Annotated in this window: 88 protein-coding genes, 2 pseudogenes and 1 riboswitch (2 of these 91 only partly in view); of the genes and pseudogenes, 42 read left to right on the top strand and 48 right to left on the bottom strand. The window is 74.9% G+C overall.

The window, feature by feature from the left end; genetic code table 11:
* Nucleotides 1–685 carry the beginning of an amino acid adenylation domain-containing protein gene (locus ACFQZ6_RS28890; RefSeq protein ID WP_381614697.1) on the bottom strand. Its footprint begins 800 nt before the window's first position, so the window shows 685 of its 1,485 coding nt (coding positions 1–685); the start codon lies at nt 683–685; its stop codon lies off the left edge, out of view.
* Nucleotides 685–3,012: a lantibiotic dehydratase gene (locus ACFQZ6_RS28885; RefSeq protein WP_381614695.1), complete on the bottom strand. Its 2,328-nt coding sequence runs from the start codon at nt 3,010–3,012 to the stop codon at nt 685–687. The genes ACFQZ6_RS28890 and ACFQZ6_RS28885 overlap by 1 nt, the downstream gene beginning before the upstream one ends.
* Before the next feature lie 277 nt (nt 3,013–3,289).
* Between ACFQZ6_RS28885 and ACFQZ6_RS28880 the strand changes: the two genes are divergently transcribed.
* Both ACFQZ6_RS28880 and ACFQZ6_RS28875 read left to right on the top strand, forming a co-directional pair.
* Nucleotides 3,290–3,526, top strand: a complete 237-nt coding sequence (locus ACFQZ6_RS28880; protein ID WP_381618718.1) for an MbtH family protein — start codon at nt 3,290–3,292, stop codon at nt 3,524–3,526.
* A complete protein-coding gene (locus ACFQZ6_RS28875; protein ID WP_381614692.1) occupies nt 3,519–4,334 on the top strand; it encodes a 4'-phosphopantetheinyl transferase family protein in 816 nt (271 codons plus the stop codon). Before ACFQZ6_RS28880 ends, ACFQZ6_RS28875 begins: the two co-directional genes overlap by 8 nt.
* Nucleotides 4,335–4,453: 119 nt before the next feature.
* Here ACFQZ6_RS28875 and ACFQZ6_RS28870 read toward each other — a convergent pair whose 3' ends face one another.
* Together ACFQZ6_RS28870 and ACFQZ6_RS28865 are read right to left on the bottom strand one after the other, a co-directional pair.
* Complete coding sequence (locus tag ACFQZ6_RS28870) at nt 4,454–5,185, bottom strand: helix-turn-helix transcriptional regulator (protein WP_381614689.1); 732 nt, start codon at nt 5,183–5,185, stop codon at nt 4,454–4,456.
* Entirely contained in the window at nt 5,182–5,793 is a 612-nt protein-coding gene (locus tag ACFQZ6_RS28865; RefSeq protein ID WP_381614687.1) for a LuxR C-terminal-related transcriptional regulator, read from the bottom strand. The genes ACFQZ6_RS28870 and ACFQZ6_RS28865 overlap by 4 nt, the downstream gene beginning before the upstream one ends.
* 418 nt (nt 5,794–6,211) lie before the next feature.
* Between ACFQZ6_RS28865 and ACFQZ6_RS28860 the strand changes: the two genes are divergently transcribed.
* From ACFQZ6_RS28860 to ACFQZ6_RS28845, 4 genes are all read left to right on the top strand, one after another.
* Nucleotides 6,212–9,334: a type 2 lanthipeptide synthetase LanM family protein gene (locus ACFQZ6_RS28860; RefSeq protein WP_381614685.1), complete on the top strand. Its 3,123-nt coding sequence runs from the start codon at nt 6,212–6,214 to the stop codon at nt 9,332–9,334.
* 158 nt (nt 9,335–9,492) lie between these two features.
* Entirely contained in the window at nt 9,493–9,693 is a 201-nt protein-coding gene (locus tag ACFQZ6_RS28855) for a hypothetical protein (RefSeq protein ID WP_381614683.1), read from the top strand.
* A gap of 132 nt (nt 9,694–9,825) precedes the next feature.
* Nucleotides 9,826–12,567: an ATP-binding protein gene (locus tag ACFQZ6_RS28850; RefSeq protein ID WP_381614680.1), complete on the top strand. Its 2,742-nt coding sequence runs from the start codon at nt 9,826–9,828 to the stop codon at nt 12,565–12,567.
* Nucleotides 12,507–12,749 (top strand): response regulator transcription factor, encoded by a 243-nt coding sequence (locus ACFQZ6_RS28845; RefSeq protein WP_381614677.1) that lies wholly within the window; start codon nt 12,507–12,509, stop codon nt 12,747–12,749. The genes ACFQZ6_RS28850 and ACFQZ6_RS28845 overlap by 61 nt, the downstream gene beginning before the upstream one ends.
* A 19-nt stretch (nt 12,750–12,768) precedes the next feature.
* On the opposite strand, the gene ACFQZ6_RS28840 is transcribed toward ACFQZ6_RS28845, so the two are convergent.
* The 5 genes from ACFQZ6_RS28840 to ACFQZ6_RS28820 all read right to left on the bottom strand — a co-directional run bounded on the left by ACFQZ6_RS28840 (nt 12,769) and on the right by ACFQZ6_RS28820 (nt 29,611).
* On the bottom strand, nt 12,769–14,031 hold the full coding sequence (locus ACFQZ6_RS28840; RefSeq protein WP_381614674.1) for an MFS transporter: 1,263 nt from the start codon (nt 14,029–14,031) through the stop codon (nt 12,769–12,771).
* 50 nt (nt 14,032–14,081) lie between these two features.
* Nucleotides 14,082–15,311, bottom strand: a complete 1,230-nt coding sequence (locus ACFQZ6_RS28835; protein WP_381614671.1) for a cytochrome P450 — start codon at nt 15,309–15,311, stop codon at nt 14,082–14,084.
* A complete protein-coding gene (locus ACFQZ6_RS28830; protein WP_381614668.1) occupies nt 15,308–22,570 on the bottom strand; it encodes an amino acid adenylation domain-containing protein in 7,263 nt (2,420 codons plus the stop codon). The genes ACFQZ6_RS28835 and ACFQZ6_RS28830 overlap by 4 nt, the downstream gene beginning before the upstream one ends.
* Before the next feature lie 182 nt (nt 22,571–22,752).
* Nucleotides 22,753–29,067: an amino acid adenylation domain-containing protein gene (locus ACFQZ6_RS28825; RefSeq protein ID WP_381614665.1), complete on the bottom strand. Its 6,315-nt coding sequence runs from the start codon at nt 29,065–29,067 to the stop codon at nt 22,753–22,755.
* A gap of 199 nt (nt 29,068–29,266) precedes the next feature.
* Complete coding sequence (locus tag ACFQZ6_RS28820) at nt 29,267–29,611, bottom strand: trypco2 family protein (RefSeq protein ID WP_381614662.1); 345 nt, start codon at nt 29,609–29,611, stop codon at nt 29,267–29,269.
* Between the two features lie 42 nt (nt 29,612–29,653).
* Between ACFQZ6_RS28820 and ACFQZ6_RS28815 the strand changes: the two genes are divergently transcribed.
* The 5 genes from ACFQZ6_RS28815 to ACFQZ6_RS28795 are packed head-to-tail and all read left to right on the top strand — an operon-like array spanning nt 29,654 to nt 37,017.
* The gene (locus ACFQZ6_RS28815; protein ID WP_381614659.1) at nt 29,654–30,985 is read left to right on the top strand and encodes a S1 family peptidase; all 1,332 of its coding nucleotides are present in this window, start codon (nt 29,654–29,656) and stop codon (nt 30,983–30,985) included.
* Between the two features lie 28 nt (nt 30,986–31,013).
* The gene (locus tag ACFQZ6_RS28810) at nt 31,014–33,332 is read left to right on the top strand and encodes a tetratricopeptide repeat protein (RefSeq protein WP_381614656.1); all 2,319 of its coding nucleotides are present in this window, start codon (nt 31,014–31,016) and stop codon (nt 33,330–33,332) included.
* A 54-nt stretch (nt 33,333–33,386) separates the two neighbouring features.
* The gene (locus ACFQZ6_RS28805; protein ID WP_381614653.1) at nt 33,387–34,778 is read left to right on the top strand and encodes a hypothetical protein; all 1,392 of its coding nucleotides are present in this window, start codon (nt 33,387–33,389) and stop codon (nt 34,776–34,778) included.
* Nucleotides 34,775–35,779 (top strand): hypothetical protein, encoded by a 1,005-nt coding sequence (locus ACFQZ6_RS28800; RefSeq protein WP_381614650.1) that lies wholly within the window; start codon nt 34,775–34,777, stop codon nt 35,777–35,779. Before ACFQZ6_RS28805 ends, ACFQZ6_RS28800 begins: the two co-directional genes overlap by 4 nt.
* Nucleotides 35,776–37,017: an extracellular solute-binding protein gene (locus tag ACFQZ6_RS28795; RefSeq protein WP_381614647.1), complete on the top strand. Its 1,242-nt coding sequence runs from the start codon at nt 35,776–35,778 to the stop codon at nt 37,015–37,017. The genes ACFQZ6_RS28800 and ACFQZ6_RS28795 overlap by 4 nt, the downstream gene beginning before the upstream one ends.
* Nucleotides 37,018–37,027: 10 nt before the next feature.
* On the opposite strand, the gene ACFQZ6_RS28790 is transcribed toward ACFQZ6_RS28795, so the two are convergent.
* Entirely contained in the window at nt 37,028–38,563 is a 1,536-nt protein-coding gene (locus tag ACFQZ6_RS28790; RefSeq protein WP_381614644.1) for an IucA/IucC family protein, read from the bottom strand.
* 102 nt (nt 38,564–38,665) lie between these two features.
* Between ACFQZ6_RS28790 and ACFQZ6_RS28785 the strand changes: the two genes are divergently transcribed.
* From ACFQZ6_RS28785 to ACFQZ6_RS28775, 3 genes are read left to right on the top strand one after another with little or no spacing between them, the layout of a single operon-like run.
* The gene (locus ACFQZ6_RS28785; RefSeq protein WP_381614641.1) at nt 38,666–40,174 is read left to right on the top strand and encodes an IucA/IucC family protein; all 1,509 of its coding nucleotides are present in this window, start codon (nt 38,666–38,668) and stop codon (nt 40,172–40,174) included.
* Between the two features lie 50 nt (nt 40,175–40,224).
* Nucleotides 40,225–41,493, top strand: coding sequence for a VWA domain-containing protein (locus ACFQZ6_RS28780; RefSeq protein ID WP_381614638.1), 1,269 nt, complete (start codon nt 40,225–40,227; stop codon nt 41,491–41,493).
* The gene (locus ACFQZ6_RS28775) at nt 41,493–42,290 is read left to right on the top strand and encodes a hypothetical protein (RefSeq protein WP_381614635.1); all 798 of its coding nucleotides are present in this window, start codon (nt 41,493–41,495) and stop codon (nt 42,288–42,290) included. The genes ACFQZ6_RS28780 and ACFQZ6_RS28775 overlap by 1 nt, the downstream gene beginning before the upstream one ends.
* 46 nt (nt 42,291–42,336) lie before the next feature.
* On the opposite strand, the gene ACFQZ6_RS28770 is transcribed toward ACFQZ6_RS28775, so the two are convergent.
* Nucleotides 42,337–42,978 (bottom strand): winged helix-turn-helix transcriptional regulator, encoded by a 642-nt coding sequence (locus ACFQZ6_RS28770; RefSeq protein ID WP_381614632.1) that lies wholly within the window; start codon nt 42,976–42,978, stop codon nt 42,337–42,339.
* 87 nt (nt 42,979–43,065) lie between these two features.
* Between ACFQZ6_RS28770 and ACFQZ6_RS28765 the strand changes: the two genes are divergently transcribed.
* The 4 genes from ACFQZ6_RS28765 to ACFQZ6_RS28750 are packed head-to-tail and all read left to right on the top strand — an operon-like array spanning nt 43,066 to nt 46,078.
* The gene (locus ACFQZ6_RS28765) at nt 43,066–44,274 is read left to right on the top strand and encodes a pyridoxal phosphate-dependent aminotransferase (RefSeq protein ID WP_381614629.1); all 1,209 of its coding nucleotides are present in this window, start codon (nt 43,066–43,068) and stop codon (nt 44,272–44,274) included.
* Nucleotides 44,275–44,312: 38 nt separating this feature from the next.
* Nucleotides 44,313–44,912 (top strand): histidine phosphatase family protein, encoded by a 600-nt coding sequence (locus ACFQZ6_RS28760; RefSeq protein ID WP_381614626.1) that lies wholly within the window; start codon nt 44,313–44,315, stop codon nt 44,910–44,912.
* A 45-nt stretch (nt 44,913–44,957) separates the two neighbouring features.
* Nucleotides 44,958–45,596, top strand: a complete 639-nt coding sequence (locus ACFQZ6_RS28755) for a hypothetical protein (RefSeq protein ID WP_381614623.1) — start codon at nt 44,958–44,960, stop codon at nt 45,594–45,596.
* A 59-nt stretch (nt 45,597–45,655) separates the two neighbouring features.
* The gene (locus tag ACFQZ6_RS28750; RefSeq protein WP_381614620.1) at nt 45,656–46,078 is read left to right on the top strand and encodes an acyl-CoA thioesterase; all 423 of its coding nucleotides are present in this window, start codon (nt 45,656–45,658) and stop codon (nt 46,076–46,078) included.
* On the opposite strand, the gene ACFQZ6_RS28745 is transcribed toward ACFQZ6_RS28750, so the two are convergent.
* Nucleotides 46,038–47,372 carry a sensor histidine kinase gene (locus ACFQZ6_RS28745; protein WP_381614617.1) on the bottom strand — a complete coding sequence of 445 codons (1,335 nt, stop codon included), beginning with the start codon at nt 47,370–47,372 and terminating at the stop codon, nt 46,038–46,040. The genes ACFQZ6_RS28750 and ACFQZ6_RS28745 overlap by 41 nt on opposite strands.
* Nucleotides 47,369–48,025, bottom strand: coding sequence for a response regulator transcription factor (locus ACFQZ6_RS28740; RefSeq protein WP_381614614.1), 657 nt, complete (start codon nt 48,023–48,025; stop codon nt 47,369–47,371). The genes ACFQZ6_RS28745 and ACFQZ6_RS28740 overlap by 4 nt, the downstream gene beginning before the upstream one ends.
* Nucleotides 48,026–48,223: 198 nt before the next feature.
* Between ACFQZ6_RS28740 and ACFQZ6_RS28735 the strand changes: the two genes are divergently transcribed.
* From ACFQZ6_RS28735 to ACFQZ6_RS28720, 4 genes are read left to right on the top strand one after another with little or no spacing between them, the layout of a single operon-like run.
* Nucleotides 48,224–48,730: a hypothetical protein gene (locus ACFQZ6_RS28735; protein ID WP_381614611.1), complete on the top strand. Its 507-nt coding sequence runs from the start codon at nt 48,224–48,226 to the stop codon at nt 48,728–48,730.
* Nucleotides 48,723–49,928 carry an efflux RND transporter periplasmic adaptor subunit gene (locus ACFQZ6_RS28730; RefSeq protein ID WP_381614609.1) on the top strand — a complete coding sequence of 402 codons (1,206 nt, stop codon included), beginning with the start codon at nt 48,723–48,725 and terminating at the stop codon, nt 49,926–49,928. The genes ACFQZ6_RS28735 and ACFQZ6_RS28730 overlap by 8 nt, the downstream gene beginning before the upstream one ends.
* Nucleotides 49,925–50,638, top strand: a complete 714-nt coding sequence (locus ACFQZ6_RS28725; protein WP_381614606.1) for an ABC transporter ATP-binding protein — start codon at nt 49,925–49,927, stop codon at nt 50,636–50,638. The genes ACFQZ6_RS28730 and ACFQZ6_RS28725 overlap by 4 nt, the downstream gene beginning before the upstream one ends.
* Nucleotides 50,635–51,864: an ABC transporter permease gene (locus tag ACFQZ6_RS28720; RefSeq protein WP_381614603.1), complete on the top strand. Its 1,230-nt coding sequence runs from the start codon at nt 50,635–50,637 to the stop codon at nt 51,862–51,864. The genes ACFQZ6_RS28725 and ACFQZ6_RS28720 overlap by 4 nt, the downstream gene beginning before the upstream one ends.
* A 51-nt stretch (nt 51,865–51,915) precedes the next feature.
* Here ACFQZ6_RS28720 and ACFQZ6_RS28715 read toward each other — a convergent pair whose 3' ends face one another.
* The 7 genes from ACFQZ6_RS28715 to ACFQZ6_RS28685 all read right to left on the bottom strand — a co-directional run bounded on the left by ACFQZ6_RS28715 (nt 51,916) and on the right by ACFQZ6_RS28685 (nt 57,496).
* Nucleotides 51,916–53,286, bottom strand: a complete 1,371-nt coding sequence (locus ACFQZ6_RS28715) for a nucleobase:cation symporter-2 family protein (protein WP_381614600.1) — start codon at nt 53,284–53,286, stop codon at nt 51,916–51,918.
* 226 nt (nt 53,287–53,512) lie between these two features.
* On the bottom strand, nt 53,513–54,892 hold the full coding sequence (locus ACFQZ6_RS28710; protein ID WP_381614597.1) for an 8-oxoguanine deaminase: 1,380 nt from the start codon (nt 54,890–54,892) through the stop codon (nt 53,513–53,515).
* Between the two features lie 23 nt (nt 54,893–54,915).
* The gene (gene pucL / locus ACFQZ6_RS28705; protein WP_381614595.1) at nt 54,916–55,815 is read right to left on the bottom strand and encodes a factor-independent urate hydroxylase; all 900 of its coding nucleotides are present in this window, start codon (nt 55,813–55,815) and stop codon (nt 54,916–54,918) included.
* 4 nt (nt 55,816–55,819) lie between these two features.
* Entirely contained in the window at nt 55,820–56,242 is a 423-nt protein-coding gene (gene uraH / locus ACFQZ6_RS28700; RefSeq protein WP_381614592.1) for a hydroxyisourate hydrolase, read from the bottom strand.
* Between the two features lie 5 nt (nt 56,243–56,247).
* Complete coding sequence (uraD, locus tag ACFQZ6_RS28695) at nt 56,248–56,766, bottom strand: 2-oxo-4-hydroxy-4-carboxy-5-ureidoimidazoline decarboxylase (RefSeq protein WP_381614590.1); 519 nt, start codon at nt 56,764–56,766, stop codon at nt 56,248–56,250.
* A 116-nt stretch (nt 56,767–56,882) separates the two neighbouring features.
* On the bottom strand, nt 56,883–57,197 hold the full coding sequence (locus ACFQZ6_RS28690; protein WP_381618715.1) for a helix-turn-helix domain-containing protein: 315 nt from the start codon (nt 57,195–57,197) through the stop codon (nt 56,883–56,885).
* A 47-nt stretch (nt 57,198–57,244) separates the two neighbouring features.
* Nucleotides 57,245–57,496, bottom strand: a complete 252-nt coding sequence (locus tag ACFQZ6_RS28685) for a hypothetical protein (protein ID WP_381614587.1) — start codon at nt 57,494–57,496, stop codon at nt 57,245–57,247.
* Between the two features lie 258 nt (nt 57,497–57,754).
* Here ACFQZ6_RS28685 and ACFQZ6_RS28680 point away from each other — a divergent pair, with 258 nt between their 5' ends.
* The 5 genes and pseudogenes from ACFQZ6_RS28680 (at nt 57,755) to ACFQZ6_RS28660 (ending at nt 61,814) form a co-directional block, all read left to right on the top strand.
* Nucleotides 57,755–58,405, top strand: a complete 651-nt coding sequence (locus ACFQZ6_RS28680; protein ID WP_381614584.1) for a hypothetical protein — start codon at nt 57,755–57,757, stop codon at nt 58,403–58,405.
* 281 nt (nt 58,406–58,686) lie between these two features.
* Nucleotides 58,687–59,507 (top strand): annotated as a pseudogene (locus tag ACFQZ6_RS28675) (TIM barrel protein).
* Nucleotides 59,508–59,571: 64 nt separating this feature from the next.
* On the top strand, nt 59,572–60,462 hold the full coding sequence (locus tag ACFQZ6_RS28670) for a 2-hydroxy-3-oxopropionate reductase (RefSeq protein ID WP_381614581.1): 891 nt from the start codon (nt 59,572–59,574) through the stop codon (nt 60,460–60,462).
* Nucleotides 60,463–60,823: 361 nt separating this feature from the next.
* A complete protein-coding gene (locus ACFQZ6_RS28665) occupies nt 60,824–61,060 on the top strand; it encodes a hypothetical protein (RefSeq protein WP_381614578.1) in 237 nt (78 codons plus the stop codon).
* A 166-nt stretch (nt 61,061–61,226) separates the two neighbouring features.
* Nucleotides 61,227–61,814 carry a TIGR04222 domain-containing membrane protein gene (locus ACFQZ6_RS28660; RefSeq protein ID WP_381614575.1) on the top strand — a complete coding sequence of 196 codons (588 nt, stop codon included), beginning with the start codon at nt 61,227–61,229 and terminating at the stop codon, nt 61,812–61,814.
* 61 nt (nt 61,815–61,875) lie between these two features.
* Here the strand turns inward: ACFQZ6_RS28660 and gcl are convergent, their stop codons facing one another.
* The gene (gene gcl / locus ACFQZ6_RS28655) at nt 61,876–63,660 is read right to left on the bottom strand and encodes a glyoxylate carboligase (protein WP_381614572.1); all 1,785 of its coding nucleotides are present in this window, start codon (nt 63,658–63,660) and stop codon (nt 61,876–61,878) included.
* A gap of 164 nt (nt 63,661–63,824) precedes the next feature.
* On the opposite strand from gcl, the gene ACFQZ6_RS28650 reads away from it, so the two are divergent.
* Nucleotides 63,825–64,442, top strand: a complete 618-nt coding sequence (locus ACFQZ6_RS28650; protein WP_381614569.1) for a hypothetical protein — start codon at nt 63,825–63,827, stop codon at nt 64,440–64,442.
* A gap of 54 nt (nt 64,443–64,496) precedes the next feature.
* Here ACFQZ6_RS28650 and ACFQZ6_RS28645 read toward each other — a convergent pair whose 3' ends face one another.
* The 8 genes from ACFQZ6_RS28645 to ACFQZ6_RS28610 form a co-directional block, all read right to left on the bottom strand.
* Complete coding sequence (locus tag ACFQZ6_RS28645) at nt 64,497–65,582, bottom strand: lytic polysaccharide monooxygenase (protein WP_381614567.1); 1,086 nt, start codon at nt 65,580–65,582, stop codon at nt 64,497–64,499.
* A gap of 121 nt (nt 65,583–65,703) precedes the next feature.
* Nucleotides 65,704–67,920 (bottom strand): glycoside hydrolase family 6 protein, encoded by a 2,217-nt coding sequence (locus tag ACFQZ6_RS28640; RefSeq protein WP_381614564.1) that lies wholly within the window; start codon nt 67,918–67,920, stop codon nt 65,704–65,706.
* A 151-nt stretch (nt 67,921–68,071) separates the two neighbouring features.
* A complete protein-coding gene (locus ACFQZ6_RS28635; RefSeq protein ID WP_381614561.1) occupies nt 68,072–70,282 on the bottom strand; it encodes a glycoside hydrolase family 3 N-terminal domain-containing protein in 2,211 nt (736 codons plus the stop codon).
* A 138-nt stretch (nt 70,283–70,420) separates the two neighbouring features.
* Complete coding sequence (locus tag ACFQZ6_RS28630; RefSeq protein ID WP_381614558.1) at nt 70,421–71,545, bottom strand: GH12 family glycosyl hydrolase domain-containing protein; 1,125 nt, start codon at nt 71,543–71,545, stop codon at nt 70,421–70,423.
* 308 nt (nt 71,546–71,853) lie between these two features.
* Entirely contained in the window at nt 71,854–72,879 is a 1,026-nt protein-coding gene (locus ACFQZ6_RS28625) for a LacI family DNA-binding transcriptional regulator (RefSeq protein ID WP_381614555.1), read from the bottom strand.
* A 110-nt stretch (nt 72,880–72,989) separates the two neighbouring features.
* On the bottom strand, nt 72,990–74,267 hold the full coding sequence (locus tag ACFQZ6_RS28620) for a cytochrome P450 family protein (RefSeq protein WP_381614552.1): 1,278 nt from the start codon (nt 74,265–74,267) through the stop codon (nt 72,990–72,992).
* Between the two features lie 81 nt (nt 74,268–74,348).
* Nucleotides 74,349–74,519 carry a hypothetical protein gene (locus tag ACFQZ6_RS28615; protein WP_381614549.1) on the bottom strand — a complete coding sequence of 57 codons (171 nt, stop codon included), beginning with the start codon at nt 74,517–74,519 and terminating at the stop codon, nt 74,349–74,351.
* On the bottom strand, nt 74,476–76,530 hold the full coding sequence (locus tag ACFQZ6_RS28610; RefSeq protein ID WP_381614546.1) for a prolyl oligopeptidase family serine peptidase: 2,055 nt from the start codon (nt 76,528–76,530) through the stop codon (nt 74,476–74,478). Before ACFQZ6_RS28610 ends, ACFQZ6_RS28615 begins: the two co-directional genes overlap by 44 nt.
* 231 nt (nt 76,531–76,761) lie before the next feature.
* Between ACFQZ6_RS28610 and ACFQZ6_RS28605 the strand changes: the two genes are divergently transcribed.
* Complete coding sequence (locus tag ACFQZ6_RS28605; protein ID WP_381614543.1) at nt 76,762–78,039, top strand: MFS transporter; 1,278 nt, start codon at nt 76,762–76,764, stop codon at nt 78,037–78,039.
* Nucleotides 78,040–78,089: 50 nt separating this feature from the next.
* Here the strand turns inward: ACFQZ6_RS28605 and ACFQZ6_RS28600 are convergent, their stop codons facing one another.
* On the bottom strand, nt 78,090–79,760 hold the full coding sequence (locus ACFQZ6_RS28600; protein ID WP_381614540.1) for an AMP-binding protein: 1,671 nt from the start codon (nt 79,758–79,760) through the stop codon (nt 78,090–78,092).
* A gap of 161 nt (nt 79,761–79,921) precedes the next feature.
* Here ACFQZ6_RS28600 and ACFQZ6_RS28595 point away from each other — a divergent pair, with 161 nt between their 5' ends.
* The 3 genes from ACFQZ6_RS28595 (at nt 79,922) to ACFQZ6_RS28585 (ending at nt 85,136) form a co-directional block, all read left to right on the top strand.
* Nucleotides 79,922–81,130 (top strand): RNA-guided endonuclease InsQ/TnpB family protein, encoded by a 1,209-nt coding sequence (locus ACFQZ6_RS28595; RefSeq protein ID WP_381614537.1) that lies wholly within the window; start codon nt 79,922–79,924, stop codon nt 81,128–81,130.
* A gap of 237 nt (nt 81,131–81,367) precedes the next feature.
* Complete coding sequence (locus ACFQZ6_RS28590) at nt 81,368–82,165, top strand: helix-turn-helix transcriptional regulator (protein ID WP_381618712.1); 798 nt, start codon at nt 81,368–81,370, stop codon at nt 82,163–82,165.
* 148 nt (nt 82,166–82,313) lie between these two features.
* Nucleotides 82,314–85,136 carry an ATP-binding protein gene (locus tag ACFQZ6_RS28585; protein ID WP_381614534.1) on the top strand — a complete coding sequence of 941 codons (2,823 nt, stop codon included), beginning with the start codon at nt 82,314–82,316 and terminating at the stop codon, nt 85,134–85,136.
* A gap of 464 nt (nt 85,137–85,600) precedes the next feature.
* Here the strand turns inward: ACFQZ6_RS28585 and ACFQZ6_RS28580 are convergent, their stop codons facing one another.
* Nucleotides 85,601–86,707, bottom strand: coding sequence for a winged helix DNA-binding domain-containing protein (locus ACFQZ6_RS28580; RefSeq protein WP_381614531.1), 1,107 nt, complete (start codon nt 86,705–86,707; stop codon nt 85,601–85,603).
* A 151-nt stretch (nt 86,708–86,858) separates the two neighbouring features.
* On the opposite strand from ACFQZ6_RS28580, the gene ACFQZ6_RS28575 reads away from it, so the two are divergent.
* The 5 genes from ACFQZ6_RS28575 to ACFQZ6_RS28555 all read left to right on the top strand — a co-directional run bounded on the left by ACFQZ6_RS28575 (nt 86,859) and on the right by ACFQZ6_RS28555 (nt 91,057).
* The gene (locus ACFQZ6_RS28575; protein ID WP_381614528.1) at nt 86,859–88,019 is read left to right on the top strand and encodes a magnesium and cobalt transport protein CorA; all 1,161 of its coding nucleotides are present in this window, start codon (nt 86,859–86,861) and stop codon (nt 88,017–88,019) included.
* 143 nt (nt 88,020–88,162) lie between these two features.
* Nucleotides 88,163–88,347: riboswitch (cobalamin riboswitch) on the top strand.
* A gap of 30 nt (nt 88,348–88,377) precedes the next feature.
* The gene (locus ACFQZ6_RS28570; protein ID WP_381614525.1) at nt 88,378–89,088 is read left to right on the top strand and encodes an energy-coupling factor ABC transporter permease; all 711 of its coding nucleotides are present in this window, start codon (nt 88,378–88,380) and stop codon (nt 89,086–89,088) included.
* The gene (locus ACFQZ6_RS28565) at nt 89,085–89,453 is read left to right on the top strand and encodes an energy-coupling factor ABC transporter substrate-binding protein (protein ID WP_381614522.1); all 369 of its coding nucleotides are present in this window, start codon (nt 89,085–89,087) and stop codon (nt 89,451–89,453) included. The genes ACFQZ6_RS28570 and ACFQZ6_RS28565 overlap by 4 nt, the downstream gene beginning before the upstream one ends.
* Before the next feature lie 6 nt (nt 89,454–89,459).
* The gene (gene cbiQ / locus ACFQZ6_RS28560) at nt 89,460–90,209 is read left to right on the top strand and encodes a cobalt ECF transporter T component CbiQ (RefSeq protein WP_381614519.1); all 750 of its coding nucleotides are present in this window, start codon (nt 89,460–89,462) and stop codon (nt 90,207–90,209) included.
* Complete coding sequence (locus ACFQZ6_RS28555; protein WP_381614516.1) at nt 90,206–91,057, top strand: energy-coupling factor ABC transporter ATP-binding protein; 852 nt, start codon at nt 90,206–90,208, stop codon at nt 91,055–91,057. The genes cbiQ and ACFQZ6_RS28555 overlap by 4 nt, the downstream gene beginning before the upstream one ends.
* A gap of 50 nt (nt 91,058–91,107) precedes the next feature.
* Here the strand turns inward: ACFQZ6_RS28555 and ACFQZ6_RS28550 are convergent, their stop codons facing one another.
* Nucleotides 91,108–91,959 (bottom strand): RICIN domain-containing protein, encoded by an 852-nt coding sequence (locus tag ACFQZ6_RS28550; protein ID WP_381614513.1) that lies wholly within the window; start codon nt 91,957–91,959, stop codon nt 91,108–91,110.
* Nucleotides 91,960–92,223: 264 nt separating this feature from the next.
* Here ACFQZ6_RS28550 and ACFQZ6_RS28545 point away from each other — a divergent pair, with 264 nt between their 5' ends.
* Nucleotides 92,224–92,787, top strand: coding sequence for a hypothetical protein (locus tag ACFQZ6_RS28545; protein WP_381614510.1), 564 nt, complete (start codon nt 92,224–92,226; stop codon nt 92,785–92,787).
* A 17-nt stretch (nt 92,788–92,804) separates the two neighbouring features.
* Here ACFQZ6_RS28545 and ACFQZ6_RS28540 read toward each other — a convergent pair whose 3' ends face one another.
* On the bottom strand, nt 92,805–95,237 hold the full coding sequence (locus ACFQZ6_RS28540; protein ID WP_381614507.1) for a SpoIIE family protein phosphatase: 2,433 nt from the start codon (nt 95,235–95,237) through the stop codon (nt 92,805–92,807).
* A gap of 191 nt (nt 95,238–95,428) precedes the next feature.
* Here ACFQZ6_RS28540 and ACFQZ6_RS28535 point away from each other — a divergent pair, with 191 nt between their 5' ends.
* Entirely contained in the window at nt 95,429–97,513 is a 2,085-nt protein-coding gene (locus tag ACFQZ6_RS28535; protein WP_381614504.1) for a SpoIIE family protein phosphatase, read from the top strand.
* A gap of 2 nt (nt 97,514–97,515) precedes the next feature.
* On the opposite strand, the gene ACFQZ6_RS28530 is transcribed toward ACFQZ6_RS28535, so the two are convergent.
* A complete protein-coding gene (locus tag ACFQZ6_RS28530) occupies nt 97,516–98,382 on the bottom strand; it encodes an SDR family oxidoreductase (RefSeq protein ID WP_381618709.1) in 867 nt (288 codons plus the stop codon).
* 121 nt (nt 98,383–98,503) lie between these two features.
* Nucleotides 98,504–98,937, bottom strand: a pseudogene (locus ACFQZ6_RS28525) (PaaI family thioesterase).
* A gap of 118 nt (nt 98,938–99,055) precedes the next feature.
* Here ACFQZ6_RS28525 and ACFQZ6_RS28520 point away from each other — a divergent pair.
* Together ACFQZ6_RS28520 and ACFQZ6_RS28515 are read left to right on the top strand one after the other, a co-directional pair.
* Nucleotides 99,056–99,478, top strand: coding sequence for a MarR family winged helix-turn-helix transcriptional regulator (locus tag ACFQZ6_RS28520; RefSeq protein ID WP_381614501.1), 423 nt, complete (start codon nt 99,056–99,058; stop codon nt 99,476–99,478).
* 42 nt (nt 99,479–99,520) lie between these two features.
* Nucleotides 99,521–100,450, top strand: coding sequence for a polysaccharide pyruvyl transferase family protein (locus ACFQZ6_RS28515; protein WP_381614498.1), 930 nt, complete (start codon nt 99,521–99,523; stop codon nt 100,448–100,450).
* A gap of 68 nt (nt 100,451–100,518) precedes the next feature.
* Here ACFQZ6_RS28515 and ACFQZ6_RS28510 read toward each other — a convergent pair whose 3' ends face one another.
* From ACFQZ6_RS28510 to ACFQZ6_RS28455, 12 genes are all read right to left on the bottom strand, one after another.
* Nucleotides 100,519–101,415 carry a glycosyltransferase family 2 protein gene (locus tag ACFQZ6_RS28510; RefSeq protein ID WP_381614495.1) on the bottom strand — a complete coding sequence of 299 codons (897 nt, stop codon included), beginning with the start codon at nt 101,413–101,415 and terminating at the stop codon, nt 100,519–100,521.
* A gap of 22 nt (nt 101,416–101,437) precedes the next feature.
* The gene (locus ACFQZ6_RS28505; RefSeq protein ID WP_381614492.1) at nt 101,438–102,304 is read right to left on the bottom strand and encodes a glycosyltransferase family 2 protein; all 867 of its coding nucleotides are present in this window, start codon (nt 102,302–102,304) and stop codon (nt 101,438–101,440) included.
* A gap of 89 nt (nt 102,305–102,393) precedes the next feature.
* Nucleotides 102,394–103,389 carry a glycosyltransferase family 9 protein gene (locus tag ACFQZ6_RS28500; RefSeq protein ID WP_381614490.1) on the bottom strand — a complete coding sequence of 332 codons (996 nt, stop codon included), beginning with the start codon at nt 103,387–103,389 and terminating at the stop codon, nt 102,394–102,396.
* Entirely contained in the window at nt 103,386–104,744 is a 1,359-nt protein-coding gene (rfaE2, locus tag ACFQZ6_RS28495) for a D-glycero-beta-D-manno-heptose 1-phosphate adenylyltransferase (protein ID WP_381614487.1), read from the bottom strand. Before rfaE2 ends, ACFQZ6_RS28500 begins: the two co-directional genes overlap by 4 nt.
* Nucleotides 104,737–105,333: a D-sedoheptulose-7-phosphate isomerase gene (locus ACFQZ6_RS28490; RefSeq protein ID WP_381614485.1), complete on the bottom strand. Its 597-nt coding sequence runs from the start codon at nt 105,331–105,333 to the stop codon at nt 104,737–104,739. The genes rfaE2 and ACFQZ6_RS28490 overlap by 8 nt, the downstream gene beginning before the upstream one ends.
* On the bottom strand, nt 105,333–106,553 hold the full coding sequence (locus tag ACFQZ6_RS28485; protein ID WP_381614482.1) for a glycosyltransferase: 1,221 nt from the start codon (nt 106,551–106,553) through the stop codon (nt 105,333–105,335). The genes ACFQZ6_RS28490 and ACFQZ6_RS28485 overlap by 1 nt, the downstream gene beginning before the upstream one ends.
* Nucleotides 106,550–107,488 (bottom strand): glycosyltransferase, encoded by a 939-nt coding sequence (locus ACFQZ6_RS28480; RefSeq protein ID WP_381614479.1) that lies wholly within the window; start codon nt 107,486–107,488, stop codon nt 106,550–106,552. Before ACFQZ6_RS28480 ends, ACFQZ6_RS28485 begins: the two co-directional genes overlap by 4 nt.
* A complete protein-coding gene (locus ACFQZ6_RS28475) occupies nt 107,485–108,471 on the bottom strand; it encodes a glycosyltransferase family 9 protein (protein WP_381614476.1) in 987 nt (328 codons plus the stop codon). Before ACFQZ6_RS28475 ends, ACFQZ6_RS28480 begins: the two co-directional genes overlap by 4 nt.
* Nucleotides 108,468–109,004 (bottom strand): D-glycero-alpha-D-manno-heptose-1,7-bisphosphate 7-phosphatase, encoded by a 537-nt coding sequence (locus ACFQZ6_RS28470; RefSeq protein ID WP_381614473.1) that lies wholly within the window; start codon nt 109,002–109,004, stop codon nt 108,468–108,470. The genes ACFQZ6_RS28475 and ACFQZ6_RS28470 overlap by 4 nt, the downstream gene beginning before the upstream one ends.
* A complete protein-coding gene (locus tag ACFQZ6_RS28465; RefSeq protein WP_381614470.1) occupies nt 109,001–110,002 on the bottom strand; it encodes a glycosyltransferase family 2 protein in 1,002 nt (333 codons plus the stop codon). Before ACFQZ6_RS28465 ends, ACFQZ6_RS28470 begins: the two co-directional genes overlap by 4 nt.
* The gene (locus ACFQZ6_RS28460; RefSeq protein ID WP_381614467.1) at nt 109,999–111,639 is read right to left on the bottom strand and encodes a carbamoyltransferase family protein; all 1,641 of its coding nucleotides are present in this window, start codon (nt 111,637–111,639) and stop codon (nt 109,999–110,001) included. The genes ACFQZ6_RS28465 and ACFQZ6_RS28460 overlap by 4 nt, the downstream gene beginning before the upstream one ends.
* Before the next feature lie 165 nt (nt 111,640–111,804).
* Nucleotides 111,805–112,779 (bottom strand): UDP-glucuronic acid decarboxylase family protein, encoded by a 975-nt coding sequence (locus tag ACFQZ6_RS28455; RefSeq protein ID WP_381618706.1) that lies wholly within the window; start codon nt 112,777–112,779, stop codon nt 111,805–111,807.
* A 167-nt stretch (nt 112,780–112,946) separates the two neighbouring features.
* On the opposite strand from ACFQZ6_RS28455, the gene ACFQZ6_RS28450 reads away from it, so the two are divergent.
* Nucleotides 112,947–113,390, top strand: a complete 444-nt coding sequence (locus tag ACFQZ6_RS28450) for an SRPBCC family protein (RefSeq protein ID WP_381614464.1) — start codon at nt 112,947–112,949, stop codon at nt 113,388–113,390.
* Between the two features lie 7 nt (nt 113,391–113,397).
* Here ACFQZ6_RS28450 and ACFQZ6_RS28445 read toward each other — a convergent pair whose 3' ends face one another.
* Nucleotides 113,398–113,573: the final stretch of a hypothetical protein gene (locus ACFQZ6_RS28445; protein ID WP_381614461.1), read on the bottom strand. It continues 1,342 nt past the right edge of the window; 176 of the gene's 1,518 nt are visible here — the last part of the coding sequence; its start codon lies beyond the right edge, outside the window; the stop codon is at nt 113,398–113,400.

Genomic DNA, 113,573 nt, shown 5'->3' with positions numbered 1-113,573 from the left:
GCTCGCGCACGGTGCGGACGAACTCGGCGGGGCGCAGCAGCCGGGCGCGCTCGACGAGGACGAGGCGGGCCCCGGCCAGCAGGGGCGCGAAGGTGTCCCGGATGGAGGCGTCGTAGCCGAGCGGCGCCGTCTGGAGGGCGACGGTGTGCGGGCCGAGGCCCAGGGCGCGGGCCGTGTCGCGCAGGTAGCCGTCGAGGGCGTGGTGCTCGACGAGGACGGGGCTCGGCTCGCCGGTGCTGCCGGAGGTGTGGCTCACGTAGGCGAGCGCCCGGGGTTCGGCGGACCGCAGCGGCGGGTCCTCGGCGGGGGCCGGGCGGTCCAGGGGGAGGACGGGGACGTCCAGGTCGAGGGCGCGGGCGTGCTCGGGCGTGGTCAGCAGGAGGCGGGCGCCCGCGGTGCGGACGAAGGACGCCAGCCGGGCGCGGGGCTGGCCCACGTCCAGGGTGAGGAAGGCGGCGCCCAGGCGCAGTACGGCGGCGATGGCGGCGATCGCGTCGCGGCCGTGCTCGACGGCGACGGCGCACACGGTCTCCGGGCGGACGCCGTGGGCGTGCAGCAGGCGGGTCAGTTCGGCGGTGCGGTGGTGGAGTTGACCGTAGGTCACCGTGCCGTCCGGGGTGTCCAGGGCGATCCGCTCCGGGTGTTGGGCGGCGTGGTCGGCGAGGTCGTCGGCGAGGGTGCGCATCAGCGGTCCTCCCCGGAGACGACCGTCTGGTCGACGGCGACGAAGCGGAGTTCGGAGGTGTAGCGGTGCCCCTCGGCGTCGGTGAGCCACGCCTGTTCGGGGGTGGGCAGCATCTCGCTGACCTTCAGCCGGGCCTCGGGGTCCTTGCGGGCGAGGCGGCGGGCGGCCTTGGCGAGGATGGTGGTGTAGACGGGGCTGTCGAAGTCGACGTAGAACGGGCGGGGTTCGGTCGGGGAGACGACGAACACGAAGCGCGGCAGGTCGTGGCGGCGCTGCCAGTGCCGGGCCCGGACGAAGCGCGCGGCCTCCGACTTCTCGTCGGCGAAGTCGGCCCCGCTGACCGGGAGGTGCCAGGTCTCGCGGGCGAGGGTCATGCGGTCGACGGTGACGCGCGGGGTGTGCTCGCCCTCAGGGCGCAGCGTGAAGCGGTCCATCACGCGCTGGGTGAGGGTGTTGGCGTAGGCGTCGAGGACGTCGTAGCGGGTGCCGTCGGGCAGGACGGCGGTCAGCCTGCCGTCGCTGTCGACCACCTGGACGTCGGCGCCCAGCACGGTGCGCGGGCGGTGCGGGTCCCCGGTCTGGTCGACGAGGGCCACGTAGTGGTCCTGGTCGCGGTCGAGTGCGGGGCGGCTGCGGGTGGACCACTTCTGCGGCAGTTCCTTGGGGAGCATCGGCAGCAGGCGGGGGCCGGGGAAGTCGCGGGTGGTCTCGGCGAGCAGCTCGGCGCGGTCGGGGTGCTGGTGGACGAAGAGGGAGGCGCCCATGGTGTTCAGGGCGCAGTGCATCTCGCCGAGGACGAGCTGGACGTCGCCGCGGGCCAGGGCCGCCGCGTCGTCCGCGACGACCAGCACGTCGGGGCTGATGTAGCGGGCCAGCGACCAGCCGTCGCCGGGTTCCTCGAACTCCGCGCGGACCCGGGGCGCGAGGTCGGCGGTGGTGAGCCGGACGCTGCGCGCGCCGGGCGGGATGTCGAGCAGGCGGGTCCACTTGGCGCGCAGTTCGGCCTGTACGGCGTCGATGAGGTCGCCCGCCTCGGGGTGCGGGGAGGGCAGGGTGTGCAGCCACAGGGTGGCGAGGTCCACGGGGGCGCCGTCCGCGGCGAGCCGGTCGTACACGGTGCGCAGCCGGGCGCGGATGCCGTCGGCGAAGCGGTTGGTCATCCAGCGGGCGGCGGTCAGGCAGAGCTGGAGGGGTTCCAGGTGGGCGAGCAGCCCCGGCCCGGCCGTGGCGGTGGCGGCGCGGCGGGTGTCGGAGTAGACGAGGCCCCGGCAGGGCGCGGTCCTGGCGCCCTTGGCGCGCTGCGCCTCGGCGTCGGTGAGGGCGGCGAAGTCGGCCTCCAGGGCACCGATCGCCGCGGTCAGCGCGTCGGCGTCGTCGCCCGCGGCGCGCACGGCGTCGCGGCGGTCCTCCAGGACGGCGAGCTTGGCCAGCGCGCGGTCGCGGACCGCCGCGTCGGGGACGCGTTCCAGGATGGCGCGCAGGGCGCGGTCGGGGTGGGTGGCCGCGGGCACCTCCAGGCGCCACTGCGCCCAGCGGCGCCGTACCAGCTCCCGCACGCAGGCGGTGACCTCGTCGACCGGCAGGTCCAGGGCCGCGGCGATCGCGGCCACCGGCCGGGTCCCGTCGCACAGTCCGAGGACCGCCGCCTCGCGCTGGCCGACCGGCTGCGCGGGACGTCCTGGCACCCGTACGGTGCCGTCGGCGGCGCGGACGATGGAGACGCGGCGCGGGGGAATCCAGCGCATCAGCTCGGCGTCCTCGGCCAGCACCTTGGCCAGGGCGTCGATCGCCCAGCCGGAGAAGTAGACCTCCCCGGCAGCCAGGAAGCCGCCGTCCCCGGCGTCGGTGGCGACGGCGTCCGGCGCGGCCAGGTCCCAGTTCCCCCAGCCGACCGGGCCGAAGAAGCCGATGGTGTCGTTCTTCACGCAGAACCGCTGCCAGTAGTGCGCGACGAGTTCCTCCCGCTGCCGGGGCATACTGCTGCGCGCGTCGACACCCGGCGTCCAGCGCAGGAACGGGGCGATGCCGGTGCGCAGGACGGCCGGGTTCTGCCAGGCGAGGGCCGCCTGGAAGCGGGGGCGGGCGGCGACCTGTTGGAGGTGGCGGGCGGTGTGCACCGCCGCCGTGGACAGTTCGTCGGTGAACGCGTCCCACTCGGGGCCGGTCAGCGCGGTGCCGGGGCCGAACTTGTCGGCGGCCTCGGCCAGTCCGGGCGGGGCCAGGCGCAGCACGCCGTCGGCGGGGAAGCCCGGCCCGCGCAGCGCGAACTGGTGCCACAGGCGCCAGCCTCCGCCCGGCAGCAGGACAGGTGCGTGCTCGTCCGACATCGCGTGCTCCTTCCGAAAGACGTGGGGTGCGGGGAGTCCGACCGGCCCCGGGACGGGCGGTGGCCCGTCCCGGGTGCGCCGGGTTCTCCGGCCGGACAGCACCGTCCCGCGCGACGGGGGCGTGCCGACAGAGAAGATCCGGCAGCAACGCGCGCCGCGGGTTCGGCGCGTTCGTCCCTGACCTCGGCCTTGGGCGTACGGGCACGCTGTCGGCGTCGGTCGCGACCTGCGGCCGGTCGCACTCACCCGCGGGAGGTTCACCGTGACGCAACCCGACATCGCGAACGGCGCGGACGCCGAGGAGGTCCGCACGGGCACCGACGAGGAGTACCTCGTGGTGCGCAACGACGAGGAGCAGTACTCGATCTGGCGGGCGGACCGCGAACTCCCCGCGGGCTGGCACCCGGAGGGGACGCGCGGCGGCAGGCAGGCGTGCCTGGACCACATCGACGTGGTCTGGACGGACATGCGTCCGCTCAGCCTGCGGCGGCGGCTGGCCGGGGCAGATGCCTGAGGGACGCCCGGGGCTGCTGCCGGGGCCGTCGGCCCACGACCCGCCCGGCCCGCCCGCCGCCCCGGCGCCGTCCCTGACCCTGCCGGAACGGCTGTGTCCGGCCGTCCTCGACCTGTCCGGGCTCGACCTGTCCGCGCTGCGGGCGCGGGCGCCCGTACCGCGGGCGCTGCGCGGCCCGCTGGAGCTGTACCTGGCCCGGGTCGGTGACCAGGACGGGGCGGCGCTGCGGCAGGCCGGGACCGTCCTGGACGCCGAGGAGCGGGCCCGCGCCCGCGCCTTCCGGCACGACCGCGACCGTGACGCCTACGTGGTCGCCCACGCGGCGCTGCGGGGTGTGCTGAGCGTCGTGCTCGGGATGCGTGCCGAGGCGCTGCCGCTGGCGCGGGAACCGTGCGCGGGCTGCGGCGGGCCGCACGGGCGTCCGGTGCTGCGGACGCCCGGGGTGCACTTCTCTCTGTCGCACAGCGGCGGTCTGGTGCTGGTGGCGCTCGCCCCGGCGCCGGTGGGTGTGGACGTGGAGGAGCTGGCCACCGCGCAGGCGGTGCTCAGCGCGCAGTCCGCGCTGCACCCGGCGGAGGCGGACGAGCTGGCGCGGCTGCCCGGCTACGGGCGTCCGGCCGCGTTCACCCGGGCCTGGGTGCGCAAGGAGGCGTACCTCAAGGCGCTGGGGACGGGACTGGTGCGTGATCCGGCGCTGGACTACCTGGGCACCGGCCCGACGCCGACCGACCCCGCGCCGGGGTGGGCGGTCCGGGACGTCGTGGTCCCGGCGGGCTACGCGGCGGCGGTGGCCCGACGCGTGCCCTGAGCCGCCGGGAACACGAACGGCACGAACGGCACGTACCCGAACAGCACGGACGCGACAGCGCGGCGGGGACCGGTGGAGGACCGGTCCCCGCCGCGCTGTGCGTCGCGCGTGGGCACGGCTCAGACCAGGCCGTGGCGTACGGCGTGGGCGACCGCGTGGGCGCGGTTGCGGGCCTGGAGGCGCGCCATGATCTCGTAGATGGCGTTCTTGACGGTGTGTTCGGAGCAGTGCAGCAGCAGGGCGATGTCCGCGTTGCCGTGCCCCTCGGCCATCAGGCGCAGGACCGAGGTCTGCCGGGCGGTCAGCGGCGACAGGCCCGGGGCGGGCCCCGGCCCCGGTGGCGGGGGGCCGGTGGTCAGCAGGCGGGACAACTCCGGGTAGGGGATGCAGTGCTGGGGCAGGGCGGCCCGGTGGACGGCCCTGGTCAGGCTGTCCACGGTGAGGTCGGCGCTGCCGAGCACCGCCGCTCCGGCGCGCAGCGCCCGCAGTCGGCCGCCACGGCCCACGGAGTCGCAGACCAGCAGCAGCGGCCCGGGGGGACGCGTGCCGCACAGGGCCTGTTCGGGGGTGGCGGCGACGATGACGGTGACGGTGACGGTCCTGGGGGACGCGTACCCGTCCGCGCCGGGCAGGAGCCCGGCCCGCTCGGCGACCGCCCGGACCCGCTCCGCCCCCGGGGCGGACACCACCCGCACGGCGACGGCGGGAGCACGGGTGGCGGGCGGCTCGGCGCGGGTAACGGGCGGCTCGGTGAGGGGCGCGGGCGATCCGCCACGCCTGGCGGGTGATCCGGGGCGCGTGACCGGTGATCCGGGGCGGGTGACCGGTGGTTCGGTCAGGGTGGTGGTCACAGGAGGCCCGCCCGGAGGGCGTAGGCGACCGCGTGGGCGCGGTTGCGGAGCCGGAAGCGCTGGGTGATGTCGTGCACGACGGTGGTCACGGTGCGGGGCGAGTAGGCGAGCCGCTGGGCGATCTCGGCCGTCTCGTGCCCCTCGGCCACCAGCCGCAGCACCGAGCGCTCCCGTTCGGAGAGCATCCCGTCGGTCCAGCCGCCGGAGCCACGGGCGTCCGCCTCCGGCCGGTCCAGGAGCTGTTCGAGCAGGCCCGGCGGCAGCGTGCAGTCGTCCCGCGCGGCGGCCAGCACCGCGTGGGCGAGGCGGGACACGTCGGTCTCGCGGCGCAGCAACAGGCCCCGGGCACCGGCGGCGAGGGCGTGCAGGACGTCCCCGGGGGCGAGGGCGCTCGCCACCAGGACGACGGCGGGACGGTGGGTCTGGGTGCGGGTGGCGCGCACCATGTCGAGTTCGGCCGGTCCCAGCCGGTCCACGGCCAGGACGGCGACCCGCGCGTCGGCGGGCTCGCAGACGGTCAGTTCGGGGTGGACGAGCAGGGTCGTACGGGTGCCTGCTTCCAGCACCGGGTCGAGGGCGACCACACTGACGGCTACGGGTGCTCCCATCTGCTGCTCCTTGACAAGATCGGCCGCCCGGCCGGAACCGGTGGGGGGCGGTGGGGCATGGGGACTGGGTAACACCGTGCCGCCCGGGCCGGGGGGACGGCATCGGTAGACGGACCCCACCTTTCTGTCCGCTACCCGGTCCCCACGCCGTCGCGGCCGGGTAGGGGCCAGGCCCCCCGTACGGGGCGGTCCATGGGGGACGTACGCCCTCCCGCCCCCGGAAAACGCCCCGCTGACGGGTGGGCCCGCGCGGTCCACGCACCGCGCCCGCGGGGCATGGGTACGTACGCCACCTGCGGTTACGCCGGTCGCGGGGCCCACCGTGGGGGGTCCTCCCCAGGGGTGGGGAGGGGCCGCGGAGAATATGGGGGACGGTTACCCATGTGGGGGTCGTAGGGAGTCTGCGACCTTCTTTCTCGTGACCGACACCACCAGCCTCCCGACTCCCCGGACCGCCGGACTCCCCGCCACGTGGTGGGCCCCGGCGCTGACCCTCTCGGAGCGCCTCGCCGCCCCCGGGACCCCCGAGGCGTCCACCGGAACCGACGTCCCCGGGCCGATGCCCTGGGCGGCCGGGGACGCGGAGGGCTTCGGCCTGCGGCTGGACCGGCTGGGCGTGACCGGGAACATGGCCGCCGCCCTGGCGGCCGAGCCCGCCGAACGGCTGGCCGCGCGGGCCGCGAAGCCGGACTGGGCCGCGTACGCGGAGACGGTCCTCGCGGCGGCGCCCGAGACGCTCCCGCAGGCCGAGGACGAGGTCAAGGCCGAGGTCGAGGCGGCGGGCGAGGGCCCGGACGCGTTCGCCCCGGCGCTGCGGCCGGTGGTGACCGCGACCGCCGCACACCTGAACGACCTGGTCGTCGACGACGCGGGCCTCACGGACGCCGAACGCGCCGTCTGGACCGCCGCGTTCACCGAGACGCTGACCCACCAGTTGGTCCGGCAGGCCGCCCGCACGCTGGCCCACGAACTGCACGCGGCGCGCCGCTCCGGGCGGCTGACGGGGGCCGGTCCGCGTGAGCGGTTCGCCTCCTTCGTCTCGGCCACCGGCACCCGGCGCGGGCTGACGAACCTGTTCGCCGCCTACCCGGTGCTGGCCAGGATGCTCGCCCGGACCGCCCTGGACGCCACGGTGGCCGTCGCCGAGCTGATCGGCCGCTTCCAGGCCGACCGGGCCGCGCTGACCGACACGCTGCTGGACGGCCGGACGCCGGGCGCGCTCGTCCGGGTCGACCTGGGCCGGGGCGACGCCCACCAGGGCAACCGGTCGGTGGCGGTGCTGCGGTTCGCGGACGGCACCCGGATCGTCCACAAGCCCCGGCCGCTCGACCAGCACGCCCTCCTCGACACCCTGGTCGACTGGCTCAACGCCAAGATGCCCGGTCTGGGCCTGCGCACCGCCCGCACCGTGCGCCACGACACGTACGGCTGGCTGGAGTTCATCGAGCACCGCTGGTGCGCGTCGGTCACCGAGGCCGACACCTTCTACCGGCGCCAGGGCGCCCTGCTGGCCCTGCTGTACGCGGTGGACGGCGCCGACATGCACTACGAGAACGTGATCGCCCACGGCGACCAGCCGGTCCTGGTGGACGCGGAGACGCTGCTGCACACCGGCCTCGGGCAGGCCCTGACGGCGGGCCCCGACCCGGCCGCGGACGCCCTGGCCGCCTCCGTGCACCGCACCTGCCTGCTGCCGCACCTGCTCATCGGGGAGCACGGCGCCCTGGACATCTCCGCGCTCGGCCGGGACACCGACGGCACCTCCCCCAGCGAGGGCCTGCGCTGGGAGGACAGCGGACGGGACACCATGCGCGCGGTGCGCGGCCCGCTGCCCAGCCCGGCGGCGCGGAACCACCCGCTGCCCGCGGGCACGTCCCTCGCCGGTGCCGACCACACGGCGGCGCTGCTGGAGGGGTTCCGCGGCGCCTACGCGGCGATCACCGCGCACCGCGGTGAACTGCTCGGCCCCGACGGGCTGTTGGAGCGGTGGGCGGATCGCCCGGCCCGGCTGATCGCCCGCGCCACCCGGCTGTACGCGACGCTGCTGGAGGAGTCCGCCCACCCGGCCCTACTGGGTGACGCGCTCGCCCGGGAAGGGGTGTTCGCGGTGCTGTGGACGGAGTCCGAGCACGACCCGGCCCGGGAGCGGCTGGCCGAGCACGAGACCACCGCCCTGTGGCGCGGGGACATCCCCCTCTTCACCCACCGGCCCTCCGGCACCGCGGTCCGCGCCGACGACGGCACCACGCTGCCCGGCGTGCTCCCGGTGGCCGCGATGGCCGCGGTGCGGCGGAAGGTCGCCCGGATGGACGAGGTCGACTGCCACGACCAGGAGTGGATCATCGCGGCCACCCTCGCGGTACGCGGCGCGGGCTCGGCCGCCGACCGCCCGCGCTCCGAACTCGCGGCGGCGCAGGTGCCGCCCGTGGCGCCGGAGCCGTCCCGGCTGCTGGCCGCCGCGTGCGGGATCGCGGACGTGCTCACCGCCCGCGCGGTCCGGGACGGCTCGCGCACCAACTGGATCGGCCTGGAACGGGTCTCGGGTCCGCACTGGGCGGTGCTGCCGATGGGCGCGGGACTCGCCCAGGGGTACTGCGGGGTGGCGCTGTTCCTCGCCCACACCGACGCCCTCGCCGGAGCGGGACGGTACGCCGCGGCGGCCCGGGACGCCGTACGCCCGCTGCCCGCGCTCCTCAAGGCGCTCGCCGAGAACCCCGAGCTGTGCGAGGCCGCGGGGCCCGGCGCCTACGACGGCCTCGGCGGGATCGTGTACGCCGTGGTCCGGCTGGCGGCGCTCCTCGACGACGGGCTCGGGGCGTGTCTGCCGGACGCGCTGGCCGCGCTCGGCCACGCCGCCGTGGCCTGCCCCGACCCGGGGCTCGCCCAGGGCCGGGCCGGTGCGCTGGCCGCCGCCGTCGCCGCGTACGAGGCCACCGGGGACCCGGCGGCGCTGCGGCTGGCGGACGGTGTGGCGGAACTGCTGCTGGCGACGCCGGTGGACGTGGCCGAGGCGGGGTTCGCCGACGGCACGGCCGGGATCGCGTGGGCACTGCTGCGCTACGCCGCCCAGCGGCCCGAACTCGCCCGTCGCCCCACGGAGGTGGCCCGCGCCCTGCTCGACCGCGCCCCGCGGGCCGACGCCGACCCGGACCTGTCCTGGTCGGCGGGGCTGGCCGGGAGGACGGCCGCCGGGCTACTGAGCCCGCGGGACGCGACCGCCGACCTGCTGGAGGCCAGCGAGCGGCTCGCCGCCGCGCCGACCGGCCCGGACCTCAGCCTCGGGCAGGGCGCCCTCGGCAGGCTGGAGGCGCTGGCCGCGCTGGCCGCCGACGGTGACCCGATGGCCGGGGCGGCCCTGCACCGGCACAGCGGTCACGTGCTCGCCCTCGTCGAGGCGCAGGGCCACCGGTGCGCCACCCCCGACCACGTTCCCTCCCCGGGGCTGCTGACCGGGCTGTCCGGCATCGGCTACGGGCTGCTCCGCCTGGCCCGCCCGGAGGCCGTCCCCTCGGCCCTGCTCCTGCACCACCCCACCGACTGACCGACCCGCACCCCGCACCGCCGTACCTTCCGCACTCCCTCGAACCAGTACCTCCGCACCTCCGCACCTCCGCACCTCCGCACCACCGCTCGTCTGCACCACGGCACCCCCACCTCCACCCGTACCCCCTCACACGGGACACAGAAGGGACCACCGTCATGGACCAGCACTTCACCGCCGCCGCCGACACCACCGCCGCCGAGACCGCCGCCACCGAGCTGGACGCGGCGGGCGGTATCACCCTCTCTGGCCGCAACCGCGCCTGCGCCCGCGCCCGGGTGCTGGCCGGGATGGTCCTGACGAGCGGCATCGTCATCACGCTGAGCACCCTGGACACCTCGGTCTCCGGCCCGAGCTGACGGTCCGGCAGCAGTCGCCCCGCGTGCTGGCGCGGGCCCGCCCGGCGGGCCCGCGCCGCCGCGTTCCCGGTACCGCTCGGCCCTCTGACGCGATCTGCCCTTGCGCCGATCCGCCGATTATCATCTCGGTCCATGCGTTCCCACACGCCTTCCCTGGTCGGCCGGGACACCGAACTCACCCACCTCGAACGCGCCATGGCCGAGGCGAGGCAAGGCCGCGGCGGCGTCGTCTTCCTGGTCGGCGAGGCGGGGGTCGGCAAGTCGCGGCTCGCGGCGGAGGCCGTGGGCGGGGCGCTCGACGCCGGGATGCGGGTGCTGCGCGGCCGGAGCAGCACCACGGGCCCCGCCGTGCCGTTCCGGCCGCTCACCGAGGCGCTGATGTCGCTGTTCCGCGGCGGCGAGCCCATGGACGACCTCGCGCTCGGCCCCTACCGCCCGGTCCTGGGCCGACTGATCCCCGACTGGGACACCGGGGAGCGCGACACCAGCTCCATGGTCATCCTGGGCGAGGCGGTGCTGCGCCTCTTCATCGCCGCCGGGCGCGGCCGGGGCCACCTGCTCCTCCTCGAGGACCTGCACGACGCCGACCCCGAGACGCTCGGCGTGCTGGAGTACCTGGTGGACAACCTGGAGCACACGCCGGTCCTGCTGGTGGCGACCGTGCGCACCGACATCAGCGACGCGCTGGACCTCGCGCAGTCCGCCCGCCGCCGCGGCGCCGCCGCCCTGATCGAGCTGGCGCCGCTGTCCCGGCCGCAGGTGCACGAGGTGATCGCCGCCCAACTCGGCGTGGACGGCCCCGACGAGGTGCCCGCCGAGGTACTGGAGCGGCTGTGGGAGGACAGCGCGGGCAGCCCGTACCTGGTCGAGGAACTCCTCCAGTCGATGATCGGCTCCGGCACCCTGGTGCAGGGCCCGGACGGCTGGCGTGCCGTCGGTGACCTGCGCCGTGACGTTTCCTCGACGCTGGCCCGCGGCATCGTGCGCCGGGTGGACCGGCTGGGCGCCCAGGGCCTGAGCCTGCTGTCGGCGGCGGCCGTCCTGGGCCGCCGGTTCCCGCTCTCGGTGCTCCAGCGGATGACCGGCGTCGACGACCGCACGCTCCTCGGGCACCTGCACGCGGGCGTCGCCGCCCGGCTGGTCGTACCGGACGAACCGGCGCCCGACTGGTACTCCTTCCGCCACTCCCCCACCGTGGAGGCCCTGTTCACGCAGATGACGCCGGGCCAGCGGGCCGAGCTGGCGCGGCGGGCCGCCCAGGCGGTCGAGGAGCTGCACCCGGGCCTTGACGGCGACTGGTGCGCGCTGGCGGCGGGGTTGCGGTGCGCGGCGGGCGACCGGGTCGAGGCCGGGCGGCTCTACGCCGACGCGGGCGGCCGGGCCCTGGCGGCGGGCGCCCTGAACTCCGCGGTGACGCTGCTCGGCCGCGCCGAGGAGCTGCTCGCGGACGCGGACGACCCGCAGGCGCGGGCGGCGGTGCTGGAGAACCTGCTGCCCGCGCTCGCCGAGGCGGGCGACTTCGCCAGCGCCTTCGACCTGGTGGACGACCTGCACGCGCTCGGCGGCGCCGGACTGAGCGAGGTCCGCCTGGCCACGCTGCACGCGCGGCTGGCCAAGGTGGCGCACACCGCCGGGCGGTGGAGCGACGGCAACCGGCAGATCGCGCGGGCCCGCGAGGTGCTGCGGTCCGCGCCCGACGAGGCCGCCGCCCCGGCCGTGGCGGCCATCGACGTCACGGCGGCCTACCTCGCCCTGGACACCCCCGGCCCGGACCGCACCCAGCACGCCGAGAAGCTGGCCCGCGCCGCCGCCGACACCGCCGAGCGCCACGGACTGCCCGTCGTCGCCTGCCAGGCGTGGGAACTGCTCGCCACGGTGGCCAGGGAACGGGACCCGGAGGAGTCCTCGGCCATGCTCCAGCAGGCGCTGTCCACCGCCGAACGCCACCGGCTGCCGTTGCAGCGGATGTACGCGGCGACCCGGATGGGCGGCAACGCCTGGCTCGCCGAGGGCGACACCTCCGGGCTGCTGGCGGCCCGCGCGGAGGCGCTGCGCCTGGGCTCGGTGAACATCGTGCACACCGTCGACGGCATCCTCGTCCTCGACTCGGTGCTGCGCGGCGAGGAAGAGTCCGCGCGCTCCGCCGCCGACGCGTGCCTGGCCGTGGTCCGGCGGCTGCGCCTGGCGCCCGCCGTGCGGTACGTCCTGATGGCGCGGGCCACGCTGGAGGCGCACCGCGGGGACCGTCCCGCGATGGAGGCGGCGCTGGCGGCGTTCACCGAGTGGGACGGCGCCGGTTCCCAGGAGGAGCCGCTCAGCCTGGGGCTGGCGCGGGCGTTCTGCTCGCTGCTTGAGGAGAACCGGGAGCAGGCCCGCGCGGAACTGGCGGCGGTGCTCGGCCTTGAGGCGGACAACCCGTCGACGTACCACCTCAGCGGCACCCACGGTCTGGTGCTGCTGCTGGACGCGCTGGCCGGGGACGCCGACCGGGCACGGCACGCGGAGATCACGGCGACCGCGATGGCCCGGATGCGCTGGAACCGGCAGTTCGTGCGGCTCGCCGACGCGGTGCTGCTGGGCCGGGAGGGCGCCGGGGAGCGGGCGGCGGAAGCGGTGGAGTCGGCGCTCGCGGTGGCGCGGCCGTACCCGCTGGCCCAGCACCTGGGGCTGCGGCTGGTCGCGGACGCCGCGCACCAGGACGGCTGGGGCGATCCGGTGGGCTGGCTGCGGCGGGCCGAGCACTACTTCCACGAGCGGGACATCGCCGCCGTCACCGGGGCCTGCCGGGCGGCCTGCGCCGCCTGGGCGCGCCGGTGCACCAGCACCGCAGCGGGACCAGCGGCATCCCCGAGGAGCTGCGCACGCAGGGGGTGACGGTCCGGGAGTTCGACGTGTTCCGGCTGCTCGCGGAGCGGCTGAGCAACAAGGACATAGCCGAGCGGCTGTTCATCTCGCCGCGGACCGCGGAGAAGCACATCGCGAGCCTGGTCACCAAGACGGGAGCGGCCAACCGCGCGGACCTGTGCGCGCGGTCGGCCGCTCTGCGGGACGGCTGACGAACCCCCTTCCGTACGGCTACCGCATCTCGCGCACCGCGCGGGAGCCGAGCACCGCGAGGCCGGTGGCGGCGAGGACCGCGGCGACCACGCCGAACAGGGCGAGGTGGCCGGTGCGGGCCAAGGCGCCGCAGAGGATCAGGGACAGCGGGGCGGCGGCGTAGCCGAGCACCATGTCGACGGAGACGACGCGGGTGAGGACGTCCTGCGGGATGTTCCGCTGGATCCAGCTCAGCCCGAACACGCCCTGGTAGCCGATGGCGAAGCCCATGGCGAGGACGGTCGCCACCACGACGGGGGTGCTCTGCGCCAGCCCGAGGACGGCCATCCCGGCGCCCAGCCACCCGGCGAGGGCGGCCACCAGCAGGCCGACCCGGGGCCGTCCGCCGACGGCGCCGCCGACGAGGGTGCCGAGGACGGCGCCCCCGGCCAGCGCCCCGTTGAGGACGCCGAGGGTGGCCGAGCCGCCGCGCAGCACCTGGTCGGCGAGGGTGGCGAAGCCGACGGTGAAGGGGCCCGCGTAACAGAAGTTGACGGCGGTGTCGAGGGCGACGATGGTGCGCAGGCGCGGGTCGCGCAGGGTGTAGGTGACGCCCTCGCGGATGCGGGCGCCCAGCGACGGCCCGGCCTTCGCCGGTGCGGCCTCCTCGGGCCCGGACGGAGCCTTGTCCGGCTTGGGACGCGTGCGGATGCGGGACACGCACAGGCCGCACAGGGCGAAGCAGGCCGCGTCGACGAGGAAGGCGACCGGTGCCTGGGTGAGGGCGATGACCACGCCGCCGACGGCGGGGCCGAGGACGGCGGCGGTCCGGGCCCCGGCGCCGAGCAGGGCGTTGGCCGGGGCCAGCAGGTCCTCCTCGACCACCGAGGGCAGGATGGAGACGCGGGCGGGCTGGAAGAAGGCGTCGACCGCGCCGAACCCGGCCGCCGCCGCGCACAGCATCCACACGGTGAGGTCGCCGGTGAGCCCGGTGATCCCGACGGCGGCCATCAGCGCCGCGCGGATCCAACTGGAGACGACCATCAGGGTGCGGGTGGACCAGGTGTCGCCGAGGGTGCCGCCGACGAGGGTGAGCAGGGCGCGGGGTACGGCCTGGAAGGCCAGGACGTAGCCGAGGGTGAGGGTGGAGCCGGTCAGGCTGAGGGTGATCCAGGAGAACGCGACGACGCTGAAGCCGTCACCGAGCAGGGAGAGCGCCTGCCCCGTCCACAGGAGGCGGAAGGAGCGGTGCCGGGCGGGCGCCCACAGCCGCGGCCGGTCCGCGGCGAGGGTGGTGGCCATGAGGTGCCTCTCTTCGAACGGACGCGTGTGGTCCGGTCCGTGACGGTCGGTCAGTAGCGGACGGGCAGGGCGGTCAGGCTGCGGTTGAGCAGGGACGGCTGCCAGGTGAGCCGCTCCGGGTCGGTGAGGGTGAGTTCCGGCCGCTCGCGGACGAGGGTGCGCACGGCGCTGACGGCCACCAGCCGGGCGAGGGCCGCGCCGATGCAGAAGTGGGCGCCGAAGCCGAAGCCGAGGTGGGTGGCGCCGGTGCGGGTCACGTCGAAGCGGCGGGGGTCGGGGAAGCGGGCGGGGTCGCGGTTGGCGGCGGCGGTGACGAGGAAGATCCGGTCCCCGGCGCGCAGGGTGTGGCCGTCCAGTTCGAGGTCCCGGGCGGCGGTGCGGATCGACATCTTGGACGGCCCGTCCAGGCGCAGCGTCTCCTCCACCGCGCCCTGCGCCAGCTCCGGTTCGGCGCGTACGGCGGCCAGTTGGCCGGGGCGGGTGTGCAGCGCCAGGACGGTGTTGGCGATGAGGTTGCTGGTGGTCTCGCCGCCCGCGAACGCCATCTGGGTGAGCAGGCCGACGAACTCCTCCTCGGTGACGGAGTCCCCGACCCGGCCCTCCTTCAGGACCTGGCTGATCAGGTCGTCGCCGGGCTCGGTGCGCCGCCGGGCGACGAGGTTACCGAGGTACTCCTCCAGGCTGACCAGGGCCTGGAGGGAGGCGCGGTACTCGCTCTCCTCCTGGGCGGTGCCGAGCACGAGGTCGGCGACGCGGGTGTTCCAGTACCAGAAGGAGGGGCCGTCGGTGGGCGGGATGCCGAGCCAGCGGGCGAACACCAGGGCGGGCAGCGGTTTGGCGACGTCGGCCATGAGGTCCCCGGTGCGGCCGGGGACGGCCTTGCGGGCGAGGACGGCGCGGGTGGCCTTCTCGGTGAAGGCGCTGTAGCGGGCGACGGCGCGGGCGGCGAACGCCTCCTGGAAGACCTGCCGCAGCCGCCGGTGCTCGGGCGGGTCGTTGAAGACCATCCAGCGCGACAGGATGCCGAAGGCGCGCTCGGCGTCCGCGCGGGCGCCCTGCGGTACGGCGTCCATCAGCGGCCTGACCCGGTCGGCGGAGACGGCCCGGTCGCGCAGGCAGCGCATGACCTGGTCGTAGCCGGTGACGAGCCAGGCGTGGTGCAGCGGGCTCCACCGCACCGGGGCGTCCTCGCGCAGGGCGTCGAGGTGGTCGTAGGGGTCCGCGACCATGTCGGGGGCGAGCAGGTAGCGCTCGGTGAGGGCGGGGGCGTGGGTGGTCATCGGGTCTCCCCCGTCTCCAGGGCGGTGAGCAGGTCGGCGATGCCGGTGACGCGGGGCTCGGCCATCATCGACATGTGGTCGCCGTCGCTGATGTGCAGGGTGAGTCCGCCGCGGGCGGTCTCCCGCCAGCGGGCGACGTAGGTCTCGTAGTCGACGTCGAGTCCGGGCATCGTGCGGCCCCGGGGCAGGCTGGCGGCCTCGCTGCCGACGACGAGGTGGATGTGGCCGGGGTAGGGGCGGACCTCGTAGGCGGCCAGGGCGGCGAGCAGGGAGTGCCAGACCTCGATGGGCGCGTTCTCGACGAGGGCGGCCTCGGCCGGGCTCATCCCGGCGCCGAGGAGGGTGGCGGTGAGTTCCGCGGTCACCTGGTCGCGGCGGGCGGAGTGGGGCAGTTCACGCAGCCGGTCGCGCAGCCGCAGGGCCTCGCGCAGGTCGCGGGTGACGCCGTCGAGGCGGGCGCGGGCGGCGGCGTTGGGCAGGTAGGGCTCGATCAGGACGAGCGGGGCGACGGGGTGACCGGCCCGGTGCAACTGGGTGGCCATCTCCAGGGCGATGTTGGCGCCCATGGACCAGCCGAGCAGGGCGTGCGGGCCGGGTGCGCCGCGGTCGGTGATCTCGGCGGCGTAGTTGGCGGCGATGCCGGTGACGGTGCTGGGGTCGACGCCGCCCAGCAGGCCGCGGGCCTGGAAGGCGTGCACGGGACGGCCGGGCGGCAGGGCGCGGGCCAGCGGCACGAACCAGGCGGCGCTGCCGCCGGTGGGGTGCACGCACCACAGGGGTTCCCCGGTGCCCTCGCGCAGCCGCACCTCGGAGGTGACGGCGGCGGGCAGGGCCTGGCCGACCTTGCGGGTGGCGTGGGCGGCGAGCCGGGCCAGGGTGGGGTGTTCGATGAGGTCGCCGACCGTGACGGGCAGGCCGCGTCCGGCGGACATCAGGGAGACGCGGACGGTGGACAGGGAGCTGCCGCCGATGCGGAAGAAGTCGTCGTGGACGCCGATGCGGGACAGTCCGAGGACCTCGCGCCAGATCTCGGCGAGGATGCGTTCGGCCGGGGTGGCGGGGGCGACGTACTCGGCCTCCCGCTGGTCGAGTTCGGCGGGCGGCAGCGGCAGCGCCCGCTTGTCGGTCTTGCCGCTGCGGTTGACGGGCATCTCGTCCAGGACGACGAACCGGGACGGCACCATGTACCCGGGGAGGGTGGTGCGCAGGGCGCCGCGCAGGGTCTCCGGGGCGGCCTGGCCGGGGTCGTCGGTGACGAGGTAGGCGACCAGGGCGGGTTCGCCGCCGGGCAGGTCGGTGCGGTGCAGGACGACGGCCTGGCGGATGCCGGGCAGTCGCCGTAGCGCGTGCTCGATCTCGCCCAGTTCGATGCGGAAGCCGCGGAGCTTGACCTGGGCGTCGCGGCGGCCCAGCCACTCCACCGTGCCGTCGGGCCGGTAGGCGCCGATGTCGCCGGTGCGGCACAGCCGTTCGCCGGGCGCGCCGTAGGGGTCGGGGACGTAGGTTGCGGCGGTGAGCGCGGGCCGCCCCAGGTAGCCGCGGCCGACGGCCTGGCCGCCGAGGTGGATCTCGCCGGGGACGCCGACCGGCACCGGCTGGAGGTCGTCGTCGAGGACGTGGACGCGGGTGTTGCGGATGGGGGTGCCGACGGGCGGGCGGCCCTGGCCGGGGGCGAGGTCGGCGGAGACGGACCAGACGGTGGTCTCGGTGAGGCCGTAGACGTTCTGGAAGCGCCGTCCGCGCGACCAGCGGTCCGCCAGCTCGGTGGGGCACGCCTCGCCCGCGACCTGGAGGACGCGCAGCTCGGGGAAGGTGTCCTCGCCGAGGACGGCGAGCGCGCTGGGCGGCAACATGCCGCCGGTGATGCGGGCCTCGCGCAGGGTGCGGGCCAGGTCGGGCCCGGGCCGCAGGTCCTCCTTGGGGGCGGTGACGAGGCGTCCGCCGTTGGCGAGGGCCCAGGTCAGCTCCAGGATGGAGGCGTCGAAGCCGAAGGAGGCGAACTGCAGGACCCGGTCGGCCGGGCTGGGCTCGACCACGTCGCGCTGGCCTTCGAGCATGTTGGACAGGCCGCGGTGCGCGATGGCGACGCCCTTGGGGCGGCCGGTGGAGCCGGAGGTGTAGATGAGGTAGGCGAGGGTGTCGGCGTCGGCGTCCCGGCCCGGCACCGGTCCGACCGGCTCGGCGGGCTCGTCCAGGCAGATCGCCGGGCCGTCGAAGGGCACGGCGCCGACCAGGGCGCGCTGGGTGAGCAGGACCCTCATGCCGCTGTCCGCGGCCATGAACGCGAGCCGCTCGGTGGGGTGCTGCGGGTCCAGCGGGACGAACGCGCCACCGGAGCGCAGCACGCCGAGGGCGCCGCGCACCCAGTCGGGGCCCCGGTCGACGCAGATGCCGACGACGGTCTCGGGGCCGACGCCGAGCAGCCGCAGCCGCCGCGCCACCTGCTCGGCCTGCTCGTGCAGTTCGGCGTACGTCAGCGGCTGGCCGCGGTGTTCGACGGCGACGGCGTGCGGGGTGCGGGCGGCCTGCCGCTCGACGTGCTCGTGGAAGAGCAGCGGGGAGGACGGCAGGTCGGGGCCGCTCGCCCAGTCCAGGACGGTGGCGCGGGCGGCGCCGGTGGCCGTGGGTCGCCGCACCGGGGCGTGCGGGTCGGCGGTCATGGCCTCCAACTGGGCCACGAACACGTCGGCGACCTGCTCGGCGGTGACGGGGGCGACGTAGGCCGGGTCCACGTCCAGGGTGAAGGCGTTGACGCTGGCGTTCACCAGCAGCGGGAACATGGTGCGGGCGATCTCCAGGGAGTCGTCCCAGGAGTCGTGCGCCAGCCGGTGGAAGTTGACGTAGTTGAAGACGGTGTCGGTCAGGTTCGGCTCGGTGGGCCTCAGTTGGGCGATGCGGACCAGCGGCACCCTGCGGTGCGGCAGCATCTCCTGCTCGGCGCGGAAGACGTCCCGCAGGTGGGTGAGCCAGTCGCCGCGCGGCCGGTCGACGCCGAACGGCACGGTGTTGAGGAACAGCCCGCGCATCCGGTCGGCGCCGGGCACCTCCGGGCGGCCGTTGGTGACCAGGCCGACGCTGTGGCCGCGGACGCTGTCGTCGCGGTCCGCGAACAGGCTCATGGTGTGGTGGAAGGCGGTGAGCAGGACGGTACGGCGGGGCACGCCCGCCTGTTTGGCGAGGCGGCCGATGCGTTCGGTGAGGTGGGCGTAGGAGCGCCGCACCTCGTGCACCGGCGGCCCGTCCGCCCCCGCCCCGTCGGTGCGGCGGCGCAGGGTGACCGGGCGCAGCGCGGCGAGGCGGTCCCGCCAATAGGCGAGGGACTCGGCGCTGTCCAGCGCGGCCCGCTCCAGGGCGACGTACTCGGCGAAGGCGGGCACGCTCGGCGGGCGCGGCGCGGTCCGCTGGGTGACGGCCTCCCGGTGCAGGGCGAGCAGGTCCGCGACGAGGGAGGTCAGGCTCCAGCCGTCGAGGACGACGTGGCAGTCGGTGAGGACCAGGCGCAGCTCGTGGTCGGTGACGTGGTGCAGGTGGATGCGGACCAGGGGCGCGGCGGCGAGGTCGAAGCGGCGGTCGAACTCCTCGTCGACGAAGCGGCGCAGCCGGTCCCGCTGCTCCTCGCGGGGCAGTCCGCGCAGGTCGGTGTAGCCGACGGGCAGGTGGGCGGCGCGGTGCACGAGTTGCAGGGGCTCGCGGTAGCTGACGAGGTCGACGGAGGTCCGCAGGATCGGGTGGGCGGCGACGAGCGCGTCCACGGCGGCCTGGAAGGCGGCGTGGTCGAAGCCCTCGGGGACGCTGATCTTCAGGTCGGTGACGTTGTGGTAGGCGCCGCGCCGGGGGTCGGCGAGCATCTCGTGCAGCATCCCCGCCTGGAGCATGGTGAGCGGGTAGGCGTCGGCGAGGCCGTCGGGCAGCCGGTCCGCGTCGGCGCGGTCGAGCTGGGAGAACGGGGCGACCGGCGCGGGCGCGTCGACGGCCTCGGTGGCCACGGCGGCGAGGTCGGCGAGGGTGCGGGCGCGGAACACGTCGGCCACGGTGAACGCGAGACCGGCGAGCCGGGCGGTGCCGACCAGGCGCAGGGCGAGGATGGAGTCGCCGCCGAGGTCGAAGAAGTTGTCGGTGCGGCTGACGTGCTCGACGCCGAGGACCTGGCCGAACACCGCGGCCAGGGCCGTCTCGGTCGGTCCCTCGGGCGCGGTGTGCGCGGCCGGTCCGGTGGTGGTGGGGCGGACGGCGGTGAGCGCGGCGCGGTCCACCTTGCCGTTTGCGGTCAGGGGCAGCCGCTCGTGGCGGACGAAGAGGGCGGGGACCATGTACTCGGGCAGGGTCAGCCGCAGCCCGTCCCGCAGCGCGGGCGGGTCCAGGGGGCGGCCCTCGGGGGTGACGACGTGGGCGACGAGGCGGGCGGTGCCGCCGTCGTGGCGGGCGACGACGGCGGTGTCGGTGACGCCGGGCAGGGCGCGCAGGGCGGTCTCGATCTCGCCGGGTTCGATGCGGTAGCCGCGGATCTTGACCTGGTGGTCGGCGCGACCGACGTAGGCGAGCTGCCCGTCGGGCAGCACCCGCACGAGGTCGCCGGTGCGGTACATGCGGGCGCCGGGCGCGGCGGCGAAGGGGTCCTCCAGGAAGCGTTCGGCGGTCAGCTCGGGCCGGTTGCGGTAGCCGCGGGCGACGCCGCCGCCTGAGACGTGGAGTTCACCGACGCCGCCGTGCGGGACGAGGCGGCCCCAGGCGTCCAGGACGTAGCCGTGGGCGGCGCTGAGGGGGCGGCCGATCGGGGAGCGGACGGTGCCGTGGACGTCGTCCTCGGTGATGGTGCGGATCGTGACGTGGACGGTGGTCTCGGTGATGCCGTACATGTTCACCAGCGCCGGGCGGGGGCCCGGCGTGGTGAACCAGTCGCGGTAGTCGCGGACGTCGAAGGCGTCGCCGCCGAAGACGACGGTGCGCAGGGCGAGGTCGCAGAAGTCGGCGCCGGTGTCGCGCAGGTGGGCGCGCAGGCCCTTGAAGGCGGCGGGCGTCTGGTTGAGGACGGTGACGCGCTCCTCGCGCAGCGTCCGGTGCACGGCGGCCGGGTCGCGGACCTCGTCTCCGGTGAGGACGACGACGCGCCCGCCGGTGGCCAGGGGGGCCCACAGCTCCCAGACGGAGAAGTCGAAGGCGGGCGAGTGCAGGAGCGTCCACACGTCGTCGGGGCCGAAGTCGAAGTGCCGGTCGGCGGCGCCGAGCAGCCAGGCCAGGTTGCCGTGGGTGATCTCGACGCCCTTGGGGCGGCCGGTGGAGCCCGAGGTGTAGATGACGTAGGCGAGGTCGTCGTGGCCGGGAACGGCGTCCTCGGCGTGCGGGGCGTCCCCGGCGTGCTCGGTGGGGTCCGGGGTGTCCAGCTCCAGGAGGCGGGCGGGGAGGCCCTCGACGGCGGGGCGGGTGGCGGTGTCCGTGACGATCAGTTCGATGCCGGAGTCGGTGACGGTGAACTCACGGCGTGCCTTCGGGTGGGTCGGGTCGAGCGGCAGGTAGGCGGCTTTGGCCCGCCAGACGGCGAGGAGGGCGACGGCCAGGTCGGGGGTGCGGTCGAGGCAGACGCCGACGAGCGCGCCGTCGGTGACGCCCGCGGCGCGCAGCCGCCGGGCCAGCGCGGTGGCGCGGGCGTCGAGCTGGGCGTAGGTGAGGTGGCGTCCCGAGCCGGTGACGGCGACCGCGTGCGGGGTGCGGGCGATGTGGTCGGTGAGGCGGTCGGCCGCGGTGCGCGGCGCCGGTACGGGGGCGTCGAGGGCGTGGGCGGGGCCGTCCGGTCCGAGCAGGTGGGCGCGTTCGGCGGCGGTGAGCGGGTCGACGGTGCTCAGGGGGGCGTCGGGGGTGGTGTGGAACGCCTCCAGGAAGCGCACCGTGTGGCGGGCGAGCGCGGCGACGGACTCCTCGGTGAAGAGGTCCGGCCGGTAGACGAAGGCGAGTTCGGTCCGGCCGTCGCCGTCGCGCAGGTCGAGGGTGAGGTCGAACTTGGCGGTGGTGAGCCCGATCCGGTGCGGGGTGCCGGTCGCCGCGCCGAGCGCGAGGGTGCCGGAGCCGGTCTCGGTGTGCGTGTACAGGACCTGCACCAACGGGTTGCGGACCAGGTCACGCTCGGGGCTGAGCGCCTCGACGACCTTCTCGAACGGCAGCGACTGGTGGGAGAACGCCTCCAGGACCCGTTCCCGGGTGCGGGCGAGCAGGGCGGCCGGGGTCGGGTCGTCGGAGAGGTCGCCGCGCAGCACGAGGGTGTTGACGAAGAAGCCGACGACGTTCTCGGTCTCGACGCGTTCGCGGTTGGCGACGACCGTGCCGACGGCGATGTCGTGCTGCCCGCTGTGGAAGGCGAGCGCGGCCTGGAACGCGGCCAGCACCGTCATGTACGTCGTCGTGCCCGCGCGTCGGCCCAGGGCGGCGAGGGCGTCGGTCAGGGCCGGGGGCAGCGGCACGGCGTGCACGGCGCCGTGGCTGGCGGGCAGGTCGGGGCGGGGGTGGTCGGTGGGCAGCTCCAGCGGGGTGAGCCCGGCCAGCCGGGACGTCCAGTGGTCGAGGGCGGCGGACTGGTCGTCGGCGCGCTGCCAGATCGCGTAGTCGGCGTAGTCCAGCGGCAGTTCGGGCAGGTCGGGGCCGCGTCCCTCGCTCCTGGCCCGGTACAGCTCGGTCAGGTCGCGCACGAGGAGGTCGAGCGACCAGCCGTCGGAGATGATGTGGTGCATCCCGAGGACCAGGACGTGGTCGTCGTCGGCCGCGCGGACGAGGGTGGCGCGGAACGCCGGTTCCCGGGCGAGGTCGAAGGGGCGCAGCGCGGCGGCGTGGACGGCGCCGTCCAGGTGCCGGTCGCGGTCCTCGCCCGGTGGGGCGCTCACGTCGACGACGTCGAGTACGGCGTCGGGCACGGGCAGGACCCGCTGGTGGGGCACGCCCTCGTGCTCGGGGAAGACGACGCGCAGTTGCTCGTGGCGGGCGACGAGGTCGGTGACGGCGGCGCGCAGCGCGGGCACGTCCAGGGGGCCGGTGAGGCGCCAGGCCGCCGGGAGCAGGTAGGTGGGGGCGCCGGGGTCGAGCCGGTCCAGGAAGTACAGGCGCTGCTGGCTGGCGGAGAGCGGGGGCCGCTCCGGGCGGGGCCGGACCCGGACGGGGCCGTCGGCGGGGGCGGCCGACCGGCCCCGCAGCCGCTGTTCGAGCAGGCGCCGGGCGGCCGGGGACAGGCCGCCGCCGGTGGTGAGGGGTCCGGGACGCACGTCGGGCGTGGTCATGGGGCACTCCGTTTCTCAGGTCGGTGAGGGGCGGTGCGGCGGCGGGCACGGGCACGGGCCGCCGGGAGGAACCGCGGACGGGGCGTGGGCCGCCGCGCGGGTCCGCGGGCGGGGCGGGGACGGCGGGGCGGGGACGCCGGGGCGCGGGCCGCCGGAGGGGGTCGCGGAGGCGACCGTGGCCGTCAGAGGTCGGCGGTCAGGGACAGGTCGATCTCGTCGTCGCTCATCTGGGAGATCAGCTCCAGCAGACGGCGCTCCACCTCGGCGGCGAGCCGCTCCACGGTGGGGTGTTCGAACAGGTCGCGGACCTGGAGGGGGCAGTCGAAGGCGGTCCGCAGCCGGGAGGCGACGGAGACCGCGCGCAGGGAGTGGCCGCCCAGGGCGAAGAAGTCGTCGTGGACGCCGACCCGGGGCAGGTCGAGGACCTCGCACCAGATCTGCGCGATGACCGTCTCCGCCGGGGTGCGCGGCGGCACCAGGGTGTGCGGGTCGCGGGCCGCGGGCTCGGGCAGCGCGGCGGTGTCCAGCTTGCCCTGCACGGTCAGCGGCAGCGCGTCGAGCAGGACGAACGCCGAGGGCACCAGGTAGTGCGGCAGATGGGCCCGGCAGTGGTCGGCGAGGGACTCCTCGGACACGCCGCGCCCGGCGACGTAGCCGACCAGGGCGGGTTCGCCGTGCAGGGTGCGGACGAGGACGGCGGCGCCGTGCACGCCGGGGCAGGCGCGCAGGACGGCCTCGCTCTCGCCGGGTTCGACGCGGAAGCCGCGGATCTTGACCTGGTCGTCGTTGCGGCCGAGGAACTCCAGCGCGCCGGACGGCAGTCGGCGCACGATGTCGCCGGTGCGGTAGAGGCGCCCGCCGGGGCCGCCGTACGGGTCGGGCACGAACCGCTCGGCGGTCAGGGCGGGCCGCCCGAGGTAGCCGCGGGCCAGTTCCGGGCCGCCGATGAGGAGTTCGCCGGGGACGCCGTGCGGGGTCAGCTCGCCGCGCGGGCCGACGACGTAGGTACGGCGGCTGCCCAGGGCGCGGCCGATGGGCACCCGGCCCTCGGGGCGGGCGTGGACCGTCTGCGCGGTGGCGGAGATGACGGTCTCGGTGGGGCCGTAGGTGTTCACCACGGGCACGCCCGGCAGGTACGTGAACCAGCGGTCCAGCGGGTCGGCGGGCAGCGCCTCTCCCCCGGTGACCAGCAGCCGCAGCGTGCCGAGGCGGGGGGCCAGCGCGTCCAGGCGCGCCACGAGTTCGACCCAGTAGGACGGGGTCAGTTCCATGACGGTGATCCCGGTCGCGGCGACGCGGTCGGCGAGTTCCTCCGGCGCCCAGATCGTGTCGGGCCGTACGACGACGCTGGCGCCGACGCTGAGCGCGGGCAGCATCTGTTCCAGGGAGGCGTCGAAGGAGGTGGAGGCGAAGGTGAGGACCCGGTCCCGGTGGGTGAGCGCGAACGTGTCGCGGGCGGCGGCGACATGGGCGTCCAGGGCGTGGTGCTCGACGCCGACGGCCTTCGGCAGTCCGGTGGAGCCGGAGGTGAAGATGACGTAGGCGAGGTCGTCGGGGCCGGGGGTGTGGCGGGGACCGTCGGGCAGCGGCGGGACCTCGTCCGCGCGCACGGCGCGCAGGCCGAGGGCGGCGACGGCGTCGGAGGTGCCCGCGTCGCACACCACCTGCCGTACGCCCGCCTCCTCGGTCATGTGGCGCAGGCGGCGGGTCGGGAGCCGCGGGTCGAGGGGGACGTACACGCCGCCCGCCCGCCACACGGCGAGCATCGCGGCGACGGCTCCGGCGCCGCGGCCCGTGCACACCCCGACCGGGTCGCCGGGGCGGGTGCCCGCGGCGGTGAGCGCGGCGGCGATGCCGCCGCCGTGGGCGTCGAGGTCGGCGTAGCTGAGGGCGGTGTCCTCGCAGACGACGGCGGTCGCGTCGGGCCGCCCCGCGACGGTGAGGCGCGGCGCCGGGGGGACGGCGCGTCCGGCGTGGGCGAGCAGGTCGGCGCGGTCGGCCGCGGAGAGCAGGGGCGCCTCGTCGTAGCGGACGTCGGGGGTGTCCAGGAGGGTGCGCAGCAGGCGGCCGGTGTGGTCGGCGAAGCGGGTGGCGGTGGCCGGGTCGAACAGGTCGGCGGCGTACTCGACGTTGAGGGCGAAGCCGCCGTCCCGGATGACGAAGGTGGCCGTCAGGTCGAACTTGGCCGAACCCCACGGCAGGGTGAGGTCGGTGGCGTCGAGGCCGGGCAGCGGACCGCGTCCGCCGGTGCCGTCCTGGACGTCGACCATGACCTGGAAGAGCGGGTTGCGGGACAGGTCGCGTTCGGGGCGCAGCCGTTCCACGACCTTCTCGAAGGGGACGTCCTGGTGGTCGAAGGCGCCCAGGACGACGTCGCGGACCCGGTCCACGAGGGTGCCGAGGCAGGGCCGCCCGCTGAGGTCGGTGCGCAGGACGACCGTGTTGACGAAGAAGCCGACCAGGGGCTCCAGTTCGAGCCGCCCGCGCCCGGCGACGGGGGTGCCGACGCAGATGTCGTGCTGTCCGGTCCAGCGGGCCAGGACCGCCTGCGCGGCGGCGAGCAGCACCATGAAGCGGGTGGCGCCGTGCTCGCGGGCGACGGCGTCGACGCGGTCGACGAGGTCGTGGGGCAGCTCGACCTCGACGGCGCCGCCACGGCCGGTGAACGCGGCGGGCCGGGGCCGGTCCGTGGGCAGCTCAAGGGCCGGGGCGCCCGCCAGCGTGCGCTCCCAGTAGGCGAGTTGGGGTTCCAGGGCGCCGCTGTCGACGCGGTCGCGCTGCCAGACCGCGTAGTCGGCGTACTGCACGGGCAGCGGCGGCAGGGCGGCGGGGCGGCCCTGGGCGCGGGCGTGGTAGTGCTGGGCGAGTTCGTCCAGCAGGACGTGCTTGGACCAGCCGTCGGTGACGGCGTGGTGCAGGGCGATCAGCACGACGTGGTCGTCGTCGGCCAGCTCCCACACGCCCGAGCGGAGCAGGGGCGGCCGGGCGAGGTCGAAGCGGCGGGTGGCGTAGGCCGCGGCACGGGGGCGCAGCGCGTCGACGCGGCGCTGTCCGTCGGGGTCCGCTGTGTCCTCGGCGTCCTCGGGGAGGCGCTCCCAGTGCAGCGGGACGCCGACCGGGTCGCACACCTCCTGCACGGGGCGTCCGTCGGACTCGGTGAGGGCGGTGCGCAGCACCTCGTGGCGGGCGACCAGGTCATCGAGGGCCCGCTGCCAGGCGGTGCGGTCCAGGCCGCCGCGCACCCGCCAGCAGTACCACAGCAGGTAGGAGTCGCCCCGGTCGGAGGTGCGGTCCAGGAACCACAGGCGTTCCTGGGCGAACGACAGCGGCAGCGGCCCGTCGCGGTCGACGGGCACCACGTCGGTGGCGCCACTGGCGCGGGCGGCGGCGACGCGGGGCGCGAAGCCGCGCACGGTGGGGTGCTCGAACACGGTGCGCAGTTCGATCTCGCGGCCCAGGCGCTGGGCGATCCGGGAGACGGCCATGGTGGCGAGCAGGGAGTGGCCGCCGAGGTCGAAGAAGCTGTCGTCGAGGCCGACCCGCTCCAGGCCGAGGACGTCGGCCCACACCTCGGCGACGATCCGCTCGGTCTCGTCGCGCGGCGCCGCGTAGGCGGGCCCGGCGGCGGCCCGCTGGGGCGCGGGGTCGGGCAGCGCGGACCGGTCGAGCTTGCCGGAGACGCCGACCGGCAGGGCGTCCAGGACGACGAAGTCGGAGGGGACGGCGTACTGCGGCAGGTGCTCGGCGCACCAGGCGCGCAGCGCGGCCCGGTCGGGGACGGCCGGGGCGTCGGGGGCGGGGACGACGTAGCCGGTGAGGGCGCGGCCGGTGGCGCGGTCGGGGCGGGCGGCGGCCTGCGCGACGAGCGGGCAGGCCCGCAGGACGGTCTCCACCTCGCCGAGTTCGATGCGGAAGCCGCGGATCTTCACCTGGTCGTCGCGGCGGCCGAGGAACTCCAGGTCCCCGTCGGGGGTCCAGCGCACGAGGTCGCCGGTGCGGTAGAGGCGGGCGCCGGGCGGGCCGTAGGGGTCGGGCACGAAGCGGTCGGCGGTGAGGGCGGGCCGGTTGAGGTAGCCGCGGGCCACCTCGGTACCGCCGATGAGGAGTTCACCGCCGACGCCGACCGGGACGGGTGCGCCGTCGGCGTCGACGACGTACACGCGCCGGTCGCCCAGGGGGCGGCCGATGGGCACGGTGTGGGCGGGCGGGTCGTCGGCGTCGTAGGTGGTGGCGGTGACGGTGGTCTCGGTGGGCCCGTAGGCGTTGCAGACGCGGACGTGCGGGACGGCGGCGCGCCAGGCGGCGAGCGTGTCGGGCGGCACGGCCTCACCGCCGAGGACGAGGAGTCGCAGGGTGGAGAGGGAGGCGGCGAGGCGGCGGTCGAGGCAGTGCGTGAGTTCGGCCCAGTAGGTGGGCGGCACGTTGACGACGGTCAGGGCGTGCCGCCGCACGATCTCGGGGACCTGGGTGGGCAGCCAGGGCTCGTCGGGGCGGATGACGACGGTGGCGCCCGCGGTGAGGGCGGGCAGGAGCTGGTCGAGGGAGGCGTCGAAGGAGAACGACGCGAAGGCGAGGACGCGGTCGGCGGCGGTGATGCCGAAGCGGGCGCGGGCGGCGGCGACGTGCGAGGCGAGTGCGGCGTGTTCGACGCCGACGGCCTTGGGGCGCCCGGTGGAGCCGGAGGTGAAGATGACGTGGGCGAGTTCGCGCGGGTGCGGCCGGTGCCGGGGGCCGTCGGCGGCCGGGGCGACGGTGGTGACGTCGATGAGGACGGGGGCGAGGTCGGTGGCGTCGGGCGCGGTCGCCGGGTCGGTGACGACGCAGCCGAGGTCGGCCTCCCGGGCCATGAACCGCAGCCGCTCGGCGGGGAGTTCGGGGTCGAGGGGCACATAGGCGCCGCCCGCCCGCCAGATGCCCTCGATCGCCGCGGCCGACCACAGGCCGCGGCGCACCAGCACGCCCACCGTGTCGCCCGGTCCGACGCCCGCGGCGCGCAGCCGGGCGGCCAGGCCGCCGGTCATGGCGTCGAGTTCGGCGTAGGTGACGCTGGCGTCGCCGCACCGCAGGGCGACGGCGGCGGGGCTGCCGGAGAACGCCGGGTACGGGGCGGGGGTGGCCGGGCGGTCGCTGGCGCGGTGCCAGTCGGGGTGGGGCCGGGCGAGCGTGCCGGGCCGCGCGGGCAGGTCGCGGGCCAGCTCCCGTACCGGGGTGCCGGGTGCGGCGAGGACGGCCCGGACGAGGGCGACGTACGCCTCGGCGAAGGCGCGCATGGTGGCGGCGTCGAACAGGGCGGTGGCGTACTGCAGGAGGGCGGCGATGCTGCCGTCGGCGCGCAGGGTCAGGTCGAGGAAGACGTCCAGCGGGGTCTCGGTGAGCGGCGGTTCGACGAGGGTGACGTCGAGGCCGGGCATCCGGACCGGCTGGATGGGCGCGTTGAGGAGGGTGAACGACGCCTGCGCGAGGGGGTGCCGGGACAGGTCGCGGGAGCCGCCGCCGAGGGCGCCGACGACCAGGTCGAAGGGGGCCTGGGCGTGCGCGAGGTCCACCGGGACGCGGGCGCGCACCCGGTCCAGGAGGGTGGTGAAGTCGGGGGCGCCGCCGAGGTCGGTGCGCAGCACGACGGTGTTGACGAGCGGGCCGATGACGGTGTCGGCGCCGGGCCGGGCGCGGTCGGCGAGGGTGCTGCACACGGCGATGTCGTCGTGGCCCGCCCACTGCCCGAGCAGGGCCTGGTAGGCGGTGAGCAGGACCATGTAGCGGGTGGCGCGGCGGGCGCGGGCGAAGGTGTCGACGGCGGCGACGAGTTCGCGGGGCAGGTCGAAGCGGACGACGTCCCCGGAGCCGTCCCAGGTGCGCGGGCGGGGCCGGTCGGTGGGCAGGTCGAGGGGGGAGAGCCCGGACAGGCGCTCGCGCCAGTGGGTGAGCAGCCGCTCCAGGCGGGGGCCGCGCAGGCGTTCGCGTTCGGCGCGGGCGAGGTCGCCGTAGGCGACGGCGGGCGGGGCGACGGGGTCGCCGCGGTACCCGGCGGCGAGTTCCTCCAGCAGGAGGCCCCATGACCAGCCGTCCACGGCGATGTGGTGCACCTCGACCAGCAGCAGGTGCTCCTCGGGGGAGACGCGGGCGAGGACGGCGCGGATCGGGTGCCGCTCGGCGAGGTCGACGCGCCGCCCGAGGCAGCGGGCGTAGAGGTCCTCGGGTCCGGTCACCTCGACGCGTTCCAGGGCGATGCCGTCGGGGGCGTCGACGACCGGGACGGGTTCGCCGTCCACGGCGGTGAACCGGGTGCGCAGCACCTCGTGCCGGTCCACGACCGCGGACAGCGCGCGGTGCAGCCGGTCCGGGTTCAGGGGGCCGCACAGGCGCAGGACCAGCGGGAGCATGGAGCCGCTGGCGGAACCGGCGAGCTGGTCCATGAACCACAGTCGGCGCTGCGCGAAGGATGCGGTGCGGGTGTCGACGCCGTCCAAGGCCCTCTCGGGGGCCGGTCCTGATGTCACTGTGAGCCTCCAAGCCGTGTTTCGCAGCAGACTGCCGCCGACGGCCACGGGGCCCATAGGGAAGAAGACGCAGCACCGCGCGCAGAGCGGGTTGCCTGGCGGGGCCAGCCGCGGTCGGGGCACGGGACCGGACCACGCCCGCCGCACGGCTCCTACCTCGGGGCTCCCGCCTCAGGGCTCGCGGCTCACCGCGCCCGGCTCAGGGCTCGCGGCTCACCTGGTGCTCGCGCCCGTCCGCGCGCGGCAGCGGCTTCAGGTCGACCTGGATGCGGTGCGTGGCGTCGTGGCTCACCGAGCCGCCGAGGCGGGCCTCGACGACGCCCAGGCGCAGGCCCGCGCCGCCCTCGCCCGCGCGGTGGAACTGGACGGAGAACTCCAGGCTGACCTGCTCCACGCTGAACCGCCAGTCGCTCGCGGCGCCCTCGGCCTGGGCGCGCGCCAGCTCCGCGCGGACCGTGCCGATGGCCTCGGCGAGGCCGACGGGTTCCGGGTCGTCCACGGGCAGCTCCTCGTCGTAGGCGGTTGTCGGGGCCAGGCTCGTCATGAGTCTAGGGAGCGCGGTGCCACGCGCGTAGGGTGATGCCGTATGGGGGAGCTGCGCGCTGACTGGAGGCTGAGGTTACGGCGGGGCGACGCGAACGGCCCGCTCTGCGGCGCCGGGGTGCTGGTCGACCAGGACACGGTGTTGACGTGTGCGCACGTCGTCCGCCGCCCGGACGCCGTGATGTGGGTGGAGTTCGCGGAGAACCGCGCCCTGGAGCCGGTGGCCGCGCGGGTCGCGCCCGGGGGCTGGCTGCCGGAGGGCGCGGGTGGTGAGGACGTCGCCGTGCTGCGGCTGGACAGTCCGCGCCCGCGGGCCCGGCCCGCGCCGCTGGAGCCCCGGCTGCTGAGCGGCATGGAGGTGTTCGCCACCGGGTACGCCGAGGGCTTCGACGACGGCATGACCCTGTGGGGGCGGATCAGCGGGGCCAGCGGGGAGCGGGTGCAGCTCGACGCCGCCACCAAGGCGGAGGTGGTGCGGGCGGGGTTCAGCGGGGCCGCCGTGTGCACCCGGCCCTTCGAGGGGCGTCCCGCGCGGGTCGTCGGGCTCGTCGTGAGCTGGCGCGGCGACATGGGCGAACTGCTCCCGGAGACCAACCGGCTGGCCTTCTCGTACCTCATCCCCGTGGACCGGATCGCCGAGCTGTCGCCCACCGTCAAGGAGTTGAGCAGCCCTTACGCCTGGGACCACCGGTTCGAGGCGCGGCTCAACCGGTGGTTCGACGAGCCCGCCGACGACGACCCGGTGAAGATCACCGTCGTGCCGCCCGGCAGCGGCAAGGAGCGCTCGCTGCGCCATCTGCTGCACCGCGCCGACGAGGTGTACCACGGGGGCCGTTCCAGCAGGCCCGACCTCGCCGACCACGCGCTGGAGCACATCGACTTCCCGCCCGGCCAGTACCTGACGTACTGGGACTGGCTGCTCGGTGCCCGGCGGCGGCCTGTGCGGGTGCCCGTCGTGGCGCCGGGGCGGCGTCCCGCCACCGTCGTCGTCGACGGCTTCGACGACGAGCCGGAGCCCGGTCCGCTGGTCGACCTGCTGGCGCGACTGCGGGAGTGCGGGGTACGGCTGCTGCTCGTCTTCCGGCACGAGGGCGGCACCGGCTGGACCGCCGCCCGTGACGCGCTGCTGCGGCCCGCCCTGCTCGGTCACGCGGACGCGCTGCTCGCCCGGCTGGAGCGCGCCGAGTTCAGCCGCGCCGTCCGGCTCGGCGTCGTCGGCAGCGGCTCCCTGGACACCGTGACCGAGTCGGCCGACCGCTACCGCGCCGAGCGCCGCGCCCTCGACACGCTCACCGACCCGGGGCGGCAACTGACCCGGCTGCGGGAGCTGATCACCGCCCTGCGGGCCGAGCTACGGCCGCACGACCGGACCTGACCACCGCCTGAGGAGGCCGCTGCCACCCATGACCACCTGCCCGCACCGGCGCTTCAGCGGAGCCCCCTGCGGCGGGCCCGTGCTGCCCACCGGACACTGTGCCGAGTGTGGCCGCCACGAGAAGGACCCCGGGCTGCCCGGCCTGCCCACCGCCCCCCGCGACCTCGGCCCGCGGGAGCTGCTGACGCTGCCCGGCCGTGAACCGCGGCCCCCGCGGGCGCGGCTGATCAGGCCGGGGGCGCCGCTGCGCATCCGCATGGGCTGCTCGTCGCCGGAGTGCGGGATCACCTTCGCGCCGCCGTACACCGCGGGGCCGGTGCCGGTCCAGGGGTACTGCCCGGCGTGCGGGGAGCCGTACTCGTACCGGCCAGACCTCGCGGCGGGCGACGTGCTCGGCGACCAGTACCGGATCATGGGGCCGATCGCGCACGGCGGGCAGGGCTGGGTGTACCTCGCGGAGGACACCCACCTCGGGGACGTCGTCGCCGTGAAGGGGCTGCTCAACCGGTACGAGCGGGACGGCGCCCGGCTCGCCGACGTCGAGCGGCGCAACCTCGTCGCCATCCGGCACCCGCGGATCGTGCAGATCCGCGACTTCGTCGCCAGGCGCGGGGAGGACGGGCAGGTCACCGGCGGCTACCTCGTCATGGACGACGTGGGCGACGGCACGCTGGAGAAGGTCGTCGAGGAGGTCAGGCGCGGCGAGTCCGTCCTCGACATCGAGCACGTCGCGGCGTACGGCTGCCAGATCCTGGAGGCGCTCGGACATCTGCACGCGGGCGGCGAACGGGTCTTCCTGTACGGCGACATGAAGCCGTCGAACGTCGTGCACCACCGCGACGGCGTCAAGGTCATCGACCTCGGCGGGATGCGCGAGGAGGGGCAGAGCGAGCCGCCCGCCCATGTGACGCCGCCGTACATGGCGCCGGAGACGGAGACCGCCGGGCTGCCGACCGTCGCGCACGACCTGCACACCGTCGGGGTGACCCTGCGCGAGCTGGCCGTCTGGGCGGTCGACGAGGTACCCGGACTCGGCGCCGCGTCGTTCTGGTGGGTCGTGGAACGCGCCACCCGCGCCGACCCCGACCTGCGGTTCGCCAACGCCCGCGACATGGCGGGGCAGTTGCGGGGCGCCCTGCGGGAGATCCGCGCCCTGCGCGGCAAGAGCGACCCGCCCGAGCCGTCGCACTACTTCCGGCCGTCGCCGCGGCTGCTCGGCGCCCGCCTGGGCACCGTACCGGGCATCGCGCACTGGCTCGACCGTCCGCTGCGGCACCGCTACGACCCGCCCGAGGCGCCGCCGCTCGACCTGGGCGCGCCCACCCCGACGGAGATCGCCCGCTGTCTGCCGGTGCCCAGGCGCTACCCGGACGACCCGCAGACCGCCCGGTTCGAGGTGAGCGGCGGCTACGACCCCGACCGGTTGCTCGCGCAGGACGGGGAGCGGCCGACGTCGGTGGAGATCTGCCTGCACAACGTGCGCGTCCTGCTGGGCCGGGACCGGCGGGAGGACCTGGAGCGCGCCCAGGAGGAGCTGGACACCGCCGACTCCATCCCGGGCCCGCGGGCGGTGCGGCAGTGGCGGCTGCAGTGGCACCGCGCCCTGGTCGCGCTGCGCCGCGCCGACCTCGACGGCGACCCGCGCCAGATCGCCGCCGCCAAGGCGCACTTCACCCGCGTCCGGCTCGACCTGCCCGGCGAGTACGCGCCCAAGCTGGCGCTCGCCTACTGCGGGGAACTGCTCGGCGACGACGCCGCCGCGCCCACCGCGAAGGAGCTGTACGAGGCCGTGTCCGCCCGCAACCCCGCACACGGCGGCGCCGCCCTGGGCCTGGCCCGGCTGGCGCTGCGCGACGGTGACCGGGCCGCCGCCCTCGACGTGCTCGGCCGGATCCGACCGGGCTCCCTGGACCACGCCGTCGCCCGGATCGCCGCCCTGCGCATCCGCGCCGCCCGGCTGTCCGGCGTCCGCGACCCGCTGCCCGCGCCCGCCGAGGCCGACGCGGCGCTGGCGGAGCTGCACCGGCTCAAGGGCCGCGACCCGGGCGTCGGGGAGCTGAGCCTGTCCGCGGACGAGGCGCTGCGGCTGAGCATCGAACTGCACGAGTGGAAGCTGGACGCCCTGCACCACCGCGCCGACCGCCCCGGCCCGCCCGGCCCGCCCGGCAGGGGCGCCGCCCGGTTCGGTGCCCGGCGGCTGCGGCGGCTCAGCCCGCGGGAGCACGAGGTGCGCGCGCAGATGGAGCAGCAGTACCTGCTGCTCGCCGCCCACCACAAGGAGTCGGCCGCCGCGCACGAGCACCTGGTGGACCTCTCCCACGCGGTACGGCCGCAGACGGCGTTCTGAGCGCCCCGCGACGACGACACAGACGCACGGCAGAAGGAGTGGTGACGTACCGACATGAACAGCCCCGTCCGGCAGCCGCACCTCGGCATCCAGTTGCACGTGGACCTCGACCGGGACCTGGCCCCGCGCCGCAACGCCACCATCGAGGCGCACCTGCGCGTCGAGGTGACCGCGACCGGGGCCGCCGCCGAACTCCCGGCCGTGGAACTCGCCGTGGTCATCGCGGTGGACGTCGCCGAGCCGCGCCGGGAGGCCGTGCGGCACGCGCTGCCCGCCGCGCTGCGCGCCCTGCCCGACGACATCTCCTTCACCGTGCTCGGCGGCGGCCCGGAACCGGAGCGCTGCTACCCGCTCGGGGACCGGGAGTGGGCGGTGGCCGACGCCCGCGAGCGGCGCCGGGCCGCGTTCGCCGCGGGCGCCGTACCGCTGCACCGGGACGGGCCGCGGCCCGCCGGGTACGCCGTGTGGGCGGCCCGCGCCCGCGCCCTGCTCGCCGCCCGCCCGCTGTCCGTACGGCACCTGGTGCTGATCACCGACGGCAGCAGCGCGGCGGACGGGTCCGGTCTCGCGGCGGAACTGGACGTGTGCGCCGGGCAGTTCACCTGCGACGTGTTCGCCGTGGGCAGCGACTTCGCGCCCGATCCGCTGCTGGCCCTCGCCGAACGGCTGCACGGCACCGCCGAGTCCGTGGAGAGCGGCCTCGCCTCGGCGATCACGGGTGCCGTGGCGCGGCTGCGCCGGGTGCACACGCCGCGGCTGCCCGTGGAGGTGACCGCGCGGCCCGCCGTCCGCCAGGTCTCCCTGGCGGAGAAGGCGCCCCGGCCGCACCGGCTCGGCGGGCTGCCGCAGCCCGGTCGGCCGCACCGCTGGCACTTCCCCGCCTACCAGTGGGAGCCCGGCGGCTACGACTACCTGCTCACCCTCGTCGCGGACGCGGACGGCGACCCCCTCGACACCGACCTGCTGTTCGCCATGGTCTCCGTCGGGGAGGCGCACGCCCCCGTCACCGCGCGCTGGCACCGGCGCGCGGAGCCGCCGCCGCCCGGGCTGGCGGGCGGCTCCAGTGTGCGTTCCATGAACGCCACCACCGCGATGCGGGCCGCGCTGCGCAAGGGCCTGCACGCCCTGCGGGAGCAGCGCAAGGACCAGGCGGAGGAGCTGCTGGGGCAGGCGGCCCGGCTGGCGACGCGGTACGGCGCCGCGTGGGTGCTGCGCGAGATCGGCACCGTGGCCGACGTCGAGGACGCGGCGTCGGGGCGGGTGCGGGTGCGGTCCACCGTCGACGCGCACACCCTCGGGGGGATGATCCTGCGCGCCGGGTCCCGTCCCGGCGGGCCCCTCACCGACCTCGCCGACCGTCCGCCCGGCCCGCGCTGCCGCCACTGCGGCACCCTGGCCGGGAGCGAGGCCCGGTACTGCGTCGCCTGTGGGGAGGAGCTGCTGTGACCCGCCCGTCCTCCCCCGCCGCCTTCTGGCGCGCCCGCCTCGGCCGGTTCCGTACCCGGCGGCTCCTTGAGGCGCACCTGCTGGTGCTCGTGGTGTGCGCAGCCGTCGCGGTGAGCGCGCTGCTGCTGTCCTACCGCCAGACCCAGCAGTCCGCGCGGACCCTCGCCACCCGGGAGGCGCCCGCCGTGCAGGGACTCGCGGCGACCCGGCTGGCGGTGCTGCGCGCCGAGTGGGAGGTGACGGACCTGATCGACCGGCGGCTGGTGAAGGTGGCGGGGTCGGGGGAGACCTACCGCGTCCAGCTCTCCGCCGCCGACCAGGTGCTGTCCGGGATCGGTGACAGCACCGACCAGGACCTCGGCACCGTCAACGGTCTGCTGGACTCCTACGGCACCTCACTGGCCAGCGCGATGACGGTCTACCAGGACCAGGAGTACATGCGGGAGCAGAAGCTGGCGGAGGCGCGCTCCCTGCTGAACCGCCCGCACGTGGGACTCGTGCCCCGGCTCGACCAGTTGCAGCGGGAGCAGACGGCCCGCGCCTCGGCCACCGCGACCATGGGCTGGGTGCAGCGCGGCGGCTGGTGGCTCACCGAGGCCGCCCTCGCGGTGCTGGCGCTCACCCTGCTGTCGGCGCTGTTCGTGCTGCGCGACCGCTGCGGCCGGGACTGGGACCCGTCGCTGCTGGCCGCCCTCGCGCTGACGGTGCTGTGCGCGGTGGTGCCGCCGCTGGCGGCGTCCTCGGCGCAGGACGACCTGGACGCCGTACGCGCCGACCTGGGGCGGATCACCGCGCACTCCCGGCAGTCGGCGGGTGGCAAGGCGCTGGCCGAGCGCCAGGAGGACGTCACCGAGCTGTCCGAGCGGGTGCGGCGGGAGCTGGCGGGCGACGCCTGGACCGAGCGGGTGTACCAGGGTTCCCTGGTCGGCGGCCTGCTGGTGGTGTTCCTGCCCGTGGTGGGGATCGGTCTGCGACTCGACGTCTACTGGAGGCGGCGGTGACCCGGAGGTTCAGACTGCTGGTGCTGCTCGTCGTGCTGGTGGTGACCGGCAGCGTGGTCACGCTGTGGGCGCAGCGGGACGAGCCGGAGCCGGTGACCATCCTCGGCCCCTGGACGGACACCCAGGAGCGGCAGTTCGAGGAGGTGCTGCGCGGGCTCGGCGTCCCCTTCGACTACCAGGGCACCGCCGCCCAGCGGGAGGTGCTGCTCTCCCAGGTGCAGTCGGGCGACCCGCCGGACATCGCGATCATGCCGGGCGTCGGCGAACTCGCCGAGTACGCCGACCAGGACCGGCTGAGGCCGCTCAACGGCCTCTACGACGCGTCCGAGTACGGCGCCCCGTGGAGCTCCGCGGGCCACGCCTCCGGGGCCGTGTACTGGGTGCCGGTGAAGGCCGACCTGAAGAGCATCGTCTGGTACCGGCACGGCAACGAGCCGACCCCCGCGCCCGCCCCGATGGAGAGCTGGTGCATGGGCATGGGCGACGACGGCGCCTCCGGCTGGCCCGGCAGCGACTGGATCGAGGACCTGGTGCTGCAACGGGAGGGCCCGGACACCTACGGCGACTGGGCGCTGGGCCGCGAGCGGTGGACCGCCAAGCCGGTGCGCACCGCCTGGGAGGCGTGGGGCCGCCTGCTCCAGCGGAACCCGACGACGGCCGGGGAGGCGCTGCTGGCCGACCACCGCGGCAACCCGGACCGCAACGGCCTGCTCTTCGCGAACGACCGCGGCTGCACCCTGGAGCACCAGGGCTCCTTCGCCCGCGCCTTCTACGGGGACCGGCACGCGGGCCTCGTCGACTCCGCGAAGCTGCTGCCCGGCGGCCCCTACCCGCAGCGCGCCCACGAGGTCACCGGCGACTTCGCGGCCCTGTTCAGCGACCGTCCGCAGGCGAAGGAGCTGATCGGGAAGCTGGCCTCCCGGGAGGGCCAGCGCGCGTGGGCGACGTTCCCCAACGTGTTCTCGGCCAACCGCGGGGTGCCGCGGAAGGCCAAAGACACCGGCAAGCAGATCAGCGAGGGGCTCACCGGGCCAGGCGTCCGCTGCCTCGACGCCTCCGACGTCATGGCGCCCGCCCTGCGGGACGCGTTCTACGAGGCGACGCTGCTGACGATGGCGCGGGCCGCGGCGGGCACGGACCTCGGCATCCGGAGCCTGCTGAGGGACCTCCAGCGGGTGCAGGACGCCCAGCCGCCGACGCGGGCGGGGCTGGAACGGGTGTGCAGCGGGCCGCCGTGACCTCGCGCGGTCACCGCCCGGCCCCGGCCAGCGGGTTGGGCAGCGGCAGGTAGCGGGCGGCGGCGCCGTCCGCGCCGGTCCAGCGCAGCAGCAGGTTGGTCTTGGCGGGCAGGGTCGGCGCGGTGAGCAGGGCGGTGGCCTCGGGGACGCCGTGCCGGGCCAGTTCGCGGCGCGCGGCGGGCCAGGGGTCGAAGGCGGGGTGCCGTTCGGTGAGGGCTCCGGCGACCTCCATGAGGTGGTTGACGACCAGGCAGTACACCAGCCGCTCCCACCCGGCGGCCCGGCCCGTCTCGGGGAGGAGCTTCACGCCCTCGGCGTCCCGGTACAGGGCCCGTACCGGGGTGCCGGTGGCGTCGACGGCGACCAGCGTGTTCTGCAGGTGCGCCTCCAGTACGACGCCGTGGTCGGCGAAGGCCCGCAGCGCGGGCGGCACGACCTGCGCGAGGTACGCCGCCCACCAGGGCGCCGGGTCCCCGAGGCCGTCCAGCGGGCTGCCCGCGAAGCCCTCCACGAGCCCGGCGGCCAGCAGCGGCGTCGCGCCGGGCGGAACGTGGCCGCGCACCCCGTCGCGGACGAGGACGGCGAGTTCCTCGAACGCGAAGCGCGCGGTGCGGTAGCCGCGGTCGGCCAGCCAGGCCGCCGGGCCCGCCGCGAGCGCCGCCACCGCCGCCGCGTCCGTGCGGCGCAGCCTCTCCAGGTCGTGCCGCCACAGCCGCCGTACGTCGTTGGTGATGCGCACGTCCAGGCTGAACTTCAGGAACAGGTCGGCCGGGGGCGCGTACACCGTGCGGACCGCGGCCGTCGGCCAGGTGTCGAAGCCGGTGCCGCCGAGCCGGATCAGACGTCCGTCGGCGAAGGCGGGCGCGAGGGTGGGCGCGGTGAGGGCGAGCTGCCAGGGGTGGGCGGGCAGCAGCCGGTAGCCGGGCGGGGCGGGCGCGAGGGCGTCCAGGGCGGAGGTGTCGCCCTCCTCCACGACCGTGTCGGCGCGCAACCCCAGCAGCACGAGCGGGAAACGGGCGTGCGCCTCGGGCGCGTACGGCAGCCACGCCCCGGACGGGCCGCCGCCGCGCGCCTTGGGGGCGGGGTGGTGCGGGTGCCCGGTGAGCAGCGCCTGCTCGGAGCGCAGGTACGGGTCCTCGGGCGCCGTCGCCCGGCGCCGGGCGGCGAGCAGCGCGGCGACGGCGTCCCGGCTGTCCAGCATCTCGGCGGGCAGTTCCGGGTTGGACAGGCCGGTGCGCAGGGCGAGTTCCTCCGCGACGAGCGTGACCAGCTCGTGGTGTCCGAGGCGGTGCCAGCGCCCCTCCGCGTGCACCTCGGGCGCGCTGGGCCGCCGGGTGCCGCGCACCCGCAGCAGCCGTCCGCCGGGCAGCCGGTACACGGGGCGCGCCCCGTACCCCGGGAGCGGCTGGGCCACCTCGCGCAGCAGGCAGTTCAGCAGGGGGGCGGCGGCGTAGGCGTCGGCGAGGTCCGCACCGTGAGCCACGGCATCATCGTGTGGCACGGCGTCGTCGGCGGCGGTCGGGGGCATGAGGTCCACGCGTTCCACTCGTTCCCTGCGGTCCGTATCGGCGGGAGAGGATCAGTATCACTGCCGTCGTCCGCCGCCGTGACCACCGTGTTCGTGCCACCGCCAGCCGAGGAGCCCGCCGTGCACCGTCCCCCCACCGCCGCCGAGGCCGAGGTGGCCGAGGAGCTGGCCGTCGTGCGGCCCGCCCTCGTGGCGCGCTTCACGGCCGAGCTGCCCGGCGCCCGCGCCGCCGTCCTGACCCGGCTGTGGCGGGCGCTGACGCACGAGCCGCTGCCCTGGGTGGCGCGGCGGGACGGGGGCCTGCTGCGGCTCGCGGACGGGCGTCGGCTGCGCGGACCGGTGCCCGACCCGTACGCGACCGGCGCGTACGTCACCGCCGTCGACCTGGACGGCGTACCCCAGGACGACCCGGAGCGGCTGATGGCCGCGCTGGGGGTGCCGCACGGGGCGGCGTTCGCGCGGGAACTAGGACACAGTGCCGCTTCGTTGGCCCTGTCGAGGGCCAACCAGGAGCCGCCCGGCGAGCGGTGGCCGGACAGCGTCTGGGAGTGGGAGCGGCGGGTCGTCGACGGGCACCCGTTCCACCCGGGCTGCCGGGCTCGCCCGGACTTCTCGGTGGCCGAGCAGCTCGCGTACGCGCCGGAGCACGGGCCGCTGGTGGAGCTGGGGCTGCTGCCGGTGCGGCCGGAGGCGTGCCTGCTGGCGGGCGACTGGCCCGAGGAACTGCGGGACGGCGGGCGGGTGCTGGTCCCGGTCCACCCCTGGCAGGCGGCGCACGTGCTCAAGCCGTCCGGCGACGGGGCGCTGGCGGGCGTGCTGCCCGCGCGTCCGCTGATGTCCCTGCGCACCCTCGCCCCGTGCGGGGGCGACGGCGGCGGCCCGCACGTGAAGACCGCGCTGAGCGCCCGCCTGACGTCGTCGGTGCGGGACATCTCGGTGCCGTCGGTCACCGGCGCCGTCGCCCTGTCGGAGTTCGGGCAGCGGGTCGCGGAGCGCGCCGACGGCCTGCTGCACGTCACCCGCACCCTGGGCGCGGCCACGGACGGCACCCGGGACCTGGCCGCCGTCCTGCGGGAGTCGCCGCGGGCGTACGCGCGTCCCGGTGAGCACGTCGTCCCGGTGGCCGCCCTGCCGACCACCGGACTGCCGGACTCCCCCGGCTGGCTGGCGGAGTTCGCGCGGCTCGCCCTCACGGCCGGGCTGCGGCTGCTGGAGCTGGGGGTGGCACTGGAGGCGCACGGGCAGAACCTGCTGGTCGTCCTCGGCCCGTCCGGCGCGCCGCTGCGGCTGGTCTACCGCGACCTCGCCGACATCCGCGTCAGCCCCGCCCGGCTGGCCCGGCACGGACTCGACGCCGACGGCCTCCCCGCCCGCGTCCGCACCGACGACGTCACCGCGCTGCGCCGCAAGCTGTTCGGCTCGCTGGTCGCGGGCGCCCTGGCCGGTACGGCGGGCAGCGGTACGGCGCTGCGCACCGCCCTGGAGAGCGCCGTACCGGACCTGCCGCCGGGCCCTGACCTGGCCGCGCTGCGCCAGGAACCGCTGCCGACCAAGGCGTTGACGCTGATGCGGCTCTCCCCCGGCGTCCCCGGGGACCAGTGGACGACCCTGCCCAACCCGCTCGCCTGACCCGCACCCCCGTTTTGATGCCGGACACCCCCGGTCAATAGGATCCGGCGATGATCACAAGAAAACGGCTGGCGTCCGGGGCGTGTGTCCTGTTCGCCGCGCTGACGGCCGGGCTCGCGCTCCCGTCCACGGCGCTCGCCGACGAGACCACGGCCACCGCGCCCAAGGTCAACCTGCTCCTGGACGTGAGCGGTTCGATGCGGGCGCGGGACATCGACGGGCAGTCGCGGATGGCGGCGGCGAAGCAGGCGTTCAACGAGGTGCTGGACGCCACGCCGGAGGAGGTGCAGCTCGGCATCCGCACCCTGGGCGCCGACTACCCCGGCGACGACCGCAAGAAGGGCTGCGAGGACACCGCGCAGCTCTACCCGGTCGGTCCGCTGGACCGCACCGAGGCCAAGACGGCGGTCGCCACGCTGGTGCCGACCGGCTGGACCCCGATCGGCCCGGCGCTGCTCGCCGCCGCCGACGACCTCGACGGCGGCACGGGCTCCAAGCGGATCGTGCTCATCAGCGACGGCGAGGACACCTGCGCCCCGCTCGACCCGTGCGAGGTGGCCCGGGAGATCGCCGCGAAGGGCATCGGCCTGACCATCGACACCCTGGGCCTGGTGCCCAACACCAAGATGCGGCAGCAGCTCAGCTGTATCGCGGAGGCCACCGGCGGCACCTACACCTCCGTCGAGCACGCCGACGAACTCTCTGACCGCGTCGGCCAGTTGGTGGACCGCGCCGCCGACCCCGTCGTCGTACCGCAGCCCGCCGAGGGCGCCGACGCGTGCGCGAAGGCGCCGACGCTGGAGTCGGGACTGTGGACGGACCGGGCGGAGTTCGGGCAGCAGCGCTGGTACCGGGTGGACGTGCTGCCCGGCCAGGAGCTGCGCGCCTCGGTGAGCGTGTCCGCCGACCGGGCGGTGAACCCGTCGTACGGCGTGCTGCTGCGGGCGGTCACGGCGCACGGCCGGGAGATCGTGCGCGGCGAGGCGGCGGGCGACGGCCGCACCGACGTGATCTCGACGGGCCTGCGCTACCCCAAGCCGGAGCGCGACGACGATGACGCCAAGCCCGCCGCGGAGGCGGTGTGCCTCCAGGTCACCCACTCCTACTCGGGCGCCGACGGCGTCAAGACCACGCCGGGCCTGCCGGTCGAGCTGACCGTCGACGTCGTGGACGGCCCGAGCGACGCCGACGACGTGGCCTCCTTCGGCCTGGGGCGCGGCTGGTGGCTGCTGGGCGCGCTGGTCCTGACCGGTTTCGTCGCCGGTCTGCTGTGGGGCTGGCTGTCCCGCTGGCGGTTCGCGGTCTGGAGGACCAACTGATGCGTGTTCCCAAGCTGCTGGGCGCGGCCCTGCTGGCCCTCGGCCTGGCCGCCGGTCCGGCCGCCGCCGACTCCGCCTCCCCGAGCCCGTCCGACGACGGCGGCGCCCCCACCGAGGCGGGCACCTCCTTCCGTACGGCCACGGAGATCGACCAGGGCGAGACCGCCACGGCGAACGGCTCGACGGGCGACTACCTGTACTGGTCCTTCCCCGCCGACACCGGCCAGCGCCCGACCGTGCGGGCCACGGTGAAGCTGCCCGAGACGCACGCCGCGCAGACCTGGCAGGTCGACGTGTACGACGGTCTGCGGCGCCGCCAGTCCTGCCAGTACGGCGCCCAGACCCGCACCGCCGCGGCGGACGCGTCCACCGTCGAACTGGCCTGCGTGCTGCGCACCGTGCGGGCCTGGTCGGAGCCGTGGGCGAACGACCCGCTGCCGGGCACGTACTACGTCCGCCTCACGGCGGTCGGCCTGGGCACCGGCGACCTCGGACTGCCCGTCAGCGCCGAACTCCAGGTCGACTCCAAGGACATCGGCGGCTCGGCCGCGGTCGACGGCTCCCTGGGCGAGCCGCTGGTGCCGGGCATCGCGGTCACCTCGGCGCGGGACGACGACGAGTCCGCCGGGGCGGTGCTGTCCGCGATCGACCCGGACGACGGCTGGGCGTCGGGCTGGTGGTCGGACCGCTGGGTGTGGACCGCGGTGGGCGGCGCGCTGGCGGCGCTCGCCGGGGTGGGCGGTTACCGCCTGACGCGCGGCTCGGGCCGCCCGTCGCGGGTGCCACCGGGCGCGTGACGCGTCGTCGACGGGCCCGGCTGCTCCCAGCCGGGCCCGTCTTCGTTCACCCCTCCCGCAGACCCTTGGCGAGGGCGCCGTCCCCGAACACGCCGATCCGCCCGCCCCTGACGCCGTCCAGGACGGTCAGCTCCCCCCGCGCCACCGCCGTACAGGTCCCGGTGTCGAGCACGAGCCGGGCGTCGGGTTCGCCGGGAGCGGCTCCGTAGCCGTACACGGCCCCCTCCCCCGCACCGACGTACAGGTGGAAGAGCCCTTCCTCCAGCCGCACTTCGACGAGCCCCTCGTCCTCCGGGCGCAGCCGCCGCAGCGCCCTCAGCAGCGGCAGCGCGAACCAGTGCGCGCGTACGGCGTCGGTGGGCCGCCGCTCCCCCAGCTCGGCCTGCCCCCACTCGCCGAGGGCTTGTAGCACCGGCAGCAACTGGCGCCCGCGCGGGGTGAGTTCGTAGACGTAGGCGGCGCCGGGCGGCGGCAGCCGACGCCGGGTGGCCAGCCCGTCGCGCTCCATGTCCCTCAGCCGGGAGGCCAGGACGTCGGTGCTCACGCCCGGCAGGTCCGCGTGCAGGTCGGTGTAGCGGCGCGGACCGGCGAGGAGTTCCCGGACGACCAGCAGGGTCCAGCGGTCGCCCACGGCGTCGAGGGCGCGGGCGGTGGAGCAGTACTGGTCGTAGCTTCGGCGAGGTGACATGCGACGCAGTCTAGACATGTCATTGGACTTTCCAAGCGGCCACTTGGTAAAACCAAGCAACACCACGAACCGGAGGGGCGAGCGCGCATGGAGTTCCGGCAGTCGAGCAAGCTGAGCGAGGTCTGCTACGAGATCCGCGGCCCGGTGATCGAGCACGCCAACGCGCTGGAGGAGGCGGGCCACAGCGTGCTGCGCCTGAACACCGGCAACCCGGCCCTGTTCGGCTTCGAGGCGCCGGAGGAGATCCTCCAGGACATGATCCGGATGCTCCCGCAGGCGCACGGCTACACCGACTCCCGCGGCGTCCTCTCCGCCCGCCGCGCGGTCGCCCAGCGCTACCAGACCCTGGGCCTGGAGGTGGACGTCGACGACGTGTTCCTCGGCAACGGCGTCTCGGAGCTGGTGTCGATGGCCGTCCAGGCGCTCCTGGAGGACGGCGACGAGGTGCTGATCCCCGCCCCCGACTTCCCCCTCTGGACGGCGGTGACGACCCTCGCGGGCGGCAGGGCGGTGCACTACCTCTGCGACGAGCAGGCGGAGTGGTACCCGGACCTGGCCGACATGGAGTCGAAGATCACCGACCGCACCCGGGCGGTGGTCATCATCAACCCCAACAACCCCACCGGCGCGGTCTATCCGAAGGAGGTCGTCGAGGGCATCCTCGACCTGGCCCGCAGGCACGGCCTGATGGTCCTCGCCGACGAGATCTACGACCAGATCCTCTACGACGACGCGGTCCACCACTCCGCCGCCGCCCTCGCCCCCGACCTGGTCGTCCTCACCTTCTGCGGCCTGTCGAAGACCTACCGGGTGGCGGGCTTCCGCTCCGGCTGGCTGGTGGTGACCGGCCCCAAGCAGCACGCCCGCGACTACCTGGAGGGCCTCACGATGCTGGCCTCCATGCGCCTGTGCGCCAACGCCCCCGCCCAGTACGCCATCCAGGCCGCGCTCGGCGGCCGCCAGTCCATCCGCGACCTGACGGCACCGGGCGGCCGACTGCACGAGCAGCGGAACGTGGCGTGGGAGAAGCTGAACGAGATCCCGGGCGTGTCCTGCGTCCGCCCCAAGGGCGCCCTGTACGCCTTCCCGCGCCTGGACCCGAAAATCCACAAGATCCACGACGACGAGAAGTTCGTACTCGACCTGCTGTTGCAGGAGAAGATCCAGGTGGTCCAGGGCACCGGCTTCAACTGGCCCACCCCCGACCACTTCCGCATCCTCACCCTCCCCCACGCGGACGACCTGGAGGCGGCGATCGGCCGGATCGGCCGCTTCCTGAGCGGGTACCGGCAGTAGGGGGAGGCCGCGGCACCGCCCCGGTTAGCCTGTGCCCCATGGCTGATCTTTTTCTCGTGCGGCACGGGGAGACCGAGTGGTCGCGGTCCGGGCGGCACACCGGGATGACGGACGTTCCGCTGACCGAGCGGGGGCGGGCGGAGGCGCGGGGGCTGGTGCCGTTGATCAGGTCGCACCGGATCGGGGCGGCGTTCGTGAGCCCCTCGCAGCGGACCCGGGAGACGGCCGAGCTGATCGGGCTGACGGACGTGCGCATCGACTCGGACCTGCACGAGTGGGACTACGGCGCCTACGAGGGGATCACCACCGTCGAGATCCAGCGGGAGCGGCCCGGGTGGTTCCTGTTCACCGACGGGGTGGCGGCCGGGCCGCCGGAGCGTCCCGGGGAGAGCCCGAAGGAGGTCGGGGAGCGGGCCGACCGGGTGCTGGGCAAGGTGGACGCGGCACTCGCCAACACCGAGGGGTGCGTGGTGCTCGTGGCGCACGGGCACTTCCTGCGGGTGCTGACCGCGCGGTGGCTCGGGCTGCCGCCCTCGGACGGGGCGCTGTTCCAGCTCGCGACCGGGACGGTGTGCCGGTTGAGCACCGAGCACGGGCGGCCGGTGATCGCCGCGTGGAATGTCAGACCGGGGTCGTAGCCTTCGGGGCAGGGGGTGACCACCGCCGGGGAGGAGGAGTACGCCGTGACACGTCCGCCGACCGCCGCCCAGCGGCGGGTGATCGACGCCGCCGACCCGGTCACCGGGCGCCTGCGCGGGGGTACGGCGGCGCAGCTCGCGGCGCTGGTCAGGCTCGGGCTCGCCTTCCGGCATCCGCGGCCACCCCACGACCACTTCCTGACCCCGGCCGGGCATCGGGTGCGGGAGGGGATGGTCGAAGAGGCGGCGCCCGCTGAAGTCGTCGAAACCAGCGGGGTGTTCGCCGCCCGGGTCGGCGGTGAGGAGGGTGTCTTCGGGGCCGGGCGGGCTCGGGAGGTGCGCGGTGCCTGGGAAGGGCTCGTCGAGCTGCGCCGGATGACCAACCCCGACGGGGCGACCGACCGGCCCTGCGGATGGGAGCGTACGCATCTGGTGCGGGCCGTCGCGCTCGCCCTGGAGGCCGCCGGGCACCGGCCCGCCGGGGCGGACGGCGCTGAGGGCGACGGAGGTGGTTACCGGGTGCGAGGGACGCCGCAGCCCGAGGCCGTCGCCGTGTACGAGACGGACGTCACGGCGTTGCGGGCGTGTGCGGCGACGCTGGAGGGGGCGGGCTGGCAGACCAGCGAGCACACCGAGCCTCGTACACGCGCTCGGTTTCTGCTGGCTTCCCCGCGCCGGGCCTGACCGGCGTGCCAAGATCGGTGCAGAGAGCACCGATGGCGAGAACGCACGAAGGGGAAGTCGTGAGCGAGCCGTTTTCCGTACCGGTCACCGTGCGCGGGTACGAGACCGACGTCCAGGGCCACCTCAACCAGGCCGTGTACCTCAACTACGCCGAGCACGCCCGCTGGTCGCTGCTCCAGGCGGCCGGGATCAGCCAGAGCGGGCTGGTCGGCAGGGGCGTCGGACCCGTCGCCCTGGAGACCACCATCCGCTACCGGCGGGAACTCCTCGCCGGTGACGAGGTCGACGTGACCTGCGCCTTCGAGTGGAGCGGCGGCAAGACGTTCCGGATCGAGCAGCGGATCGTCAAGGCGGACGGCACCGTCGCGGCCGAGGTGTCGGCCGTCGGGGGGCTGATGGACCTCACGGCGCGGAAGCTGGTCGCCGATCCGCAGGGGTACTTCAAGGAACTGGCGACCGATCCCACCCTGTTCGGGCTCTGACCGGCTCGCGCGGCAGGCTGACCGTCACCGTCAGACCACCGCCCTCCCGGGGCGCCGCGCTCACCTCACCCCCGTGGGCGCGGGCGATGGCCCGCACGATGGACAGGCCGAGGCCCGCGCCCTTCCCGGTGACCACCCGCTCGGCGCCCAGACGGCGGAACGGCTCGAACAGCGCGGGCACCTCGTACGGCGCCACCTGCGGGCCCGTGTTGCTGACCGCCAGCTCCACCCGGTCGGCGTCCGGGACGTCGCGGCACACCACCCGCACCCAGGAACCCGCGCCCTCCCCACTGTTGTGCCGGACGCCGTTCTCGACGAGGTTGTGCACCAGCCGTTCCAGCAGCAGCGCGTCCCCCAGCGTCGGCGCCTCCGCCGTCTCCGCGCGGACGTCGACCCCCGCCCCGGCCGCCTCCGGCGCCGTCTGGTCGACGACGTGCGCCACCACGTCGGCCAGGTCCACCGGCAGCCGCTCCGCGACCTCGTGCTCCGAGCGCGCCAGCAGCAACAGCCCGCCGATCAGCCGTTCATGGCGGGCGTTGATCTCCAACAGGCTCTCCCCGAGCTGCCGTACGTCCGCGGAGGCGGCCGGGCGGTGCATGGCCATCTCCACGAGGGCGCGGCCCAGCGTCAGCGGGGTGCGCAGTTCGTGGGAGGCGTTGGCGACGAACCGGCGCTGCCCGTCGAAGGAGCGGTCGAGGCGCTCCACCATGGTGTCGAAGGTGTCCGCGAGGTCCTTCACCTCGTCGTCGGGGCCGCGCAGCGCGATCCGTTCGTGCAGTCCGCGGTCGGCGGCCGGGGCGCTCGCGATCCGGCGGGCGGTGTCCGTGACCCGGTGCAGTGGCGCGAGGACCCGCCCGGCGAGCGCCCAGCCGAGGACGGCCGCCGCGCAGCCGACGACGCCGAGCGCGATGCCGCCCTGGGTGAGCAGGGAGGTGGTGGCCTCGTCCTGCCAGCGCTCGCGCTGCGCCTCCATCCACTCGTCCAGGTCGGCGCCGGGCGGCGGGGTGCTCAGGCCCCGTCCCGCGCCGACCAGGGTGCGGGTCTCGTCGACCGGGTCACCGGAGGCGCTCGGCTCCGCGGGCATCCGGGACACCACCTTGGTGCCCTGTCCGCCCAGTTGCTGCCCGAGCAGGGCGTAGGTGACGCCGAGCAGCAGCACGCCGCCGACGAGGAACAGCCCGCCGTAGGTGAGGGTGAGACGGGCCCGCAGGGTCATCCGGCGCGGCGGGAGGCGCGGAAGGCGTACCGGGCGGCTCCGGGGGTGCGGGCGGCTCCGGGGGTGCGGGCGGCTCATGGGATGCGGTACCCGACGCCGGTGACCGTCTCCACCACGGGCGGATCGCCCAGCTTGCGGCGGAGTTTGAGGACGGCGAGGCGTACGGCGCCGGTGAACGGGTCGGCGTTCTCGTCCCACGCCTTCTCCAGCAACTGCTCCGCCGAGACGGCGGCCCCGTCCGCCCGTAGCAGTTCCGCCAGCACCGCGAACTCCTTGCGCGACAGCGGCACGTAGCGGCTGCCCCGGAAGACCTCGCCGCGGGCCGGGTCGAGGGTGATGCCCGCCCTGCGCAGCACCGGCGGCGCGGCGGGCCGGGAGCGGCGGCCCAAGGCCAGCACACGGGCGGCCAGTTCGGGGAACGCGAACGGCTTGACCAGGTAGTCGTCGGCGCCCAGGGCCAGCCCCCCGACCCGGTCGGTGACCTCGGCGGCGGCCGTCAGCATCAGCACCCGGGTGGCACACCCCGCGGCGACGAGTTCCCGGCAGACGTCGTCGCCGTGCACGACCGGCAGGTCCCGGTCCAGGACGACCACGTCGTAGTCGACGACGCCGACCCGCTCCAGGGCCGCGGCACCGTCGTACGCGAGGTCCACGGCGTGCGCCTGGCCGCGCAGCCACTCCGCGATCGTGTCGGCGAGCATCCGTTCGTCCTCGACCACCAGGACCCGCATCCGGGCCACCTCTCCGTGAAGCGCCGGACGGGCCCCGGCGGTTGGGCTATGCGCAGGGTGCCGTACGGGCCGTTTCCGGGGCGTAAGCGCAGGCTGTGCGGCAGCCGGGCGTCGGCTGTGGAAACGCCGGGGAAACGACCGGCCCGCTTCGCTTCCTGCCATAGATCGCAACACGATCCCGACACGAGGAGAACGGTGATGCGGATACGGACCGGTGGTGCCCGCGCGGCGCTGCCCGCGGCGCTGCTGCTGGCGCTGACGCTGGCCGTGGGCGGCTGCGGCTCGGACGACGGCGGCACGGACGCCGCCGACATCGCGGCCGGGGCGCGGGACCAGGACGAGCGGGCGGTGAAGTTCGCCGAGTGCCTGCGCGAGCACGGCGTGGAGGTGGAGGACCCCGGCCAGGGCGGCGGGCTGCGCATCAGGGGCCAGTTGCCGAAGTCGGAGGTCGACGCGGCGATGGAGGCGTGCCGGAAGTACAGCCCGATGCAGGAGGGGGGAACTCCGGACCCCGAGGTCGAGGAGAAGATGCGGAAGATGTCGCAGTGTATGCGCGACCACGGCGTGGAGGACTTCCCCGACCCGGAGCCCGGCCGGGGCATCCAGATCGACCAGGGCATCGCGGAGGACCCCGACTTCGAGAAGGCGCAGCAGGCGTGCGAGAAGTACGGCCCCCAGGGCGGCACCAGGTCCAGCGATGGCTGAGGCGGCGGCCGTGACCAACGAGGAGACAGAAACCGGAACCGGAGCCGAGACCGTAGCTGACTCGCAGGCCGTCCACGGCGACCAGCCCGAGCGCGAACCCGCCCCCGCCCCCGGCCCCCGGCGCCGCCGCACCCGGCGCGTGCTCGTCGCCCTCGGCGTACTGGCCGCCGTCGGCGGCGCCGCCGCGGCCGGGGTCGGCCTCCGCGACGGCGGCGGCTCCGGCGAACGGGCGGACGGCGGTTTGCCGCCCGCCACCGCGAAGGTGACCCGGCAGACCCTCCAGGACAGCCACACCGCCGACGGCGAACTGGGCTACGGCACCTCCACCACCGCCACCGGCCGCGTCCCCGGCACGGTCACCTGGCTGCCGGACTCCGGTGAGCGCGTCACCCGCGGCGAGGCCCTGTACCGGGTGGACGACGAACCGGTCGTCCTGCTGTACGGCACGGTCCCGGCGTACCGGGAACTGCGCCCCGGCACGGAGGGCCGGGACGTGCGGCAACTGGAGGGCAACCTCAAGGCCCTCGGCCACGACGGGTTCACCGTCGACGACACCTACACGGAGGCCACCGCGGCGGCGGTACGGCAGTGGCAGGCGGACCTGGGCCTTGCGGAGACCGGCACCGTCGCGCCGCAGCGGGTGGTGTTCGCCCCGGCCGCGGTACGCGTGGACGCCCTGGAGACGGAGGAGGGCGCCGCCACGGGCCCCGGCCAGCGGGTGCTGTCGTACACCGCCACCGCGCAGGCCGTCACCGTCGAACTGGACACCGCGGACCGCAGGCTGGCCGAGACCGGCGCGAAGGTGTCCGTGGAGCTGCCGGACGGCACCCGGGTGGACGGCAGGATCTCCGAGGTCAGCACCGAGGTGGACGCGGGCAACGGCGGCGACGCGGAGCCCACCACCAAGGTGAGGGTGCTGGTCGCGCTGGACGGGGCGAAGGCCCGTGCGGCGGCGGAGTCGTACGTGCTGGCGTCGGTCGACGTGTCGTTCACGGCCGGGGAGCGCGAGGACGTGCTGACGGTCCCGGTGGCCGCGCTGGTGGCGCTGCCGGAGGGCGGCTTCGGCGTGGAGGTGGTCGACGAGGGCGGCGGCGGGACGTCGTACGTCCCCGTACGGACGGGGCTGTTCGCGGGCGGCCGGGTGGAGATCAGCGGTGCGGGGATCGCCGAGGGTACGACGGTGGGGATGCCCGGATGATCGAGCTGACCGACGTCACCAAGGTCTACCCGGGCGGGGTGACCGCGCTCGCCGGGGTCTCGCTGACCGTGGCGCGCGGCGAACTCGTCGCCGTGGTCGGGCCGTCCGGGTCCGGCAAGTCGACCATGCTGAACATGCTGGGCACGCTGGACCTGCCCAGTTCGGGCCGGGTGCGCGTCGACGGGTACGACGCCGGGTCGCTGCCGGACGCGCGGCTGTCGGCGCTGCGGGCGCGGCGGATCGGGTTCGTGTTCCAGCAGTTCCACCTGGCGGCCGGGGCGTCCGCGCTGACCAACGTGGCCGACGGGCTGCTGTACTCCGGGCTGCGCCCGGCCGAGCGGCGGGCCCGCGCGGCGGTGGCGCTGCGCCGGGTCGGCCTCGGGCACCGGATGCGGCACCGCCCGCACCAGTTGTCGGGCGGCGAACGGCAGCGGGTCGCGGTCGCCCGCGCGGTGGCCGGTGAGCCCCCGCTGCTGCTGGCGGACGAGCCGACCGGGGCGCTGGACTCGGCGTCCGGGGCCGGGGTGATGGCGCTGCTGCGGGAGCTGAACGCCTCCGGCACGACGGTCGTGATCATCACCCACGACCAGGAGATCGCCGCGTCCCTGCCCCGCCAGGTACGGATGCGGGACGGGCGGATCGTGAAGGACACAGGGGACACCGGGGGCTCACGGCACACGCCCCCCGTCGCGACGGGAGCGGCACGATGACGGCGACGGCGGTACCGGTACCGGATCGGGAGGTGCTGCGCCCCGCCCGCCTGCGCCCCGCCGACATGGTCCGTGTCGGCGCGGTGGGCCTGCGGACCCGGCCGCTGCGGGCGTTCCTGTCGGCGCTGGGCATCGCGATCGGCATCGCGGCGATGGTCGCGGTGGTCGGCATCTCGTCGTCGTCGCGCGCCGATCTGGACCGGGCGCTGGCCGCCCTGGGCACCAACCTGCTCACCGTGGGCCCCGGGTCCACGCTGACCGGCGGCCAGTCCCAACTGCCGTCACCGGCCGAGCGGATGGTCGCCGGGATCGACGGGGTGGAGTCGGTGTCGGCGGTGGGCCGGATCCCGGACGCCAAGGTGTACCGCAACGACCGCATCCCCGAGGTGCAGACGAACGGCCTCGCCACCTACGCCGCCCGCACCTCCCTGCGGTCCACGGTCGGCGCCGAACTGGCCGACGGGACCTGGCTGAACGCGGCGACCGCCCGCTACCCGGCGGTGGTGCTGGGCGCGGCGGCGGCCGAGCGGCTGGGCGTCGGGCACGCGGGCCAGGACACGCAGGTGCTGGTGGGGGGCCGCTGGTTCACGGTGGTCGGCATCCTGCAGCGGGCGCCGCTGGCACCGGAGCTGGACGCGGCGGCGCTGGTCGGCTGGCCGGTGGCGGCGCGGGAGCTGGGCTTCGACGAGCACGCCACGACGGTGTACACCCGTTCGACGGAGGCGAGCGTGGAGGCGGTCCGTGCGGTCCTCGCCGCCACCGCCAACCCCGAGGCGCCCAGCGAGGTGCAGGTCTCCCGCCCCTCGGACGCGCTGGCCGCGCGGCGGGCGACGGACGAGGCGTTCACGGGGCTGCTGCTGGGTCTTGGCGCGGTGGCGCTGCTGGTCGGCGGGGTGGGCGTGGCCAACACGATGGTGATCTCGGTCCTGGAGCGCCGCGCGGAGATCGGGCTGCGCCGTTCGCTGGGCGCGACCCGCGGTCAGATCCGCGGCCAGTTCCTCGCCGAGTCGCTGCTGCTGTCGGCGCTGGGCGGCCTCGGCGGCGCGGTCCTGGGCCTGGGGGTGACCACCGGGTACGCCCTCTACCAGGGCTGGCCGACGGCCGTCCCGCCGTGGGCGCTGGCGGGCGGGGTGGCGGCCACCCTGCTGATCGGCGGCCTGGCGGGCCTGTACCCGGCGATCCGCGCGGCCCGGCTGTCCCCCACGGAGGCACTGGCGACGCCGTGAGGTGGGGTGCGGGGCCGGAGCGGGTCCCGCACCCCCTGCCACTGCGCGGGTTCAGCGCACGCCCGCCAGGTCGTCGCCCGCCTCCATGGGGTGGGTGACGTCCTGGGCGTCGTGGCCGTCTCGGCCGAGGTGGTTGAAGACCAGGTTGAGCAGGACGGCGGCGACGCAGCCGGTGGAGATGCCGGAGTCCAGGACGATCCTCGCCGTCTCGGGGAAGGCGTGGTAGAACTCCGGCGCGGTGATCGGGATGATGCCGACGGCGAGGGAGACGGCGACGATCAGGACGTTGTTGTCCTTGTCGAGGCCCGCCCGGACCAGGGTCTGGATGCCGCTGGCCGCGACCGAGCCGAACAGTACGACGCCCGCGCCGCCGAGCACGGGGCGGGGGACGACGGCGATGAGGGACGCGGCCACGGGGCACAGGCCCATCAGCACCAGGAAGCCGCCGCCCACGGCGACGACGTACCGGCTGCGGATTCTCGTCATGGCGACCAGGCCGATGTTCTGCGCGAAGGCGCTGCACATGAAGCCGTTGAAGAGGGGGCTGACGGCGGAGCCGAGGGTGTCGGCGCGCAGTCCGGCCGCGATGGTCCGCTCGTCGGCGGGCCGGTCGACGATCTCGCCGAGCGCCAGCATGTCCGCGGTGGACTCGGTCATCGACACCACCATGACCACGCACATCGACACGATCGCCGCGACGTGGAACTGCGGGGCGCCGAAGTGGAACGGGGTGGGGAAGCCGATGACGTCCGCCTCCGCGACCGGGGTGAAGTCGGTGACGCCGAGCGGTACGGCGATGACCGTGCCGACGACCAGGCCCAGCAGGACGGCGATCTGCTTGACGAAGCCTCGGGTGAACCGGCGCAGCAGCAGGACGATCAGCAAAGTGGCGCCCGCGAGGCCCAGGTTGGTGGCCGAGCCGTAGTCGTCGGCGGTGGGGCTCGGGCCCTGCGCCCAGCCGAAGGCGACCGGCAGCAGGGAGACGCCGATGAGGGTGATGACCGTACCGGTGACGACGGGTGGGAAGAAGCGGACCGCCTTGCTGAAGAAGGGGGCCGCGAGGAAGCCCAGCAGGCCCGCGACGATGACCGCGCCGAAGATGACCGGCAGCGCGTCGTCCTTGTCGCCGGTGGAGTCGACGACGGCGAGCATCGGGGCGACCCCGGCGAAGGTGACGCCGTTGACGAAGGGCAGCCGGGCGCCGACGTTCCACACGCCGAGGGTCTGGAGGAAGGTGGCGAGGCCCGCGGTGAACAGGCAGGCGCCGGTGAGGAAGGTGAGTTCGGTGCCGGTCAGGCCGATGGCCGCGCCGACGATCAGGGGCGGGGCGACGACTCCGGCGTACATGGCGGCCACGTGTTGCAGGCCGGTCGTCGCCATCTTGAGGGCGGGGAGTTTCTCGTCGACGGGGTGGGCGGACACGGGCGGCTCCTCCGGTCGGTTGACGGCACGTCGGCTCTGACGTGGGTTTCAAGGAGGTGGTGCGCGGTCGTGCGGGACCGTGAAGAGGCGTGAAGAGGGGGGACGGGGAGCCGTCCCGGGGCGCGCGTGTGTCGACGCACGCCCCGGGGACGGCCGCCGTGGGCCCCGCTCGGGTCCACGGCCACCGGCCGGGAGCCGTCCCTCCCGGCCGGAGGTCTGCTACGGGTCAGTCCCGTGCGGCGATCCGCGCCAGCCGCCGCGCCTCGTCCCGGGTGGCGCGGGCGATCTCGTCCTCGTCGACGGTGAGCAGCCGTCCGTCCGCCACGATCTGCTCGCCGTTCACGAAGGACGCGGTGACCGGCGCCGCCGCGCCGAGGACCAGCGCGGTGACCGGGTCGGCGATGGAGGCGTGGGCGAGGGTGTCCAGCTTCCACAGCACCAGGTCGGCCAGCTTCCCGGGTTCGAGGGAGCCGGTCTCGGCGGCCCGGCCGAGGACCTGGGCGCCGCCGTACGTGCCGAGGCGCAGCGCCTGCCGGGCGGTGAGCGCGGCCTCCTTGTGGGCGCCGAGGCGGTTGATGAGGAGGGCGTTGCGCAGCTCGGTGTGGAGTTCGCCGGACTCGTTGGACGCGGTGCCGTCGACGCCGAGGCCGACCGGGACACCGGCGGCGAGCAGGTCGGGGACGCGGGCGATCCCGGCCGCGAGGCGGGCGTTGGAGGACGGGCAGTGGGCGACGCCGGTCCCCGTGCGGGCGAAGGCGGTGATGTCGGAGTCGTTCATGTGGACGCAGTGGGCCATCCACACGTCCTCGCCGAGCCAGCCGGTGGACTCGAAGTAGTCGGTCGGGCCCATCCCGAACAGCTCGTGGCAGAACTTCTCCTCCTCCACGGTCTCGCTGCCGTGGGTGTGCAGCCGTACGCCGAGGCGGCGGGCCAGCTCGGCGCCCTCGCGCATCAGTTCCGTCGAGACCGAGAAGGGTGAGCAGGGCGCCACCGCCACCTGGGTCATCGCGCCGAAGGAGGCGTCGTGGTGCCGCCTGACGGTCTCCTCGGTGGCGGCGAGGGCGTCGTCGAGGGCCTCGACGGCGAAGTCCGGGGGCAGTCCGCCGTCCTTCTCTCCGCGGTCCATGGAGCCGCGGGCGAGGGTGAAGCGTACGCCCGTCTCGTGGGCGGCGCGGATGATCGCGCCGGACAGGTCGCCGGAGCCGCGCGGATAGACGTAGTGGTGGTCCATGGCGGTGGTGACGCCGCCGCGGGCCATCATCGCGAGGGAGCCGCGGGCCGCCGCGTACACCATCGGCTCGTCGATGCGCGCCCAGGTCGGGTAGAGGGCGACCAGCCAGTCGAAGAGGTTGTGGTCGGTGGCCAGGCCCCGGGTGATCCACTGGTAGTAGTGGTGGTGGGTGTTGACCAGGCCGGGGGTCAGGAGATGGCCGGTGGCGTCGATGCGGCGTACGACGTTCTCCAGGCCCTCGGGGGCGCGGCCCGGGCCGAGCGACTCGACGCGGTTGCCCGCGATGACCAGGTACCCGTCGGGGTACTCGGTGTCGCTCGCGTCGACGGTCGCGATCGCGCAGTTCTCGATGACGATGCGCCGGTCTGCTGCCATGGGGTTCGTCCTCTGGGGTTGGTTCACAGGTTGGTGAGGTCCGCCGGTATGCGCGCCTCGCAGCCGTCCCGCAGGACGGTGCCCTCGATCAGGCCGTAGGGCCGGTCGGCGGCGTAATACACCTCGTTGTCGTTCTTAAGTCCGAACGGCTCCAGATCCACCAGGAAGTGATGCTTGTTCGGGAGGGAGAACCGCACCTCGTCGATCTCCTCGCGGTTGTCGATGATCCGGGTGCCCATTTGATAGAGCGTCTGCTGGAGGGAGAGCGAGTAGGTCTCGGCGAAGGCGTGCAGCAGGTGCCGCCGCGTCTCGTCGTAGGAGGTGTCCCAGTCGGGCGCCTGCTGGGCGTCGTCGCTCCAGTGGTACCGCCAGCGGGCGGAGACCTCGGTGGCCAGGATGCGGTCGTACGCCTCCTTCAGGGTCGTGTACTTGTCCTTGACGTAGCCCCAGAACTCGGAGTCGGTGGAGTTCAAGACCACCAGGTCCTTCAGCCCGGAGACGACCTCCCAGGACGAGCCGTCATAGGTGACCTGGGTGAGCCGGGTCTCCTGGCCCTTGCGGACGAAGGAGTGCGCGCCCCTGGCGCCGGGGGCCTCGATCCGCTCCCAGGCGTACTCCTCGATCCGGACACGGGCGCGGTGGATGGGCTCCTGGCTGGTGACGAAGTGCCGGGCGAGGTGGATGCCGAACTGCTCGGCGGAGTCGACGCCGTGCTCCTTGGCGAACGCGTACACCGTGTTCTTGGTGGTGTCGGTCGGCAGGACGTTGGTGTTGGAGCCGGAGTAGTGGACGTCGTCCATGTCGCCGCTCAGCGACACCGACACGTTCAGGTCCTTGATGTGGTGCGTGGCGCCGTCCCGCGTGATCTTCACGACGCGGTTCTCCGCCTTGCCGTACTGGTTCTGGCCGAGAATCGTGGGCATAGAGCTAGCTCCCTCGGTAAACGGAGTAGCCGAACGGGTTGAGCAGCAGCGGTACGTGGTAGTGCTCGCCGGGCACGACGGCGAAGGTGATCGCCACCTCCGGGAAGAACACTCCAGGGCCGCTGTCCCGATTCGCGGGGGCGTCCTGCTGCGCATCGGCTTGGGCTTGGAAGTACGGCTCCACCGCGAAGTCGAGCCGTACGTGGGTGGTGCCCTCCGGCAGCGCCGGGAGGTCCTTGCAGCGGCCGTCCGCGTCGGTCGCGGAGCCGCCGAGCGCCCGCCACCGCGCGTCGCGTCCGGCGCGGGCCGCGAGGTGGACGGCGACGCCCCGGGCGGGGCGGCCGACGCTGGTGTCCAGGATGTGCGTGGACACGGAGGCGGTGGTGATGGGGCTGTCGCTGGTGCTGGTGCTGGGGCTGGGGCTCATGGGGGTCAGTCCTCCGCGGGGTCGTCGACGAGCCGGGCCAGGCGAATGCGGTTGATCTTGCCCAGTTCCGTGCGGACGATCTCGCGTTCCCGCTCCGGCGGGTTGCCGAGCCGGTCCCGGAGCGCGTCGCGCATCTCCTCGCCGGTGCGGCCGGTGGCGCAGATGAGGAAGACATGGCCGAACCTCTCCTGGTAGGCCAGGTTCAGCTCCAGCATCTCCGCCCTCAGCGCCTCGGAGGCGCCCGCCATGCCGCGCTGTTCGCGCGCCGAGGTGGGGTCGCCGGGCTTGGGGCGGCCGATCGGGGGGTGTCCGGCCATGGCCTCGTCGAGGTCGGCGGGGGTCAGCCCGGCCATGGCGGCGTCGCTGGCGGCGTACAGGTCCGCGGGGGTGGGGTAGGGGCGGGCGGCCAGCAGCCGCTTCGCCCAGGCGCGGGAGGCGCACGCGTCGAGGAGGGCGGCGAGGGCGGTGTGGTCCTCGCTGGCGTTGAATCGGGCCAGGCCCGGCGGCGTGGAAGTGGACGTCACGGGAGCCTCCGTGGCCTTGTGTCGAACGGGCTGCGGATAGCTAACGCGCTCGACAGAACGCCGTCAACAGTTTGTTGAAAATTCCGGGTTACGGAATCCGGGCTACGGAACCCGGTTTACGACGCCCCCTTCTCCCGGTTCAGGTAGTTGTAGACGGTGAAGCGGCTGACGCCCAGCGCGCTCGCCACGGTCTCCACGCCGTGCCGCACGGAGAAGGCGCCGCGCGCCTCCAGCACCCGGACGACCTCCTGCTTGGCCTTGCGGTCCAGTTCGGCGAGCGGCTTGCCCTTCTTGCGCTCCATGGCGGCCAGGATGTGGTCCAGGGAGTCGGCGAGCTGCGGCAGCCGTACGGCGACCACGTCGGCGCCCTCCCAGGCGAGGACGACGTCGTCGGGACCGGCCTCGTCGGGCGGGAGCAGCTCCCCGCCCATGGCGTCGACCAGCGGCTTCACGGCCGTGATGAAGGGCTCGTCACCGCTCACCGGTCACCCTCCCCGACCACGTTGACCTGGAGCGAGACACGGGTGGCGCCCGCCTCCAGCGTCCTGCGCAGCAGCGCGTCCACCGCCGCGAGCACCGCGTCCGCCCGCCCCTCGGCGGTGTTGCCGAACGGCCCGACGTCCACCGCGTCCAGGTCGGCACCCTCGACGACCTCCCGGGCGACCAGCGCGTGCGCGGGGGCCTCGTCGAGGTCGAAGGGCTCGGTCGTGAATTCCACTCTCAATCGCACGGTGCCCCCATGGCATCACTGTGACCTGGTGCAGCGCTGGTGTGCCCCAGCCGCTCCGACACGACCTTAACGGACTCCCCCGCAGCGACCGGCGCGGATGCGCGGGCGTGCCGGAGGGCGTGGCGGAAGGATCGCCCGTGAGTCCGGCAACTCTGGTGCCACGTCGGGACGTTGATGAATACTGAGGCTGAGGGTGCGCCCAGCGAGGGAGCCGTCTCGACGAGGCAGGAGCTCATGCGAAAAGCAAGGACGCTGTTCATGACGACCACCGCCATGGCAGCGCTGCTCGCCCTCTCCGGGTGCTCGGAGGACGAGCCGACCGCCGAGGCTTCCCCGTCCGGACTGGCTCGGTACACGGCCGCTCCCGACCCGGCCACTCCCACGCAGAGCTCTCCCGCGGCGACGGCGACCGCGGAGTGCGTGAAGACCGCCGGTATGAGCGCTGAGCGGCTGACCGGCTACTTGAAGGACCTGCGCGGCGGCAGCGGCGCCTACGGGAGCAAGGCTCTGACCCTGGACGCCTCCGGCCTCACCTTCACCCCGGAGGCGGTCGAGAGGCCCTGCGAGGCGGTCACGGTGAAGCTCGCCCACTACTGGGTCGACATCGAGAAGACCCGGGAGGCTACCGATGTCCGCCCGGCCAGCTACGAGTACCAGTACACGCTGATCAAGACGGCCTCGCACAAGGTCGGCCCCCACAACGGCACGGTCCCCCGGACGGCACCGCCAGCGGGCACCACTTGCCGGGGCACGGTTTCGGTGGCCTACCGGGGCGAGGACATTCCGCTGAAGGCCCTGCCGTACGAGCTGGAGCTGGTCGACACGACAGCCGCCGTCCCGGTCGAGGTGTCCGGGGACGGAGTTCTGTCCGCGGTCTACATCGCGCCCGGCAGCGTCGAGCCCTGCTGACGACCAACAGTCCCAGTAAGGACATTTACGCAGGTCAGGGCGGTTAAGCCTGCGCCCCGTGCCACTCAAGCCAACACTGCGGCACCCCCCTCTCAGGCGCACGCGCCCAACCCCCTCAGGCGCACGCGCCCAACCTCACGCGCGGTGAGGCGTTCCGCCATGCCCTCTTGACAAGGTCCTCGGCCCGACGGCAGCCTTCCAGTAAGCAGAAAGTCGCTTCCACAATGCGGAAGTACAGAAGCCGGTCTTACGGCTCGCCACGGAAGGGAGCGCCGAGCCCGATGGGATTCGCAGCGCAGCGCTTCAACGTCAACCTGTCGATCCTCTTCATGGAACTCCCGCTCCTGGAGCGCCCGGCGGCGGCAGCCGCGGCGGGCTTCACCGCGGTCGAGCTGTGGTGGCCCTGGGTCGACTCCCCCACCCCCGCGCGGTCCGAGCTGGCCGCCCTGAAGTCGTCCATCGAGGACGCGGGCGTCCAGCTCACCGGGCTGAACTTCTACGCCGGTCGGCTGCCGGTCCGGACCGCGGTGCCCTGTCGGTGCCGGGCGAGGAGTCGGAGCGGTTCCGCGCCAACGTGGACGTGGCCGCCGACTTCGCCGGGTCGCTGGGCTGCCGGGCGCTCAACGCGCTGTACGGCAACCGCGTCGACGGCGTCGACCCGGCCGAGCAGGACGCGCTGGCGCTGGAGAACCTCACGCTCGCCGCGCGGGCCGCCGACCGGATCGGCGCCGTCCTGCTGGTGGAGGCGCTGAACCGGCCCGAGTCACCGCGCTACCCGCTGGTGTCGGCACCGGCCGCCGTCGGGGTCGTCGACAAGGTCAACGAGGCGACGGGACTGGGCAACGCCCGCTTCCTGATGGACCTGTACCACCTCGCCATGAACGGCGAGGACCTGCCGAGGGTGATCGACGCGTACGCCGGGAAGACCGGGCACGTGCAGATCGCCGACAGCCCGGGCCGCGGCGCCCCCGGCACGGGTTCGCTCCCGCTGGCCGACCTGCTCGACCAGTTGGCCAAGGCCGGTTACGACGGCTGGGTGGGCCTGGAGTACAAGCCGGGCGATCGGCCCAGCGCCGAGTCCTTCGACTGGCTGCCCCGCTGACCCCTCCTCCCCTTCCTCCCCCTGGCTCCCCCTTCTTCCTCGTACGTATGTGAGAGGCACCCCTATGCGCACCCTTCCCAAGGTCGCCTGGATCGGCCTCGGCATCATGGGCTCCCCCATGTCCGAGAACCTGGTCAAGGCGGGCTACGACGTCACCGGGTACACCCTGGAGCGGGAGAAGCTCGACCGGCTCGCCGCCGCCGGGGGCACCGCCGCCGGTTCGATCGCCGAGGCCGTCCGGGACGCCGACGTGATCATCACGATGGTGCCCGCGTCACCGCAGGTCGAGGCCATCGCCTACGGCCCCGACGGCATCCTGGAGCACGCCAGGTCCGGCGCCCTGCTGATCGACATGTCCTCCATCACCCCGCAGACCTCCGTCGACCTCGCGAAGGCGGCGAAGGACAAGGGCATACGGGTGCTCGACGCCCCGGTGTCCGGCGGTGAGGCCGGGGCGATCGAGGCGGTGCTGTCCATCATGGTCGGCGGCGAGCAGGCCGACTTCGACGAGGCCCGGCCCCTCTTCGAGGCGCTCGGCAGGACCATCGTGCGGTGCGGGCCGCACGGCTCAGGACAGACCGTGAAGGCCGCCAACCAGCTCATCGTCGCCGTCAACCTCCAGGCGTGCGCGGAGGCCGTGGTCTTCCTGGAGAGGTCCGGCGTGGACCTGAAGGCCGCGCTGGACGTGCTGAACGGCGGGCTCGCGGGCTCCACCGTCCTCACCCGCAAGAAGGACAACTTCCTGAACCGTGACTTCACGCCGGGCTTCCGGATCGACCTGCACCACAAGGACATGGGCATCGTCACCGACGCCGCCCGCACCGTCGGCGCGGCCCTGCCCGTCGGCGCCGTGGTCGCCCAGCTCGTCGGCGCCCTGCGCGCCCAGGGCGACGGCGGCCTGGACCACTCCGCGCTGCTGCGCGCGGTCGAGCGCCTCTCCAGGGCGCGGGTCTGACGACCCCCGAGACCTCCGGGCGGCGCCGTTCGCTGACATCTGTCCTGTCGCGCCCAGGCGGCGGCGCCGCCCGGATTCCAAGAGGACTCCAGGGCTCCCTGGCTTCATGGCTCCCTGGCCTCATGACTCCCTGACCGCCCCCACCACCGGGCGACCCGGATGAGGGGTGACCGCCCGGCACGGCGGGGCGCGGCAGGGTGCGGACCGCGGCGGAGTGCGAGCCAGTGCGGTGGTGAAGGACCCGGGCCCTCTTCCCGACCTGAGGGAAGGGCGCTCGGGGCCGTCGTCTCCGCCGCGGTCCCGGTACGTCCCCCGACGTGCCCGGGGTGCGGAACCGCCGCGTCCGCAGGACGCTGAAGGCATGGCACACCCCACCCCGCATCCGCACATCGTGGTCCACTCCCCCGCCCTTGACGGCTCCCGCCGGGTCACCGCGGGCGACGAGACGCTGGGGATCGCCTCGCACGTCGACGACGTGAGCGAACTGCTGCGGCTGGCCGACCTGTACGTCACCGACGTGGAGGGCACCGACCTCATCGAGTGGCAGGGCGGCGGCCCGGACGACTGGCCGGGACTGTCCGAGCACCACGACGTGTGAGCGCGTCTACGGCACCGGTCGTACACCCGCTACGAAACCCTCAAATCAACCTCTGAATCCCGCCGCGGGGGGCTTCAACAGCCCCCCGCGGCGGGCATTCTGCCGTCACACGGGGCCCGCCGGCACGGGGGCGGCGGGCCCCGTCACGGGGGACGAGGTGAGGAAGGTGTACAGGGGAAACGAGGGGATCGCGGTCCGGGTGGGCCGACTGGCACCCCAGGAGATCGCACTGCTGCGGGGCGGCCCACGCGCCGCCGTCACCGTGGCGGTGCTGGCGCTGCACCTGCGCGGCGCCGTGATGCCGGAGGGGCCGGGCACGATGAGCGCCCGCGCCCTGGACGCGGAGGCCGGGCGGACACCGCTGGAGATCGCCGTGCACGGCGCCCTGCACCGGCCCAGCACTCCACGGGCGCTGGCCCGCCACCCTGAGGTGCGGCTGGCGGTGGCCCGGATGCGCATTCCGCTCGCGGAGGCGGGACTGCTGCGCTACCCGCTGCTCGGGCCCACCCGCGCCACCCGGCGCGCGGTGCGGGCGCTGGCCCGACGGCATCCGGTGCCGGTGACCCGGCGCGGGCTGGACGACCACGCCCGGCTGCTCGCGGTCGCCCTGCACGGCGAGGCGGCCTGGCAGGTGGTCGCCCCGCGGTTCGCGCTGCGGACGGGGCTGGTCTCCCGGGCCGAGGTGGCCGACAAGGGGATGCTGAAGCACTCCTCGCGCGGCGGCTTCGGCGACTTCGGGGACTTCGGCGACTGACACGGAAGGGGCGGCCCCCGAACCCGGGGGCCGCCCCTCACCTGTCCTGGTCCGTCAGACGTCAGACCTTCAAGGGCTTGACCGACGTCGGCGCGTGGCCGGGCTCCGTCGCCAGTTCCTCGAACTCGACGACGTCGCCGATGTCGTTGGTGACCGACATGGAGATGTTGGTGACGCGCTCCAGGATCGCCTCGACGACCACCGGCACCCGGTACTCGGCGGCGAGCTTCTTCGCCTGCTCGAAGGCCGCGCCCAGGTCGGCGGGGTCGGTGACCCGGATCGCCTTGCAGCCGAGGCCCTCCGCGACCTTGACGTGGTCGACGCCGTAGACGCCCAGCTCGGGCGAGTTGACGTTCTCGAACTCCAGGTTGACCTGGAAGTCGATGTCGAACGCCCGCTGCGCCTGCCGGATCAGGCCCAGGTAGGAGTTGTTCACCAGGACGTGCACATAGGGGATGCGGTGCTGGGCGCCGACGGCGAGTTCCTCGATCAGGAACTGGAAGTCGTAGTCGCCGGACAGGGCGACGACCAGCGTGTCCGGGTCGGCCGTGGCGACGCCGAGGGCGGCCGGGAGGGTCCAGCCGAGGGGGCCCGCCTGGCCGCAGTTGATCCAGTGCCGGGGCTTGTAGACGTGCAGCATCTGGGCGCCCGCGATCTGCGAGAGGCCGATCGTGGAGACGTACCGGGTGTCGGGGCCGAAGGCCTTGTTCATCTCCTCGTAGACGCGCTGGGGTTTGATCGGCACGTCGTCGAAGTGGGTACGGCGCTGGAGGCGGGCCCGCCTCTCCTGCGCGGCGGCGGCCCAGGCGGAGCGGTCGGGCAGCGCGCCGGACGCCTTCAGCTCCCGGGCGGCCTCGACGAAGAGCGTGAGGGCGGCCCTGGCGTCGGAGGCGATGCCGTAGTCCGGGGCGAAGATCCGGCCGATCTGGGTGGGTTCGACGTCGACGTGCACGAAGGTGCGCCCGGCGGTGTAGACGTCGAGCCTGCCGGTGTGGCGGTTGGCCCAGCGGTTGCCGATGCCGAGGACGAAGTCGGACTCCAGGAAGGTGGCGTTGCCGTAGCGGTGCGAGGTCTGGAGGCCGACCATGCCCGCGTTCAGCTCGTGGTCGTCGGGCAGGACGCCCCAGCCCATCAGGGTCGGCACCACCGGGGTGCCGGTCAGCTCGGCGAACTCCACCAGCAGGTCGGCCGCGTCGGCGTTGACGACGCCGCCGCCCGCGACGATCAGCGGGCGCTCGGCGGCGTTCAGCATCCCGATCGCCTTCTCGATCTGGGCGCGGGTCGCGGCGGGCCGGTAGACCGGCAGCGGCTCGTAGGTGTCGGGGTCGAACTCGATCTCGGTGAGCTGGACGTCGACGGGCAGGTCGATCAGGACCGGCCCGGGGCGCCCGGAGCGCATCAGGTGGAACGCCTGCTGGAAGACGCCGGGGACCTGCGCCGCCTCCAGCACGGTGACCGCCATCTTCGTGACGGGCCGGGCGATCGAGGCGATGTCGACGGCCTGGAAGTCCTCCTTGTGGATCACGGCGGTCGGGGCCTGGCCGGTGATGCACAGGATCGGGACGGAGTCACCGGTGGCCGAGTAGAGGCCGGTGATCATGTCGGTCCCGGCCGGGCCCGAGGTACCGACACAGACGCCGATGTTGCCGGCACGGGTCCGGGTGTAGCCCTCGGCCATGTGCGAGGCGCCCTCGACATGGCGGGCGAGGGTGTGACGGATCCCGCCGGACGCCTTCAGCGCCGCGTAGAACGGGTTGATCGCCGCGCCCGGCACCCCGAACGCGTCGCTGACGCCCTCCCGCTTGAGGATCTCGACTGCCGCGCGGGCAGCGGTCATACGAGCCATTGAGTACTCCTGCTTCGGCTGTCGGTTCGCACTCCCGTCGCGCCCCGCGGCGAGTACTTCCGTACTGTGGAATGTTGTTTCTACTATCTGGAAGTAATGTAAGTGGGCGGAGGGACACCGTCAAGGGACGGACAAGCGGGGGCCGTCTGCCGCACCATGGGTCCATGTCCGAGAGCGTGTCGGTGCGCTGTCCGGCCTGTCGGCGAGCGCACACCTACTCCGCGCCGTCCTACCCCTGCCCGTGCGGCGCCCCGGTCGCGCCGCCGCTCGACCGGCACGGCGCCCCGGCGCCCGTCCGCCACCGCTCCTGGGACGAGGAGTGGCTCACCGTGCGCTGCGCCGCCTGCGGCCGACCCGGCCAGTGGCCGCGCCCGGAACTGGGCTGCCCCTGCGGCACGGTGCTGCGGGTACCCGTCTCCCGCAGCCGCGCCGAGCAGGCCCCCGAGCCCCTCGACGCCCGCGACGCCGTCCTCGCCGCCGCCCGCCACCTGCACCGCCTCGGCCACCGCGACCTGCGCCGCGCCGACCACCGGCCGCCCTCCGGCGTCGCCCTGACCGCCCCCGGACTGCTGGCTCACGTCGACCCGTCGGGGCGGCCCGCCACACCGCGGGACGTGGAGTGCCTGTGGCTGACGGCGATGGCCCGGTCCGTGGACTGCGCCCACTTCTCCCGCGGCGGGTACGCCGCCGACGCCCGCGCCCGCGCCGAGCGGCTGGGCGTCGCCCTGCACGTCATCGGCCCGGCGGGCGAGGTCCGCGCGGTCGGCGCCCCGGGCACGTGAACGGCGCCGGTCCCCCGAGGGGAACCGGCGCCGGTGGTACGCCCTGCCGGAGGGCTACGGGTTGACGCAGCCGATCGAGCCTGCCGGGAGGTTGTTGCCGGTCGACGTCGCGGTGAAGCCGAACGACACACTGCCGTCCGGCGCGATGGTCCGGTTGTAGTCGGCGTTCCTGACCTTCACCGTGCCGTCGCTGCCGGTACTCAGCACACCGTTCCAGACGCTGCTGATGCGGGTGCCGTCACCCGGCTTCCACTGCACGGCCCAGCCGTTCATCGAGGTCGTACCGTGGTTCATCACCTGGACCTCGCCCTGGAAGCCGCCGCCCCAGCTGCTCGTCACCTTGTAGACGGCCATGCAGCCGGTGTGCGGGTCGGTCGGGTCCGTCGGGTCGGTGGGGTCCGTCGGGTCCGTCGGGTTGGTCGGCGGGTTGTTGATGCCGGTGACCTCGCCGTTGCCGCCGTCGAAGACGACGTCGGAGCAGGAGAAGAAGTTCTCGTTGCTGTCCGAGCGCACCCACTGGATGAAGATCATCGCGTTGCCCGACCGGCCCGAGGGCAGGTTCAGGTCCCAGTAGTAGTGACCGGACTCGCTGCCCACCGAACCGGACTGCGGCGGGTTGGTCACCGTCTGGATCAGGTCCAGGTCACCCCAGCCCAGCGGAGAGCTCGGCGAGTAGCCGGGCTTGGAGAGGTACACCCGGAACGACCCCGGGTGCGCCGCCCAGTTGCTGTACTTCACCCGCATCGTCGACCCCGAGGTGAGGTGCGTACGGGGCCAGTCGGAGCGGGCCGCGTTGTAGCCGGTGAAGTTGTACGGCGACCGGTCCCCGGCACTGCACAGCTTGCCGTCGGGCACGTAACCGGCACCCCGGCCGCCCGCGTTGGAGTCGAGCACCGCGAACCAGTTGTACAGCGCCGTCGAACCGCTCTCGGCGAGCGCGGCCTTGCAGGCCGGGTTCGTCGGGTTCAGGGCGCCGGAGGTGGTCTTGCTGTCCAGATAACAGAGGTAGGTCCGCGATCCGGGCATCATCGCCACGCCGTGCGCCTTGGCGCTGCCCTGGGCGAGCAGGGCCAGCGCGATACCGCTGAGCAGAGTGGCGAGCACCGCCATCAAGGAGACGATGCGTTGGGGTCGAGCCATGGTGCCTCCTGTGCCTGTGTGGGGATGTGTGCGGGTCGTGCCGCGCCCTCGCCGGGCGTTGGAGCCCCCGCCCGTCCGGGGAGCGGTCGCGCCGGACGGGCGGGGGGATCGGGGGAGGGGATCAGCTCGGCGGGGTGCCCCAGGCCAGCTCGGTGCCGAGGTAGGCCGGGATCTTCGGGGCGTCGGTGTAGGTGGTGGCGGTGGAGCGGCTGGCGTCGTCGGACTCGTCGAAGGCGGACCAGTCGGACTTGCTCATCCGCAACTGGATGTCACCGGTGTTCCCTCCGGCGGCCAGCGTGCCGTCGGTGAAGGCGACCTCCAGGTAGGAGTCCGCGCCCGCGACCGGTGTGCTCAGCGGCACCACCCGCAGCTTGACCTTGGAGCAGCCGACGGCGGCGTAGTCGCACCAGGCGCTCACCGTCGACGAGCCGCCGTCCCGGGTGAAGTAGTAGCGGGCCGTGACCCGGCTCAGGTCCACCGAGGCGCTGCCGGTGTTGGCGATCCGCAGGCTGGGCCGGATGGCGTTGTCCGTCACCGAGGAGTCGTTGTTCTTGTAGGTGACCTTAAGGCCGCCCGTCGGGTCCGGACCGCCGCCGTCCGTGCCGGTGGTGACGGAGAGGGCGGTGGAGGACGCGGACACGTTCCCCGCGGCGTCGCGGGCGCGCACCGTGTAGGAGTAGGCGGTGTTCGCGGTCAGGCCGGTGTCGGTGTACGCGGTCGTGGTGACCGGCGTCGAGGTGACCCGGGTGCCGTTGCGGTAGACGTCGTAGCCGGTCACGCCGCGGTCGTCGGTGGACGCCGTCCAGGCCAGCGAGACGCTGCTCGCGGTCTTGGCGGTGGTCCGCAGCCCGGTCGGCACGGTCGGCGCCGTGGTGTCACCGTCGTTGCCGCCGTCGTCGCCGACGGCCGGGTAGGCGTTGCGGACCAGCATGGCGAACTGCTCGTGGAACCAGTGCCCGGCGAGCGGGGCGCCTTCCATCGCGCCGGTCTTGTTGCCGCCCGCGTTGGGCGCCGAGTACGTCGGGTCGCACATCGGGTCGAGGTGCTTGCCCTCGTCGTTGGGGATCTCGGTGCTGGCCCCGTCCGACTCGCCCGGCGGCTTCACCCACAGGAACGCGTCGAGGCGGGAGTCGGGGAACCCGGAGGGCGCGGCCTGCGGGGGCTGCCCGAGCCCGGCGCCGGAGGTGTTGCACCACAGGCCGCGGTGGACCCGGCGGTCCACCTTGGACTCGCTGACGTAGGTGTCGAGGTTGGTGCTGGTGCTCACGGCGGTGGGCCGTGCGGCGCCGCCCCAGCCGTTGCGGGAGGTGTCGACGACCATGCCGGTGCTGGCGGGCCAGCCCGCGCTGACCAGCGCGCGGTGCACGTTGGCGGTGAAGTCGGACTCGTCGAAGTTCGGGTTCCACTCGTAGTACTTGCCGGACCGGATCTGGTTCCCGCCGACCTGCTTGGTCGGGTCGGGCAGGAACGGCTCCACGAGCGGCGTGTAGTTGGCGACGTTGGTGATGAGGCCGTCGATGCTGCTCAGCCCGGCCCGGGTGCCCCGGCCGACCTCGGTGTAGAGCTGCACCGTACCGCTGAGGTTGTTGTCCCAGCCGAGCCAGCCGGAGTGGGCGAAGTCGAGGTAGGTGTAGACGTTGGGGATGGCGTGCAGTTGGTCGAGCGCGTAGCGCACGCCGTCGGCGTAGATGCCGCTGCTCTTGGCCTGGGCGCACTCGGGGTCGGAGGTGTTGGTGACCAGGTTCGGCAGGCTGTCCGGCTCGATGACGGTGGTGATGCGGATGTCCTGGTACTTGGGGTTCTTGAAGACGTTCGCGATGACGTCGATGTACTCGCTCTTGTAGCGGGCCAGTCCGGCCGCGGTGAGCGGCAGTTCCCCGTTGGAGGCGAGGGCGGCGCAGTCCCGGCCCGGCAGGTCGTACACCACGAAGGTCGCGGTGATCGGCTGGCCCGGCTTCTTCTGGGCCAGGGCGAGGTCGAGGTGGTCGGCCAGGCTCTTGCGGCCCGCGTTGGCGGCACCGCCGTGGACCGCGGCGATCCGGTCCAGCCAGACCGCGGTCGGGTAGTTCTTGACCTGCGCCATCTTCGCCTTGAGGGCGGTGTCGCTGGTGCGGGCGATCGAGGTGTCGACGAGTTCGGCGTAGTCGGGGTTGACGTAGAACGTGGCTCCGGCGAACGGGTTGTCGACGTGGGCCTCGGCTGCCGCCGCCTGCGACGGTCCGGTGAGCTGGGCCGCGGTCGCCAGCAGCAGCGTGCTGAGCACGGCGGCCAACGCGGCCGGCCGCTTCCGGCGCGGGCGACGCGGGCCGGGGCCCGTGCCTCTGCTCCGGTCTGTCATGTGCCCTCCTTGGGGGTACGGGTGGTGCGCGGGATGTGCGGACGTGCGGGTGGTGCCGGTGGTGCCGGTGGTGCGGGTGGTGCCGGTGGTGCCTGCGGTGGTGGTCTGGGTACGGCGGTCAGCCCGCCGTACGGTGCTCCGTGACCGGGTGTCAGCCGGTCGCGCAGCGCGGGGTCGGCGTGCCCGGCGTGCCGCCGCCGGTGAAGCCGAACGAGGTGGTGGCACCCGGCGACAGCGCGCCGTTGGACGCGGTGTTGCGGACCGTGGCCCGGCCGCCCGCGACGGTGAGGACGCCGTTCCACAGGTTGGTGATGGTCGCGCCCCCGAGGTCCCAGTCGACGGTCCAGCCCGAGACGGGGCTGGTGCCGGTGTTCTTGACGGTGACCTCGGCCTGGTAGCCGCCCGGCCAGGAGTTGACGAGCCGGAAGTCGGCGGTGCAGCCGCCCACCGGTTCCGGATCGGGGTCCGGGTCGGGATCGGGGTCGGGGGTGCCGTCGTACGTCAGTCCGTACCCGTAGGGGAACAGCGGGCTCTTGCCGTCGCCGTCGTTGACGGGCTGCTGGGAGGCGCTGCGCATCCAGCTCACCGGGAGCTTGCCGGTCGGGGCGTGGTCGCCGAAGAGCACGTCGGCGACGCCCGCGCCCTCGGTGCCCGGCAGCCAGGCCGCCAGCAGCGCCCGCCAGTCGGGCAGTTGGGTCGCGATGTCGAGCGGGCGCCCGGAGACCAGCACCACGGCCACCGGCACGCCGCTGGCCTTCAGCCGGGCCAGCGTCGACAGGTCCTCCTGGTCCAGGCCCATCGTGCCGGGCCGGTCACCGCGCCCCTCGGCGTACGGGGTCTCCCCGACGACGGCGACGGCGGCCGAGTAGCTGCCGTCGATGCCGTTGCCGTACCGGTCGTAGGTGACCCGGGACGGGTCGGTGACGGCGGCGCGGATGCCCTGGAGGATCGTGGTGCCCTCGGTGACGGCCCCGCTGCGGCCCTGCCAGCCGACGGTCCAGCCGCCGCTCTGGTTGCCGATGTCGTCGGCGTTCTTCCCGGCGACGAACACCTTCGCCGACTTCGCCAGCGGCAGCAGCCCGCCGTCGTTCTTCAGCAGCACCTGAGACTCCCGCACCGCCTGCCGGGCCAGCGTCCGGTGGGCGGCGGAGCCGACGGTGGAGGTGTAGGCGCGGTCGGTCAACGGGCGCTCGAACAGGCCGAGTTCGAACTTCTTGGTGAGGATGCGCCGGTTGGCGTCGTTCACCCGGGCCATGGGGACCCGCCCGGCGTTGACCTCGCCGCGCAGCAGGGTGAGGAAGCGGGTGTAGTCGTGCGGGACCATCACCATGTCGACGCCCGCGTTGACGGCGGTGGCGATCTCCGCGCCGGTGAACCCGCTCTGCCCGTCGAGCTGGTCGACACCGGCCCAGTCGGAGACGACGAACCCGGTGAAGCCCAGCTCGCCCTTGAGCACATCGGTGACCAGGTACTTGTGGCCGTGCGACTTCACCCCGTTCCAACTGCTGTACGACAGCATCACCGAGCCGACGCCGCGCCGTACCGCCTCCGCGAACGGCGGCAGGTGGACCGCCCGCAACTCGGCCTCGGACAGCTCGGTGTTGCCCTGGTCCACTCCCCCGGTGGTGCCGCCGTCGCCGAGGTAGTGCTTGGCGGTGGTGAGCACGGACGCCGGGTCGGCGCCCAGGGTCGTGCCCTGCATCCCGGTGATGAACGAGGTCATCGCGGTGGGCAGTTCGGGCTTCTCCCCGAAGGACTCGTACGTGCGTCCCCACCGGTCGTTGCGGACCACGCACAGACAGGGCGCGAACGACCAGTCGATGCCGGTGCCCGCGACCTCCTCGGCGACCGCCCGCCCGACCCGCCGCACCAGGTCGGCGTCGCGGGTGGCGCCGAGGCCGATGTTGTGCGGGAAGAGCGTGGCGCCGCGCACCGCGTTGTGGCCGTGCACCGCGTCGATGCCGTAGATCATCGGGATGCCGAGCGGGGTGGTCAGTGCGGTGCGCTGGAGGGAGTCGTAGGTGTCGGCCCAGGTCTGGGCGTTGTTGGGGCTGACCGTGGAGTCACCGCCGGAGAGCACCGAGCCGATGCGGTACGTCGCCAGGTCCGACTGCGGGACCAGCGCCTCCTTCTCGACCTGCGTCATCTGGCCGAGCTTGTCGTCGAGGGACATCCGGGCCAGCAGGTCGTCGACCCGCTGCGGCACCGGCAGGGACGGGTCCTGGTAGGGCAGCGCGGCGGCGGACGCGGCGGGTTCGGGCGCGGGGGCCGCGCCGGTCAGGCCGGTGACGGCGAGGGCGGCGGCGCAGAGCGCGGCGACGAGCGCCGGGCGGCGGCGGGGCGGGGCGGTGCTCAGGGCCATGGGTCGGGGGGCCTTTCCGGGTGCGGGCCGGAGGGGGAGGCGTGCGGCGGGAACGCGACCGGGGCTCCGGCCCCGCCCCCGTCGGCGTGGAGGCGGGGGCGGGGCCAGGAGCGGACCGAGGTGGACCGCTTCGGGCGGTCAGGAGCAGACGGTCCCGTTCAGCCGGAACTCACCCGGCTGTGCGAACGATCCCGAGTACGTGCCCTGGAAGCCGAACGTCGCGCTGCTCCCGGCGGCGATGGTCGCGTTGTGCGCGGCCGGGGTCGCGGTGACCGCCCCGCTCGACGGGGAGATGGTCGCGTTCCAGGCGTTGGTGATCCGCTGCCCGGAGGGCAGGGTGAACGCGAGCTGCCAGCCGCTGACGGGCGCGGAGCCGGTGTTCTTGACCGTGACGTCGGCGGTGAAGCCGCCCTGCCAGACGTTGGTGGCGTAGGTGACGTCACACTGCGCCGAGCCGCCGGGGTCGGGGTCGGGGTTGCCGCCGCCGGTGTTCACGCTCGACGAGAAGGAGTTCACGGCGAGCCCGGCGCCGTTCTGCCACGGCTCGAACCCGGCCTGCACGCTCGTCAGGTACCAGTTGTTCTGCGCCATGCCCCGGGAGATGGTGTGCCGGACGAAGTCCATGACGTCGAAGCTCCAGCTCCCGATCGCGGACGGGGCCACGAAGGAGATCACGTCGTTGGAGCCGTTGCTGCCGGTCCACACCTGCCAACTGCGCCCGCCGACCGTGGCGGTGGCGACCGGTGAGCCGATGGGCTGGATGGAGCCGACCCGGTTGAACCAGATCATGATCTCGGTCCGGTTCACCCCGTCCTTCTTGGGCGTCGGGTCCAGCCAGATGTCGTACGAGGCGTTGTAGACGGCGTTGGAGACGTAGTTGTACGAGATGCTGCTGGGCGCGCTGGAGATGGAGCTGACCTGCGCCGGGAGGTTGGTGCCCGGGGAGCAGTTGGTGTAGTGGCAGCCGTTGAAGACCGACGGGTACGACTTCGGGGCGCCGTTGGTCGGGACGGAGCCGTCGGCCTGGGTGAGCCGGAAGCCGCTGTCGGTGGCGGTGACGCACTGGGTGGCACTGGTGCCCCAGCGGTTGTTCTGGACGACGTAGCGTCCCTGGATCACGGTGGAGCCGTACTGCTCACAGATCAGGGTGTCGGCCTGGGCGGCCGGAGCGGCGGTGAGGAGCGCCACGACGGTGGCGAGAGCGGTGAGCAGTATGCCGAGCAGGGCGTGCGGAGTGCGGGTGCCGTGCGCTAACGATCGCATGGGGCCTCTCCGGTGCGGGGGAAGAGTGCGGGGGGAGGAGTGGGGAGGGATGGGGAGGGGGAGCAGGGGGGAGCAGGGGGAGCAGGGGGCGGGAGCGCTCCCAACTCCCCACTGATGGGAGCGCTCCCATAACTTGGTACGCCGGAGACTGTAGAAGCGGCCCATGTCCCTGACAAGACTGTGTGCACGCGAAGTATCGAAGAAATGTCGAAGCGATTTCGAATGCCCTGTTCAGACAGGATGATCGAAAACAGGTTGATGGAATTGGGAGCGCTCCCGAAACATTCGAAGCGCACCTCCTGCGTCTCTCAGGCCGAGTCCCGCACCACGAGCCGGGTCCGCAGGATCACGTGCCGCCAGGCGACCTCGGGCTGCTCCATCTCCTCCAGGAGCAGCCGCACCATCGTCCGGCCGATCTCCTCCAGCGGCTGCCGCACCGTCGTCAGCCGTGGCGCGGTGTCCTGGGCGAGCCGGAAGTCGTCGAAGCCGATCACCGCCACGTCGTCCGGCACCCGGCGCCCCGCCGCGCCCAGCGCGGTCAGCGCCCCGGCGGCCATGGTGTCCGAGGCGGCGAACACGGCGTCCAGGCCGGGGTCCCGGGCGAGGAGTTCGGCGGTGGCCCGGTATCCGCTCTCCTCGGTGAAGTCGCCCTCGGCCTCCCAGGCCGCCCGGGGTTCGATCCCGGCCCTGGTCAGCGCCTCCCGGTAGCCGCGCAGCCTGCTCTGCGCCACGTACATGTCCAGCGGCCCGGTGACGGTGCCGATCGCCCGGCGTCCGCCGCGCAGCAGATGGGCGACGGCGTCCCGGGCGCCGCCCGCGTTGTCCGCGTCGACGTAGGTGACCTGCTCCTCGCCCGAGCGGCGGCCTAGCAGCACGGTGGGCAGCCCGGCGTCGGCGAGCATGTCGGGCAGCGGGTCCTCGGCGTGCACGGACATCAGCAGCACCCCGTCGACCCGGCCGCCGCGCGCGTACTCGACGAACCTGGTCCGCTCGGCGTCCGAACGGACCAGGGTGAGCAGCAGTTGCACCGAGGTGTCCGCCAGCGCGTCCCCGACCGCGCGTACCACCTCCGAGAAGAACGGCTCACCGAACTTGCGCCAGTCCTTCTCGGTGATCGCCAGCGCCACGGCGTCCGCGCGCCGCCCCGCCAGTGAACGGGCCGCCAGATTCGGCACGTAGCCCAGCTCGGCGATGGCCTGCTGCACGGCACGCCGGGTCGACTCCTTGACCCCGGTCGCGTTGTTGATGACGCGGGAGACCGTGCCCCGCCCCACCCCGGCAAGCGCGGCCACTTCCTCCAGCGTCGGCGTGGTGCCAGGGCGCCGCTTCACCATCTTCACCCCACCCCCAGGGCACCCGATCTTACGGTCCCCGGCGGGCGTCTGATCGGCGGACCGGCGGATAGCCGTCGGTCGGCGGCCCTTCGACCGTCGTACGTCCGAAGTCAGCGGCGCAGGGTGAGGGGCAGCGACTCCAGGCCGCGCAGCATCATCGTGTTGCGCCAGCGCAGGTCGCGCTCCTGGCAGGCCAGGGTCATCCCGGGGAAGCGGGCGAGGAGCGCGGTGAGCGCGACCTCGGCCTCCAGCTTGCCGAGCAGGGCGCCGAGGCAGCGGTGGATGCCACCGCCGAAGGCGAGGTGGCCAGCGTCCCGGCGGTCGAGGACGAGGCGGTCGGGGTCCTGGAAGCGCGCCGGGTCGCGGTTGGCCGCGCCGAGGGACAGCAGCACGAACTCGTCCTTCGGGATCTCCACCCCGCCGACCTCCACCGGCTCGGTGGTGAAGCGGGTGGTGGCCATGCAGATCGGGGAGTCGTAGCGCAGGAACTCCTCGACGGCCATCGGCATCCGGGCGGGATCGGCGCGCAGCCAGGCGGCCTGGCCCGGCTCGCGCAGCAGCGCGAGGCAGGAGGTGCCCAGCAGGTTCACGGTGGTCTCGTGGCCGCCGATCAGCAGCAGGGCGACCATGCCCACGATCTCGTCGTCCGTCAGCTCCCCGCGCTCGCGGGCCGCCAGCAGTTCGGTCAGCAGGTCGTCGGGTCGGTCGTTGCGGCGGGCACGCCGGTCGGCGAGGGCCAGGACGTACGCGCCCATCTCCTGGACGGCTCGCCGGAACGCCTCTTGGTCGCCCTCCTGGGTGACGATGGCGGTCGACCACGTCCGGTAGAGGTCGCGGTCCTCGGGCGGGAAGCCGAGCAGTTCGCAGACGACGAGGATCGGCAGCGGGAAGGCGAAGTCACGGATCAGGTCCACCGTGGCGGTGGGGGCGCCGGTCGTGGGGCGCGCGACGGTCGCGTCCAGTCCGTCGAGGAGTTCGAGGGTGACGCGCTCGACCATCGGCCGCATCGCCTCGACCCGCTTGCGGCTGAACGCCGCCTGGACGACGCGGCGGAGGCGGGTGTGGTCGGGCGGATCGCTGCTCAGCATGTGGGTGATCTCGGCGCCCAGGTTGACGCCCTCGAACCGGCTGTCGGCCAGGGCCTGGGCGCGCCGCGCGTCCTGCGCGAGGCGGCGGTCGAAGAGCGCGGCCCGGACGTCGGCGTAGCGCGGGATGATCCACAGCCGCAGGCCGCCGTCGCTGTGCAGCACGGAGACCGGGGCCGCTTCCCGCATCCTGGCCAGGGTCGGGTACGGGTCGCTGAGGAACGTCGGCGGGTTCTGGCGGGGTGCCGCCGTCTCCTCCGGCCGGGGGCCGTTCGTGCGGGGTGCTGCCGTGGCTGTGGTCATGGTGTCTTCCTGTCCTCACCGGTACGGCCTGCGCCGCGGCGGGGTGCCGGGAGTGGCACCCCGCTACGGCGCCGCTTGGGCTCACTGCACGGGCGACTTCTTCTCCGCGCAGGTGGTGCGGGTCCGCGCCGGGCGGTTCGGCCGGACCGGGACCGCCTTGCCGAGGGCGGTCTCGGGTCCCGGGTGAATGATGATCCCGCGCTCCCGCTCAGTGGCGCTGATGGGGTCGACGCGCAGTCCGTGACGCTTCATGGGATTGACCTCTCTCTTGGATCTCTTCTTCGGTGTCGGTGTCGGTGTCGGTGTCGGTTTCTACGGTTTCTTCGGTGGGGTGGACGGGGTGGTGCGAGCCGGTCCGTCCGCTGTGGCGGCGGTCGGCGGTTTTGGAGGAGGCGCGCAGCGCGTCGTCGGCGTAGCGCACCATGGCGGCCCAGGCGGCGGCGTGTCCGGCCGGGTCACGGCCCACGTCGTGTCCGCCGCCGAGCCATCGGACGCGGTGCGGGACGTCGCGGCGCCGCAGCGCGGCGAGATAGCGCTCGATCTGGTCCGGGGGGCACTTCTCGTCGTCCGCCGAGGCGGCGAGGAAGAGCGGGCCGCGTACGCGGCCCACGTAGGTCATCGGGCAGGCCGCGCGGTAGCGGTCCGGCACCTGCTCGGGGGTGCCGCCGAAGAGGCGGTCGTCGACCTCCCGCAGCGCTGGCGTCGTCGCCCGGTACGCCGCGGTGTAGTCGGCCACCGGGGCGACGGCCAGCCCCACGTCCCACAGTCGGGGCTGGACGCCCATCGCCAGCAGCGTCAGGTAGCCGCCCCAGGAGTAGCCGCACAGGCCGGTACGGCCCGGCTCCGAGACTCCCGCGTCGATGAGGTGGCCGCGCACCGCGGCGAGGTCTTCGAGCTGCGCGAGGCCGACCCGGTGGCCGAAGTCGTCCCGCCAGCGGGGGCCGTAGCCCGTCGAGCCGCGGTAGTTGGTGCGCACCACGGCGAACCCGGCCTGGAGCAGGGCCTCGGTCCGGGTGTCGTAGGCGTCCCGGTCGTGGGTGTGGGGCCCGCCGTGGACGAGGAAGAGCGTCGGCCAGGGGCGGTGGCCCGGCGCGCGGCCGGGCGGGGTGGCCACGAAGCTGTGGATGCGCCCGTACGGCCGGGGTGTCCACAGCTCGCGGCGGCTGGATGCGGTCGTACCGCCGGGCGCCGTGCGGTGTGGCGCTGTCGTGGAGTGGCCGGGGCGACCGGAGCGACCGGGCCGTTCCGCGCCTTCCGCGCCTTCCGCGCCTTCCGCGCTTTCCGCGCTTTCCGCGCTTTCCTGGCTCTCCGGGGGGCAGACCAGTGGCCGCGGTGGCTCGCCGTCGCGGCTCCACAGGTAGTGGACCGTGCCGTCGGGTGCGGGGGAGAAGTCGATGACCGTGCCCTCGGGCGTGGGAAGCGCCGTCGTCGTCCCACGGTCGAGGTCGACGCGGAGCAGGCGGCTGCGTCCCGCCCGGTCCTGCTGGACCAGCGCCGTGCGGCCGGGCCCGTACCAGCAGGCGGTGATCTCCGTGTCGAAGTCGAGGGCGGAGCCGGGGCCGTGCGTGCGGAGCCCTTCGCCCTGCCGCCAGCAGGCCAGGGTGTAGCGGCCCGCGCGTTCGAGGACGAGCAGCAGTTCGGGGCGTGTGGTGGTGCGGTCGGGGCGGAAGCCCAGCGCCCACACCGCGCCGCCCTCGCCGTCCCCCGTGTCGCCGGGGATGGTGTCCACGAGGTCGCCGGAGGCCGGTGACCACAGCCGGACCGCGGCCGGTCCGGTCGGGCACCCCGCGGTGGCCAGCAGTCGGGCGCCGGGGGCCAGGTCCACCACCGGCGCGTAGCCGGGCTCCTCGGCCACCAGGCGGGCGTGCTCGCCCGGTCGGCCGAGGTAGTACCACGAGCGGTCCGCGACCCCGACGCCGACGGCGGCGAGGCCGCTTCGGGCGTCGAAGGCCAGGCCGTGCATCCGCCCGGTGGGTACGCCGTCGAGCGCCGGGCGCGGCTGCCCGCCCTCGAACGGCCCGCGCAGCCAGCGGCCCTGACCGTCGGGGGCGGCGTCGAACCACCACAGGCCGCGGCCGTCCGGCTCGATGGCGGCGGTCTCCACACCCAGCGGCGCGGTGGTCGCCTGACGGCGCTGACCTGTCGTCAGGTCCCAGGCCACGATCTGCGGGAGACCGTCCACGTACCGGGTCTCGACCGCTCGCCGCCCGTCGCGGGCCGCGAAGGACGGGACGTGCACCGCCGGTCCGATACCGCCGCTCATCGCCGTCCCTCCCTTCGCTGGTGTCCGCTTCCGCCGCCGGTGGCCCCGGCCGTGCTGGGCTCCGACGGCCCTCACACTGCCGGACCGGCGGGCGGCGCGGCAGGGAAGAAAGCGCAGCGGCACCGGCAGTGCGCCACTGCCGGTCCTTCCCTGGCGGCGGACGGCGGCAGGGCGACAGGGTGCGGGGGCGACTGAACGGCCCGGACCCATCGAAGAGAGAGGGGCGACCCGATGACGATCGCGGCGGCCCGGCGCGGCGCGACCCCCGTCCCACCCGGCGGAGCGCCGAACGGCCCAGCGGGTGGCAGGCCGAGCCGTGCGCTGGCGGCGGTCTACGTCGCGGGCGCGGTGACGGCGTTGGGCACCCAGATGACCCTGCTCGCGCTGCCCTGGCTGGTGCTGGAGACCACCGGCTCGGCCACCCGGGCGGGCGTGGTCTTCGCGGCCCAGGTGCTGCCCATGGCACTGCTCGGCTTCGTGAGCGGGGAGGTCATCCAGCGCCTGGGCGCCCGCCGCACCATGGTCGTCTCCGATCTCGCCCGCGCCCCGGTGGTGGCGCTGATCCCGCTGCTCCAGGCCCTGGGCGCGCTGAACCTGGCCGTCCTGGTGGCGATCGTCACGGCGCTCGGGGCGCTGGCCGTTCCGTACCACGCGGCCCAGCGGGTGCTGGCGATGGAGCTGCTGAGCCCGGACGCCCGCTCGCTGGCCCGCGCCAACAGCGCGCTGGAGGGTGTGCAGAACGGCTCGGCGTTCGCCGGACCGGCGCTCGCGGGCGCGCTGATCCCGCTGGTGGGGACCACGTCGGTGGTGTGGCTCGACGCGGCCTCGTTCGCGTTCTCCGGGTTGCTGCTGCTGCGCCGCGTCCCGGCGGGGCGTGGCGGGCGCGGCGGGTCCGGGGCCGGGCCCCGCGGCCTGTGGGCGGGGGTGCGGCACCTGTGCGGGGACTGGTTCCTGCGCCGGGCGATGCTGTCCACCGTGGTGTTCGGGCTGATGCTGCGGACCCTGACGATCACCATGCCGGTGCTGGCGTTCGCCCGGTTCGAGGGGGACGCCAGGGTCGGCGGCCTGCTGATCGCCGCCCTGGGCGCGGGTGGCCTGGTGGGCTCGGTGGCCGCCTACGCGCTGGCGGCCCGGGTCGCCCCCGTACGACTGGCCTGTACGGCCCTGGTCTTCGTCGCCCTGCCCCTGTGGGCGCTCCTGGTGCCCGTGCCCGCCAGCGTGCTCGTCGTCGCCGTCGGCCTGTCGTCGGCCGCCGCGCCCCTGGCGAACGCGCCGCTGATGGGCCTGCTCTCGGCCCGGCTGCCGGACGGCTTCGGGCCCAAGGTGCTCCAGGCCGTGGTCACGATCAGCACCCTGGCCGGGCCGCTGGGCTTCCTGACGGCGGGCGCCGTGCTGGACCGGGCCGGTGTCGCGGCGACCCTGGGGGGCGTCACCGCGCTCGCCACGTTCGGCAGCGCCAACCTGATCCTGGCCCTGCGCCGCCTCCGCGCCACCGGCGACCCGGACTGACCTGGTCCTTCGGGAGACCCGGGTCGACGAGGATCACGCGGCGGTGGAGTTCACCGGAAGTCCTCCTCGCGGTACTCGGCGTCCGAGCCCGCCGCGGTGGCCTCGCGCAGTTCGATGCGGCGGATCTTGCCGGAGACGGTCTTGGGCAGCGGGGCGAACTCCAGGCGCCGGACGCGCTTGTACGGCGCCAGGGTGTCGCGTGAGTGCTCGAAGATCACCTTGGCGGTGTCGGGGCCGGGTTCCCAGCCCTCCGCCAGCACGACGTACGCCTTCGGCACGGCGAGGCGCAGTTCGTCCGGCGCGGGGACGACGGCGGCCTCCGCGACCGCCTCGTGCTCCAGCAGGGCGCTCTCCAGCTCGAAGGGGCTGATCTTGTAGTCGGATGCCTTGAAGACGTCGTCGCCGCGCCCGATGTAGGTGAGGTAGCCGTCCTCGTCGCGGGAGGCGACGTCGCCGGTGCGGTAGTAGCCGTCCGCCATCGCCTCCGCGGTGCGCTCGGGGTCGCCGTGGTAGCCGGTCATCAGGCCGACGGGGCGGGCGGCGAGGTCGAGCGCGATCTCGCCCTCGGTGGCGCCGGGCGCGCCGGTGACGGGGTCGAGGAGTTCCACCCGGAAGCCGGGGCTGGGGCGGCCCATGGAGCCGGTCTTCAGGGGCTGGCCGGGGCTGTTGGAGACCTGGACGGCGGTCTCGGTCTGGCCGAAGCCGTCCCGGATGGTGACGCCCCAGGCGCGCTTGACCTGCTCGATGACCTCGGGGTTGAGCGGCTCACCGGCGGCGACGGCCTCGCGGGGCGGGGTGCGCAACTGGCTCAGGTCGGCCTGGATGAGCATCCGCCACACGGTCGGCGGGGCGCAGAACGTGGTGACGCCCGCGCGGTCCATCTCGGCCATCAGCCGGGCGGCGTCGAAGCGGGTGTAGTTGTGCAGGAAGACCGTCGCCTCGGCGTTCCACGGCGCGAACAGGTTGGACCAGGCGTGCTTGGCCCAGCCGGGCGAGGAGATGTTCAGGTGCACGTCGCCGGGCCTGAGGCCGATCCAGTACATGGTCGCCAGATGGCCGATGGGGTAGGAGGCGTGGGTGTGCTCGACGAGTTTGGGGCGGGCGGTGGTGCCGGAGGTGAAGTACAGCATCAGCGGGTCGGTGGCGCTGGTGGGGCCGTCGGGGGTGAACCCGGCGGGCGCGGCGTACGCCTCCTCGTACGGCTCCCAGCCCACGGGGGCGCCGCCGACCGCGATGCGGTGGTAGTCGCCGGGGACGTCGGCGAACTTGCCGGTGTCGGCGGCCCGGACCACGGCGTGCCGTACGGCGCCCCGGTCGACGCGGTCGCGCAGGTCGGCGGGGCCGAGCAGCGGGGTGGCCGGGATGACGACCGCGCGCAGCTTCATCGCGGCGAGGGCGGTCTCCCACAGCTCGGCCTGGTTGCCGAGCATCACCAGCACCCGGTCCCCGGCGCGCACCCCGAGCCCGCGCAGCCAGCGCGCGACCCGGTCGGAGCGGTCGGACAGCTCGGCGAAGGACCGCAGCGTCTCGGTGCCGTCCTCCTCCACGATGTGCAGGGCGGTGCGGTCGTTGCCGTCCGCGACGGCGTCGAACCAGTCCAGCGCCCAGTTGAACCGTTCGGGGCGGGGCCAGGTGAAGCCCTCGTAGGCGGCGGCGTAGTCCGCGCGGTGTTCCAACAGGAAGTCCCGTGCCCTGCGGAACTCCTCCATGGGTGTCGTCATCGGGGTTCTCCTTCGTGGATACTCCCGACTTCAGCCGGGAGAGGAAACGAAGCTCCTGCGGAGCAGGGCAGGGAAAGCCGGTTCGCCGCCAGAGCGGACTGGTGTGCACTGCCCACGGCCCGACACTCGCCGTTCACATGGAACCTGATAGCGTGTGAGATGTGATGCGGCAGGTCAAGCGGGCGTTCAAGTACCGTTTCTCTCCCACGGACGAGCAGGCGGCTGAGCTGTCGCGCACGTTCGGCTGCGTCCGCCTCGTGTACAACAAGGCGCTGGAGGAGCGCACCCGGGCGTGGTACGGCGAGCAGCGCCGGATCTCCTACGTGCAGTCGTCCGCCGCGCTGACGGAGTGGAAGAAGACCGAGGAACTGGCCTTCCTGACGGAGGTGTCTTCGGTTCCGCTCCAGCAGGCGCTGCGCCACTTGCAGACGGCGTTCGCCAACTTCTTCGCCAAGCGGGCAAAGTACCCCCGGTACAAGAGCCGGAAGAAGTCCCGGGCGTCGGCGGAGTACACCCGCAGCGCCTTCACGTGGCGCGGCGGGAAACTGACTCTGGCGAAGATGGCGGAGCCCCTGGACATCCGCTGGTCGCGTCCGCTTCCGCGGGGCACGGAGCCGACCACGGTGACCGTGTCCCGCGACGCGGCGGGTCGCTGGTTCGTGTCCCTGCTGTGCGAGGACACGATCGCCCCGGCGCCCGCCACGAACGCGGCGGTCGGCCTGGACGCCGGGATCACCTCCCTGGTGACCCTGTCCACCGGGGAGAAGGTCGCCAACCCGAAGCACGAGCGGCGCGACCGTGCCCGCCTGGCCCGCGCGCAGCGGGAGCTGTCGCGGAAGGCGAAGGGCTCGGCCAACCGGGAGAAGGCCCGCCATCGCGTCGCCAGGGTCCATGCGCGGATCGCCGACCGGCGCCGGAACTTCCTGCACAAGCTGTCGACTCGGCTCGTCCGTGAGAACCAAACGGTCGTGATCGAGGACCTCACCGTCCGCAACCTGCTGAAGAACGGCAAGCTGGCGCGCGCCATCTCGGACGCGGCCTGGACGGACCTGCGCATGATGCTGGAGTACAAGTGCGCCTGGTACGGGCGCGAACTCGTCGTGGTCGACCGCTGGTTCCCCAGCTCGAAACTGTGCGGAACCTGCGGCACGGTCGCGGCGAGGCTGCCGCTGAACGTCCGCGTGTGGACGTGCGACTGCGGCGCTGTGCATGACCGCGACGTGAACGCGGCTCGTAACATCCTGGCCGCCGGGCTGGCGGCGTCTGCCTGTGGAGACGGTGTAAGACCTCAACGGGAGTCCTCCCGGACGCGGCGGTCGTCGGTGAAGCAGGAAGCCCAGCGGGCGACCGTTGGAATCCCACGCCTTTAGGCGAGGGAGGAAGTCAACTGTCCTCCTAGGTGCCGAACCGACCATTGCCGGGCGGCTCCCGGACATCGTGTAATCCGTGATGCGGGTCTCACTACCCCCGAACGGGGGGAAGCGCGGCACGGCGGGCGGCGCGGTGGGTGTGAAGGGCACGGGAAAGGCGAGCATGTGGCAGCGGAGCCGGGCGGAACGGCGGGGCGGTCGGCGGCCGGGGCGGCCACCGGGTCCGTCGTCGGGTCGGTGGAGGTGCGGGACGCGTTGGTGCGGCTGCGGCGGGCCACTGGGCTGCCCGTCGCCTTCGGGGGGCTGGTCGAGCCGGGGCGTCCGCTGGTGCGGATCAGTGAGCTGAGCGGCACCGCCACCCGCTCGCTCCAGGCCCTCGCGGTCGGGTCGGGCAACGGGCTCGGCGGGCGGGCGGTGGCGCTGGCCCGGCCGTGCGCGGTGGCCGACTACCCCGCCTCCCGGCGGATCAGCCACGAGTACGACGTCCCGGTGGCCGCCGAGGGCCTGCGCTCGGTGCTGGCGGTGCCGGTGGTGGTACGGCGCCGGGTGCGCGGCGTGCTGTACGGCGCCCTGCGCACCGCCCGGCCCCTGGGCGACCGGGTGCTGCACGCGGCGGTGGAGGCGGCGCGGGACGTGGAGCAGGCGCTGCTGGTGCGCGAGGAGGCGGACACCCTGCTGACGGAAGCCGCCGGAGGGCCGGAGGGCACCGTCGTACGGGAGCGGGTGCGGGAGGCGCACACGGCGCTGCGGGCGCTCGCCCCGCGGATCGCCGACCCGGCGCTGCGGGCGGAGCTGCTGGCCGCGTGCGGGCTGCTGGCCCCGCGGGAGGCGCCGCGCACGGTGGCGCTGGCGCCGCGCGAGGTGGACGTGCTGGCCTGTGTGGCGGCGGGCGCGACCAACGCGGACGCGGCCCGGCGGCTGGGGCTGCGCCCGGAGACGGTCAAGGCGTACTTGCGCTCCGCGATGCGCAGGCTGGGGGCCCGGACCCGGGGTGAGGCGGTCGTCGCGGCCCGCCGGGCGGGGGTGCTGCCGTAACTTTTCCCGTTATTCGGTCGGTGGCCGGAGAATTTCGCTCCGCTCAGCCCGTGTACTCGGCGCCTGTTATTAGCCTCACGACCTCCGCCCTCCGAATTTCAACCACGGGCTGCCTAGAATTTGGCCGACCACACACACGGAGGGAGCGGTGACCGTGCGACGGGACTTCCAGGAGTCTGGCCGACGCCGCCCCGACCTGGTCATCGGCCGGGAGGAGCTGTTCACGGCCGCGCGTGAGCAGCTCGGCCGAGGCGGCAGTGTCCTGCTGCACGGCCCGGCCGGAATAGGAAAGTCGCATGTGCTGCGGGCATTGGCGGCGGAATACTCGGACGGCGCCCGGACCGTGTTGCGGTGCTCGGCGACCGAGTCCGAATCCCATCTGCCGTTCCTGGCGCTGGCCGATCTGCTCGGTCTGGTCCTCGGTGAGGTGGCCGGGAAGCTGCCCGCCGCGCAGCGCACCGCGCTGGAGTCGGCGCTCACCGGCCGTGGCGAGTCCACGCTCCAGCGTGACGGCCTCGCCCTGCGCCTCGCGGTGCTGTCCGCGCTGCGCGCCCTCGCCGCCGACGGGCCCGTGCTGCTGGTCGCCGACGACCTCCAGTGGCTGGACCCGGCCAGCGCCGAACTCCTCGGCTTCGCCGCCCGCCGCCTGGGCGACACCCCGGTGCGGATGCTGTGCGCGGTGCGCACCGAGGGCCAGGAGTACGACCGTCATCTGCGCGCGTCACCCCCGGACACGCTCGCGCTGCGGCTCGGCCCGCTGACCCGCGCCCAGGTGTCCGGGCTGCTCGACCAGCGCGGCTACGCGGGGCTGTCCCGCTCCACGGTCCGGGACATCCACCGCACCAGCGGCGGCAACCCGCTGTTCGCCCTCGAACTGGGCCGCGCCCTCGCCGAGAGCCCCACGCCGCCGCGGCCCGGTGAGCCGCTGCCGGTGCCGACCTCGCTGCGGGCGCTGGTCCTCAGCCGCCTGCAGATGCTGCCGCCGGGCGCCCGGCACACCCTGCTCGTCGCCAGCGCGGGCGCCCGCCCCACCCTGGCCCTGCTGCACGCGGCCGGACGGGAGGACGCCGAGGCGGAGACCGCCCGCGCGGCGGAGCTGGGCCTGCTGGCGACGGAGCCGGAGGGGCCCGCCGTACGGTTCGCGCACCCGCTGATCTCGGCCGCGCTGTACGCGGAGGCGACCGGGCAGCAGCGCCGGGCCGCGCACGCCGCGCTGTCCCGCGCCGCCTCCGACCCGATCGAACGCGCCCGGCACCTGGCGCTGGCCACCACCGGCGCCGACCCGGAGGTGGCCGCCCGGCTCGCGGAGGCCGCCGCGCTGGCCCGGGACCGCGGGGCGCCCTCGGTGGCCGCGTCGCTGGGTCTGCTCGCCGCCCGGCACACCCCCGCGCACGGCGTGCCAGGACCCGACGGGCGCAGGCTCCAGGCCGCCGAGGACGCGCTGCTCGCCGGTGAGGTGGACCTGGCGCGGGACATCGCCCACGAGGTGCTGACCCGGGCCACCGCCTCCGCCGACCGGGTGGGCGCCTGGATGGTCGTCATCGAGGCCGCCGGGCAGGCCCTGGGCGAGGTCGACGCGGTCTTCCCGCAGGCCCTCGCCGACGCGGGCGACGACCCGCGGCTGCTCGCCCTGGTCCACTACCAGCTCGCGTGGCGCGGGCTGATGGTCGAGGGCGACTTCGCGGAGGCCCGGCACGAGGCCGCGCACGCCGCCGAGCTGGCCGCCCGCGGTGGCGACCGGCGCACCGAGCTGCTGGCGCTGGCGTTCCAGGCGCAGTCGGAGACCCTGATGGGCCACCCCGACGCGCCCCTGACGATCAAGCGGGCGCTGCGCGAGCCGCAGGACCCGCAGGTGGCGTGCCACCACAACGGCGCCGGGGCGGCCCGGTTCCGCTGGCTGCTGATGGGCGACCAGCTCACCGAGGCGCGCGGTACCGTCACCGCGCTGCTGCGGGAGGCGCGGCGGCGCGGCATGGTCGAGTCCGAGGTGCACTTCCTGCGCTTCCTCGCCGACACCGAGCTGCGCTCCGGGCACTGCGGCCGGGCCCTGGACCTGGCCCGCGAGGGGCTGCGGCTGGCCCGGGACTGCGGCATCGGCGAGGGCGCCTCCGCGATGCTGACCTCGCTGGCGGAGGCGGCGGGCGGGGACGCCGGACGGGCGCTGACGCTGGCCCAGGAGGCGGTGTCGCACGCCGAGGAGGACGGCGACACGGTGTACCTGTCGCGGGCGCTCGCGGCGCTCGGGCACGCCCAGCTCGTCGCGCTGGACGCGGTCGGCGCGGCCCGGTCGCTGCGCCGGGTGCGGGTCCTGGAGGAGGGGCTCGGGGTGACCGACCCGGCGCGCGGGCGGTGGCAGGGCGACCTCGCGGAGGCGCTGGTGCGGATCGGGGAGACCGGGGAGGCGCGGGACGTCATCGACGTCACGCGCGAGCAGGCGCTGCGCCTGGACCGGGAGAGCGTGCTGGCCGTCCTGGACCGGGCGGAGGCGCTGGTGCGGGCCGCGCACGGCGACGTGGACGACGCGCTGGCGCAGCTCACGTCGGTCCAGGACCGGCTCGGCAAGCTGGGGTACGGCCTGGAGGAGGCGCGGGCCGCGTTCGAACTGGCGCGGCTGCGGGCCCTGCGGCCGGGTGCGGCGCCGTCGTCGTACGAGGAGGCGGCGCGGCTGTTCCGGCGGTGCCGGGCGCTGCCGTGGCTGCGGCAGGTGGACGCGGCCGTCGCCGCGGGCGCGCCGGAGCCGGTGGCGCCGGTGCCCGCGCCCGCGCCGCCCGCCGCGCTGGAGGGCCTGGCGGCGATGGAGCGTCAGGTCGCGGCGCTGGTGATGGAGGGCGCCACCAACCGGGAGATCGCGGCCCGGCTGTTCATCAGCGTGAAGACGGTCGAGGCGACCCTGACGCGGGTCTACCGGAAGCTGGGCATACGCTCACGGGTGGACCTGGTCCGCCTGGCGGCGGGCCGCACGACGGGCTGACGACGGCCCGGACAGCCGGGACAGCCCAGACAGCGGGAACAGCCGGGACACCCGGGCGACAACGAAGGTTTGCCGTCCGGGACCGAGGGTTTTCCCTGCCAACTCCCCTCCCCCTTAGGGGGTTCCCTCATTGGGCGGGCCCCGCGGGCGGCCCTAGCGTAAGGGCCGTGCCGAACGCCCGGGCCTGCACCCCGGGCGACCCCCCACCGGCCAACGAGGAGATCCATGTCCGGGCTCGACCGCGCCAGGAACACCGCCAGACGCGGGGCGGTGGCGGCGCTCGCCGCCACCGCCGTCCCGGGCCCGCCGGGTGCGCGCCCCCTCCTCCGGAACGTCACGCCACCCCCAGCTCGCCTCATGACCGGTCGGTCACCGGCCCACGGCTCCTGAGTACCCCTCAGGTGAAATACCAGGGGGCGTTGCGGGCCTCCACGAGCGGCCCGCAACGCCCCCTCTCCACGCGCTCACACCCCTACGACGGTCCCGAAGCGCACGTCGTACGGCTCCCCGGGGTGCAGCACCCCCAGCATCCGCTCCGCCTCCGCGGTGACCTCCGCGCGCTGTACGGCGGTCAGGCGGCCGAACGGCTCGATGACGAGGGCGTCGTCGCGCAGCCGCCACACGCCCGCGAGGAACCCGTCGACGAGGAAGGTGGCGTGGGCGACGTTGCCCTGCCAGGTGCGGCCCCGGTACTCGGCGGGCACGACGCGGGTGCGGTCGGCGTGGGACAGCAGCAGGTTGTCGTACTCGGGCAGCAGCCGCGCCGGTGCCCCGGTGTCCGGGTCGGGGCGCGGCGCGTCGGGCAGGTCGAGGAGTTCGGTGCCGTGCGCGTCGCGGAAGGTGAGCAGCTCGGGGCGGAGCCGTTCGAAGGCGGGCCGCAGCCGGGTCAGTCCCGACCAGGTCTGCATGTCCTTCACGGACGCCGGGCCGAACGCGGCGAGGTAGCGCCGTACGACGTCCTCCGGGGCGGGCGCGGGCTCGGCGGGGCGGCCCAGCCAGTGCTCGGCGGTGGTGAGGGCGACCTGCCCGGAGCGGCCCCACACCCCGCGCGGGGTGACCTGGACGAGCGGCAGCGCACACCGGGCGGCGACGGCGAGGGACCGCGGGTCGGCGTCCGGCCACTCGGCGCCCAGCGCGTCCCGCAGTTGCCCCATGGTGCGCGGCTCGGCCTCCACCAGCTCCCGGGCGAGCCGCGCGAGCCGTTCGAGGTCGACACCGACCAGCCCCTTGCGGAAGACGTTGATCTCCCGGTCCCGGGCGGGCTGCACCAGGGGCCGCAGGGTGAGGGCGTCGTCGGCGGTGTGGGTGTGGATGGTGGAGCGCATGGTGACGATCCGTACGACGGCCCGGTCCGCCATCAGCCCGGACAGCTCCTCGGGCCCGAACCCCTCCAGGCGGGCGGCGAGCGCGTAATACGGGGGCTTGACGTTCTGTGCCTGGAGCCCGAGCAGGTGCCCGACGGCGTCGGCCGCGGTGCGCCGGGCGGGGCGCAGCAGCAGTTGCCGGGCGAGGGTGGCGCGGTTGAGGGCGCGGGTGGTGAGCAGGGGCGCCGCCGGGGCCGTCTTCGTCATGCTCCGCACGCTAGCGCGGATGGCGGACAGTTCCTGACCTACTCATGACGGGGTGTCCGCGGCTCGGGTACTCCCCGGTCGTACGTTTCGCCCCCGTATATCCTGCTCGTCGATCACCCTGACGCCGTACCCCCACCGGAAGGCAGCCGTGATGTCCGAGCGACGTGACCGTCCCGGCGCGAGGAGCGCCCTGAAGCCGGTCTGGCGGCGGTCGCGGCCCGCGGAGCGGCCCCCGCGGCAGACTCCCCCGGCGCCCCCCGAGGCGGCGCCCGAGCCGTCGCCGCCGGAGCCGGTCAGCGTCGTGGAGTCCGCCCTGTACCGGGACGGCGTCCGCGTCTCCTCCCCCGGCACCCTCGCGGAGACCTACCGTGAGCTGCGCGAGCACCCCTCCGGCATGGCGTGGATCGGGCTCGCCCGCCCCACCGACGCGGAACTGCTGTCGCTGGCCGCCGAGTTCGACCTGCACCCGCTCGCGGTGGAGGACGCGATGGAGGCCCACCAGCGGCCGAAGCTGGAGCGCTACGGCGACACCCTCTTCGTCGTGCTGCGCGCCGCCCGCTACCTCGACGCACCCGAGGAGGTCGACTTCGGTGAGCTGCACGTCTTCGTCGGCCCGGACTTCGTGATCACGGTGCGGCACGGCGGCGCCCCCGACCTGTCCGCCGTACGCCACCGCATGGAGGACAGCCGGGAGTTGCTGCGCCTCGGTCCCGAGGCGGTGCTGTACGCCATCCTGGACGCGGTGGTCGACGGGTACGCGCCGGTCGTCGAGGGCGTGCAGAACGACATCGACGAGATCGAGACCGAGGTCTTCCGCGGCGATCCGGAGGTCTCCCGCCGCATCTACGAACTCTCCCGGGAGATGGTGGAGTTCCAGCGCTCCACCCGCCCCCTGGTCGGCATGTTGCACGGCCTGATGGCGGGCTTCGCGAAGTACGGCACCGACGAGGAACTCCAGCGCTACCTGCGCGACGTCGCCGACCACGTCACCCACACCAGCGAACGCGTCGACGGCTTCCGCCAGGCCCTGACCGACATCCTCACCGTCAACGCCACGCTGGTGACCCAGCAGCAGAACGCGGAGATGCGGGCGCTGGCGGAGGCGGGCTTCGCGCAGAACGAGGAGCTGAAGAAGATCTCGGCCTGGGCGGCGATCCTCTTCGCACCGACCCTGGTCGGCACGATCTACGGCATGAACTTCGACCACATGCCCGAACTCCACTGGCTGTTCGGCTACCCCTTCGCCATCGCCCTGATGGGGCTGGTCTGCGTCAGCCTGTACGTGGTGTTCAAGCGACGCGGCTGGCTGTAGGCGCCCGGCCAGTCCCGCCCACCACCGCTCCCGGGCCCCGAGTGTGAGACAGGGCACCCCGGGGCGTCCGAGTGCGCCGGTGTGCGGGTGTGCGCCCGTATTCGCGCCCCTGATGCCCGCTTGTCACCACCCCCGGGGGCCGATTACTGTCACCACGCCTTGGTGAACGGGAAATCCGGTGTGATGCCGGTGCGGCCCTCGCCACTGTGATCGGGAAGTCCGGCTCCAGCCCCTAGGGGCGGCCACTGGGTCCTTCGGGACCCGGGAAGGCGGAGCACGGGCGGTGGTACCCGTCAGCCAGGAGACCGGCCAAGGCGCGTCAACCATCCACGAGGTGCTGGAGAGGGTCTGCTGAGCCATGCACATAGCCGAGGGTTTCCTCCCTCCGGCGCACGCGATCGCCTGGGGTGTCGCGTCCGCGCCGTTCGTCGTCCACGGAGTCCGGTCACTCACCCGTGAGGTCAGGGAGCACCCCGAGAGCACCCTGCTCCTCGGGGCGTCCGGCGCCTTCACCTTCGTCCTGTCCGCGCTGAAGCTGCCGTCCGTGACCGGCAGTTGCTCGCACCCCACCGGCACCGGTCTGGGCGCCATCCTGTTCCGGCCGCCGGTGATGGCGGTGCTCGGCACCATCACGCTGCTGTTCCAGGCGCTGCTGCTGGCGCACGGCGGGCTGACCACGCTCGGCGCCAACGTCTTCTCCATGGCGATCGTCGGCCCGTGGGCCGGGTACGGCGCCTACCGGCTGCTGCGCCGCTTCGACGTACCGCTGATGGCCGCCGTCTTCGGCGGCGCGTTCGTCGCCGACCTGTCCACGTACTGCGTCACCAGCGTCCAGCTCGCGCTGGCCTTCCCCGACCCGAGCAGCGGGTTCCTCGGCGCGCTCGGCAAGTTCGGCTCCATCTTCGCCGTCACGCAGATCCCGCTGGCGGTGAGCGAGGGCCTGCTGACGGTGCTGGTGATGCGGCTGCTGGTGCAGTCCAGCAAGGGCGAGCTGACCCGGCTCGGGGTGCTCGTCACCGGGGCGCGGGGGCGGCGGGCGGCGTCGGAGGCGGAGGCGGTGACCCGATGAGCCGGAACGCGAAGATCAACCTCGTACTCCTCGCGCTGGTCGCCGCGCTCGCCGTGCTGCCGCTGGCGCTCGGCCTCGGCGACCACAAGGACGAGCCGTTCACCGGCTCCGACGGGCAGGCGGAGACGGCGATCACCGAGCAGCACCCGGACTACGAGCCCTGGTTCTCACCGCTGTACGAACCGCCGTCCGGGGAGATCGAGTCCGGTCTGTTCTCCCTCCAGGCGGCGCTCGGCGCGGGCTTCCTCGCCTACTACTTCGGGCTGCGAAGGGGCAGGCGCCAGGGCGAGGAACGGGCGCGGGCCGCCCAGACCGCCGGACAGACCGCCGGGCAGCCCACCGATCCCGCCACCGGACAGGACTGAGCGCCGGTGCTGCCGATCGACGCGGCGGCGCACAGCAGCCGCTGGCGCCGCCGCCACCCCGTGGACAAGGCCGTGCTGGGACTCGGTCTGACCGTGCTCGCGATCTCCCTGCCGCCCTGGCCGGGCGCCGCCCTGGTACTGCTGACCGCGCTGACGCTGCTGCTCGGCCCGGCCGGGGTGCCGGGCCGCAGGCTGTGGCGGGCCTACAAGGTGCCGCTGGGCTTCTGCGTGACCGGCGCCGCCACCCTGCTCGTCCAGGTCGGCGGCCCGGACGGCTTCGTGTCCCTCGCCGCCGACGGCCCGGCCCGCGCCGGGGAGTTGCTGCTGCGGACGTCGGCCGCGTCCCTGGGCGTGCTGCTGTTCGCGTTCACCACGCCGATGTCGGACCTGCTGCCGCGCCTGGTGCGCGCCGGGGTGCCCGCGCCCGTCGTCGACGTCGCGCTGGTGACGTACCGGATGAGCTTCCTGCTGCTGGACTCGGTGCGGCGGATCCGCGCCGCGCAGGCCGCCCGGCTCGGCCACACCACCCGCGCGGCGACCTGGCGGTCCCTGGCCGGGCTCGGCGCGACCGCGTTCGTGCGGGCCTTCGACCGGGCGCAGCGCCTCCAGGCCGGACTCGCCGGACGCGGCTACGACGGCTCCCTGCGGGTGCTGCTGCCGGAGGCCCGCGTCTCCGCGCGGTTCACCGGCGCGAGCCTCGCCCTGCTCGCGGCGGTCGCCGCCCTCACCCTCGTACTCGAAAGGCCGCTGACATGAGCGAGCCCGCCCTGGTCGCCCTGCGGGGCGCGTCCTTCGCCTACGAGGACGGGCCCACCGTCCTCAGCGGCCTCGACTTCGCCATCCACGAGGGGCGCGCGCTCGCCCTCCTGGGCCGCAACGGCAGCGGCAAGACCACCCTGATGCGGCTGCTGAGCGGTGGACTGCGCCCCCGCGAGGGCCGGTTGACCCTGGAGGGGCGGCCGGTCGGCTACGACCGCAAGGGGCTCACCCGGCTGCGGACGACCGTGCAGCTCGTGGTGCAGGACCCGGACGACCAGTTGTTCGCGGCGTCCGTCTCCCAGGACGTGTCCTTCGGGCCGCTCAACCTGGGGCTGCCCGACGCCGAGGTGCGCGCCCGGGTCGACGAGGCGCTCGCCGCGCTGGACATCACCGCGCTGGCCGACCGGCCCACCCATCTGCTCTCCTACGGCCAGCGCAAGCGGACCGCGATCGCGGGCGCGGTCGCGATGCGGCCCAGGGTGCTCATCCTGGACGAGCCCACCGCGGGCCTCGACCCGGACGGCCAGGAACGGCTGCTGGCCACGCTCGCCGGGCTGCGGGCCACGGGGACGACGGTGGTGATGGCCACCCATGACGTGGACCTGGCGTTGCGCTGGGCCGACGACGCGGCCCTGCTGACCCCGTCCGGCGCCCACACCGGCCCGACAGCGGAGATGCTGGCCCGCACCGACCTGCTCGGACAGGCCGGGCTGCGGCTGCCGTGGGGCGTCCCGGCGGCCCGGCTGCTGCGCGCGAACGGCCTGCTGGCGGAGGACGCCGCCGGGCCGCGCACGGCGGAGGACCTGGCGGCGTTCGCGGGGGCGGTGGCACCGCCGCACGGGTGAGGGACGGCGGCCCGGCCCAGCGGGGGCCGGGGCTCAGAGGCGGGGCGGGCTCAGCCCCACTTCTGACGGTCCGTGCGGTCGCAGGGCAGGGCGCGCAGCCCGGCGGCGGCGTCGGCGAGGCAGTGGTGGGTGACGGCGTTGCGGATCTCGACGGAGTGGTCCCGCAGCGAGGTCACGACCCACCGCTGGGCGGGGTCCTCGCCGCAGTCGGCGGGGCGCGGCCCGTGGTCGCCGTGGTCGAGGCAGGCGCCGGTGGCGTGGTTGCGGAGCCGGACGGTGCCGTCGTCCGCGGTGGCCGCCGTCCACCGCTGGTAGTTGAGGGCGTTGCAGGGGTAGGTGCGCAGACCGTTGTCCAGGCTGTCGTCCAGACAGGCGCCGGTGGCGCGGTTGACGAACATCCGGCCCGCGTCGGGCGACGACTGCCCGCCGCCGCGGGCGGGGTCGGCGGCCGGGGCGGCGTCGCGGGCGGCGGGCAGCAGCAGCGCGGTGAGCGCGCCGCCCAGCAGCGCACCGGCGACGGCTCCGGCGGCGGCGTACCGCCAGCGGTGGCGCGGGCGGAGGCCGGGACCGTGGGCGGAACCGGGGTCGGGGCCGGGACCGGAGCCGGACCCGGGGTCGGCGGTGGGTGCGGGCGGGGGCGCGGCGGCCTGGCTGCGGTTGGCCGCCTCCCACAGGGCCCGGTACTCCGCGGGGTCCGCCTTCAGGGCGACGCAGAGGTCGCGGACCGTGGACCAGGGCGGCACCGTGCTGCCGCGGAAGTAGCGCGACAGGGACGAGTCGCTGATGCGCACCTCGTCCTCCAGCGCGCGCAGGGTGCGGCCCGAACGCTGCTGGAGCGCGCGCAGGGCGCCGCCCAGGGCGCGTGCCGGGTCGCCGTCCGGGGAGACCTTGCCGACGGGCATTCCGAGTCCTCCGCGCCGGGCCGCCCGGGTGTCCCCGGTGGCCGTCCGATGTCCCGGGACGTTCGCGTCCCCGCAGGTCAGCACCTTAGAGATCCCGACATCAGGGAAGCAAACGGGACAAGCTTGCGAAGGGTGACGGGCCCTCACAGACTCGGGTCACCGCGCTCCCCGGAACCGTCCGGGCACCGCGTTCCCCAGACGCCGTCACGCCGTCGCGCCGTCGCGCCGTGCGCACCGCGTCCGCCGACCGAACAGGAGCACACCATGCACCGCGCTTCCGCACGCCGACGCCCGCTTCCCGCCGTCGTCGCCCTCTGCGCGTCCGCCCTGCTGCTCGCCGCGGGCACCACTCCCACCCTGGCCGCCGAACCGGAGCCGTCCGGGTTCCAGGCCGTCCAGGTCGACAAGGCGGACGGGACGCCGACCGGCGGCGTCATCCCGTGCGACTGGGGCGTCAAGGCCCACTGGACGGAGGGGAACCCGGCCGACCTGACGTACGCGGCCAGCTTCTGGTGCCCGCCGGTGCCGGACGGCCCGGAGCTGGCGGGCTTCGTGGAGGCGTCGCTGTGGGGGGCGGACGGCGAGGTGATGCAGATCGCCCCGAGGGCGGACGTCGTGCCGTACGACCCGTCGGAGACGGTCAGCGAGTCGACCGTGACGGTGCACCGGCCGAGCACCCAGCTCGTCCGGCACACGTCCTGGGTGCAGATGCTGTCGGTGGACCCGACCAAGGTCTGGGTCTGGGCGGCGCTGCCCGAGGGGTGCGACGGGACGGGCTCGCCGATCGCGTCCTGCAAGATCGACAGTGATCTGTTCACCGTGGAGTAGCGGGGCACGCGGTCCGCTCAGGCGATCTCCTGCTCGGCCCAGATGATCTTGCCCTGGGGGGTGTAGCGGGCGCCCCAGCGGTGGGCCAACTGGGCCACCAGGAACAGGCCGCGTCCGCCCTCGTCGGTGCTGCGGGCGTGCCGCAGCCGGGGGGCGGTGCTGCTGGCGTCGGAGACCTCGCAGGTCAGCCGGGCGTCGCGGAGCAGCCGTAGCCGGATGGGGGGTTCGGCGTAGCGGACGGCGTTGGTGACCAGCTCGCTCACGATGAGTTCCGTGGTCAGGGCCAGCTCCCAGAAGCCCCACTCCTCCACCTGGCGGGTGGCGCGGGCCCGGACGTCCGCGACGGCGGCCGGGTCGGCGGGCACGTCCCAGGAGACGACGTGGTCGGGGCCGAGGGCGCGGGTGCGGGTGAGCAGCAGGGCGATGTCGTCGGCCTGCGGCACGGGGACCAGCCGCCGTACGACCGAGGTGCACAGGGCGCGCAGGTCGGGCTCGGGCTGGGCGAGGATCTCACCGAGGCGGTCCATGCCGCGTGCCACGTCGTGGTCGGCGCCCTCGATCAGGCCGTCCGTGTAGAGGCCGAGCAGGCTGTTCTCGGGCAGTTCGATCTCCATCGCCTCGAAGGCCATGCCGCCCAGACCGAGCGGGGGTCCGGCCGGGGGTTCGGGGAAGGAGACCGCGCCGTCGGGGGTGACGACGACGGGCGGCGGGTGTCCGGCGCGGGCCATCGTGCAGCGCCGGGTGACCGGGTCGTAGACGGCGTACAGGCAGGTCGCGCCCACGAGGGGGGTGCCGATGTCGTCGCGGGGCTCCTCCTCGCCGAGGCGCAGGACGAGGTCGTCGAGGTGGGCCAGCAGGTCGTCCGGCGGCATCTCCATGTCCGCGAGGGTCTGGACGGCGGTGCGCAGCCGCCCCATGGTCGCCGCGGCGGCGAGCCCGTGTCCGACGACGTCCCCGACGACCAGGCCGACCCGGCCGCCGGACAGCGGGATGACGTCGAACCAGTCGCCGCCGACGCCGCCCGGCGCGTCCGCGGGCAGGTAGGACGAGGCGACCTCCAGGGCGGTGCCGCCGGTCAGGGCGTGCGGGAGGAGGCTGCGCTGGAGGGTGACGGCGGCGGTGTGCTCGCGGGTGTAGCGGCGGGCGTTGTCGACGCAGAGCGCCGCCCGCGCCACCAGCTCGCGGGCGAGCAGCACGTCGTCGGGCTGGAAGGGGACGGGGTTGAGGGAGCGCATGAAGGTGGTGAGGCCGAGTGCGGTGTTGCGGGCCCGCATCGGCACGGAGATCAGCGAGTGGATGCCGTACTCGCGGATGTTCGCGAGGCGTTCGGGCTCCTGGGCGAGCCACAGCTCGTCGGCGGGGTCGAGGACGGGGATGTGGATCGCCTCGCCGCTGATCAACAGGTGCAGGTCGTGCGGCGGGGGCAGGAAGTCCACGCGTTCCCCGACGCCCGCGACGGCCTCCGGGGCGCCCTCGCGCACCGACTTCAGCGCGGCGCGCCGCATCACCGGCCGGACGTGCGCGGGGCCCGCGTCGGTGAGCCAGGTGCCGTGGCCGCCGGTGTCGAGGACGGTCTCCAGCAGGTCGACGATGACGAGGTCAGCGAACCGGGGCACGGCGAAGTCGGCCAGTTCCTGGGCGGTGCGCAGCACGTCGAGGGTCCGGCCGATGCTGGTCCCGGCCTCGTTGACGAGGGCCAGCAACTGGCGGGCGTTCCACCGCTCGGTGACGTCCAGGACCATGTAGCAGACGCCGGTGACGTCGTCGGCGGCGTCCACCAGGGGGAAGAAGGACGTGGAGTAGGCGTGCCGCCGGTGCGGGTCGGCCCAGCTCCAGCCGACGTACTCGTAGTCGGTGACCGGGATGCCGGTCACCAGGACCTTGCGCATCAGGCCCTCGATGGTCTCCGCCTGGAGGCCGGGCAGGAGTTCGCTGAGGCGGCGGCCGAGGCGCTGCTCGCGCGGGATGCCGCCGAACTTCTCCAGGGTGTCGTTGAGCCAGACGTACCGCAGGTCAAGGTCCATCACCGCCATGCCGACCGGTGAGCGGGTGAGGAACCCGTCCAGCACGGACTGGCCGACGGCCCAGCGCTGGCGCGGCTGCCGGGCGGAGAGCAGGAAGGACTCGGTGCCGCCGATCCGGAAGGCGGCGGAGACCCGCAGGTCGGCGTCGACGCGGTGGCCGTCGCCGTGCAGCAGCGGGACCTGGCCGCTCCAGCCCATCCCGGCCCGGCACCGCTCGGCGATCCACGCCACCCGCGCCGGGTCGCCCGGCCCGGCCAGCAGCCGTGCGGCCGACCGTCCGACGACCTCCCCCGCGGCCCGTCCCAGCAGCTCCTCGGCCGCCCGCGTCCAGCCCGTCACCACACCGGCGCCCGTCACGACGGCCACCGCGTCGGTGGACGCGTCGAACCGCCCGGGGTCGGCGGGTTCCGGGTCCACGGGGTTCATGGCTGGGTCCCCTCTCGCACAGCACCATGTTCCTGCTACTACGCCCGATCCGCATGGCTCGCGCGGTTCGAGCCCTTGGTGCGGCTTGCGGTGGCTTGCGGGGCGAAGACGGAGGGGCGGGAGGAGCATGGAAGGGGCGGTGGTCGGAACCCGGGGGGCGTGGGACGCCGACCGGTGGAGGAGGTGCTGCCATGACAGCGGGATCCTTCCGGCCCGCGGACGGCGAGGACGGCGGGTTCGGCGCGGAGCCGCCCCGGCCGACCGGTCTGCTGGACGTGCTGAGCGTGGCCGCGGTGGTCCTCGACTCCGACGGCCGGATCGTGTTCTGGACCCCGCAGGCCGGGGAGCTGTTCGGGTACCGCGCGGACGAGGCGCTGGGCAAGTACGCGGCGCGGCTGTTCATCCACCCCGAGCACCTCCAGGCGGTGATGAGCCTGTTCGCGGAGGTGCTGGAGACCGGCCGGAGCTGGGCCGGGGCGTTCCCGGTCCGGCACAAGGACGGCTCCACCCGGCTCACGGAGTTCCGCAACATGCGGCTGACGGACGACGTCGGTGACGTCTACGCCCTCGGCATCGCCGCCGACCACGCCCTGCTGGAACGCGTCGAGACCGACCTCGCGCTGTGCGAGCGGCTGATCAACCAGTCCCCCATCGGGCTCGCCCTGATGGACCCCGAGCTGCGCTACCGCCTGGTCAACCCGGCGCTGGAGCGGATCGACGGCATCCCCGCCGAGGACCACATCGGCCGCCACCTGCGGGAGACCCCGGCGCTGCCCGACGTGGACACGGTGGAGTCGGCGCTGCGCCAGGTGCTCACCACCGGGACGCCGCTGCTCGACCAGTACCACGTGGGCCGCCCGCCCGCCGACCCCGACCAGGAGCACGCCTGGTCACTGTCGTTCTACCGGCTTGAGGACCCCGGCGGCCGGGTGCTGGGCGCGGCCACCTCGGTCGTCGACGTCACCGAGCGGCACCGCGCCGCGGGCGAGGCCGACCGGGCCCGGCGCCGCCTGGCGCTGATCGCCGACGCCTCCGCGAAGGTCGGCACCAGCCTGGAGGTCGACCAGACCGCCCGTGAGCTGGCCGACATCGCCACCGCCGAACTCGCGGACGTGGCCGCCGTGGACATCCTGGACGCCGCGCTGGCCTGCCGCCGGGCCCGCAAACCGGACAACGGCCCGGAGTTGTTCCGGGCGCTGGCCCTGAAGGCGGCGCACCCCACGGTCGCGCTGAACGCGGCCGACGCGCCGGGCGACCTGGCCGCGTACGACGGGGACCGCCTGGTCACGCTGTGCGTGCACACCGCGCGCCCGGTGCTGGTGGCGCGCGTCGGCCGCCACGACCTGCCGCGGATCGCGCGGGACGCCGAGGCGAGCGCGCTGCTGGCCCGCGCGGGCGTGCACTCCTACCTGGCGGTGCCGCTGATCGCGCACGGCGAGGTGCTCGGCGTCCTGGACCTCAAACGCACCCGCAACCCGGTCCCGTTCGACCAGGACGACGTGCTGCTCGCCTGTGAGCTGGCCGGGCGGGCGGCGGTGGCCATCGACAACGCCCGCTGGTTCCAGAGCGTGCGCAACACCTCGCTCACCCTCCAGCGCAGCCTGCTGCCCGACCACCCGCCGCACCACCCGGGCCTGGAGCTGGCCTCCCGCTACCAGCCCGCCCAGGCCACCAGCGAGGTCGGCGGCGACTGGTACGACGTGATCCCGCTGGCCGACGACAAGACCGTCCTTGTCGTCGGGGACGTGATGGGCAACGGCATCGACGCCGCCGCCACCATGGGCCGCCTGCGGACCGCGACCTGTGCCTACGCCGACCTGGACCTGGAGCCCGGGGAGGTGCTCCAGCACCTCGACAAGATCACCTGCGATCTGGAGCACTACATCGTCACCTGCGTCTACGCCGTCTACGACCCCGCCACCGGCGCCTGCCGGATCGCCAACGCCGGTCACATGCCGCCCGCGCTGGTCCGCCGCGGCGAAGCGCCCGCGCTGCTCGACCTGCCCGCCGGGGCCCCGCTCGGCGTCGGCGGCGTCGCCTTCGGGACCACCACCGTCGACCTCGGCCCCGGCGACCTGCTGGTCCTCTACACCGACGGCCTGGTGGAGACCCGGCACCACCCCATCGACGACCGCCTCGACGTCCTCCTCGGCTTCCTCACCGAACCCCACGGCTCCCTGGAGGAGACCTGCGACCTGCTCCTGCACGGCCTGCGCCACCCCGACGACCACGACGACGTGGCCCTACTCGTCGCCCGCGCCCAGGGACCCCCGTAGCCTCACGGGGTCCGGGCGTCCGCGTGCCCGCCCGCGCCCAGCCTGCCGGTCGGCAGGAACGGCTCGCGCGCCGACAGCCGCGGCAGCTCCCGCCGGGACACCCGCAGCACCACCGGCGGCAGCGCGGCCCGCGCCGCCTGGCCGAGGCGTAGCCAGCCGGGGACGTACACGGCGGTGCGGCGGCGCTCCACGGTACGGACGAGCCGGTCGGCCACGTCGTCCGCGGAGTGCAGCCGCCGGGCCGGTCCCATGTGCCGCCGCAGCTCCCGCAGTACGGGGTGGCGGTCGGCGTCGCGCACCATGTCGGTGTCGGTCCAGCCCAGGTAGGCGATGCCGACGGCGACGCCCTGCGGGGCGACCTCGGCGCGCAGGGCGTGCGCGAACGCCTCCACGCCCGACTTGGAGGCGCAGTAGGCGCTCATCAGCGGCGCGGCGCCGAACGCGGCCATCGAGGCGACCTGGAGGAGGTAGCCCTTGGTGTGCTCCAGGTCGGCCAGGAAGGCGCGGGCGGTGAACGCGCTGCCGGTGAGGTTGACGTCGATCACCCGGCGCCACAGGTCCAGGTCGGCGAGGGCGAACGGGCCGCCCTCCGCGATGCCCGCGTTGGCGACGACGACCGACGGCGTGCCCAGCTCGGCGCGCACCCGGCGCGCGGCGCGGTGCAGCGCCGGGGCGTCGGTGATGTCGAGTTCCACCGTGATGGCCGGGGTGGGCAGGGTCGCGGCCACGGCGTCCAACTGCCGACGCTCGTGGCCGAGCAGGGCGACCCGGGCGCCGCGGTGGGCGGCGGCACGGGCGACGGCGGCGCCGACCCCGCGCGCCGCGCCGGTCACGACGACCGTACGGCCCCGCAGCGCACTGGTGGTCACGGTCTCGGGAACTGCCACGGCGGCACCTCTTCCCCGGCTCTCGCCGGTTCGCTCCGGTCGCTACAGACCCTTCCCGTTCCACGGCGTGCCCGGATGCGGTACGCCCGGACGGCCCCGTCCCTCAGTCGTCGGCCGGGGGCAGCACCGCGACGGAGCCCTGCGCCACCGCGCACAGGGTCTCGGTGCCGTCGGCGGCCACGGAGGTCAGGTCGCAGCGGCTGACCACCCGGGTGCGGCCCGCGCGGACGACGCGGCCGTGGGCGCGCAGCAGGACGCCGTCGGCGGGCCTGAGGAAGTCGACGGAGTACCCGGCGGTGATCAGCCGGTCCCGGCGACCGTGCCCGCGGCGAAGGTGAGGGTGTTGTCGGCGGCGTAGCCGAGGACGCCGCCGTGCAGGAAGCCGTTCTGCTGGCGCAGCGCGTCCCGGACGTCCAGCTCCAGCACCGCCTCACCGTCGCCGAAGGCGACGAGCCGGGCGCCGAGCAGTTCGCTGAACGGCTGGGCGGCCAGCACCTTCTGGGCGGACGCCAGGTCGTCGAGGGCGTGCACAGTCATCGCTTCTCACTTCCCGCGGAGAGTCAGGACCATGGTCACTTCAGAGGTGACTTCACTGGTGAACTGAGCTTCGTGAGGGACCTTCCCGCGCGAACCCGGCGTCTGTCAACATCGACCCATGTCCGACGACCAGCGTCTGTACTTCCTGCTCCAGCGGGCGGCGCACCAGTTGCGCACCGGTGTGGACCGGCGCTGCCTGGCCGCCGCCGGGGTCACCACCGCCCAGCTCGGCGCGCTGTTCGCCGTACGCGACGAGCCCGGGATCACCCAGCAGGGGCTGGCCCGGGTGCTGGGGCTGCGGGAGTCGGCGGTGACGGGGCTGGTCGGGCGGCTCACCCGGGCCGGGCTGGTGGCCCGGCGCCCGCACCCGAGCGAGCACCGGGCCGTCGTCCTGGAGCTGACCGACGAGGGGGCCGCCGCGCTGACCGCCGTACAGCCGGAGATCGACCGCTTCAACGGGGAGCTGCGGGAACTGCTCGGCGACGGCGGCTTCGAGCGGACCGCCGCGGCGCTGCACCGGCTGGCGTACTGGGAGCCGTGACGGGGGTTGCGGACGGCGCGGGTGGGGCACCCGGTCGGCACTGTGAGTACGCGTGAGACCCGGGTCCTGGTGGTCGGGTGGTTCAGCTTCCGCGACGGGGAGGCCACCGCCGGGGACGTGCTGGCGCTGCGCCGGGTGGAGGACGTGCTGCGCGGGGCGCGCACCAGGTACGACGTCGTGTGGAGCCCCGGCTTCCGGGCGGGGGCGCTGCACCTGGACGAGGTGCGCCCCGAGGACTACTCCCATCTGGTGTTCGTGTGCGGGCCGCTGCACGGGCCGCAGGTCGAGGCGTTGCACCGGCGGTTCGCGCACTGTGTGCGGATCGCGGTCGGCACGTCCGTCGTCGACCCGGGCAGCCCGGCGGTGGCCGGGTTCCACCGGGTGCTGGCGCGGGACGCCCCCGCCGTCCCGCCCGTGGAGGACCTGTCGGCCCGCGCGCCCGCCGTGCCGGTACGGCCCGTCGTCGGGGTGGTCCTCACCCACGGCCAGCACGAGTACGGCCCCCAGCGGCGGCACGACGAGGTGGCCCGCACGGTGACGCGCTGGCTCGGGGAGCGGGACTGCGCGCGCCTGGAGCTGGACACCCGGCTCGACACCCACGACTGGCGCCTGAGCGCGACCCCGGGCCAACTGCTGTCCGTGCTGGCCCGCCTCGACCTGGTCGTCACCGACCGGCTGCACGGGCTGGTGCTGGCGCTGCGCGCCGGGACCCCGGCGCTGGTCGTCGACCCGGTCGCGGGCGGCGCCAAGGTGTCGGCCCAGGCCCGCGCCTGCGGCTGGCCCGCGCTGATCGCCGCCGAACGGCTGGACGCCCGCCTGCTGGAGCGCTGGTGGCAGTGGTGCCTGACCTCCGGCCGGGTGGCCGCCCGCCAGGTGCGCGCCGAGTTCCTGGAAGGGGCGCTGCCGGACAGCGCGGACGGGCTGCTGGCCGCGCTGGAGGAACCGCTGGCGGCGGGGCGTTCGCGCGCCTGAGGGCACGCGACGTGGCTCCGCTGGCCGGGCCGTGCGTATCTCAGCCTCCGCGGGCCGGTCCCGTGCGTTCAGCCGACGTAGCGGCGGGCCGTGGAGACGCGCTGGGCGTGTTCGAGGGTGCGCAGTCGGGACTCGACGTCGGCGGGGAGGACCCGGCGTTCGCGGAGCACCCACGGCAGTGCGGCGGCGGCCTCGGCGAAGCCGCGCAGGGACGTGGTGTCGCGGGGGACCGTGCGGGCCAGGTGCCAGGTGCGGCGCAGCGCGGGCCCGGCCGGGCGGCGCAGCCAGGTGAACCACAGGGTGTTGCGGATGCCGTGCGCCCGCCGCACCGTGGAGTCCCGCAGCGCCGACGGCTGGTGGTGGGCGGTCAGGTGGTCGGCGTACGTCAGCCACCAGCCGTTCGCCGCGAGGTCGGCGGCGAGCAGCTCCTCCTCGCCGCCCAGCCACAGCCGGGGGTGGAAGCCGCCCGCGGTGCGGAAGGCGTCGGCGCGCAGCACGGTCGCGGCGGCGAGGAAGGACCCGAGCGCCGGGCCGGGCAGCCAGGACGGGCCGGGCACGGGCGAGTCGCGCAGTTCCGCCACGATCGGGTCGTCGGTGCCGTCCGGTTCGACGACGATCCGGGCGGTGACCGTGGCGAGCGCCGGGTACCGGTCGAGCAGGTCGGCGGCGCCGGACAGCGCGCCGGGCGACCACCAGGAGTCGTCGTCGCAGAACGCCACGTAGGGCGTGCGGACCTGGCGGACGGCGGCGTTGCGGCCGACCGCGCCGAGGTTGCTGGCGGCGCGCAGCAGCCGCACCCGCGGGTGGTGGCGGCGTACGGCGTCCGCGGTGCCGTCGGTGGAGGCGTTGTCGGTGACGAACACCTCGGGTCGCTCGGGGAGTTCCGCGAGCCGGTCGAGGGTGCGCAGGAGTTCGGCGCGCCGGTTGTGGGTGATGATGACGACGCTGGTGCGCGGGTCGGTCATGGGCTCGTCTCCTCCGGCGGCGTCATGGGCTCGTCTCCTCCAGCAGCCGGGCCGCGCGCTCCAGGTGCGGGGGCAGCGGGCTGCGGGCGTGCAGGGCGGCGGGCAGCCGGGTGACCGTCTCCCGCAGGGCGCGCCGGGCGGGGGCCTGGCGGCGGGCCTCGGCGGCGAGTCGGCAGGTGCGGGCGACGGCGTGCGGCACGGGGCGGCGCAGCCAGGCGGTGAGGACCTCGTTGCGGCGGACCATCGCCGGGCGCTCCGGGCGGGGCTCGGTCGCCGGGTGGTGGTGGGCGGTGACGTCCGGGCAGTGGACGACGCCCCAGCCGCGGGCGGCGAGGTCGTAGGCGAGGCAGGTCTCCTCGCCGCCGATGAACAGCAGGTGGTGGTAGCCGCCCGCGTCGAGGTAGGCGGCCCGGCGGACGACGGCGGCGCAGCCGAGGAAGCCGAGCACCTGGGTGCCGGGCAGGTCGGACGCCGGTCCGAGCGGCGACCCCGCCAGGACGTCGTTGAGCGGGTCCGGCGTCTGTTCGGGGCCGACGAGGGTGCGGGCGGAGAGCAGCCCGAGCCTCGGGTGGGCGTCGAAGTGCTCGGCGGCGCGGGCGAGGGAGCCGGGCGCCCACCAGGAGTCGTCGTCGCTGAACGCCACGTACGGCGTGTCCAGCGCGCGGACGGCGTGGGTGCGGGCCAGGGCGCCCCGGTTGGACGGCAGGGCGACCACCTTGACCTGCGGGAACTCCCGGGCGATCCGGGCACGGGTGCCGTCGGTGGAGGCGTTGTCGGCGACGACGACGGGCGGGCGTTCGGGGAGGGCGAGGAGGTGGCGGAGGGTGACGGCGAGTCGGTCGGAGCGGTTGCGGGTGGCGATGGCCACGCCGACGCGTGCGGTGCTCATGACGGTGGCCGGTCCAAGGGGTCGGGGGCGGGGGCCGGTGCGGGCGAGCGCGAGGGGGACGCCGTCCGCGCGGTACCGGGCCGGTCGCTTCAGGGCGCCGGTTGCCGGTCCGGAGGTCGCGGCCCGTGGGCCGGGGCCGTGGTCGGCTGTCCGGCGCGGGCGAGGGCGTCCAGGACCTCGCCCGGCGCGATGCGCAGCAGCGCCGGGTCGGGGTGGTCGGCGTGCGGGTCGCCGTCCGGGCCCGGGTGCCACAGGGCCTGGTGGCGGGGGTGCGGGGGCGGGCCCCAGCGGCTCGGGGGTACGGGGCCGAAGAGGGTCACCGAGGGGGTGCCGTGGGCGACCGCGAGGTGGGCGATGCCGGTGTCGCCGCTGATCACGGCGTGCGCGTCGGCGACCAGCGCGGACAGCCGGGGCAGGCCGAGCGTGCCGCCGAACAGGTCGGCGCCGGTCAGCCCGGCCCGCTGGCCGAGCCGGGCCACGAGGCCGACCTCGCCCGCGCCGCCGGTGACCACGACCCGGTGCCCCCGCTCGCGCAGGGCACGGGCGACGGTGGCGTACCGGGCGACGGGCCACTGCCGGGACGGGGCCCCGGCGCCGGGGTGCAGGACGACGGCGCCGGGCGCCGGTGAGGGTCCGGGCGGGCGCGGCAGCCGCAGGTCGGCCGGGTCGGCGGGGATGCCGTAGGCGGTCAGCAGCCTGCACCAGCGGTCACGTTCGTGTTCCTCGGCGTACCAGGGCGGGCCGTCGATCTCCGGGGTGTCCGGGTGGGCGAAGGCGAACAGGCGGCGTGGGCCAAGGCCCTGGAGCAGGCGGTGGCTGGGCGGCCCGTTGCCGTGCAGGTCCACGGCGACGTCGGGCGGCGGCCCGGTCCACGCCAGCGTCCGGGGCACGGCACGGCCCGGCGCGGCGGCGGGCAGCAGCCGGTCGACGGCGCCGGACGCCTGGACGACGGGCGCCAGCCCGGCGGGCGCGGCGAGCACCACCTCGTGGTCGGGGAACCCGCGCCGCAGCGCCCGCAGCGCGGGCACCCCGGCGAGCAGGTCACCGAGCCCCAGGGCGCGCAGGACGAGGAGCCGGGGCCTCACGGGGCGCCCCCGGCCCGCGTCCCCTCCAGCGCCCGCGCCAGCAGCGCCGACGACGAGCGGCCGTCCAGGTACGGCAGCAGGACGGCCTGCCCGCCCCACTCCTCAAGCAGCGCGGCCTCGGGCAGGTCGGCGCCCGCGTAGTCGCCGCCCTTGACCCAGACGTCGGGCCGCAGGTCGGCCAGCAGGCGTTCGGGGGTGTCCTCGTCGAAGACGGCGACGGAGTCGACGCAGGCGAGCGCCCGCAGCACGCGCACCCGGTCCGCGAGCGGGTTGACGGGACGCCCGTCGCCCTTGCGGCGGCGCACCGAGGCGTCGGAGTTGACGCACACGATGAGGCAGTCCCCGATGCGGCGGGCGGCCTGGAGCAGGCCGACGTGCCCGGCGTGCAGCAGGTCGAAGCAGCCGCCCGCGGCGACGACCGTGCCGCCGGTGGCGCGCACCCGTGCGGCGAGGGCGTACGGGTCGGCGGCCGGGAGGACGGCACGCTCCCGGCGCAGCGCCGCGCCCGCTCCCCCGGCCCCGACGAACTCGGTGGCCGCCGTCACGGCGCCCGCCACCGCCTCCTCCACCAGCGCCCCGTCGGCGAGCAGCCCGGCGGCGGTCGCGGCGAACCGGTCGCCCGCGCCGCAGGCGTCGCCGTGGTGGGCGACGGGCGCGGGGACGAGCAGGGGGTGCTCGCCGTAGGAGAGCAGGGCGCCGCGCGGGCCGAGGGTGACCGTGACGGCGGCGGCCCGCCAGCGTCGTACGAGCGTGGCGGCGCCGTGCGCGACGGCCCGCAGGCCCTCCCCGGCCTCCGCGAAGGCGCGGGCCTCCTGCTCCGCCGGGGTGACCAGCCGGGTGCCGGGCACGGGCGGGCCGCCGCGCGGGTGCGGGTCCCAGACGAGGGGCGGGTGCGCGGCGAGGGCGTCACGGAGGGCGTCGGCGGCGCCCCGGCCGTAGTCGGAGACGAGGACGGCCGGGGCGTCACGGACCGCGTCGCGGGCGGCGTCGGTGGCCTCCCGGGTCCGGCCGTCGCCGCGGTCGAGCCGGACCACCGGCCGGTCCCCGGCGAGCACCCGGGTCTTCTCGGGCAGCGCGCCGGAAAGCGGCAGCGGCACCACCTCCACGTGGCCGTCGAGGAGTCGGCGCAGTTCCTGGCTGGCCTCGTCGTCCCCGAGGCCGGTGACCAGGGTGACGTCGCGGCCGTCGCGGGCGGCGAGGTAGGCGGTGAGGGCGGCGCCGCCGGGCCGCCGCCGTCGCGCGCAGTCGGCGACGACGGGGACGGGCGCGTCGGGGGCGAGCCGCTCGGCGGTTCCGGTGAGGTCGTGGTCGAGGAGGGCGTCCCCGACCACGACGAGGGGTGCCCGGTCAGTCATCGGCCCTCCCGTCGGCGTTGTCGAGGGCCGCGTCGAACGCCTCGCAGACCATGTGGACGGCGACCAGGTGGAGTTCCTGCACGGTCGCCGTCGACCCGGCGGCCACGCACAGGGCCTCGTCGCTGCCCGCGAGCAGCGGGTTGGGCGCGGGCCCGGTGAGCGCCCACACCTCGCAGCCCGCCGCGCGGCCCGCGTCGGCGGCGGACAGCAGGTTGGCGCTGGCGCCGGACGTGGACAGCAGCACCAGCACGTCGCCGGGGCGGCCGTGGGCGCGGACCTGCCGGGCGAACACCTCGTCCACGCCGTAGTCGTTGGCGATGGCGGTGGTGCTGGAGGTGTCCGCGTGCAGGGCGAGCGCGGAGAACGGCGGGCGGTCGGCGCGGTAGCGGCCGACGAGTTCGGCGGTCAGGTGCTGGGCCTGCGCGGCGCTGCCGCCGTTGCCCGCGGCGAGCAGCCGCCCGCCGCCGCCGAGCACCGTCGCGAGTCGCTCGCCCCACCGCTGGGTGACCGCCACCGAGCGGCGGAACTCCGCGATGGCGTCGCTCAGTTCGTCGCAGTGCGCGACCAGGGGGTTGGCCTCGACGCTCATCACGCCACCTCCGTCGACATCGCGTGCCCGACTGTGACGTGCCGGTACACCTGCTCGGCGCCGTCCGCGACCCGCTGCCAGGTGAAGCGGGCGAGGACGCGTTCGCGGCCCGCGTCGCCGTAGCGGTGGCGCAGTTCGGGGTCGTTGAGGAGTTCCCGGGTGACGGCGGCCAGCGCGCCGGGGTCGCCGTAGGGGACGAGGCGTCCGGTGACGCCGTCGGCGACGGAGTCGCGGTGCCCGCCGACGTCGGTGGCGACGACGGGCACGCCGCACGCCATGGCCTCCAACGGGACGATGCCGAAGGGCTCGTAGACGGGGGTGCACAGCACGAGGTCGGCGCTGCGCATCAGGGCGGGCATCCGCGCCGGGTCGACGGCGCCGAGCAGGCGCACCCGGTCGGTGACGCCGTGCCGTTCCGCGAGCCGCAGCAGCCGCTCCGCCTCGGGTTCGGTGTCGAGGAGTCCGGGCGGCGGGCCGCCCGCGATGAGGAGTTCGGCGCGGGGTATCCGGGTGAGCGCGCGGATGGCCTGGTCGTAGCCCTTGCGGCGGACCAGCCGTCCGCAGGACAGCAGCCGGTAGCGCTCGTGGCGGCCGGGGACGCCCTTGTCGCGTCCGGTGCCGGGCCGGAAGTGCTCCACGTCCACGCCGCACGGCACCACGGACACCTGCCGGGGCGGCACGCCGAGGTCCGCGAGTTCGTACACCTCGTCGGTGCAGGTCGCCAGAACCCGGTGGCAGGTGCGGCCGATGTGCCGCTCCACGCCGATGCGTTCGTACGGGCTGGTGTCCCGGCGGCCCTGGTGGCGCCGCTTGACGGTGCCGAGGGCGTGGTACGTCTGCACGACCGGGATGGCGTGCGGGTGGGCGCCGAGCTGGGCGGCCATGCCGGACATCCAGAAGTGGGCGTGCACCACGTCGGGCCGGTCCCGGTCCCAGGCGCGCGCCAGGTAGGCGCCGAAGCCGGACATGTGCTCGAACAGCGCGTCCTTGGGCAGCGGCGCGGCCGGTCCGGCGGGCACGTGCTCCACGGTCCCGCCGCCGGGCAGCGGCACCCGCACCGGCAGGTCGGCGGAGTCGCGCCGGGTGTAGACGGTCACGTCGTGGCCGCGCCGCGCCAGTTCCTCGGTGAGGCGGGCCACGTACACGTTCTGGCCCCCGGCGTCGGGGCCGCCGAGCGCGGCGAGCGGGCTCGCGTGCTCGGACACCATGGCGATCCTCATCGGGTCACCTCCTTCAGCAGCCGCTCCCAGTCGTCCAGGAAACGGGTCAGCCCGTAGCGGGCGAGTGCCGCCGCGCGGGCGCCGTCCCCGACCACGCGCGCGTGCAGCGGGTCGGCGACGAAGTCCCGTACGGCGTCGGTCAGTACGTCGATGCGGTTGGAGACCACCCCGGCGCCGGGCGGCACCGCCTCGGTGACCTCGGTGGTGGCGAGCGCGACCACCGGCATCCCGAGGAACATGGCCTCCAGCAGGGACAGCCCGAGGGAGGTCCAGCGCACGGGGTGCAGGTAGAGGCGGCGCCGGGCCATCTCGGTGTGCAGGTCGGCCTGCACCAGTTCGTGGGTGCGGCAGGGCTCGGGCAGGGTGGTGAGCCGCTCGGTGCCCATGCCGAACACGTCGAGCGGCGCGGCGCGGGCGAGGTCGGGCAGCAGGTCGGTGCCGGTGGTACGGCCCCTGCGTACGGGTTCGTTGACGACGACGGCGGCCCGCGGCAGCTCCCCGGTCCAGCGGTGCCCGGGGTCGACGACGCCGTGTTCGATCACCTCCGTGGGAAGGGTGCCGTTGTCCCACATCAGCCGGTTGAAGTGGGTGACGTGGACGAGGGTGACGCCGGGGACGTCGGCGGCCGGGTGCCGGGTGTCGGGGACGTTCCCGTGCGGGGCGTTGTGCTCCAGGTAGACCAGCGGCGGGCGGCGGCCGAGCCACTGGTCGACGAGGGCGAGTTCGTGGGGGCGTTGGAGGACGACGACATCGATGTCCGTGTCCCGCAGCCGCTCCGGCGCCACCTCCACCACGCTGTCCGGCCAGTCGAAGGTGCGGGCGCGGCCGAGGCCGTCGGGTCCGCGGTCGGGGGTGACGGGGACCAGGTAGGTGTGCGGGCCCCGCACGAAGGACGTCGTCCAGGAGCCGTGCACGTGCCAGATGAGAATCCTCACTGCTGCATCACCTTCTCCACTGCGACCAGGACGTCCTGGGCGGTCACCGTCTCCAGGCACGGGTGGCCCGGCACGGGACACGTGCGGGCGCGGCTGTCGGCGCACGGCGCGTCCTGGTCGCCGAGCAGCACGTACGGGACGCCGTAGGGCCGCCAGCGTTCGGCGGGTACGACGGGGGCGAACAGGGACACCACGGGGGTGCCGACGGCGGCGGCGAGGTGCGCGGGCCCGGTGTTGCCGGTGACGACGGCGGCGGCGCGGGCGAGCACCCCGGCGAGTTCGGGGGCGCCGGTGCGCCCGCCGAGGTCCAGCCCACCAGGTCCCGCGACCCGCGCGGTCAGCTCCCGCTCCCCCGCGCCGCCGGTCACCACCACCCGGTGCCCGGCCGCCGTCAGCTCGGCGACGGCCTCGGCGCACCGCCCGGCGCTCCAGGCGCGGGCGGGGACGCTCGCGCCGGGGTGGACGACGACGTACGGCCCGGCGCCGGTCAGCGCGGTGGTGTCCGGCGGCGGCAGCACCCGCGGCAGCCCGTCGTCCACGGCCGGGAACCCGGCCGCCGCCGCCAGTTCCAGCGCCGCCTCCACCTCGTGGGCGTGCGGGGCGCGGTGGTGGCGCACGTCGAGCAGGGAGCCGGGGTAGTCCTCGCTGTCCGCGGCGATCCGGGCGACCCCGGCGAGGCGCAGCAGCAGGGCGGTGGGCAGCGGGGACTGGTGGAAGGAGGTCAGGATCAGCGCCGTGTCGGCGTGCAGCCGCCCGGTCAGTTCGGTGATCTCGGCGGGGCGCACCGGCGGCGGCGTGAAGCCGACCCAGGGGGCGTCCCAGACGACGACCTCGTCGACGCCGGGCAGCATCCGGGCCGCGGGCGCGCCGAGCGGACCGCACAGCACCGTCACCGTGTCGGCGCGGGCGGCCACGGCGCGGACGGCGGGCCCGGCGAGGAGGACGTCCCCGAAGCTGTCCAGCCGGACGACGAGGGCCTTCACACCGGCCTCCCGGAGGTCTGCGGGGCGAGCAGCGCCCATACGGCGGCGGCGAGGTCGGGCTCCACGTGGTCGGCGGCGGCCGTCTCCTCCGGCCGGGTCGTCCCGTTCGGTACGAGGATGCCGTGCGCGCCCGCCCGCCGGGCGGCCTCGACGTCGGCGCCGATGTCCCCGACGACGGCGCAGTCGGCGGGGTCGGTGCAGAGCCGTCCCGCGGCCCACAGCACGAGCCCCGGCTCGGGCTTGCGGCAGTGGCAGCCGTCGTCGGGCCCGTGCGGGCACACCGCCCACACGTCGAACGGTCCGAGGAGTTCGTCGACCCGCTCGTTGACCTTGCGCACCTCGCCCTCGGTGAGCAGCCCGCGGGCGACCCCGGACTGGTTGGTGACGACGCCGGTGCGCACGCCCCGCGACCGCAGCAGCGCCAGTGCGGCCTCGGCCCCGGGGACCGGCCGGACGAGCGCCGGGTCGCCGTTGTAGGGGACGTCCTCGACGAGGGTGCCGTCCCGGTCGAACAGCACGGCCCGCACGGTCATCGCGCCACCTCCCGCCAGGGCGGCGCGTCCCGGTACCGCCACCGCCCGGTCAGCCAGTGCCAGCTCGCCAGCGGCGGGATCAGCGCGCTGGTGACGGCCATGGTCGTGACCTCGTGGCGGGTGCGCGGCCCCGGCGCGATCCGCGACCAGGCGAACTCGGCGGTGCCGAGCGCCCACCCGGTCGCGGCGGCCGTGGCGGCCCCGCGGCGCCCGGCCAGCGCCAGCGCCAGGGCCGCGGCGCCCGCCGCGGTGACGGCGAGGTGCCCGCGCAGCCGTCCGCGCGGCGCGACCGCCCGGTGCCACCAGTTCGGCCCGTGCAGCCGCAGCATCAGCGCGTCGTCGGCGTTGCCGCGCTGGGAGCGCAGGGAGACCCAGCGGTCGGCGGGGCGCACCGGGTGCCGGGTGGTGCGGCGGCCCTGCCGGATGCGCCAGCCCGCGTCGAGGAGGCGCAGCGCGAGGTCGGCGTCCTCGCGGAAGGCGTGCGGGAAGCGTTCGTCGAAGCCGTCGACCTGCTTGAGGGCGTCGGTGCGGTAGGCCATGTCGGCGGTGATCCAGCGGGCCTGCGCGAGGGCGGCGGTGTTGCGTTCCCAGTCGGTGGGGCGGCGCGCCCCGGGCAGGGGTACGGCGATGACGCCCTGGACGCCCGCGATGTCGGGGCCCGCCTCGTCGAGGTCCTGGGTGAGCTGCTCGCACCAGTGCGGGCCGACCTGCACGTCGTCGTCGAGGAACGCGGCCCACGGCGAGGCGACGGCGCGGATGCCGGTGTTGCGGGCGGCGGCGGGCCCCCGTCCCCCGCTGCGCAGCACGGTCGTGCGGTCCCGCAGGTCACCGAGGACGCTCAGCGGGTGCTGGAGGTCGGCGCGGTCGGGGTCGGGCCGGTCGTCGACGAGGACGATCTCCCGCGGCTTGGGCCCGGTCGCGGCGGCGAGCGCGGCGAGGCAGTCGGCGAGGGTGTCCCGCACCAGGGTGGGGACCACCACGGCGTAGTCGGTCGTCATGCCCGGCCGCCCCCTTCGTAGGCCCGCGCCCGGCGCACCGCGAACGGCCCGATGGCCAGCAGGTCCACCGGCGCGGAGCCGAAGCACTCCAGGGCGTCGCGCGGGTCGTCGACCATGGGCCGACCGGCGGTGTTGAGGCTGGTGTTGACGACGACGGGCAGCCCGGTGCGCCGTTCGAAGCCGCGCAGCATCCGCGCCACCAGCGGCTCCCGCCGCTCGTCGACGGTCTGGATGCGGGCGGTCCCGTCGACGTGCACCACGGCGGGGATGCGGTCCCGCCACTCCCGTACGACGTCGTGCACGAAGAGCATGTACGGGCTCGGCATCGGCCCCTCGAACAGCTCCGGCGCCCGCTCGGCCAGCACCATGGGCGCCACGGGCCGGAACTCCTCGCGCCCCTTGACGCTGTTCAGCCGCTCCAGGTTCTCCGCGCGCCCCGGGTGGGCGAGCAGCGACCGGTGTCCGAGCGCCCGCGGCCCGAACTCGCTCCGGCCCTGGAACCAGGCGACGACCCCGTCCCGGGCCAGCTCCTCGGCGACCGTCTCGGCGATGTCGTCGGGCCGCTCGTACGGTACGGCGGCGGCGTCCAGCCAGGCCCGCAGCTCCTCGTCGCGCCAGCCGCGCCCCAGGTCGGCGCCCGGCATCGGCTCGGGCCGCCCGCTCAGGTGCAGGGCGCCGCCGAGGGCGGTCCCGGCGTCCCCGGCGGCGGGCTGCACCCACACGTGCCGGTACGGGCCCCGCGCGGCGATCTTCGAGTTGGCGACGCAGTTCAGCGCGACGCCGCCCGCCATGGCGAGGGCGTCGCCGCCCGCCTCGGTGTGCAGCCAGGTCACCAGCTCCAGGAGGGTCTCCTCCAGGACGGCCTGGGTGCTGGCGGCGAGGTCGGCGTGGTCCTGCGACCAGGGCTCGCCCGGGTCGCGGGCGGGCGCCAGCTCGGCCCACTCCACGCCGTGCGCGCGGAAGCCGCCGTCGCCGGTGGCGTGCACGTACTGGCGCAGTTGGTCGAGGAAGCGGGGCTTGCCGTAGGAGGCGAGCGCCATGACCTTGTACTCGTCGCTGCTGCGCAGGAACCCCAGGTGCTCGGTCAGCTCCTCGTAGACCAGGCCGAGGGAGTCCGGCAGCGCCTGCGCGGCCAGCGTGCGCAGGTGGCCGTCCTGGTAGCGCCCGGCGAGGTGGGAGGCGGCCTCGCCCCGGCCGTCCAGGACGAGGACGGCGCTGTCGGGGTGCGGGGAGGCGGGGGCGGCGGAGGCGGCGTGCGCCACGTGGTGCGGCACGAAGACGACCTTCTCCGGGTCGAGTCCCGGCAGCGCCTCGGCGAGGAACTCGGGGGCGCGGCGCGCGTACTCCTGGCGCAGCGGGTCCCACGGGTCGTTCAGGCCCAGGTCGCGGGCGGGCCGGGCGAGCGCCGGGTCGTAGGAGTACGTGACGGCGTCCAGCTCGTCGGCGCGCACTCCGCCGTGCTCCAGACACCAGCGGGCGGACAGCTCGGGCAGTTCCCAGGCGGAGAACGGCACCGGGCGTTTGCCGTGCTTGCGGCGGCTGAAGCGCTCCTCCTCGGCCGCCGCGACGGTCCGGCCGTCGACGACCAGGGCGGCGGCCGGGTCGTGGAACAGGGCGTTGATACCAAGGATGCGCATGGGGGGCTCCGTCCCGTACGGCGTGCGGGGGACTCGGCTCAGGCGAGTGCCTTTTTGGGGCTGTCTCAAACGCTTGAAGACAGCTTCAACCCGTTTGAGCCGAATTACTACGCTCTGTGACCAGTGAGGGGGAGGGAGAGCGGAGGGAGAGCGGAGGTCTGCCAGTCAGGCGGCGACCGACTCCGTGAACCAGCCCACGGTCCGCTCCAGCCCGTCGCGCCAGTCGACGCGTGGCCGCCAGCCCAGCAGCTCCCGGGCCAGCCGGGTGTCGGGGCGGCGGCGCCCGGGGTCGTCGACGGGGCGGTCCACGAACCGGATCGGGGAGCGCGACCCGGTGAGGTCGACGATGTGGCGGGCCAGCTCCAGCATGGTGATCTCGTCATCGCCGCCGATGTTGACCGGTCCGGGCGCGCCGGACGCGGCGAGCGCGAGGATGCCGTCCACGGTGTCGTCGACGTAGCACAGGGAGCGGGTCTGGCTGCCGTCCCCGGCGACGGTCAGCGGGGCGCCGTCCAGCGCCTGGGCGACGAAGGTGGGCACGGCGCGGCCGTCTCCGGTGCGCATCCGGGGCCCGTAGGTGTTGAAGATGCGGACGATCGCGGCGTCCGTGGCGTGCACCCGGCGGTGGGCGGCGACCAGCGCCTCGCCGAACCGCTTGGACTCGTCGTACACGCTGCGCGGCCCGATCGGGTTGACGTTGCCCCAGTAGCCCTCCCGCTGCGGGTGCTCCAGCGGGTCGCCGTACACCTCGGAGGTGGAGGCGAGCAGGAACCGGGCGTCGTCGCGCCGGGCGCGTTCCAGGGCGAGCCGGGTGCCGTTGCTGCCGACGTCGAGGGTCTCCAGGGGCAGCCGCAGGTAGTCGACGGGGGAGGCGGGGCAGGCGAAGTGCAGGATGAGGTCGAAGCGGCCCGGCAGGGCCCGCCAGGCGGCCGGATCGGTGGCGTCGGCGGACACGAACCGGAAACCGCTCTCACGTTCGAGTTCCATGGTGTTCGCCGGTGAGCCGGTGGACAGGTTGTCCAGGCACACGACCTCGTACCCGGCGTCGAGCAGTCGGCCGCACAGGTGCGACCCCAGGAACCCCGCCCCGCCGGTCACGAGCACACGCTGCCACGCCGGGCGGCCGGGTCCCCCCGGCATCACCTGCGCCTTCACATGTCCGTCCACGGGCGGCTCCTCACTCTCAGGCGATCGTTCGTCGCCGCCGCGAGTACCCCGCCGGAGAACTTAGCAGCGGAACAAACCGTTCTGAATACGTATGCACCGAGAAGCGAATCGTGCCCGTCCCGGCCGTCTAGGATCCGGTCGTGGTCACCTTCCTCCTGGAACGCACGGCACCGCTTCCTTCGCCGGAGTCCTGGCGTCGCCTGACCGACTGGCCCCGGCACGGCGCCGTCGTCCCCCTGACCCGCGTCACGGTCGAGACCGCGCCGCCCACCCGCGAGGGCACGGTCCTCGTGGCCCGCTCGGGCGTGGGCCCGCTCGCCTTCGACGACCGCATGGAGGTCGTGGAGTGGCGGCCCCCGACGGACGGTACGGCGGCGGGGCGCTGCCGGTTGGAGAAGCGGGGGCGGGTGGTGCGCGGCTGGGCGGAGATCGAGGTGCGGCCGGGTCCGGGCAGCGGCTCGCGGGTCGTGTGGCGGGAGGAGATCGGCGTACGGTTCCTGCCACGGGTCGCGGACCCACTGCTGCGGGGGGCCTCGCGGGTGGTGTTCGGGCGGGCGGTGGAACGGTTGCTGGGGATGCCGTGACGTGGGGTCAGTAGGACTTGTGGGCGCCGGGGAGGCGGGTGACCAGTCTCCAACCGACGCTCAGGGTATCGGGGTTGACCCTCTGATTGATGCGGGCCAGATCCAGTACGAACCCGGCGCGCTTCCGGGTCGGGTCGTCGGGGTGGTAGAGGGCGGTGGGGAACTCCGGGCTGGCGTAGGCCG

It is taken from the genome of Streptomyces flavalbus, from assembly GCF_042674625.1.
GTDB lineage: Bacteria > Actinomycetota > Actinomycetes > Streptomycetales > Streptomycetaceae > Streptomyces > Streptomyces flavalbus.
This window is presented reverse-complemented; position numbering and strand designations above follow the sequence as displayed.

What these genes read in the sequence shown, in the direction of transcription:
- ACFQZ6_RS28650 (WP_381614569.1), top strand. Translation starts at nt 63,825, where the DNA reads ATGTCCGAGAGCGTGTCGGTGCGCTGTCCGGCCTGTCGGCGAGCGCAC.
- ACFQZ6_RS28690 (WP_381618715.1), bottom strand. Translation starts at nt 57,197, where the DNA reads ATGGGCGGGGAGCTGCTCCCGCCCGACGAGGCCGGTCCCGACGACGTC.
- ACFQZ6_RS28670 (WP_381614581.1), top strand. Translation starts at nt 59,572, where the DNA reads ATGCGCACCCTTCCCAAGGTCGCCTGGATCGGCCTCGGCATCATGGGC.
- ACFQZ6_RS28520 (WP_381614501.1), top strand. Translation starts at nt 99,056, where the DNA reads ATGTCCGACGACCAGCGTCTGTACTTCCTGCTCCAGCGGGCGGCGCAC.
- ACFQZ6_RS28460 (WP_381614467.1), bottom strand. Translation starts at nt 111,639, where the DNA reads ATGCGCATCCTTGGTATCAACGCCCTGTTCCACGACCCGGCCGCCGCC.
- ACFQZ6_RS28680 (WP_381614584.1), top strand. Translation starts at nt 57,755, where the DNA reads ATGACGACCACCGCCATGGCAGCGCTGCTCGCCCTCTCCGGGTGCTCG.
- ACFQZ6_RS28625 (WP_381614555.1), bottom strand. Translation starts at nt 72,879, where the DNA reads ATGGTGAAGCGGCGCCCTGGCACCACGCCGACGCTGGAGGAAGTGGCC.
- ACFQZ6_RS28455 (WP_381618706.1), bottom strand. Translation starts at nt 112,779, where the DNA reads ATGCCGGGGGGACCCGGCCGCCCGGCGTGGCAGCGTGTGCTCGTGACC.
- ACFQZ6_RS28730 (WP_381614609.1), top strand. Translation starts at nt 48,723, where the DNA reads ATGGCTGAGGCGGCGGCCGTGACCAACGAGGAGACAGAAACCGGAACC.
- ACFQZ6_RS28720 (WP_381614603.1), top strand. Translation starts at nt 50,635, where the DNA reads ATGACGGCGACGGCGGTACCGGTACCGGATCGGGAGGTGCTGCGCCCC.
- ACFQZ6_RS28605 (WP_381614543.1), top strand. Translation starts at nt 76,762, where the DNA reads ATGACGATCGCGGCGGCCCGGCGCGGCGCGACCCCCGTCCCACCCGGC.
- ACFQZ6_RS28540 (WP_381614507.1), bottom strand. Translation starts at nt 95,237, where the DNA reads ATGAACCCCGTGGACCCGGAACCCGCCGACCCCGGGCGGTTCGACGCG.
- ACFQZ6_RS28505 (WP_381614492.1), bottom strand. Translation starts at nt 102,304, where the DNA reads ATGAGCACCGCACGCGTCGGCGTGGCCATCGCCACCCGCAACCGCTCC.
- ACFQZ6_RS28835 (WP_381614671.1), bottom strand. Translation starts at nt 15,311, where the DNA reads ATGACCACCCACGCCCCCGCCCTCACCGAGCGCTACCTGCTCGCCCCC.
- ACFQZ6_RS28875 (WP_381614692.1), top strand. Translation starts at nt 3,519, where the DNA reads ATGCCTGAGGGACGCCCGGGGCTGCTGCCGGGGCCGTCGGCCCACGAC.
- ACFQZ6_RS28550 (WP_381614513.1), bottom strand. Translation starts at nt 91,959, where the DNA reads ATGCCCGTCGGCAAGGTCTCCCCGGACGGCGACCCGGCACGCGCCCTG.
- ACFQZ6_RS28490 (WP_381614485.1), bottom strand. Translation starts at nt 105,333, where the DNA reads ATGAGCGTCGAGGCCAACCCCCTGGTCGCGCACTGCGACGAACTGAGC.
- ACFQZ6_RS28820 (WP_381614662.1), bottom strand. Translation starts at nt 29,611, where the DNA reads ATGACGAGCCTGGCCCCGACAACCGCCTACGACGAGGAGCTGCCCGTG.
- ACFQZ6_RS28760 (WP_381614626.1), top strand. Translation starts at nt 44,313, where the DNA reads ATGGCTGATCTTTTTCTCGTGCGGCACGGGGAGACCGAGTGGTCGCGG.
- ACFQZ6_RS28570 (WP_381614525.1), top strand. Translation starts at nt 88,378, where the DNA reads ATGCACATAGCCGAGGGTTTCCTCCCTCCGGCGCACGCGATCGCCTGG.
- ACFQZ6_RS28830 (WP_381614668.1), bottom strand. Translation starts at nt 22,570, where the DNA reads ATGACCACGCCCGACGTGCGTCCCGGACCCCTCACCACCGGCGGCGGC.
- ACFQZ6_RS28465 (WP_381614470.1), bottom strand. Translation starts at nt 110,002, where the DNA reads ATGACGACCGACTACGCCGTGGTGGTCCCCACCCTGGTGCGGGACACC.
- ACFQZ6_RS28545 (WP_381614510.1), top strand. Translation starts at nt 92,224, where the DNA reads ATGCACCGCGCTTCCGCACGCCGACGCCCGCTTCCCGCCGTCGTCGCC.
- ACFQZ6_RS28855 (WP_381614683.1), top strand. Translation starts at nt 9,493, where the DNA reads ATGGACCAGCACTTCACCGCCGCCGCCGACACCACCGCCGCCGAGACC.
- ACFQZ6_RS28580 (WP_381614531.1), bottom strand. Translation starts at nt 86,707, where the DNA reads ATGACGAAGACGGCCCCGGCGGCGCCCCTGCTCACCACCCGCGCCCTC.
- ACFQZ6_RS28735 (WP_381614611.1), top strand. Translation starts at nt 48,224, where the DNA reads ATGCGGATACGGACCGGTGGTGCCCGCGCGGCGCTGCCCGCGGCGCTG.
- ACFQZ6_RS28510 (WP_381614495.1), bottom strand. Translation starts at nt 101,415, where the DNA reads ATGACCGACCCGCGCACCAGCGTCGTCATCATCACCCACAACCGGCGC.
- ACFQZ6_RS28535 (WP_381614504.1), top strand. Translation starts at nt 95,429, where the DNA reads ATGACAGCGGGATCCTTCCGGCCCGCGGACGGCGAGGACGGCGGGTTC.
- ACFQZ6_RS28555 (WP_381614516.1), top strand. Translation starts at nt 90,206, where the DNA reads ATGAGCGAGCCCGCCCTGGTCGCCCTGCGGGGCGCGTCCTTCGCCTAC.
- ACFQZ6_RS28745 (WP_381614617.1), bottom strand. Translation starts at nt 47,372, where the DNA reads ATGAGCCGCCCGCACCCCCGGAGCCGCCCGCACCCCCGGAGCCGCCCG.
- pucL (WP_381614595.1), bottom strand. Translation starts at nt 55,815, where the DNA reads ATGCCCACGATTCTCGGCCAGAACCAGTACGGCAAGGCGGAGAACCGC.
- ACFQZ6_RS28665 (WP_381614578.1), top strand. Translation starts at nt 60,824, where the DNA reads ATGGCACACCCCACCCCGCATCCGCACATCGTGGTCCACTCCCCCGCC.
- ACFQZ6_RS28865 (WP_381614687.1), bottom strand. Translation starts at nt 5,793, where the DNA reads ATGGGAGCACCCGTAGCCGTCAGTGTGGTCGCCCTCGACCCGGTGCTG.
- ACFQZ6_RS28775 (WP_381614635.1), top strand. Translation starts at nt 41,493, where the DNA reads ATGCGTGTTCCCAAGCTGCTGGGCGCGGCCCTGCTGGCCCTCGGCCTG.
- ACFQZ6_RS28805 (WP_381614653.1), top strand. Translation starts at nt 33,387, where the DNA reads ATGAACAGCCCCGTCCGGCAGCCGCACCTCGGCATCCAGTTGCACGTG.
- ACFQZ6_RS28485 (WP_381614482.1), bottom strand. Translation starts at nt 106,553, where the DNA reads ATGAGGATCGCCATGGTGTCCGAGCACGCGAGCCCGCTCGCCGCGCTC.
- ACFQZ6_RS28470 (WP_381614473.1), bottom strand. Translation starts at nt 109,004, where the DNA reads ATGACCGTGCGGGCCGTGCTGTTCGACCGGGACGGCACCCTCGTCGAG.
- ACFQZ6_RS28765 (WP_381614629.1), top strand. Translation starts at nt 43,066, where the DNA reads ATGGAGTTCCGGCAGTCGAGCAAGCTGAGCGAGGTCTGCTACGAGATC.
- ACFQZ6_RS28810 (WP_381614656.1), top strand. Translation starts at nt 31,014, where the DNA reads ATGACCACCTGCCCGCACCGGCGCTTCAGCGGAGCCCCCTGCGGCGGG.
- rfaE2 (WP_381614487.1), bottom strand. Translation starts at nt 104,744, where the DNA reads ATGACTGACCGGGCACCCCTCGTCGTGGTCGGGGACGCCCTCCTCGAC.
- ACFQZ6_RS28780 (WP_381614638.1), top strand. Translation starts at nt 40,225, where the DNA reads ATGATCACAAGAAAACGGCTGGCGTCCGGGGCGTGTGTCCTGTTCGCC.
- gcl (WP_381614572.1), bottom strand. Translation starts at nt 63,660, where the DNA reads ATGGCTCGTATGACCGCTGCCCGCGCGGCAGTCGAGATCCTCAAGCGG.
- ACFQZ6_RS28640 (WP_381614564.1), bottom strand. Translation starts at nt 67,920, where the DNA reads ATGACAGACCGGAGCAGAGGCACGGGCCCCGGCCCGCGTCGCCCGCGC.
- ACFQZ6_RS28635 (WP_381614561.1), bottom strand. Translation starts at nt 70,282, where the DNA reads ATGGCCCTGAGCACCGCCCCGCCCCGCCGCCGCCCGGCGCTCGTCGCC.
- ACFQZ6_RS28600 (WP_381614540.1), bottom strand. Translation starts at nt 79,760, where the DNA reads ATGACGACACCCATGGAGGAGTTCCGCAGGGCACGGGACTTCCTGTTG.
- ACFQZ6_RS28710 (WP_381614597.1), bottom strand. Translation starts at nt 54,892, where the DNA reads ATGGCAGCAGACCGGCGCATCGTCATCGAGAACTGCGCGATCGCGACC.
- ACFQZ6_RS28610 (WP_381614546.1), bottom strand. Translation starts at nt 76,530, where the DNA reads ATGAGCGGCGGTATCGGACCGGCGGTGCACGTCCCGTCCTTCGCGGCC.
- ACFQZ6_RS28615 (WP_381614549.1), bottom strand. Translation starts at nt 74,519, where the DNA reads ATGAAGCGTCACGGACTGCGCGTCGACCCCATCAGCGCCACTGAGCGG.
- ACFQZ6_RS28815 (WP_381614659.1), top strand. Translation starts at nt 29,654, where the DNA reads ATGGGGGAGCTGCGCGCTGACTGGAGGCTGAGGTTACGGCGGGGCGAC.
- ACFQZ6_RS28770 (WP_381614632.1), bottom strand. Translation starts at nt 42,978, where the DNA reads ATGTCACCTCGCCGAAGCTACGACCAGTACTGCTCCACCGCCCGCGCC.
- ACFQZ6_RS28840 (WP_381614674.1), bottom strand. Translation starts at nt 14,031, where the DNA reads ATGGCCACCACCCTCGCCGCGGACCGGCCGCGGCTGTGGGCGCCCGCC.
- ACFQZ6_RS28725 (WP_381614606.1), top strand. Translation starts at nt 49,925, where the DNA reads ATGATCGAGCTGACCGACGTCACCAAGGTCTACCCGGGCGGGGTGACC.
- ACFQZ6_RS28575 (WP_381614528.1), top strand. Translation starts at nt 86,859, where the DNA reads ATGTCCGAGCGACGTGACCGTCCCGGCGCGAGGAGCGCCCTGAAGCCG.
- ACFQZ6_RS28630 (WP_381614558.1), bottom strand. Translation starts at nt 71,545, where the DNA reads ATGCGATCGTTAGCGCACGGCACCCGCACTCCGCACGCCCTGCTCGGC.
- ACFQZ6_RS28740 (WP_381614614.1), bottom strand. Translation starts at nt 48,025, where the DNA reads ATGCGGGTCCTGGTGGTCGAGGACGAACGGATGCTCGCCGACACGATC.
- ACFQZ6_RS28885 (WP_381614695.1), bottom strand. Translation starts at nt 3,012, where the DNA reads ATGTCGGACGAGCACGCACCTGTCCTGCTGCCGGGCGGAGGCTGGCGC.
- ACFQZ6_RS28645 (WP_381614567.1), bottom strand. Translation starts at nt 65,582, where the DNA reads ATGGCTCGACCCCAACGCATCGTCTCCTTGATGGCGGTGCTCGCCACT.
- ACFQZ6_RS28565 (WP_381614522.1), top strand. Translation starts at nt 89,085, where the DNA reads ATGAGCCGGAACGCGAAGATCAACCTCGTACTCCTCGCGCTGGTCGCC.
- uraH (WP_381614592.1), bottom strand. Translation starts at nt 56,242, where the DNA reads ATGAGCCCCAGCCCCAGCACCAGCACCAGCGACAGCCCCATCACCACC.
- ACFQZ6_RS28850 (WP_381614680.1), top strand. Translation starts at nt 9,826, where the DNA reads ATGCGTTCCCACACGCCTTCCCTGGTCGGCCGGGACACCGAACTCACC.
- ACFQZ6_RS28620 (WP_381614552.1), bottom strand. Translation starts at nt 74,267, where the DNA reads ATGACCACAGCCACGGCAGCACCCCGCACGAACGGCCCCCGGCCGGAG.